Genomic DNA, 115343 nt, shown 5'->3' on the forward strand with positions numbered 1-115343 from the left:
CGCCAAAGTGGGTTGATGCCGCTTTGCCGAAAACTAAAAATATAAACCAGAATAGACTTCAGAGGATGAATGCTCTTTTGAGTAGATACGAAAGTTGCCTGTTTAAGTTTGGTCAGAGGGAGTTTCTTGAGCAATTATCTTTTAAAGTTTCTTTGGCTAGTTCATTTGACGATAAATCATTACACCCTGCCCAGCGTGATAATGAATTGAGCAGAGCCTATAAGCCGCATCCTAGTCTAGGTACCTCGCCATTTAACAGGGGCTCATATGAGAAACCGATTATGGAACGATATCGTGTAGATGCTAGTTTTGACTACTACGTTTTTTGTTTGTCGAGAAGAGCAGATTTGCGAATGTTTGGGGATTTTGGCGCTGACGCAGTATTAATTATTAAGAATAAGCAAGCTTTACAGCAGGGGCTCAAGCGTAAGCTAGAGAAAGAACTCAAATTATCGAGAATACTGAGCGCCCCTGTCTCTTATTATGACGATATTCGCGATGCACCTTCAGGACTAGAGCCTCCCGAGCTCGCTAAGCATTTCAGATTTTTTTATCAACAAGAGTATAGAATCGCTTTTATACCTCAAATATCAGGAGCTCGCCTTAATGAACACTTCTTTTTTGAGTTACCCGAACTTCGTGAATCGACTGAGCTAGTGATATTCTAATAAAAACCTACATACTAGCGACTATTCCTGACTTAGAGGTTTGGGGACTATAAACTAGTTGATGCTCCAGCTAGTCAAGAGGTACTTATATCTCTCGTGGGTTAGCAATTAAAAGTCTTGCTCACAATGTGTCATACCCATGTATTTCTATGGAGCTTCTTTTATTTAGATGCCTGTAAATATGATGTCATTTGTGGTGTTTTATTATTTAAGCTAAACCTTATAAAACGCGATCTTTGTATAGCGAAAAAGTAGAGGATGGACTTTGAAGCCCCCTATGAAGGCAAAAAATCAAATGGAATTTACGATTATTTAAGCCTTGCTTCCGATACTAAGCACCAAGGAGCTGAGGCAGTTAAAGATAGTAAGTCTGACGATGCTTGGTACTTTTTTTACCAGCGACAAGCAGCTTACGCGAAGTATGCTAATTCGATTTTCAGTATGCCCACAGAGAAGCAAGCTCTATCGCTAATCTCTAGTGTCAATAAATCACTTGGCAATGTTCTTCGGAATGAGGATAAGTATAGGCTGGCTCCTCGCCACATTATCTATTGGTATGCTTGGAGGGAAGTGTCTCGCCGAGCTAATAAGTCCATGAAAACGAGCCTAAACTCGTATTTCAATCGTTGTAAATTCGAAGGTACTCAACTTGCGAATGCTCAGCGATTGGTTACAGATGAGTCGAGAGGATACCCAGACTTTTCGAGAATCCAAGCTGTTATTTCTGGGTGGAGCTAGTGTATGCGTAACATGCAGAAAGCGCAGTTAGTTAATGCGGTGTCTCAAGTGTGGACACCTGATCAGTTAGCAGGTCAGTGTATCGCTGTTAATATGAAGTGCTTGGATACTGCAAAAAACATCTTTGAGGGGGATATTGAGTTAGTGCTTGGAAGGGTGATAATTAGCGAAGATGAAATTTTCTCGTTCGAGCCCGACGTTGTAAGACACCATCATGGGGACGATCGTCCCCGAGTAAATGTACACTGCTGGCTCCGCTGTCCTTCTGATGAGTTCATTATTGATCTGACGCTAGTTCCTACGCTTCGAGACAAAAACGGATTCGATGATAGCTTTATTCCTGAGGGCTATGTTTTTCTGAGTGGACGGTCTGGTGAGCAACTGGGAATTTCTCATGTTGCTGTGCTTTCAGGTCAAGCGGCTTATGATTACGTGCACGCGCATTTTGTACGCTGAGGCGTGGCGCAAAGGTTATATCAAGCAGGCTCAGTCAAGTCGTCATGATCTTCACAAGTGATGTCGTTTTTTAAGGTATTCGCGAGCGTTTCAGCGGTTGAATAGCCCTGAATATTCACTTGGTTCACTGCTTCTTGTTTAAACGCAGTGGAATAACGAACACGTTTACTCATGACTTCCTCTGATGGTCATATTGAAATTTTTAACATAAAAGGTGTCTATAAATCTCAGGCCTTACCAGTTGTCATAAAGTTCAGGGAAGGGCTGGACAAGTACAGGCTATTACGTGCTTCCATGTCGGATTGGCATTCGGTTTGGCAAAGCAACCAAAATAGCCACATAAGGATTATCGCTAGAATCCCGATCGTTGGGATGACGAAAATATCGTACTTATCAAGAAGCCATTGCTTCCTCTGGCTAGGCTTAATGAGATGCTGATAGTGATGAAGTATGGATTGCAGATTGCGATACCTTTCATACTTGCTCTTAAAAACACTTGGCCCAATGAGAGCGGTAGCGAATGTTCCTGAAGTATTATTTGTGTCCACTCTGAATTTATCGTAAATCTCTCTAAGCTCTTTCTCCGCGTTTAAATGAGCATCTAGTTGCTTTGTTAAGCGGGTTGCTTTGTAGTTTCTATTCGCTTTATCTCGATTTATCGCAGCCAAGTAGAGTGCGCCGCTGCATAATAGTGAAACTGTGACAACAATTAATAAGCGGACGGTGTTGGTAGGAGTTGCTTCGACCCCTAGGATGCCAAGTTGAGCTAGAAAAGCTTCACCAAAGACAAAAATCTGGATGATGCTCAATGCTGATATGGAAAAAAATGCTCGCTTCATTGATATGGTGGCATGTCCTTGCCAATCTGAAAATAATGAGCCAAGGTCATTAATGTATGGGTTACCAAGGACGCCTTCCATAGTTCTCCTGTAGCTGTCCAATGTGTGTTCGGCGTCATTAGCTTTAATGTAGTCCTTAAAGTCACTGTTTAGCTGTGTTTTCTCTCTCTCATTCATTTTGAGTAGCCCACCTTGTCCGTATAATCTTTTAGTTCGGTTCCGAAATGTATCTTTAGACCAGCTGCATTGATATGTTAAGAGCGCAATTAAGGCTGCGCAAGTATTACAAAAAAGTGGCACAGTTCGCACGAATTCAATTTGAGTAATGTTCAGTACAATAAATGGTTTACGAGCTTCATTCGTGAATCGAGGGTTCTAAGCGTCAGTTTCAGAGCAGCCGCATCATTGATCCACGCCTGACCCTCACCCTCGGGAAAAATTGAGCCTTACATTGGGTCCCAAAGAGTTTTTTTAATTCAACCTTAAACGGATTCCATCAACTCCTATGTAAAGCGAGCTATCACCTCCTCTACTTAGCTTCGAGTATAGAACCAAGTTTCTCGTACCATTTTCTTATCATGCATCACCTGCTCATATTACGTCCTAAGTTTATTAACTGGATTGAATAAGCTAGCATAGTAACTCTGTGTTCCTGTAAGCAATTGCGTGTAAATAGCGCTTTTATGGCAAAAATCGCTGTGTGCGTTTTAGTTAAGAATAGCGTTGAATTCTTTCAAGAGGCACAGGCTTTAAATAAAGTGAATCCTATGAAACACGCAGAATGAAACGAAATAATAGTGCCAATGCTGCCAACTCTTGCCTGCCTATCAATTTAATGGAAATCTTACCGATGTTATGCTTCCATTCTTTGGGGAGAGGTCACCTATGGCCTCATTTTTAAGGAGAAACTGAACTTGTTTAATCTTTTGATTTCTGGAGCCCAAGACACTTGGGAGGTAAATCCGACTAAGTTCTCAAGGGAAAGAATGGTTAGTAGGTATGAATATACAGTCCATGAATTAGCTGACCGCTATGGCGAGTTAACAGAAGAAAATATTGGGAAGCTTAAGAGCTACCCATGTGTTTTTGGATATGAGGGGATGGATGGTTTCTTTCGTATCGGCTACATCATAGATATCCGTATAAGAAGCAAGGAAGTTACCCTTTCCTACGAATTTGATCCGTTAATTCAGCCGCTACCTATGCAAAAATTAATTGAAAATAGGTTGGCATTCGATATCACGGATGAGTTTGAATTTAACCGCACGCATTGGGCACTAAAAGACGTTGATTTATTTCCGGAGTTAGTGCGGTGTGGCTTTATAACCCAAGAGTTGGCTAATGCCGCTACTAAACACAAGATGTCTTCATCCATTCTAGTACCGAGACATTCTTTAGTTCAGGGAAGCGTCTTTATAGTCCATGGCCATGATGAACTTTCCAAAACAGAAACTGCTAGGTTTGTTGAATCCCTAGGGCTCAATGCTGTCATTCTCCATGAACAAATCAATAGTAGTCAGACAATTATTGAAAAATTTGAGAAGCATGCTTCTGAGGCCGCATTTGCAATCGTATTGCTAACACCCGATGATGTCGGATATCCAAAGGATAGCCCAAACACCCCTAAATATCGGGCACGGCAAAATGTAATATTCGAATTGGGATACTTCTGTGCCGCTCTATCAAGGCGTAAAATTTCTGTTCTTTTTAAGCCCGGAGTGGAAGTCCCGAATGACTTCTCTGGAGTCATTTACACTCCTATGGATGACGCTGGTGGCTGGAAGCTTAATCTTGCGAGAGAAATGAAAGCGTGCGGCTTGAACGTAGATTTGAATAAAGTGCTCTAAGAGCCTAATGCAGCACTGCTCACTACAAGGGCTTGATTGCCGCATTGTCACTGGGAGGTTTGAGATTTGAGGCAGGTCGTCGTAGCAATTGAAAGTACAGGTGCCGAGGTGTCTGCCGGGCACAGGATTATTGAAATTGGCTGTGTTGAACTCATTGATGAGCAAGTCACAGATCGTCGTTTTCATGTGTACCTGAATCCAGAGCAAGAGGTTGACCCGTCTAGTATTGAAATACACGGAATAACTAATGAATTTCTTATAGATAAGCCAATCTTTAACGGCATTGTAGATGAGTTTTTGGAATTCATTGGAAACGATGAATTAGTTATATTCGATGCATCCATTGTTATCCCTTTTCTTCACAATGAAGTCCTATTATCTGAGACAGATAACAAGGAAAGGTCTTTAACCAACGATTTTGTCGATGTATTAGAAATCGGTAAAGAGAGGCATCCCGGACAAAATAACAGCCTATATAGCCTCTGTAAAAGGTATTACGTTGATACTTCTTCGACGGGGTTAACTGGGGCTCTCTTCAGATCTGAGTTAATAGCTAAGCTTCTATTAGCTTTAATAAATGAAAGTACAAAGAAAATCACCTCTGATCTCAGTAGATACGAAAAAGGTGATAACCTTGTTGTCGTGAAAACATTCTCTGAATTTGATGAAGCGATTGACGGCATAAGTAAGACTGCTCTTTGCAGGGGCGTGTCAAATCATGAGTATCCTCTTCTGCCCTCTCTATTTAGACACAACGATGTTGAGTCCGCTGATGTGCGTGAACACAACCTCATGTGGGTATTTAAAACGCATGCAAAACCACATTTACAAAGCCCCCCTGAGAACGATGTTGAATGGCTAACTATTGCACAGCACCACGGGCTTCCTACTAGGTTACTAGACTGGAGTTTAAGTCCCTTAATCGCATGCTTTTTTGCTGTTTTCACTCTTAGTAAATCAGATGGTGCAATCTATGTTTATGACATAGGCAGGTTTAAAAAAGAGGAAGAAATAGATTCCCAAAAGTTAGAGAAAATTGTTGCATTTTTCCCTTCTCATGCAACGAGAAGGGTCACGGCGCAGTCCGGGATGTTCACAATACATCCAACCAGTAATATGAAGCTGGAGTCAAAATCGATCAAGAAAATTGTAATACCCGCTGAACATAAAAGGTATTTTATGGAGAAGCTGGTGAAGTACGGTATTCATTCAGGTACTGTTTTCCCGGAGCTCGATGGTCTATCAAACTACTTACGCTACCTGAATGGATATAGGTAACTATTAACAAGCGGGCATGAGTGAACTTTATCTCACGCAGGTGTAATGCCTCAAACGTTCCTCTACACATTTAATGGTTGAGCGTTATCAAGTCTTGCAACCAACCACGAGCAACGTGTGGAAATTAACGCCCGCGATTGTGGTAGGTTTGGAGTACAAAGCAAAGACAGCTCTATAACTTGCGATTGCTAACCCCTAAACTTGGGATTCGGTTGCATCATAAACTGCCATAATGGCAACTCCTTCCCTTTGTATCCTTCGGGGATCTCAACAGCGAATACTTCGGGGTCAAGATTTGTGTCCAACGCAACGACACTTTTTTCGTATAAGGTTTGCTCTCCATACGAGATACTTATCATTGAGCTTAATTCGCCGATCATGGAAAAGATCTGCTCCTCCGGAGGGAGTTCCGGCTCGTATGAAAATCTAGCACCTAGAAATCCATCGTCATCAAACATGCCTTCAGCTTCACTCTCAACCCAAGTACCAAACCTCATAAGGTAAAAAGCTACTGACTTTTCTAAATCATCCGTAATTTCTCTATCAGAGGAGTATACTTTTACATCGCCGATGATGAAACTTGCCTCACCCTTTTTGTTAACATTCGATTCTTGGGAGCGATCAGCAAGTAACTCGATGGATAGTTTGGGCTCTGTACCTATTGTGCGATCGCCCAACAATGACATTTCGTTTTGTGCCATTGCATTTATAAAGTCAGTCACATATCGATTTTTTTGCTCAATAAGGGATTCTTTTCGCAATAGAAACCATTTGTTTTGTCGTGAAAAGTAAATTGCAAATAATAGGGGAGTATCATGTAGATCAGAGTAATTCTCAATCTTTCTTAGGTAGTCCTTTTTGAAAGGGTAAGGTGACTTTATGTTCGGGAAATGACAATTTTTCACCTCAATAAAATACTGACTTCCGTTATTGAGTATTACCTTGTAATCTGGAGCCTGAATATCCTGCTCATCAGTAAATATCTCCCCACTATCTTCCTGCTTTATAAGGCGGCAATTTCCTAATCCCCCAGCTACATGGGCAAAAAGCGACTCTACTCGCTTACCATGCAATAGGTTAGGATTATCTCTAGACGCCTTTAGCGAGCTTCCGATTCGTTCAACGAAGTCGTTGGCATCTTCTTCAACACTAAGTTTGTACCCGTGCTCGCGACCTAAAGCGGTAAACAGGTCTATGACTTCAAACTTTTCTGGATTTCGCTTAACTCTTTTCATAGTTCACCCAAGGTATCTCAAGGGCCTAAAGCATGGCTCACCAAACAATGGTAGCGCAGCAAGTATTTTAGCCGATGAAACCTGCTATTGCTTTGACTCCTTCCAAGGCGAAATAAGCTTCTTTCCGATTAAGTGTCTACCTAACTCTGCTTAAGATTTATATCTCGACCTGATCGCTCGTATGTTTTACCTGATACACGGCTAAGGAAATCGATAAGTCTATTATAATGGTTTACTAAATAAGCGGCGTTGTATAGCTGACTATTTTCATGAAAGGCTTTAATTATTCTGTCAACTTCATCGTCAGTTAGAGCCTTGACAACCCTCTTCATACGAATAAACCGATTTTTTGCCTCGGTGAAATCGGGGGAGTCGCAAAAGGCGCTTATCAGTGCGGATTGAAAACGAGCATTATTGCCAAGTCTCTTAACGATAAGCTCATAAATATCGTTTGCTATCCCTGCCATAGAGTTCGAATGTTTCTTTAGGGCCTGCCGCTCACCTATGAATCCCCTCGGATCAATTGCTCCAAGCTTAAGAGAAATAACTGGAATATCGCGTCCGAGCGCAAATCCCACCTCTTGGTTTGTCCATACACTGTCATGAAAATCATCGGTTAGATAAACTAGCATAACCTCCATTGTCTCTAAGCCTTTGACAATTTCACTTTGCCATGTAGTCATTGGCTCAATCGTATCATGGGCAACAAAGGAAGAAACACCATACTCCTCTAATGAAAAGGCGAGGACTTTCGCTTCCGCTTTATGTTTGTCCCTGTGACTAATAAACAACCTTACATGATCCTGCTTCCAAATCGACAAAGTACTTGGGTCGATTTGCGCACGACTATTTATTAATGCCGCGTTTTGAAAGTAAGGGTCGTTTTGGTCTTCATCCTCAAACCTCACCGCGTGGATATACTCGTTCCCGATAGATCGACAGCACAACTCAAGCTTAGCTAACAAATCAACCTCAAAGTCTCTTTTTCTGGCTAGGGTAACTTCCCCAAATACCTCAGGAGGTAGGAACAATATGACATCGTGTCCATTCATACCGCCGTTCCAGTTATCATAACTGGTTTCCTCATGAACATAGATCCGTGATGAGCTAATAACTCGCGCCTGTAAATCATGCCCCGAACTTTGGTATTCAGTGGCTATGCGTTTGAGGTAGATTATTACCTTTGATGGAATAACGTATTTATTTATCATTTTCTGGCCTCAAGTTACGGCAAAACCGTACTTCATGAGTTGTATGTTGTAAATTTTAATCGAAGTTTAAAATCCACCTCTGGTAAGGCCTGAGTATTCTAGACACCTTATAATTCCTTAAAGTACTCAGCCCCTACCACTCATCTATTCGTCTACTCAGTCGGCAACTTTAATTGAAGCACTTTAGTATTAGTCCCAGTAAACTCATAGGCTGCGGCAGCTTTCTTTATAAGGCGCTTATCGCTACTCATAAGGTAATTGCAATGAGTAGCTAAGGAAACATGCTGCATATCACTGAAGGAGCTAGCAAATCCCCTACACTGATTTAATTCTTTGTCGGGATGATAGCCAGCCAAATTCAGGTGGTAATAGACACTGGAAACCTCTTCAGACAAGAAGCTATTTCGCACCGGGTGTATCGGGTTGGGAGTATCCACACCAAAAAACTGATGCATCGTAATCTCGGATTGTTTAATACTTTCGTCACGCGAGATAACTTCCCAAACTTGCTCGACGACTTGGGGTGGCTCTATGTTATTGAGATCTTTGGGGCTTAGCTTCAGATCTTCACGATAACGATTCAACACCGACTGTGAGTTGTCGTTCAGCTTCAGGTTGCTATTGAGGCTCTTCACAAGCTGCTTCAAGATATCTTTGTACTCATCTAAAGAGACTGCTCTCATCGTACCTAGAGAGTTAAACGAATGTGGAAGCTCTTCACGCGCGTTCGGGAAAAATAACTCTAAGGTTCTTAAGTTATCCTCTAACGACCTAGCGTTACGCTCAAATGCTTCAAGCATCCTTCCGGCGATATCATCGATTGTTAACTCAGGTAAACCACCCAATATTTTGCGACTAACCAATAAGCTGGCTTCCATCAAATAATCGAGGTCTCGTTGTTGAGAAAAACTCTTATAAACCTCTATCGGATCGTGAGACTGGATGACAGCGTTACCACTAGGCGTAAATTGAGCGTTCAGTTCCAATCGTAAATGATAAGCTTCTAACTCACTTAGAACCTCTATGTATTCGAAAGCACTTCCACCACCTTCCTCTGCACGGCTTATCTCTCTGAGCGTCTCATCTGAATAAATTGCTCGGTAGTTTTTCGAGAATACTGACGGTTCAAATGAAAACACTCCCTTTCTCAAACCGTCTATAACATTCTGGTCTAAATATATTAGAGGACGAAAATCATCTGCATCTTCGTAGTTCATCATAAATAATCCACACCCTTCATCACAATCAAAACTAATGATGAAATAATACACTGGTCTGACCAGTTAATCAAGTAACTAAACTATTCGGAACTTCTCTAGCGCTATCCTCAACCAGCTAATACATTCTTCGCCGAGAACTGAATCTGCACCACTAGCCTAAACACTTACCTAGCCTTCTATGGATTTAATAGAAAATCATAGACGATTTCTGACTATTATTTGAGCATAGGACGAAACTTTATGAACAACCAACTGTGCAATTCGGAATTTAGAGGCGAGGTGTTTGATCAAACGATGAAACGAGAATACACCATTGCTGAACTTTATGACGCGGCTCGATGTATCCCCAAAGCAGCAAGTGCGGGCTATTTCTAGTTTGCATACACTACTTGAATACTTCGATAAGAAAGGCTGGGTAGTAGAATTCGAAAAACATCCCTATGAGGAACGTTTAACGACGATGGTGGAAATTAAAGAAAAAGCGCAAAACTACTTCACATGTGGAAGTGTATTTTCTTACCAACACATGATTAAGATACGAAAGCTCCAACACCTAAATATCTCCCAATCAACGATGGGGCTGAATGCAAAGCTTATTAGTAAGGCTGTCTTAGGTTCACCAAACCAAGGCAGGCAAGATTAGGCTCAGTCCACCCAATTAAAGCAGTACTATGAGAGAGTCTTTATTCAGTCACGCAAAAACCGTGAATTTGAAAGAGACTCTTTCACGCGATTCAACCTCATCCTAACTGCGTCCTTCGAGAGACCGACCTTGTCGCCAATAGCTTCAAAAGTTTCACCGTCACACCTCAGCAGAATCATCTCAATGACATCGTTTGGAATTGATGCATCTTCCAGAATTTCGGTCAATTGCGGTTGGGTCGCGGCTGTTTCAACATCTTGCTTGTATAACTCACCAATCTTATTCGCTAGCCAGTCGTCAAAGTTACTCTCCGTATCTGAATCGCCAGAATTAATCGGGAACACCTCTCGCGCTCTAACCCCGACTTTCCCACTTTTAGCGTTAACAGACCAGCGCTTGAAGCGCGTTTTGGCATAGTAGCCTACACCTCTATACATATAAGGAGTAAGAGTACAGCGGGGGGTTCCATACGTTTCTAGTCCCAACAAGTACCACTCCTCGCTTATTGGTTCTCTTGAGGCCATCTCAAGTAAGCTGGTCGACACATCGCTAATGGCATCTTCTGTTATCTGCTTATATTCAGTGGAGCCAACATCTATATGACTTCTGAAGATTCTTTTGATAAGTCGTTCCGACTTACGATTAAAGGCTTCCGAAATCGAAATGAGACTTATCGCCTCAGCGATTGAAGAAGGTCTGCCCCGCACTTTTTGTTCCACTATCTCTGGCTCCTGTCAGCAAAAAAATACCTGACAATTTTTTCAAAAAATTTGTTCGCTTTCACTCAGTCTCTTAGTGGGTATCAATATCAAGGCAAAAAAGAGAAGTGAATTAACCCGTCTTGGAAGAAAACAATTGTTCGTTTTTCGCAACTTCCTTAGTGGGTAATAAATAACAGCAAAAAAGGAAAAAAGGTTATGGAACAAAATAGTCTAAAAAAACCGCAAATATAACTTTTTACAACTCCAATTAATTGTTGGCGTAAATAGTACGGAATTACAGTTGAAATTCAAATACCTAAACAAAGGAAAAATAACAAAAAATCAAAAAAAGTAAACAATACAATTAGTTAAATGGACTATTTTAATTAGCTTTAAATTTGACACGGTGTTTTTTTGCACAATATTTAACCCCCCAAATCGCAATAAATTGAAGACTTACACCATGAAAATGAACCTTTAGAGAGATAAATGAGATGAAACAGAGAAATATCAAAGGCGCAACGCTGTTTAACCCACGGATATACCATCCATCATATCTGAACAAGATGTCACTTCAGTGCGATAGCGAATGGGAACGTCGATTTTTAATTGACTGCGAATTTGATAAATCGATCAAGCGCTTCATGACGCAGCCAAACAGTTTCATCTATACATACGACGGTAAAAAGCGCCGCTTCACAAGCGATGTCCGAATTGAATACAAGAACGGTAGCTTTCGAGACATCGAAATAAAAGATGCACGCTATTCAGCATCCGATGAGCTGGATAAAAAAGTTGCTCACATATCAGAGCTTCTTAAAAAGCATCAAAAGTCGAGCCTGACGATCATTACATCAGACGATATTCAACGAGATCCGGGGCACGTTACGCGGCAGCTTCTCTATAGATACATGTTTATTGAGCTGCCGGAGGCACTTTGGAAAGCTGGAGTTAAAGCTTTGCAACGCTCCAGTATGACAATTAGCGAACTTGAAGACCGCTTTATCAAATTGGGTGGCACGCGCCATTCCGCTTGGGCTTTTCTCGCCAAGCAGTATTCAGATATCAATTTCTCTGATGAACCTCAAATATCGCCACTCACTACGATCAAATGGAGTAAATAGCCATGACCATGCTTGCGATACCAAAAAAAGCTAAATTTGAGTACCAAGGACGCACGGGGATTATTGAAGATGTAACCTCCAGATACGTAGTGCTTGATTTTGATGGCCTTGGAGTAAAGATGTTTGAGCCGCATCAACTTCAAAGCGCTTATATCGATGGTGAGTTTAAAATATTACAAGCCAAAACAGAGTTTGTTCTATGTGACATTACCGACCCCGATACAAAGCAGCGCTCTAACTTTATCAGCGCAGCATTAGAGCATATGCACGAATCCGGCCATCCAAGCTCGAAAAGAGTCATGGCTGAAGCACTTGCAATCGCTACTAATCGATACGGGATGATAGACGGGAAAATACCAAGTACCTCATCACTTAAGCGCTGGTATAAAAAATGGGCTAACAATGGCTACAGCATCGCTTACATTCTCGGTAAAGCTAAAGCTCGTCGACGCAAACAGTTTGATGAGCGGAATCTAGAACTTTTAGAAAAAGTCATTGAACGAGAATACCTTCAACTCCATGGGGGAAGTGCTGCTAACGCTTATAGATGCTATTTGCGTGAGTTTGAGCAGCATCTTCCAACTTGGGAGCGAGAAAACGCTGAAAACTCTACCCGCACTGGTGAAAAGATCACTCTGAAGCCGTTAAGTCACGGCACGTTTTACACGCATATTCAAAAGTTGAACGCATACGAAGTCGATAGAGCGCGGATGGGTGTGAAAGCAGCAAATAAAAAACATCGTTGGGTTGAAGGATCAATTATCACTCAACGACCTCTGGAGCGCGTTGAAGTCGACGCTGTTCACCTCAATATTGCAGTAGTATCGGAAGACGCATCTGGCAAGCGGATATGCCTTCGTCCTATTGTCTACGTCGCGATGGATGTTTTTACCCGCTTAATCGTTGGCCATATCGTCGACTTCGGTGAAAAGAACGCGAGTGAAAACTCCAATGCGGTCGTCAAGTTAATAAAAGACGTATGCAACCCGCTTAAAGTTGGTAAATACACAAACATTCCTTTTCCGCTGGGCGGTATGCCCGAAAGAATTATTTCAGACTCGGGGCCAGCATTCATCGCGTCAACGCCTAAGGCGATGCTGCAATCTGCTGGAATCGGGCACGAGGTAACGCAGAAAGCATCCCCGTGGAAAAAGCCCTTTGTTGAGCGTTTCTTCAGTACGTTGAAGTCGCAATGCATGCATAGCATTGAGGGCTATGCGGGGGTTAGAACTCGCGGTATCGAGCTGGATCGAACTCTTGAACAGATGGCTCATCTCACCCGAGACGAGTTTCAAGCGATACTGGAGGACTACATTCTCCGTATTTACCACAATAATCCTCATAAAGGATTAGATGGGCTAACACCTATAGAGATGTGGGAGAGCGTTAAAGACCGTTGCCCCCCTCAAATGATGGGTGACTTTACTGAAATCGCAAAGTTTCGCGGTCAGCATGAACAGCGCAAGATTACCATGCCTAAAGGAGTTCTGCTAAAGGGTGTCTACTACAACTGCCGGGAGCTTCAAGAAATTGGTCATCAACTTGAGCGCCAGTGTCTTGAGCGGTCAGTTCGCATTATGTATGACCCTCTGGATATCTCTGAGATAACGGTAATTAACCCTCTAACGAATGAGATGATAGTCACTCCCGCGACGAGCCCAAACATACACGAGGGCTTGACTCTATTCGAATTCCAAGAACGAAAAAAAGCCATAAAAGCAAAACTAAATGGACAATCAATAACCACTATGCAACGGGTTGTGAATCGTTCTAAGTCGTCCGCTAAGCCTAAACAAAAAAGTGCTAGCGCCCAAGACATCGAGACGCCACTTTCTGAAACTGAGATTGGCAAAATCATGACAGGAGGGATCGGTAAAGACGCGGATATTCTCTCACCCAAAGATAAGAAGCGTGGGACTAAATTAGGCACAAAATCACCTAATGACCATCAAACACCAAAACCATCGGCGCGATGCTAGCGCTGTTTTTCCATTACTTACAAGCTACTTTCAAACCAACTAGAGGTGACTATACGATGCGAATTAAAAACACACAATCTATCACTTCAGGCCTCATGAGCGGTGCCCAGAAGATTTCATCACTAGCTTTATGGAATCATCAGTTTTGTGAGCTAGATAACATGGTAGACCGCCTTTTGCGCTTTCATGGAACAAAACCAAGTGCGATGTCTCTGATTGCGCGGGAGGGGGCTGGCAAAACGCATTTCGCTCTCAAGAAACAGGAGCAGTTTAGTAAGTACGTCATCGACTATGGTGATTACACGACTATGCCAGTTTTAATTACGCGGGCTCCTAAGCAATCTACGGTGAGAACATTTGTTGAGCGAATACTTTATGAACTTGGGGATATAAAACCTAGTCATGGAAGTGCGGACGAGAAAGAAAAGCGATTGCTCGCATTGCTTCGAAAACGCGAAGTGAAGCTGATTGTGATAGACGAAATTCATGACTTTCTTCCTAAAACTAGCAGAGGAAGACCATCCACCGCACTAGCTTGGTTAAAGGGCTTTATGGATGAAACTCTCATTCCTATTCTGTTCATGGGTACAGAGCGAGCGGGGTTATTGCACGTTATTGATAAAGAGCTGGCTAGTCGCATTCGTTACTCCGCCACCTTAGCAAGTCTGCCTTACGGCAACAGCGATTATTCAAAATTCGATTTTGCAGAAATGGCGAGTGCTTTTGCTGAGCATTTGGCTTGTCCTCTGAAGCAACTTATGTTCGTGCAATTCGACGACGAAAAGCCCATTTTTTCAAATATGAACCTGCTTGACCGCTTCTTTGTTGCGACTGACGGAGTCCCCCGTGGTTTGCGAGATATCTTTCTGGAGATCAATTTGGAAATGGAGGATGACGCCGATTTCACGCCGAATCTTGAGTCTCTTTCAAAGATTTATAAGCGAATGACTTCGATGAATGACTTTATCGACTTCGACCCATTTGGCCAAGGCAACCTTACTAAGGTTCAAAACTATATCAACAAAAACTGCGGAGGTGAGAACAATGCAGCCGCTTAGTCAACAGATACCGTTCCACCCACTTCCATACGAGGGGGAGCTTTTTAAAGGCTACATTCTGCGTCTGGCAGTCTGTAATGAACTGGATAAGCTTCAGGACTTTGTAAGTGCTTTTGATATACCAGCAGGGACAAAGAAGATTTTTCTCATTGGGACACAAGAAAATGAACGTTTTATGCGTGTACTCACTCAATCGTTAGGGTATGAAGCTGGTTCGCTAGACAAATACTTTGAGGGTGAAGGGGCTCGACAAATGATAGTGTGGCTGTCTTCCCGGCATACATTGGTGAATGAGCCCACTATCTGTCCTCACTGTTTAGAGGATCAACCGCATCTCAAAGCTGAGTGGCACCTCTACTACACAACACATTGCCTTAAGCACAAGTGCCAGCTCTGGAATGAATGTCCCCAGTGCAACAATAAATTTAAATGGAGTGGCGGGTTGTTTAAAAAATGCACCTCATGCGGTTTGCAGTGGAAGAATGTTTGTGCAATTAGAGTCTCGCCTCCGCTATCGCAAATTGCGATAGCGGAGGCCAAAGGGGCGAATAAGACCGCTTTGGTTAAGAGAATACTGAGTAAAATGAATATTGGACTTCGGCCCTTTGACGCCTCTTTTCAAAGACAAAGGGAGATTGATAAGTATGTTCCTGACTTAGCACGGCATATCGAAAGTGCATATCAGTTAGGGTACTCAGAAGACGCTGTTGTAGAGCTTAAGAAGCAAAGATTCAGCCATTGGCAAAATAAAATTGGAGGGCCACGTCAGACGGTACTCATGCAACAGATAGATGCAGCGAATGATGAACGCTTTTTCGATTTCGAAAATGCGAAGCACTCCTCGGGCAAAGACACTCCTATCTTTAAAGAGGCGAGCTTTAGAGTGTTAACATCTCACAGACGGCTGAACACAACACCCGAAAATGCTTGCTTTGAATTGTCTTGGAATCAGCTTGAAGAAGTACTTCTGATGCGTACGGCTCACCTCAAAAAACTCATTCGAGAAGGGGAGCTACCCGGAAGAATGCACGTAAACTCGCCTAAAAAAGTATCACCAAGCAGGTTAGACGATGTTGTGAAGTTTTTTAGGCGCATCAAGAAAAACTCAATTCCAATCAGGGCTGCAAATGACGACACTTTTGAGAAAGAGTTTATCGCTTGGGGCGATGAGCGAAGGCTTTCAGATTTCAAGTTGAAAACGAAGGATTTAGTAAAACTTCTCAGCTCTAATCAGTTGCAAGTCTATTCGCCAGACTACTACAACCATGGTTTTGATAGTTTTCATTTTAAGGAAACATCACTAGTGGAATTATTCGGAACCTCTTCTGCAAATGACATCGGCCAAACAAATAAGGAAAATAGGCCTGCGTAACCTTCTCTAATAAAAAAAGCTGCTGGAAAGCAGCTTTTTTTTCGCCTACTATTTACCCAAATTTCACCGCATTGAGCAGTGTTTAACAGGTAGAAAAAGTTCATTTAAGCTAGAATTTTGTCGAAAAGCTCACCGTTAGCTGGACAAAAGCAAACACCTTATTTGGACGATTTTTGCAAGCCATTGTTTATTAAGCTAAATTCATTTCATGAAAGTTCACTTTAATTGGATATCACATGAAAGTATTACAATTAATCGTAGTTGTTTTCGATGTGTTTGATCTTCTTAATGAAGTTCTCATAATCACGCGCGGAATCGTAATCGAGGTGATAGGTATTGTGGAAGCCTGTGCGCAACTTCACTTTGTGGTCTTCTAAAAATACAGTGTAACCATCATGATCGGTGAACGCGGTAACGCCTTCCAGTTCATGCCGATCGTCTTTTGTGGTGCCGTGATCAGTGATTTTTTCAAATACCGAAAGAATCATTCGAACGCTAATATCGTTTTCCATATTGCACCTCGTTTGTTGTGATTTGCACCTCATTATAGTGCAAAACTGCAGCAACCATGGTGATTGCTGCAGTTTTTTAGAACTAACCATAACGGTAGTTTAAGCGCTCATGTTAACGCTAATAGTTACGTTATTGCTCGCGCATAGCTTTCCGCTTTTTAACTTTCCGTGAAAGCACTCGTTTTTCGATAAATTGGTAAAACACCGGAATAAAGAAAATCGATACGAACGTAGCTACGAGCATGCCACCGACTACAGTAACGCCTACCGCTTGCCGCGCTGCCGCACCTGCACCCGACGTAATCACTAACGGCATAGCACCTAAAATAAACGCCAACGATGTCATCAATATTGGGCGGAATCGCTGACGGCACGAAGTTAACGTAGACGCTAACACACCCATACCACGCTTCCTATTGATTACGGCGAACTCCACAATCAAGATCGCGTTCTTCGCCGATAAACCAATCAACACCAATAAGCCCACTTGGAAGTAAATATTATTCTGCAATCCGGTAACCCAGGTTGCCATCACGGCGCCAAAAATCGCAAATGGAATCGCCGTTAACACAGCAAGAGGTAAACTCCACCGCTCGTATTGGGCTGCCAACAACAAGAACACCATGAGTATTGCAAAGCCGAAAGCTAGCCCTGCAGCATTCGAGCTCTCACGCTCTTGCCGTGAAGCGCCCGTCCAGAACAGTTGATAATCTTGATCATCACTTACCAATTCAGTGACTACAGCTTCCAAAGCCAACATAGCTTCGCCCGTGCTATACCCCGGTGCCGGATCAGCCAACAATCTGGCAGCAGGGCGGTTATTATAGCGATGTACTTCATCCGGGCCGGTGATACGTTCAATTTGCACCAGTGAGTTCAACGGAATCATTTCACCACTGCCCGCGCGAACAAAAACATCAGCTAAGTTATGCGGACCCTCACGGTAAGATGATTCCGCCATCATATATACCCGCCAAGCGCGGCCGAGATAGTTGAAATCGTTTACATAGGCCCGGCCAAAGGTGGCTCGCATGGCGGCAAAGATCTCATTAATAGGCACATCAATTGATTTTGCTCGTTCCCTATCCACATAAGCCGTGAAACGCGGAATATTCATATTTAGGGTGGTGCGCAAGTTCTGCAGTTCAGGGCGTTCATTGCCATTGGCAATCACATCATTAATACGATCCACCAAATTCTCAGTACCACCATCCATAATGGCTACTAGATAAGCTTCTAGGCCGCCGGTTGTGGAAATACCTGAAATTGGCGGTGGGTTGAACGCACTTACATTCGCTTGCGAATGCTCTTGCCCAGCAACATTCACACTTTCAGCAAATTTTTGCGCCCCATTATCACCTAAATCGCGATCATCCCAGTGATCAAGGGTTACGAAACTGGCGCCTACGTTAGGCTTCCGGCCACCGTTCACCATATCGTAACCCATAAAGGTTAGCGTATTTGCCACACCATCCATTTCGCCCAATTCAGCATTCCATGGCAACGAGAAATCAACGGTACGGTCAAGTGATGCACCTTCCGGCAAGCGATGAGAAACCAACACATAACCTTGGTCTTCATCTGGCACCAAACCACCCGGTAATTGTGTGAATACCCCCCATGCAGATATCGCAATGACAACAAATATAATGCTCGCCAACCCGGTGCGCTTCAGCATGAACCGTACACCTTGCGTATAATTTGTGGTCATTCTTTCAAACCAAACGTTAAACTTCTGCAGGAACTTTGGCGGCTCTTTAGGCTTCTCTTCTAAAATTAATGCACACAACGCTGGTGATAACGTAAGTGCGATAAAACCGGATAAAATAACTGATACAGCGATAGTAAGCGCAAACTGCTGATACATTATCCCGGCTAATCCGCCAAGGAATGCCACCGGAATAAATACCGCCGCTAACACCAACACCATGGTGATAATCGGAGTCGATACCTCTGCCATCGCTTCAATCGCAGCTTCTTTCGGCGAAAGCCCTTTTTCCCGAATCAGCCGCTCCACGTTCTCCAGAACAACGATGGCATCATCCACCACTATCCCTATCGCTAACACCATGGCTAACAACGTTAATAGATTCACTGAGAAGCCGAAAACAAACATACCGGCAAACGCACCAATCAAGGCAACAGGAATAGAAAGCAATGGAATAAGTGCTGCCCGCCAGCGCTGCAAGAACAAGTAAATCACCGCCATTACCAAAATAAGTGCTTGGAATAGCGTAATAACTACTTGTTGAATCGAAACTTGTACGAAATCGGTAGTATCGAACGACACTGAATAATCAACACCGGTAGGGAAGCTCTGGCTCATGCGCTCCATTACCGCATCTACCTCTTTAGAAACCTCTAACGCATTAGCACCAGGGCGCAAAAAGATCCCCATGGGTACTACGGTTTCACCATTCTGCACGGCATCGAAATCATAATTCGTAGCCCCTAATTCAACTCGGGCCACATCGCGCAAGCGCACAACGGAACCGCCTTCATCGCTGCGTAAAATAATTTCCTCAAATTGTTCAACCGTTGAAAATCGGCCTTCTGTTCCGATAGGAAATGTAATTTCTTGCGGATTATTGGGGTTTGGCGCATCGCCAAATCGGCCGGCGGCAAACATGGCGTTTTGTTCATTAATAGCTCGGCTTACATCCGCTGGTGTTAAGCCATAATCAGCAAGCTGATCCGGGCGCAACCAAACCCGCATCGCATACGTTTTCGAGCCAAAAAAGGTAACCCTTGCTACACCGTTTACGCGGCTTAATTCATCCTGCACCGTGAGCGTAGCGTAGTTATTTAAAAACAGAGAATCGCGGCTTGCATCTGGTGAACTCAGAGAAACAATCTTAAGAATGGCGCTTGATTGCTTGCGAATTTGCACACCACCACGTTGCACTTCTTCCGGTAATCGCGAGAACGCTCGCTGAACCTGAGAATCAACATCAATGGCGGCTTGATCGACATCCGTTCCCACTTCAAACACCACGGTAATACTCACACCGCCGGTATCGTCCGCTGAGGATGTCATATACAGCATGTTTTCCACGCCGTTGATATATAGTTCTAGAGTGGCCGCTACCGCTTGTGATGCCGCGTCAGCTGTAGCGCCTGAGTAACTTGCTTCCACTACCACTTGCGGAGGCACGATTTGCGGATATTGTTGCACCGGCAGCATCCGCAACGACATTAAACCAGCAATCACAATCAGTATGGATAAAACCGAAGCAAGTACCGGGCGTTCGATAAAATGCTTGGCTATCATTCAGCAATCTCCACATTCACTTGAGTGCCCGGTTGCAACATGGATAAACCTTCGATAATCACCCGATCACCGCTTGCTAAACCTTGTTCGATCAACTGTTCATTGCCCACGCGAACGCCGAGGGTTACTTCTCGAACTTGCACAATATCTTGGTTATCCACGATATACACCACAGCTTGGCGACCCGATTGAATAATGGCTCGCTGAGGTACGGTAATGGCATAAGGCACTTCAATTTTTGGCAATTGCACACGCACGAATTGCCCTGGAAGTAGTGTTCTATTTGGGTTTGGGATCACTGCACGGGCTTCAATACTACCACGTTCGCGATCCACGATCCGGCTCACATAATCGATATAGCCAGATTCTGGATGCTCGCGGCCATCACTAAATCGCAAGGTTGCGGTTGGGCCTGAACCACTTTCACTATTCCCCGAAATATCGGTATTGCGCAGCAAGTAAGCGGCAGCAATATCACTCTCATTTACATTAAAGTGAACGTAAATGGGATCTAAGCTTACAATGGTAGCTAGGGTATCGTTTTCGCTAATTAAGTTGCCTACAGATACGGATTCTCGGCTTGCAACACCGCTAATTGGAGCAACAATCTCCGTGTAGTTATAACGCAATTGCACATCTTCGTAGCTCGCTTGAGCTGATTGCATATCCGCTTCTGCAGCTTCCAAACGTGATTGCGTTTGATCGCGTTCGCGGGCACTTATGGCGCCATCGACAAATAGGTTTTCAACGCGAGCCCAATCTCGGCGCGCTTCATTGAACACCGCTTCGGCACTGGTTAACTCTGCTTGCGCCTTTTGCAAATCAACTTCATACGGCGCTTTTTCAATAGAAAACATAACCGTACCGGCTTCAACCAATTGGCCTTCATCGAAATCCCGTGATTCCAATACACCACCAACACGGGCACGAACCTCGGCCACCATGTTACCTTCGGTACGGGCTGCAAAGGAGCGTTCCAACTCGAGTGTTTTCGCACTCACTTCAGTTACGAGCACTCTATGCTGTGGCCGAGCATCTTCATCAGGCGCTGCTGTAGTTTCCGAGCAGGCACTTAACATAGTAAACGCCACTATAGTTAACGCTGCTATTGCTGTGCGATATCCAACATTGTTCTTGCCCTGTGGCTTAGTATTGGTTTGCAAATTAATCACCTGCTGTGCTGTGGATATTCGATTTATTATCGATTTATTCATTGTTAAGGCCTCCGCTCGTACCTTCTTTACATTTGTAAAGAGTACAGATCTTCACGCTAAACAGCAGGTGCATTTACAGTTACTTTACTGGAATTTTGTGTGGCGCCTTATTCATCTTCTTTCTTTACTGGCGCTTCTTGGGATTGCGCAGCGGAACCTCGATGTGGGTGCACTTGGCCACTTGTTTCTTGATAGTGCCGATGGGTAAAAATAAATGCATGGATAATGGCAGCTACATAGATAACTGGGGCACCGGCGTATGCACCGGGAATCTCACCACCCGAAGCGATTCTTAGCAAATACAAAGCTATTAAGTATAGCGCTAGGCTTAGCCAAACTTGTTTACGTGCGCCTGAAATCCATACCGCCACCGGCGGCAGCACAACAGCCAAAAGATAATTCATTAGGTAACCCTCTTCTAAATATTTTTATTATTGTCATTAATCGCTATTTGTTTGTTAGCATCGCCTATCTTGCCGATTTCAGCAAGGTTTTAGCCCCCTCATTCGTTCCATGCCATTGTTTAGTGGTTCGTTTGCCGTTACCAAGGCAAAGGTTTGCCATCCCAAAACCAAAAGCCCCCACTATCTTTAGCATCAAGGCTATTAATTACCGACCAAATACGCTCGGCCGATGCGGCCGCACTGTATAACTTGTCTGCCGGCAGGCGCTCTTGAAATGGTTTAGAAAGATCGGTATCCGTGGTTCCGGGGTGAATTACACCAATACAAAGCTGCTTGTGCGTGCGTTTAAACTCGATCGCGGCAGTTTTGTAGAGCATATTCAAGGCCGCTTTTGAGGCTCTGTAGCCATACCAGCCGCCTAAGTGATTATCTGTAATACTACCCACCTTGGCGCCCAACTGAATCACAAAGCTTGGTTCTTTTTTCGGCAAGAGAGGCTTAGCGCCTTGAAGAATTAATGCGGGGAGAATAGCGTTAACACGAAAATACTCGAGCAACTGGGCTTCATTTAATGCTTCTATCCGCCGCTCTGGCTGCCAGTTGCCATGTTCTGCTGATTCTTGGTGGAGCCAACCAATCGTTGAAAGCAAGCCCGATAACTCGATGTTAGCCGCGCGCCAAAGCTCAAATAAAGCATGTAATGATGGTTCGCTAAAGTTACATTTCTGCCAAATGACACGCCCGGGGTCTATCTCAACGTCGCTCTCGGAGAACGAGAAATTTTCGGCTTGTAACCAATTGAATAATGCTTCGGGGCATTCACTTCGAGCAACGGCAAGCACGCAAGCTTGTGGGTTCGTAATCAAATATTCTTGTATGAGCGCTTGCCCAAGCCCGCCATTTGCACCAAAAACTGCTACTACTTGCATTCCTACCTTCCTCGCAGGAACACCCTGCGTTACTTACAACGATAAGGTAGCTTGTTTGTGCTCTGGCTTTTGCTTCTCTGAACCAAATTTCTGCCACGCTTTTTCGTGAAAGAAATAGGCCACGGTATTCACCGAAGGCTCAATCAACGCAATCAAACCACCCAGAACAAAACTACCGGTGATTATCCAAGTTACGCTAAAGGCTACGAAAAAGTGCACTATGGCAAAGGTGAATGTTTTTTTCATGATTCGTTCTCCCACAAAGAAACGATAATGAGCGCGCCAAAATGGCTTGCGCTTATATTCTATAATTTACACTGCAAATGATAACAGTTCTCATTTAAAGTACTAGTGGGAAATTTCGATAAGGGTAAACGATATGCTGAATTATGTACTTAGATTAAACGTAACTGGGCCGTCGTTTACTAAGCTAACCTGCATATCTGCTGCAAATTTGCCGGTAGCCACGGGCAGGTTTTCTTTACGTAAAATTTCGCAAAAATGTTCATATAACGCTTCCGCTTGCGCCGGTGTGGCGGCAGAAGAAAAGCTTGGGCGGCGGCCTTTGCGTGTATCCGCCGCGAGCGTAAATTGCGAAACCACCAGAATCTCACCGTTAATATCACGTACATCGAGGTTCATTTTATCGTTACTATCGGTAAAAATTCGATATCCAGCGATGCGTTTGGCTAACTGCTCAGCACTTTGCTCGGTATCCGCTTTTTCAACACCCAGCAATACTAAAATACCTTGCCCAATTTTGCCTATCGTTTCGCCACCCACATCGACTTGGGCTGATTTCACCCGTTGAATTAAACCTATCATGCTAACCTTCTACTGCAGTTTTCTTGTCGTCTTCCGGTTCTTTCTCGCCGGCCCTTTCTTTTTCGCAGGGCACTCCTTTCTCGCCGAGCACTCCTTTTTTGGCAGGCTCATCGGTGAGTTCATCGGCCGGGACTTCTTCGCTTGGTTCATCAAGAAACTCTTCGATACTTACCGTAATTTCAGCGCCAAATAAAATAATATTCCACGATAAATAAACCCACACAATCAAGATAGGAATGGTTGCGAGCGCACCATAAATTAATTCATACGATGGGAAATACTGTAAATATACGCGGAAGCCTAGCTTCGCCATTTCAAATAAGAACGCACTAATAGCCGCTCCCCAAATAGCATGGCGAAATTTCACAACTTTATTGGGCACCATGGCATACAGCAGCAAAAACGCTACCGTGGTGGTAAAGAATGGGAACAACATAAGCAACGTTGAACGCAGGCCACCCACATATTCATCCGCAAAGGCGGTTATCGATAATAAATAAGAACTCACGCCAATACCGGTTCCTACTAAAATCGGCCCCATGGTTAGCACCATCCAATACACCGCTAAGCTAATAATGGTGCGGCGACGGTTGTGCACTCGCCAGATTGTATTCATAGCGCGATCAATGGCGGATATCAGCATGATGGCCACCACAAATAGGAATATGGCGCCAATTGCCGTCATTTGGCTAGCATTGCCAACGAACTGATTTACGTATTCTTGTATGGCCTCGCCACTGGTAGGCACCAAATTCGCTAAAATAGCGGTTTCAACAGTTTCCCGCAGCGATTCGAACATAGGGAACGCCGAAAAAATCGCGAATATAACGGCTACTAAAGGTACGAGCGAAAGCAAACTTACATAGGTTAAGTGGCCTGCCATTACATTGATGCGATCATCGGCACAACGCTTTATGAAATGCCGTAAAAACGCATAACTCGTGCTTGCAGCACTCGTTGCCCGCGCCCGCGCCTTTTGCCAATCAATTGGCGAAACCTCATGCGCGGTGGCATTAGATTTTGTATTTTCAGCCGAAGCCTTTGGCTTTGCTGCAGGCTTTTTCTGAGCTGATTTCGTTTCTTTGCTTTCGGTTTTATCGCTACTCATGCCAATGCCTATGTAAATACAACTGCTGACATTGTGGCAGGGTAGTTGAATTCCGACAAGTCGTACATTGATGTTCCTCCATCGAACTTGCTTCTGTAACAAAGCTACTTTAATCTCGTTATCCGCTTTTAATTTAGGGCTACTATGAACATACGGGCTACAAATTTAAGGATTACTACACCTACTACGGAACAAGAGTGGGATGCCTATTATGCGTTGCGCTATCAGGTGCTGCGGAAGCCGTTTCGCCGGCCTCCGGGCTCAGAAAAAGACGAGTACGATCAGGTAGGCGAGCACCGAATGTTGGTAGATACCGAGAATAATATTATCGGTATCGGCCGGTTGCACTTCAACAGTAGCGAAGAAGCACAAATACGTTTCATGGTGGTTGCGCCCAAACACCAAGGTGAGGGCCACGGTGTATTGCTTGTGCAATCTTTAGAATTACTCGCCCGCCAACAAGGCGCCAAGCGCGTTATTATTCGTAGCCGCGATACTACCTTAGGGTTTTACTTAAAGTGCGGTTACGAAATCAAAGAAGAAGGCAATACCGTTGATAATCCAATGGCGGAACATCAATTGGTGAAGCTACTCGACCCAGTGAATCATATTGTTTATCGCCCAACTTGGTGCGGTGAGCTGCAAAAAACCTGGCATACCGAAATTCCCGTTAGCAAAGCGATGGACGTCCGCATATATCAATACACGGGCCGCAGCATTGAGTTACGCGCGCCGCTTTCACGCAATATTAATGTGCACGGTACTATGTTCGCGGGCAGCTTATACACACTTGCCACGCTTACGGGGTGGGGGCTCCTGCAGTTGCAGCTACGCGAGCGTGAATTAAAAGGCGCAATAGTATTGGCTGAAGGCAATATCAAATACCGTAAACCCGTAATCAAAGAGCCTCGGGCTGTAGCCTACCTAAATGAAATGAAAGGCGATTTTAGCCCACTGCAAAAAGGTGAGAATGCCCGAATTAGCATGAGCGTGATTGTACGCGATGGCGATTTAGCCGGTGCTGAATTCAAAGGTGAGTATGTTGTTCTTGCGCCGCGCGATGACGCCTAGCAATTTGTTGTAGTATCAGTTCGAGCACGGTAGTTCGTTTTACGAAGCACCTTTTAACCTATAATGAAGAATACAGAAATGAATGCGATTCATGATAATGATTTATTAAAATGAACCGCATTCATGCTTTATTTACCAAGGTATTAACTCACGCGCAGTGTTACTAACTCAGTAAGCTCACCGCCACGAATCAAGTGGTATATCGCTTCAATATCCGGTGCAAAATACCGATCTTCATCGTAGAAGCCTACTTTTCCACGTACTGCTGCATGCACTTCTTCCAAAACTTCTGACGATTTCAACGGCCGGCGGAAATCCATGCCTTGTGCGGCACCGAGTAACTCAATCGCAATGATATTCGCTACGTTCTCAGAGATATCTTGCAGCCTGCGTGCTGCAAATGTGGCCATAGAAACATGATCTTCTTGGTTTGCTGAGGTAGGCAAACTATCGATCGAAGCAGGATGCGCTAAGGTTTTATTCTCCGATGCCAACGCTGCCGCTGTAACTTGCGCCAGCATGAAGCCAGAGTTGATGCCGCCGTTATCAACCAAGAATGGTGGTAAATTACTTAAATGCTTATCCACCAACAAGGCAATGCGGCGTTCGGAAAGCGAGCCAATTTCTGAACATACAATAGCCAGCATATCCGCAGCAATGGCCACAGGTTCAGCATGGAAGTTGCCACCCGAAAGAATATCGTTATCATCTGGGAATACTAACGGATTATCGGTAACGCCGTTCGCTTCGCGGCCAAGCACTTCACTGGCATACCCCATTTGATCCCAAATTGCGCCCATTACTTGTGGCTGGCAACGCAGTGAATATGGGTCTTGCACCTTGCCGCAATTGGTATGCGAATCACCAATCTCGCTGCTTGCTGCCAAAATACGGCGCAGTTCGGCTGCTACGGCTACTTGCCCGGGTTGACCACGCACAATATGAATACGTTCATCGAATGGCGTGCGCGAGCCTAGCGCTGCTTCTACTGTCATAGAACCGGCTAAGGTAGCGGCTGCGAATACATCTTCAATTGCGAACAAGCCATGCAGTGCTAACGCGGTGGAAGCTTGAGTGCCATTCAACAACGCCAAGCCTTCTTTCGGTGCCAATTCGATAGGTGATAACCCGAGTTTAGCTAAGCCATCTTTTGCGGGCATGCGCTCGCCATTAATGCGCAGCTCACCTTCACCTAACAACGGCAATACCATGTGTGCCAATGGTGCTAAATCGCCACAAGCGCCAACCGAGCCTTTTTCTGGAACGCATGGATAGGCTTCGTTATTCACCAACGCGATTAAGAAATCAATTACCGCTGGGCGCACGCCTGAGTAACCACGCGCTAACGAATTAATCTTAAGCACCAACATTAACCGCACTACTTGATCGGACATCATTTTGCCCACGCCGGCTGCATGTGAAAGCACAATACGGCGCTGCAAATCGGCGAGTTGTTCTGGCGCTATTCGGGTGCTCGCAAGCAAACCAAACCCGGTGTTGATACCATACACAACACGCCCTTCGGCGAGCACATCGGCTACGGTTTTTGCAGCTCGCTCTACATCTCGATAAGCTTCATCTGGTAATGAAAGCGTTACGGCTTGCCGATCAACCTGACGGAGTTCTGATAGGGTTAATTGCCCCGGCTGAATTTTCAATTTAAAGCTCATTGGCGTACTTCCATTATTTAGCATTAGTTATCTAGCGAAGGTAAATCAAGATTGCTTTCTTTTGCCGCTTGTTTGGCAATATCGTAGCCAGCATCGGCGTGGCGCATTACACCCGTGCCCGGATCGTTCCAAAGCACGCGGCCTACGCGTTCAGCGGCTTCATCAGTGCCATCAGCTACTATCACCACACCCGAGTGTTGTGAGTAACCCATGCCTACGCCACCACCGTGGTGCAAAGAAACCCAAGTAGCACCACCGGCTGTGTTCAATAGCGCGTTTAGCAATGGCCAATCGGAAACCGCATCAGAACCATCGAGCATGGCTTCGGTTTCCCGATTTGGGCTCGCTACTGAACCGGAATCGAGATGATCACGGCCAATAACGATAGGCGCTTTTAACTCACCATTTTTCACCATTTCATTGAAAGCCAAGCCCAAGCGTGCGCGATCTTTTAAACCCACCCAGCAGATACGTGCTGGCAAGCCTTGAAATTCAATGCGCTCACGCGCCATATCCAACCAGTTATGCAAATGCGTATCGTCGGGCATGAGCTCTTTTACTTTCTGATCGGTTTTGTAAATATCTTCCGGATCACCCGAAAGCGCTACCCAGCGGAATGGGCCAATACCTTGGCAAAATAGTGGGCGGATGTAGGCTGGAACAAAGCCTGGGAAATCAAAGGCATTGGTAACGCCTTCATCTTTGGCCATCTGACGAATGTTGTTACCGTAATCAAGAACAGCTGCGCCACGCTCTTGCATGGTTAACATGGCGTTTACTTGCACAGCCATTGCTTGTTTAGCGGCCTTCACCACCCCTTGTGGGTTACTTTCACGCTCGGCAGCCGCTTTTTCCATGCTCCAGCCCTGCGGCAAATAACCATTGAGCGGATCGTGTGCTGACGTTTGATCGGTTACCACATCAGGCGTTACACCGCGTTTTACTAATTCTGCGTATACATCGGCAGCGTTTGCCAACAAACCAACAGAAACCGCTCTGCCTTCTTGTTTAGCTGCTTCCAAACGCGCTAACGCATCATCTAAATCGGTTGCCTTTTCATCGACGTAACGCGTACGCAAACGAAAATCGATGCGGCTTTCATCAACATCGCAGGCCAACATGCTAAAGCCCGCCATGGTAGCGGCCAGTGGTTGCGCACCACCCATACCACCTAAACCGCCCGTGAGCACCCATTTGCCAGCGGCTTCACCATCAAAATGCTGCCGCGCTACCGCGCCAAACGTTTCGTAAGTACCCTGCACAATGCCCTGAGAGCCGATATATATCCACGACCCTGCGGTCATTTGTCCATACATCATCAGGCCTTGCTTATCGAGTTCGTTGAAATGATCCCAATTCGCCCATTGCGGCACTAAATTTGAATTAGCAATCAATACTCGCGGCGCGTTTGCGTGCGTTGGAAACACACCTACCGGCTTACCACTTTGCACTAATAAAGTTTCATCGTTCTCGAGACGATCGAGTACTTCTACAATTTTATCGAAACTTTCCCAGCTTCTCGCCGCTCGGCCAATACCACCATAAACTACTAGGCCCGCAGGGTGCTCTGCCACTTCAGGGTCTAGATTGTTCATTAACATTCGCTTAGCTGCTTCGGTTTGCCAGCTTTTGGCGGTAAATTCACTACCGCGATCTGCTCGAATAACTCGGGATTTGTCAATTCTGGTAAAACTCATTAGTAATTTCCTTTGTATTACTCACATACATAACGTGCAGCAAAGTGGGGCCGCTATGCTAACTTTAATGCGATGGTTTAAATGTCATGTGGCCACCTAAGCGGAATCGAGAACCTGGGTGGGTAAGGGTAGCTTGGCTCACCACGCCCTCTCGGCCACTGGTGCGCCGTTGAATCTGCAAGCACGGCTCCGGTTCATCGAGCTCAAGCCACTGCATCAGTTGCTCTGAAGGCAATACTGCTTCAATTAAATGGCTAGCCTCGGTAAGCGGTGTAACTTCACACAAATATTCGTGTGGTGTGCTTTGGGTGTAATCTTGATCTAGGTATGCAGGCACGAGTTCTGGATTTACGTAACGATCTTCTACCTGCACCGGTTGTCCATTTTCAAAGTGGGTGATAACCGAATGCAACACCTCAGCACCCACGGCTAACTGCAACGCTGCTGCAATGCTTTTCGGTGCTGGCACGCGTTCGAGTATCTGCACAACCGCGTGATGGCGATGATTTCGCAACCGAATTTCATCGGCGATGTTGCGGATTGTTAGCAATGCCGATTGCGATTTTAACGGTGCTACAAACGTGCCCGAGCCTCGAGTACGCGTTACCAAACCTTCTTCCGAAAGCTCATGCAGCGCTCTTCGCGCTGTCATCCGGCTTACCGAAAAAGTTTCCGCTAACACATTCTCCGAACTAACGGGGTGGTACTCAGGCCACTCGCCCGATTCGATCTTCTTGTAGATATATTCTTTAATGGTTGCAAATTTAGCCATGATTATTGGACTTTTAGGAATGTTGTATATACATTACCAGTTACTTAATTTAAAAATCAAACGCTTTCTCATATTTCGTATAACCGTTAGTTAATATGAAGGTTTTTGGTAAAACACTAGAATAGGTAATTCGCTATGCCCCTCAATATGCCAAACCATCGTTCTTTCGTGATTCACTCAGTAGCTGCTGCACGCATGAATGCACCCGATTTAGGGTTGCTTACTGATGCTAGTGTGGTGATAGCGGATGGGAAGATTGCATGGGTAGGGAAAAGCAGCGCCTTGCCTGCCTCGTTCAACGATCTGCCGCAGCTGAATGGCGAAGGTAAGCTACTTACTCCAGCACTAACCGATTGCCATACCCATTTGGTGTGGGCGGGTTCACGCGCCAATGAGTTTCGCCAGCGGTTACATGGCGCCAGCTATCAAGAAATTGCCGAAGCTGGGGGCGGTATTCTTTCTACGGTAAACGCTACGCGGGAAGCCACTGAAGAGGAGCTCTTTGCACAAAGTTTGCCGCGCGCACAAGCGCTGCTAAAGCAAGGCGTGGCACATATTGAAATTAAATCAGGGTATGGTTTGAGCCTACGCGATGAACTAAAACAACTGCGCGTTGCACGCCGAATTGGTGCTGAGTTGCCGTTAAAAGTGAGCACTACGTTGCTTGCCGCCCACGCATTACCGCCAGAATTCGAAAATAATTCAGATGGCTACATTGATTTAGTGTGTAACAAAATTATTCCGGCTGCGGCCGCTGAGAATCTAGTAGACGCCGTTGATGTATTTTGTGAAAACATTGGCTTTAGCCGGGCACAATCAGAACGCGTATTTCAAGCGGCGGCGGCACATGGCTTACCGGTAAAAATTCATGCGGAGCAGCTCAGTGACCAAGATGGCTCAGCGCTAATGGCCGAATATCAGGGGCTTTCTGCTGATCATCTCGAGTATTTATCAGCAAATGGTATTGCCGCCATGGCAAAATCAGGGTCTGTAGCGGTGCTGTTACCTGGCGCTTTCTATTTTTTAAGGGAAACGAAATTACCGCCTGTTCAAGCCTTGCGCGATGCTGGCGTGCCAATTGCTATCGCTACCGATGCCAACCCCGGTTCCTCTCCATTAATACAACTGCCCTTAATGATGCATATGGCATGCGCATTCTTTCGGCTTACGCCAGAAGAAGCATGGTTGGGTGTTACACGGAACGGCGCGCGAGCACTAGGTGAACGAAATCAAGGTGAGATAGCCGAAGGCCAACGCGCTGATTTAGCACTATGGAATCTCAGCAGCCCGGAACAAATATGTTACGAATTTGGCATTAACCCATTGGCACAATTATGGATCGATGGCGCGGCGATCTAATTTCAGCTGATGAATGTTAAGGGCTATCTACTCAGCGTGTGATTCAATGTAAGTGAACACTAACTCACTTAGTATCTGGCCAGCTGCTTTGTTACCCGCCGCAATACCCATCGGGTGGCACGCCGGGGCAGCTTCAGCTAGGTGCAAGTAACGGCTCTCGCGCAGTTTTGCAAGGTCACGAATAAACACCATCGCATCAGCTAAACTCACGCCTGAGTAGTTAAAGGCGCTCGCGGGTGCTTGCATGATGGAATCCACATCGAGCTCAATACCAAAAGGAACCCGCCAGGTAATCACTTGATTCTGTATCGTTTGCAAAACACGGTGCATTTTCATACCCACCATATCCTGTACGGAGGTGTATGTAGCGCCTGCATCATCTAGTTGATCTAACGTAGCCCGCGAGTTCTTAGCAGGGTGTAGCGCTACTACGTGGTAATGTTTTAGGAAGCCTTTCTCGAACGCGTAACTAAAACCATTGCCACTGTGGCGGCCTTCTAAGGGACGAAAATCAGCATGAGGGTCTAGATTTACGGCACCTACAAATTGCTCAGAGGTGATTGCCAATGATTGCAATAACGGCAGCGCATTATTGTGCCCACCACCGATTAAAATAACCTGATAGCCTTGTCGGAATAATATTTCGGTTACCGCTGCAACTCGCTTATCAAGTTCTGCGCATAATTCGCGCAGGTGTTTTAAATCTTTGGCGTTACCTGCATCGAGCGCCAGCGATTGTTGCTGCAAATCGGTACAATCAACTTGCCCAGCCAACACCACTTGATCAATAGCGATACGCCCGGAGTCTTGCATATTCAAAAACTGCTGCAAAAAAGCCGCGAAGCCAAGTTCAGCGCCACCTTGCCCAAGGTTTGCACGCGGACCAATAGATTCGGGAACGCCCACAATAGCAAAACGCCCCAGCGGCAACGCTGAGGCATCTAGGTTCGAGAGCACTTGAATTGATTCACCGATGCGAATTTCTCCTGCGCGTGGGTTAACCCATGCAGCAGGATCTATCGGCAACCAAAATAATGGCTTTTCAGGCATATAACTAATTACTCAATATCCAAGGCTTCTGGAGAGAGAATAATACCGGTGCTATCGGCATAAATATGATCTTCAGGTAAAAACGTAACACCACCAAAGTTCACGGCGATATCTGTTTCACCAACACCAGCGGCATCAGCGCCTACAGGAATCGATGCTATCGCTTGGATACCGAGATCAAGATCTTCTAACAGATCCACATCGCGTACACAGCCATAGCAAATAATACCTTCCCATTCATTTTCTAACGCTAGCTCAGCAATAGCGATATCAATTAATGCGCGGCGCAACGAACCACCACCATCAATTAATAGCACTTTACCGGCACCCGGTTGTTCTAGAGCTGTTTCGATCAGGCCTTTGTCTTCGTGGCATTTAACGGTAACCACCTGCCCCCCAAACGACGAACGGCCACCATAGTTTGCAAACATTGGTTCAACCACATCAATCTGATCAGCATATAAATCACAAAGTTCCGAGGTATTGTATTCCATGAGAAACGCTCCTGCGGCATTAGAAAAGCCATGAGTATTAAGTAGAGCACAGTATAAACCTTTAACTGCATGGGTGAAAGAACCCTTTGTCGCGCTAGGCCAGCTAATTGCAGAACAACCGAATTTGCCACCGATAAGGTTGATTTATTACGAAAAAACCCGTTAAATCAATACTTCAATAATAATTATAAGATCTTATTGCATGCCCTTTAGCGACACCGCCGTTCTTGGAGCTAGTTTTGCGGGGCAAGGCCTAATGGTTTTAGGCTTTGCTCTTCTGCTATCGCATTACTTTCGTGTCTATCGAAGGGCATACCTGCGTTTTTGGTCCTACGCTGCAGTTTGGTTTGGATTAAGCTCTGCTTTTCAGTTAGTGCAGCATGCCACTTGGCTCGAAATGCCCCCATGGGCCTTAGCTCAGTTCGATACCCTTAGCCTTACCTTGATGTATCTAGCGCTTAGTTTACTCGCGCTGGGTGTTTTCGATATCACCATGAACTCAATGCCAAATCGCCGCGTTCGTTGGCGCATTTATGGTGCCTGCTTGATTATTGCCCTTGTTTCCAACGGCACTATTGGTCCAAGCTCCGATCCGCTGGTGTGGCAGCCCTTCTTCCGCAATGCTGTGCTATATCTAATCTCGGGGCTTACCCTAGGCGCTGTTGGCGTCATCATTTATAAATTATCCACACCCACCATGGGGCCGCGGCTAATCGCATTTGCATTTTTCCTGCAAAGCCTAAAAAACTTACTGTTGGTAAGCCTTTTATTGGTCGATAGCACCGCACTAAGCTCAGAAGTGCTTTGGTTATTCACGGGGCTTCTGAATGTAGTATTTCTTACCTGTGCTATGCTCGGCATTACAATCTGGCTTCTGGAAACGGAACGGCACAAAGCCATTGATGCGTTGCAAAAAGCCGAATACATGAACCGCCATGATGCCCTTACCGGAATAGAGAATCGCGATGAGTTAATGTCGAAAATGCCCATATTTATCGATTCTTGCCGTGGCGATGGCCGCGAACTCGCTGTGTTTATGATTGGCGTAGATCGTTTTAAAGCGATTAACGATACTCTCGGCTTGCGCGGCGGCGATCGCGTGTTAGTAGAGCTCAGTAATCGGCTAAAAAACTTACCTGAGCAGGCGCTCGCGTTGGCTCGAATTAGCGGCGATGTGTTTGTAGTAATGTATGATCACTTACATAGTCGTGAAAAAGCAGTAGCGATGGCAAGTGAGATTCAGCAGCTAATTCACAAACCACTGCTCATCGATAATAAACACTTAAACGTAAAATGCAGTATCGGTATCTCACGTTACCCACAACAGGGGCTTTCGGCCGAAGGCTTACTTAGCAAAGCAAACATAGCATTAGCAAATGCAAAGTTACCCGAAAACAGCAACATCATGATGTATCGCGAAGGTATGAATGATAACTATATTCGCCTCGTGGATATGGAGCCAGACCTGCGCCGCGCGCTACTTAAAAACGAGTTCGTAGTGCACCTGCAGCCTATTTATGATGTTCGTACGCAATATTTAAGCAGCTTTGAAGCGCTATTGCGCTGGCAGCATCCCGCGAAAGGCTTACTGAACCCCGATGATTTCCTGCCTTTTGTTGAACAGTTAGGAATGTCCTGCGATATTGATGAATGGGTGCTCAAGCACTGTGCAAAGCTAATTTCACGCTGGCGCGCCCAAGGCGAAAAAGTGTTGCCGATTGCCATTAATCTTTCTGCTCGCCACTTTCAACAACCCGAACTTACCGATAAGTTGCGCCGATTGTATCGTGAGTACCAATTACAAGCGGGTGATATCGAGCTGGAAATCACTGAGAATGTAGCCATGTCGGACATTACCACGGGCCTTAACGTCCTGAACCGCTTGCGTGAAATGGGTATTCGTGTGGCTATTGATGATTTTGGTACCGGCTACTCCTCACTCGCTTATTTGCGGAAGCTTCCAGTGGATAAAATTAAAATCGATCGCAGCTTTATCAATGAAATTATGGCAAGCAGCGAAGATTCTACGATTGTTCGCACGCTCATTGAACTGAGCCACGTGCTCAAAAAGCAAATTGTCGCCGAAGGGGTAGAAACCGCTGAACAATTTGCATTGCTGAGTGAAATGCATTGCGATAGCGTACAAGGTTACTATTTCTCGCCCCCGGTAAACGAAGAAAAATCACGTGGTTTGCTGCAAGATTTCTGGCGCAAGTGGATATCTCATAACCGTGAATCAGGCAAAGAGGCATGGGTAGGTTCCCGATGAGAAACCCTTTACATAACCGCCGAGTTCGATTTAGCCGCCGATTAACCACGCATCTGCTCGTGCGCATTAGCTTTTGGTCGTTGCTCGCTGTGTTAATCATCACTACGATCGGTTTTGTAATTTCTTACAAGCACGCCAAAGAAGCGTTAATTACCGCATTAATTGAAGATACCAACCAACATTTAGCTCGCGAAAGTGAACATTTCCGTACCGTAGAACAATCGGCCACAGTTTTAGCTGAGCGTTTCCTTACCCGATACCAAGAGTTTATAAACGATGATCGATTCCAAGAACGTTTTGATCGTTGGTACACAGAAACAGAACCAGGTGTTGTTCGCCTTCAGCCCGAATTTTATGATGGCATCCGCCAAGGTGAAACGTGGTTCGAAAATATAACCGTATTTGCAGGCCCCCGCACGAATGCTATTTCTGATGAGTTAAAGGCACGCGTTACTATTGCCCAATATGTGCTAAATGAGCTAGCACCGGCATGGCTACAAAAGGTAAAGAACACCCATATTTCTATGCCCGAGAACATTATGTTGGTGTATTCAGAAACTCAACCATGGGGTTTAGTAGCCGCCGCCGATTTAGTGATTACCGATTACTCGGTAGTGCAATCGACACTCATGGAATATAACCCTGAACGTAAACCTGGCTGGACCGGGCTATACTACGATTTATCAGCCGATTTTTGGACCATTACCTATCAACACCCCGTCGATTATCAGGGCCAGCACTTGATGAACGCGAGCTATGATATTGCCCTAAGTGACATTATTGATCGTGTTATCCAATATCAAAGTGATAGTGATAAACGCATGTTGTTCAACACAAAGGGGCAGTTAATTGCATCGCCAGAAACCTTATCTGAAAGTTATCAACAGCGTGGGGTTTTGGATATAGATAAACTCAGCAATCCAGAGTACAAAGCGATTTATCAGTTAATAGAGGCCCATGGCGCCGATACCGATCATTTCGTTCTACGCAACGCCCTTCCGGGCGAGCTCTTAATTGGGCAAAAGATTTCAGGTTTAAATTGGTGGCACGTTACCCTATACCCATACAGCCAAGTGCAACTGCAAGCACTGCAGGGCCCGTTACGAATATCTTTGGCGACTATTGGTTTATTGATTTTCATCCTCCTCATCGTTTACTGGCTGGTTAGCCGCCACGTTTCTCGCCCTCTCCGACAATTGGCGAATATGGCAATGATGATTGGTGAGAAAAATTACGCCGACGTTATTTCTAGCAAGCATTTGCAAGAACACGTTCGCAGCGAAGTTGGATTGCTGGTTCGCTCATTCCGCACCATGGCCTCACGCTTATTGGCTCACCAGCAAAACTTAGAGAAGCTCGTGGCGGATCGCACTGCTCAGCTCGCCGCCGCCAACGAAGCACTAGAACAAATGGCACACCTCGATGGCCTTACCGGATTGCGAAACCGCCGCGCTTTCGATAAAGACATGGCACGATTGAGTGCGCATCCGCACGATACCAACACTACTTTGTTGTTAGGTGATTTAGATAAATTCAAACCATTTAACGATAACTATGGTCACCAAGCGGGTGATGAAGCCCTGAAGAACGTGGCCAAATGCTTAGCGAACTTCGAACAGGTTCGAGTATATCGATATGGCGGTGAAGAAATTGCAGTGCTAGCCGATGTCGCCGATTATACAGCGGCAAAACAGCTTGCTGAAGCTATGTGTAAAGCGGTATTTGATCTGAATATCGCGCATAAGCACTGCGAGCACAAGCGATTAACGATCAGTTTCGGCGTGCACTTAGTTGTAAACGATTCAAGTATTGAGGCAAACATTCAAGCGGTAGATAAACAGCTTTATGAAGCAAAAAAAGCGGGTGGAAACTGTGTTCGCTAAACTCAACTAGCAACAGCCCACCCGCTTGTTTTCATGTTCTGGGAAGATCTAAAGGTTACAAAATAAAGCGGCTCAAATCTTCATCTTCGGCTAGTTCATTCAAGTATTTATTTACATACTCACGGTCAACCACAACCGAGGTGCCTTCTAAATCCGAAGCGTTAAATGATACTTCTTCCATTAACCGTTCCAGCACCGTGTGTAAACGGCGAGCACCAATGTTCTCGGTTTTCTCGTTCACCTGCCAAGCAATTTCAGCAATGCGGCGAATACCATCTTCTTTAAACTCAACACTTACGCCCTCTGTGGCCATTAGTGCTTTGTACTGCACTGTCAGCGAAGCATTAGGTTCAGTAAGAATACGCACAAAATCTTCTGTGGTAAGCGCTTGTAGGTTTACCCGAATTGGTAACCGGCCCTGTAACTCAGGAATGAGATCAGAGGGCTTCGACATCTGAAACGCACCCGAAGCAATAAATAATATGTGATCGGTTTTCACCATACCGTGCTTGGTGTTTACCGTTGTGCCTTCCACTAGCGGTAACAAATCACGCTGCACACCTTCGCGCGAAACATCCGGCCCACTACTATCGCCACGCTTACAGATTTTATCAACCTCATCAAGGAACACGATGCCGTTTTGCTCAACCGATTGAATCGCTTTTTCTTTGATTTCTTCAGGGTTCATCATTTTCGCAGCTTCTTCTTCAATCAACTGCTTAAACGCATCTTTGATCTTCATTTTGCGCTTTTTGGTTTTCCCTTGGCCCATGTTTTGGAACATGCTCTGCAACTGCGAAGTCATTTCTTCCATGCCCGGAGGTGCCATAATTTCAACACCCATTTGCGCCATCGATAACTCAATTTCTATTTCTTTATCATCAAGCTTGCCTTCCCGCAGTTTCTTGCGAAAGGTTTGCCGTGTTGCATGCTGATCATCTTCATTGCTCGGCGCTTCACTATCATTCCAATTCCGTTTCGCTCGCGGCAGTAAAGTATCTAAAATGCGATCTTCGGCAGCATCTTCGGCGCGATGGCGTAAACGGGCCATTTCTTGCTCGCGCATTAACTTCACAGCGGTATCGGTAAGATCGCGAATAATCGAATCAACTTCCTTACCCACATAACCTACTTCGGTGAACTTCGTAGCTTCAATTTTGATAAAAGGCGCATTTGCTAGTTTCGCTAACCGCCGCGCAATCTCAGTTTTACCAACACCCGTTGGGCCAATCATAAGAATGTTTTTCGGTGTTACTTCTTGGCGCAACTCATCATCAAGTTGCATCCGGCGCCAGCGATTCCGCAATGCAACCGATACCGCGCGTTTGGCATCTTGCTGGCCAATAATATGCCGATTTAGCTCATCAACAATTTCCCTTGGGGTCATATTCGACATGTTCTACTCCTTCACTGGCTCGGCATCGAGCACTTCAATTGTTTGATGGCTATTGGTATACACACATATATCACCGGCAATGGTAAGCGCTTTTTCAACGATATCAGGTGCGGTTAATTCAGTGTTTTCAAGCAGCGCTCGGGCTGCTGATTGTGCGAACGGGCCACCGGAGCCAATAGCGATAAGGTCATTTTCAGGCTGCACCACATCACCATTCCCGGTAATAATCAGTGATGTTGTTTTATCCGCCACGGCGAGCAGTGCTTCTAATTTGCGCAGCATACGATCGGTACGCCAATCCTTCGCCAGCTCAACCGCAGCTTTTGTAAGGTTGCCTTGATGCTGCTCCAATTTCGCTTCAAAACGTTCAAAAAGCGTAAATGCATCTGCAGTACCGCCTGCAAAACCAGCGATTACTTTGCCATTGTATAAACGCCGTACTTTTTTGGCGTTCCCCTTCATCACGGTATTACCCAATGAAACTTGTCCATCGCCGCCAATAGCTACTTTATCACCACGGCGAACAGAAACGATTGTAGTCATCTGTGTTCCTCTTTATCGGTTATACACAGTAGATAGGGGCGACACATGATGAATTCAAGAGTGCGGGGAACCAGCAAGAGCGGAGGGTGAGAACACCCTCGCGCTTGTTGTTGGCTGAATTACTCGTTTGCAGGCGGCCTTGGAAACAAAATGGGGCGTTGTAAAAGGGAAGAAATAAAGCCATTTATGGTTGTTTGCCCACCACCTAAGTTGTTGTAAACACCAACAACTCTTGGTGTAATCTGAGTATTGTCATCGTACATTTTTACCTTGATCGATGCCAACGCGAGCATCGCATTCTGAATACTCGATTCACTAATTTCGCTCGGCATCGGAATCAAACTAGAAATCTCTTGGCCACTTACGCCTAATGTTTGAATAATCAAAGTTCCGGAAACTTGTTCAGCTCTAGCGGCAACGCCTAGAGCAAACAAACTCGATAAATCGATTTCACCTTTTTTTACGAAAATATTTGCCGTTAAACGAAGCCCTACACCAATATAAACCGGCACAACAGTGTTCGCTAAATCTTCCTCGCCCTGAGGCAATAGAGTAGCAATACGTTTCCCATCAGCAGGGTTCTCCGATATTGAAACAGGTAAGGAATCGGTACTAAATTTAATATAATCGAGTATCACCACATAGTTCTTACCTTCCACCCCCAACTTAGCGGGCCCAAACGTTAAACTACCCTCGCGAGTAACCGTGCCAATAGCAAGACGCATCGTTTCATCGGAAAGTGCATTGAGCACTTCTCCGTTGGGAATATTTAATTGCACCGGAAGTGGATCTAACGGGTGATAACCAAAATTATCTTCAGCCGAGCCGCTATCTAACGGCACGTTAATTGAAGAACAGCCTGAAAGCAGTACCACAATAAAAACTAAAATTAAGCGACACATAATGCCCCCGAAAAGTAACGTTTACTGCGAACGCGAAAAGGTTTTAAACCATCGCGCCATACCCATGCTTATTAAAAAGCAAATTGATACACAGAAAACCTCTACCACGAGGGAGCAACGGAACGTTACGGCTGGAGCGTGCACCGACAAAAAAGCGGCTTAGTGAAATTTAACCATAGCACCAGTTTAGGAATTAGCATTATTTGGAAAGTGAATTTTTCTCGCCAACCAGTGCGGCGGGATCAATCAAGGTTCCACAGCCAAATCTGGCAGCCGTAAATGCCGGTGCGCTGAAGTTGGTTGTTGGTGCGTTGGGCATCGCGCAGATTATCGAAAGGCCCGAGGATAACTCGGAACCAGCGGCCATTGCTGCCGGTAGTTTCGCGGATTTGTGATTCATAGCCTGCCATGGCAATTCTGGCTTTTAAATTATCGGCATCGGCGTGACTGCGAAACGAAGCGCATTGCATTAAGCGGCGGCGTGATTCTGCAAGTTCAGGTACTTCTACCTCAACCTGTTGGCTTTCCAACTCTTCAATATACTGCCAGCGTTCAGCTGGAATTTCCGGTAAGGGCTCTAAAGCGGGTGCGGAAACCGTATCTACAGGTTCATCCACGACAGGCGTGGGCATATCGCCTTTCTTTAAAAACCAAAGAAAACTTACAAATACGGCAATTACCACCAAGGTAACCAGTAGCGCACGAATTGGTACCGGCGATTTCGCCCCTTTTTGATTAGCTGGCTTACGCGTAGCACCGCGCGCGGCAGGTTTTCCTTTCCCCACTGGCTTTTTCTTTTTCGGTGCACCGCGCTTGGCGTAATCAACCGCCATAAATTACATCCGCTCCAAGGTATCAATACCTAATAGTTCTAAACCTTGCGCAAGAATGCGCGCAGTAAGTGCTGCCAGTTTTAGGCGGCTTTGTTTCACTGCCTCATCATCGGCATTCAAGATTGGGCATGCTTCGTAAAAAGAAGAAAACGCGCCCGCCAACTCGAACATGTAACCACATAAGAAATGTGGCGTACCTTTGTTGCCCACCGACGCAATAATCTCTGGGAACTGGGCTAGCTTGCCGGCCAACGTTTCATCTTGCTCACTTGGTAATTGAATCGCGCCGCTTACTTCATGTAATGCCAAGCCCGCTTTTTGGAAAATACTGTTTACCCGTGTGTAAGCATAGAGTAAGTAGGGCGCGGTATTGCCCTCGAACGAAAGCATGGTATCCCAATCGAAAACGTAATCGCTGGTGCGATTTTTCGAAAGATCGGCATATTTCACAGAAGAAATACCAACCACACGAGCAACATTTGCTTGCTCTTCCGCATTGAAATCTGTGCCTTTCGCGGCAATGAGTTCTGCTGCACGGCGCTCTGATTCATCCAACAAATCGGCAAGCTTCGTTACGCCACCATCTCGGCTTTTGTATGGCCGGCCATCTTTACCCAGCACCATACCGAAGCCTAAGTGTTCTAAACTGGTGTTTTCACTGGCATATCCGGCTTTTCGGCATAACGTAAATATTTGTTGAAAATGCAGGGATTGGCGCGCATCTACCACGTAAATAACGCGATCTGCGCCTAAAGTTCCAGCGCGATAACGAACAGCCGCCAAATCGGTTGTTGCGTACAGATAGCCGCCATCTTTTTTCTGTACAATAATCGGCAACGGCTCATCTTCTTTGCCTTTAAACTCGTCTAAGAACACGCACTGAGCACCTTGGTTTTCTACTAATAACCCTTGCTCACGAAGATCGACGACTACCTTGGCTAAATCATCGTTGTAGGCTGATTCTGCCATTACATCGGCGCGCGTAAGTTGAACACCTAACCGATCATATACTTCCTGGCAATGCGCTAGCGAAGTATCAATAAACTTCTGCCAAAGTGATTTGCAATAAGCATCTCCAGATTGCAGTTTCACCACCAATGAACGCGCTCTATCGGCAAAGCCCTCTTCGTCATCAAAGCGTTTTTTCGCTGCCTTATAGAACGTTTCTAGATCACTTAGCGCTAGTTCATCCGAGCTTGCTTCTTGTAAGCTATCTTCCATGTGTGCCAGCAACATACCAAACTGGGTGCCCCAATCACCTACATGGTTTTGCGGAATCACTTTATGGCCTTGTAAGCTAAGTGTGCGGGCCACTGCATCGCCAATAATGGTTGAGCGTAAATGACCCACATGCATTTCTTTCGCTAGGTTCGGCGACGAATAATCAATGACCACAGTTTGTGGTTTCTCGGCCAACGGCACACCACAACGTTTATCAGCGAAAGCCGTTTCAAGTTGCGCAATGAGCTGCGAACGATCAACGGTAAAGTTAATAAAACCCGGGCCGGCAATTTCGGTTTTGCCAATCACTGCATTTTCAGGAATCGCCGCAATAATGGCTTCCGCCAAAGCGCGAGGATTCTGTTTTGCTGGCTTTGCGAGCATTAATGCTAAGTTCGTTGCGAAATCACCATGAGATTTATCACGCGGACGATCAAGCTGAATGCGCGGTTGTACATCAGCCGGAATGGTTTCTGCGGCTATCAACGCAGCTACTGCAGCGTGCAATAATTCTTCTATTTGCTGTTTCATGGTTCTCGCAACCTTAACTAACGCGTTTTCAATCAAAATAGGGGGGTATATGCTAGCCCGTTAGTTTAATCGCTCGGGCTTGGAAAAAAAACCAGCGCGTGGGCTTATCTATCGCTTTCTCACTAAAATATTTACTGAAAAAGTGAAATCAAATAAATTCCTGTGGATCGATGTCCAATGTCCATCGGGCCTTTCGTGCCTCAGCTAGGTTCTCAAGCTCTGGTAAGCATTGCTGTAACAACCCATGTAAAGGTGCCCGCGCTGCTGCATGCAACAATAACTGATAGCGAAAACGCCCGGCTCGACGCGCCAGTGGCGCAGGCATTGGGCCAATCACGGTAACTTCCGGTATTTCACCATGCATATTGGCGTGTAGTTTATCACTAATTACCTGCAAAAGTGCCTCTGCCGCTGGCTTATCAATCGCCTCAGCTCGGAATAACGCCATTGCTGCATACGGCGGCAGCATTGCTTGCTCTCGTTCTAACAAAGCACTTTGCGCAAAATCCTTATATCCGTTTTGAATCAGTTCTTGAATGAGTGGGTGTTCAGGATGATGCGTTTGCAATAACACACTACCCTTTTTACTTGCGCGGCCTGCGCGGCCAGATACCTGCACGTATAATTGCGCTAGCCGTTCGGCAGCTCGAAAATCGGCACTAAATAGCGCACCATCAACATCAAGCAAAGATACCAAAGTAACATCGGGGAAATGATGCCCCTTCGCCAACATTTGTGTGCCAATGAGAATGCGGTAATCACCACGAGCTACAGCTTCAAGGTAATCCTCTAGTTGGCCTTTTCGCCGAGTGCTATCTCGGTCAATACGAATCGCTGGGTAGTTCGGAAAACGTTCCTGAATGGCCTGCTCTAATTGTTCCGTACCCAAACCTCGAGTTATCAGCTGCGTACTGCCACAGCTTTGACACTGGCGTGGAATGCGGCGCTGGGCACCACAATGATGACACTGCAAGGTGTGCGTTTGCTGATGCACCGTCATATTCGCTTGGCAACGATGGCAATCGCTTATCCAACCACACTCATGGCAAAGCAGAGCGCTGGCAAAACCGCGCCGATTTAAAAACAACAGTACTTGATTACCCGCATCGAGGTGCTTTTGCATTACGGTTAACAGCTGATCGGACAGCCCGTTGTGTAAACGTTGAGATTTTAAATCAATTACACCACTTTTTACCGGCAATGCTGCACCCGCACGCTTACCCAAGATGAGGTGGGCATAGCGTTTGCTCCGCGCATTCGCCAAACTTTCGAGTGAAGGGGTAGCCGAACCTAAAATAACGCCGAACCCTTCTAAATGAGCGCGCTTAATGGCTAAATCGCGGGCATTATAACGAAAGCCTTCTTGTTGCTTGAACGAACTATCATGTTCTTCATCAAGAATGAGCAGGCCAAGGTTTTGCATCGGGGTGAATATTGCTGAACGCGTGCCCAATACAATACCTGCGTGGCCATCACGTGCCTGTAACCAACCTTGTAAACGCTCCTGATCACTCAAGCCCGAGTGCAAAACCACTACCGGTGCTTGGAATCGATTACGAAAGCGAGCTACGGTTTGCGGGGTAAGGCCGATTTCAGGAACTAGCACCAACACTTGTTTACCCGCCGCCAGCACTTCCGCCATTACCTGCAAGTACACTTCCGTTTTGCCACTCCCCGTTACTCCTTCGAGTAACCAAACATTGGCTTTGGCATCATTCACCGAGCCTAAAATAGCGCCTACGGCCACCGCTTGCTCTTGATTCAGCGCATGGGGCTGTTCACACAATTCGCCGCGCCAAGGTGTGAAATCAGGTTCGCAATCATGCGCTTCTACTAAGCCTTTATCCTGCAAAGCCTTTAATGCTGCGGTGCTAAACTCATGTTGCCGAATAGTGGCGGCGCTCATTGGCCCGCGTTTTAATGCGGCGAATAATTGCTGTTGCTTCTTCGCGCGTTGCAAACTTTCTACTTCTGCTGCCTCACCTTCGCTAGTGAGTTGGTATCGGCGTACCAAGGTATAATTCGGAGGCTCGCCTTGTTTTATTGCAATGGGTGCCGCGTGAACCAGCACTTCACCAAGTGGGTGATGATAATAGCTCGCCGCCCAAAGCAGCAGTTTCCACAAAGGTTCTGGCCACAATGGTGCCGGATCGCTTACCGTAATTACTTCCCGTAACTGGCTCACTTCGATTTCTGGAGTAACATCGTTTGCGGTTACAAAACCCACCATTTCACGCGAACCAAAGGGCACACGCACGCGGCTACCTACCGGCGGTAGCGGCTGTTCAGGCGCAAGCACATAATCATACTTTCGCCGCAACGGTACGGGTAAGGCAATACGAATAAAGGTAGGCACAAGTTTCCACGCGCATTGAATGAAGCCCTATGCTAACAAAACTTTGCCGAAGCGCCAGCACGCTTTTTGCGGAAAGCTGAGCGCATTACACGTTTACCCATGATGAAACACCGATGTTGCTTGATCCTTAGCCAGCTCTGCGCTAGAATCCGCGTCCTTAAATTAGATTTAAGTACGAATTTTATTAACAAGCGCGTGGTGTTCGTGGAAAGCACGGATGGCGATGCGGCCTTCAACTGAGGTAACCCCCATGAAACAAGGTATTCACCCTGAATATAAAGCCGTAACCGTAAACTGCTCGTGCGGTAACGTTTTTGAAACTCGTTCAACCCGTTGTGAAAACTTCCACATCGACGTATGTTCTGAGTGTCACCCGTTCTACACTGGTAAACAGAAAACTCTGGATGCTGGCGGACGTGTTGATAAATTCAAGCAACGTTTCGGTTCACTTAAATCTAAGTAATTTACCTAGATTTAAAGTGTTAAAGCTTGAAGAAAGCGCCACTCACATAGAGTTGGCGCTTTTTTTTATTCCAACAGCCCTTTTCGTGCTGCGAGACGAATTAACTCCGCCGTATTCGATACCTGCAATTTATTTAAGATTCGGCCTCGATGATTCTCTGCGGTTTTATATGACATATCCAGCAGCACCGCTATTTCTTTGGTGGCGCGGCCAGCAACTACTAAATGAAACACTTCGCGTTCACGCCTCGTGAGGTTATTCAGAATCGACGTATCATCGGTACTGCTACCTTTACCCGACGCTAACGATTGCGTGAGCGCATTGGGAAAGAATGTGCCTCCTTCATGAATAACACGAATAGCCTCTGATAGTTGCTCAGTTGAGGATTCTTTCAAAACATATCCGCGAGCACCCGAGGTGTGTAATGCATGCATATACTCGATCTCATCGTGCATTGTAAGCACAAGAACTTTGGCATCAGGCCGATTATCGAGCAGCTTATCGATCGCCACTAGGCCATTCATTTTCGGCATCGAGATGTCCATCAAGATAACATCCGGCGCTTTCTGAATTGCCGCTTGCACTAAACTCACGCCATCTTCACATTCTTGTACTACCTCAAAATCACCCTGCTGGCGCAACATTTGCACAATGCTTTGGCGCACTAATGTATGGTCGTCGGCAATTACAATACGAATCTTATTTTTATCAGAACTCATAACAATACTAATAAACTCAAATGGCAACCTCCGCCAGGGCGGGATTGAATTTCCAATTCAGCAGCAAAGGCTGCCGCGCGATCTCGCATACTCGCGAGGCCCACTCCGGGGGTTGTCTCTTTGAGCTCAAATCCATGACCATCATCAATAATATCTAATCTTAACGTATTACCAACCCGGCTTGCATATAAACTAATATGCGTTGCATTGGCATGGCGCACCGCATTCGTTAACGCCTCTTGGGCAATCCGAAATACCAGTATAGCCAAATGATTTTCTGGCTCGTCTTGAATATCAATTTGTACATCTATCTCTACTGGCTCATGTTCACAAAGGCTGCGTACTAACCATGATAATGCCGCCGCTAGCCCGAGGTCGTCCAAAATACGGGGGCGCATTAACCGTGATAACTGGCGCACATCAGCAAGCGCCTGCGCTGCTAAATCAGCTAATTCAGGGGCTTCTTTGTACTCACTGGCAGCGAGATTGAGGCGGCGGGTTAACGCTGTTAGTAACTGACCAACACCATCATGCAACTCTTGGGAAAAACGTGCTCGCTCAGCCTCTTGTTGACTCCATAAACGCTGAGCGAGATCTCGCAACGTATTTTGCTCTTCCAACAGCAAATTCCGTAGCTCTTGTTGGCTACGTTGGAGGGCTTGCACTTCCTCTACGAATGGGTGTTTCGGGTCGTTCATATGTGGCTTGATAGACCTCAATTTGTGGCTGCGTCAGGTGTTGGTATAGCGCTTCTTTTAATTGTGCTGCACGTCGCTTTGAACCAATATCGTTAAAAATCTCATAATAGAGATGATTACGCCAGTGTTCTGGATGGCTTTGTAATGTTTTTCGTAGCTCTTCGCGGGCATTTTCATTATTAAATTGAAAGGCCTGCAAATAATTTGATCGTAAATACTCTTTATACATGTTCGGGTTACTAAGTTCCCGAACTCGTTGCCATTGCCAGCTATCACGCGGAGCTGGGCTTAACTCAAGTACCGATAAGAGTACGCGCAATTCAGTTTTAACCGGTAATAATTGCTTGCGAAAACGCGCCCAAAATCCAGTTAGCTCCGATGTAGCTATATTGCCTTCGAGCAATGCTTTCGCCGTCACTATCCAATCACGCAAAGCAAGTTGTTCTTGGTTCAGCTGTTCCATGTAGGGGGTGAGCGCATCAAGGTGATTTCCCATGCACTCACTATCGGCAAAATACAAACACATTTCAGCGCCCCAGATGCGTACTTCCACGAGTGCTCGAATATTATTCGTTAATTCACTTATGCGGAGGGCCTCAAAATTGTTATTGACCGCCGTTTCCCATTCGCCCAACGAAAAATTACGATGGCTTAGAAAAAATTGTGTTACCAACTCTTCTTCTGGGCGACGACCTTGCGATTCTTCTAACACCTCGGAAAGTATTTGCGTTGCCTTGTTATATTCGCCGCGGGTGAGGGCCAGATTCGCTAAGTTCAACTCTGTACGCGCCAACCCCGATTCATCACCAATACGAGAAAACAGCGTAATGGCTTGATTCCAAAATACTTCGGCCTGGCTATATTCCGCCATTAAATAATATATGTACGCTACATTGTTAATGCTTTCCGCTTGCTGGCGTGAATAGCCGGTAGCAATGCGCAAATCGAGCGCGTTACTATAATGCGTGAGAGCTTCACGATAGCGCCCTTGCTCTTCGAGTAAGATACCCCACTCATTTTCTACTTGGGCCAAACCTAATCGATCATTATTCGCTTCGAACAGTAAAGAGGCTTCGGCCAGAGCGCCTTCGGCGTCACTGTACCGAAGTTGCAAAGCATAGGCATTTGCAAGGTTGGCTAAGGTAACGGCACGTCCATTTGGATCAAGCTCAGCAGTACGAATATCTAGCGCTTGCGAGAAATACTGCGCCGCTTGTGAAGCCTCTGATAAACGCAAATAGGCAACCCCAAATGCGTTTAACACCGTACCTTGACCGCGAATATCTTCCTGCTGGCGATACTTGATCAATGCTTGCATTAGCTCATTATCTAACGCTTGTTGGATTTGTCCTTGGATAATACGAATACGAGCCAGTTCAAACCATCGCTCACCGGAACTCGGGTCGAGTGCCAACGCTTGTTGATACAAGGCAATCGCCATTTCCGCATCGTCATTCCAAGATGCCAGCTCAGCTCGCCTATCGAGTAAACTCGCTCGGCCAGGAAACAGTTCAACGAGGCGATCAACAACGGCTATCGCCGCATCGAGATCATCGCTCATTTCTGCTTGCAACGCGCGCCCTTCTAAATGCCAATACTCATCATTTTCCGAGAGTTCGAATAACCGTTGCAATTGTTCTCGCGCTTGTTGCAGCTCACCTCGGTTAACCGCTAATCGAGCTCCCGCCAGCCAGCCGCCAGCAAAGTCTGGCCACTCTGCTTGTAACGAGTTGATAAATTGCTCAGCCTCAGCGTTTCGCCCCTGACGAAGCGCGCGTAACACTGGTTCTACCCGCTGAAGCTCTTCGATGGGTACAATTAACTCACGCGCTGGTAGCGCAAGCTGAGTATCAATATGGGTAAACAGTTGCTCTAAGGTTTGCGGTAAACCCTCAGTAGAAATGGTGCCTTGGAACGCGCCAAACATGCGGTTGCCTGGCATATTCGCTAGCACAACTTGCAAACGCATTTCATCGCCAACAGGGAGTGTCATGGTTTGTAGAAGCACCAATACATCGGCATTTACCAACTGCGCAATACGATTGCGGTGTTCTTGTTGGCCAAAAGGCCTCAAACCTAAGTTGCTCACCAAGATATCTACTCGATTTTGCTCAATCACATCGATATCGCTTTGGCTTACTAAATGCAACCGCATAAGCTCCGCGAAGCCCGAAAGCATATCGTTCTCAGGGCTGTATACAATCGCTACGCGGTTTGTTTTTCTTGGCTCTTCAGTGGTAATAACAGGTTCAAGATTAAAATATTGCCATGCCCCATACCCCATCAATGTCATCGCAATGAGTAGTACGGCAACAGCAGATACGAACTTTTGCTTTGCCGGTAACGTTAAACGCTTCTGTGCGCCAGCAATAGAAAGCCGTTGATGAATGAGAGGTTTACTCAGCTTGGCTGCTATTTGTTTGCGTTCCCAATACCAAAACACATCACCAAGATGCCACTTGCGAATGGTTGTAGCGCGCAACATTTCGTTGAGCAAGCAGCCACTGCTATAGCAATCACTGTAGGTGCCACGTTTGCCGAGCTGGGTAACTTCGGGCGCCGTGTAACCCGAGCTACCTGAAAAATCTTTTGCGGTTGATTCAACGCTAGTTTGTTCGTTTGCATCGGCGGTTTGAACCGTGCTTTGACCAATACCAAAATCTAAAAGAACTAAATTACCACGCTCATCAATCACGATATTTTCCGGCTTTATATCCGCGTGAGTAATATCCGCCGAATGGCATGCTTCGAGCGCTAACAATAATTGCTTAAACCATTGCTCTACTTGCTGCCGCTTTATCCCTTTATGTATGCGCTCTGCAAGATTTTCTCCGCTTACCAAGCCCATCGTGAAGAAAACCCATTCACCATCTTGGTAGAACTCAAACACGCGAACGATATTTGGATGGTTGAGTTCCCGGGCTAGTAAGACCTCTTGCCGTAACCGTTGTACTTGATGGATATCCAGAGCATTGCGCGGAGCTATTAATTTTAGCGCAATATCAGTACCAAGAATCTCGTCTCGTGCCTGGTATACCTGGGCTTGCCCCCCAGCACCAAGCGCATTTAACACGCGAAAACGCCCAGCCAACACGGTACCTACTGGTAGCGTTGGTGTGGGCGTTAACAACGATGTATCGCGATTCGGTTGAGCGCTGGCTGAATCTGAGCCTGAGATCACAAGATTCTCCGGGAATATCCTAATTCAATAACTTAAGGATACCGCTCCCGGTGATACTTATGCAAAGCTCTCGTAATATAAATTGTAAATAAATCACATCGCTTGTATGCGATGTAACCTCTGTTCAATATCTTGAATCTGCAATGCCATCGATAACTGCCGCGCAAATGAACGCACGATCACTAAATCCGTATCTAAGAAAGCACGATGTTCTTGCCCACTATCGGCATACAAAACGGCTACGATTTGATCTTGGTAAAACACCGGAAAACACAAGAGCGCTTGAATCGAGTTGTGAATAATACTCGTAGCCTTAGCTAGCACAGGGTTATCTGCCACGGATGAGAGAATCACAGGTTCACCTGATGTGATGGTTTGCCGAATGGCTGTACGGCTACCCGTAAAACTTTCCGCCGCCATCCATTCTGGGAATCCTGTGCAGTTACAAATATCACCTTCATCATCAAGAAAAATTACTGCAGCGCGATCACTGGATAAAATAGTGCTTAGTGTTTCGGTAGCCGAATTTAATAAATCGGTAAGCGCGCTCTCTTGCAGCATCTTCTCAGCAGCGGCGGATAAATATTTATTTCGCCACTGACTAAAGCTACTTTCTGCTGTTACTTGCCGGTGTTCAACTTGTTCTAGGCGGCACTTGATGCCACCTAGAATAAGTTCTGCCCGTTGTGCAAGGGCAATCGAACGTACGCGTTCACCTTCGGAAAAACATCCGTTCTGGCTATTATGGTCATGCAACTCCCACACGCCGTTTTTCGAGGTAATACGGGCGTGAAAACGAGATACTTGCTGTTCGTTAATCACAATATCGCACTCTTCAGAACGGCCCAGTAAATATTCTTTACCTTCAAAAAGCACGTGGCTTTGCGCGGGCTGTTCTGGATAAAACAGTTGTATCCGTAATGGCATAAATAACTACCTTAACAAGGTTCCTAAAGTGAAACGAAGTGAGCGTGCTTTCGTGAGCAATTCGCCCTGCACATTTTCGATATCGCCACTTGAGCGCCACACGCTCGGAACTGATTTCCCACGGGCCGATTCCAATTTACGCAAAACATTATTCAAGTTCGATGCTGCGGCTTGATAACGCCCTTGCTGCACGTGATCGTTAATATTCCGAGTTAACGCTTGTATTTCGCTACCGAATTGATCTTCCATACTGAACACGTGATTATACAGATAATTCGCTAAATCGCGTGCTTTTGCTGCCGCAACTACATTTGCATCACGATCATCAACAAGCAATATGAAATCTGAGAAATGCCCCGTAGAGCCACGCGCACGCAGGCTTCCTGCCGCCGTTAGCGTTGTAATATCTTCAAATTCACCGCCCGCATGCGAGCGGAATAAGCGAATGTTATCAGCATAAACAATACTAGTTGTATAAAGTTCAATTTCGGCTTCGCCAGAAAAGCTAAAGCCTCGATCTTGTTTTGGCTTTACCGAAATTAGAACTGGGAAGGTATCAACCGCCCACATATTAAAATTATCGGGAAGTCGATTTACAATACGGTGATCGTTGGGGTCGAGTGCCTGCACCGAAAGGCTAACGTTATCTTCATTCAGGCCAATAGCTTGTGCGAACGAAATAGATAATTGCAGATCCATGCCATTCTCTAACACCAAATCTGCTGAAATTCGATTTGCGCTGAACTCGATTTCATTCGCGTTTGCGCTATTTGTAAGAGCCGGTTGTACCAGTAAGGTGGCAGCAACCGCAAAACCCATAAGATGTTTAAACATTTTACCTTCCTCATTATCAGGCCAAGGAAATCAACTCAAACATTACTTATAGAACAGTGTTGCGTTGATTGCGTTGTATTGATCGCTTAGTGGCTAGCGAAATTTGTACCCGAAGCTGTAGTTGCTTCGTGCAAAGATAATGACAATGGAAGGCGATTCAAGATATAGGGGTTTCCCCTCTAAATTACACAAACGCCCTGATTCAGGGGCTGAATCAGGGCGTTTCGTAGCATTTTAGCGCTTCAACTAAACATACTTATTTGCTGGCGATAAACTGCCATGCAAATAATTGTTCACCGGCATTGAATTCCGTTACTTCAGCGCTGGCTTTGGCTTTTTCTGCCGCTTTTAGCCATTTTTTAGTATTGGCAGCTGTTAACGCCGCTTCACCATGATCGATCAAGCGTAAACGATGATCTTGTAGCATATTAAACGCAATCATCAGGTACTCAGCAGCTTGCACCGCTTTTTCCGTGGTGGTTGCGAAATTAATGAGTTCCAATACACGGCCAAAAATTTCATTCAACCAAACATGCTCTTCTGGCTTATTAAACTTCTCTTTTAGCGTTTGCATAATCCACTCAGTGGTGCGGCGCGACGCTAAACAAGCTTGATTTTTCTGCCATTCCTCGAAGCTCATTTTTTCCATTTGCATTGCTGCTAAGCGCAGCATCAAATCGGCTTGTAAGAACAATGGCGTAGTATTCAGAATATGCTGAAAAATCTCAGCGCCTTGCCCGGCTTCTTTTACCAGTTGCGATTTCTTGTGCTGCGCTAAGGCAACTATTTTACCGCCCGGTTTTAATACTCGCAGTGCTTCTACTAATGCCGCTTCGCTCTCACCATATTCGAAACCAAATTGGCTTACCACGCAATCAACCGAGTTATCCGCAAACGGTAGCTTCTGCATATCGGTTTCACTGTGAAACGTGATCGATTCGAGTTGCTTGCTGATTTCTGGCTTTTCCGATAGCGATTTCACCGGGTTAATCGTGGCTATATCAACACCGTGAACTTGCCATTTCTTGCCATTTTTCTTAGCCCATTCGCTAATCATTAGTGCGGCTGCACCATTCCCGGAACCCACATCAACAATAACGGCTTCTTTGCCAAGAAACGCGAGGTTTTGGCTCCAAAAATTACTAACATCATTCGCGTAAGTTTGGGCCACTTCACCTTCAGAAAAGCTGCTTACCGTACGCGAAAGAAGCCAATGATTACTCCAATGATTCATAATATTATCTCTTTACCGCTGGTTGTTTTATGCCGTGCTGAAATACCAACACCCTAAAATAAGTACCTTACTCTTAATGGCAATTACGATACTCGAAATGAACAAAACACTGAAGTGGTTTCGTGCTCAATAGGCGATTAATCAAGGCAAAACGCGCGCAATCAACAAAGGTAAGATTTGTTTAATGCGGGAAACCCATTACACTTCTCCATAGCAATGTTAGGCTGTCGTTATTATTCACCGAAACAACTAAAATAACGCAGCCTAATTTCATTCTGATGCAGAAAATGGATTACATAACACATGAGCGATTTTCGTCAGCAAGCACTTGATTACCACGCGCTACCAACACCGGGCAAAATTAGTATAGAGCTTACTAAACCTGCTGAAACCGTGCGCGACCTCGCATTGGCGTATAGTCCGGGTGTCGCCGAACCAGTACGCGCTATTGCTGAAAATCCAGATGATGTTTATCGCTATACCGCTAAGGGCAATTTAGTAGCGGTCATCAGCAACGGTACCGCCATTCTAGGGTTAGGTAATTTAGGCCCGGCGGCGTCGAAACCTGTAATGGAAGGTAAAGCGTTATTGTTTAAACGATTCGCTGGCCTTGATTCCATTGATATTGAGGTTACGCATCGTACCACGCAAGATTTTATTAACACCGTAGCCAGCATTGCCGGTACGTTCGGTGGTATTAACTTAGAAGATATTAAAGCCCCCGAGTGCTTTGAAATTGAGCAAGCGTTAATCGAACGCTGCGATATTCCTGTATTTCATGATGATCAACATGGCACCGCCATTGTTACCTCGGCTGGCTTGTTAAACGCACTTGAGATTCAAGGCAAAGATATTTCTACGGTACAAATCGTGTGCATGGGTGCTGGCGCTGCGGCGATTGCCTGCATGGAATTACTAATAAAGTGTGGCGCACAACGCGAACACATTTACATGCTTGATTCAAAAGGCGTGATTCATACTCGCCGCACCGATTTAAACGAATACAAACAATTATTTGCCAACAATACCGATAAGCGCAGCTTACAAGATGTCATTACTGGCGCGGATGTATTTGTAGGTGTATCGGGCCCCGATTTATTTAGCGCCGAAGATCTCTCACTAATGGCCCCGAATCCTGTGGTGTTTGCCTGCTCCAACCCAGACCCAGAAATTCATCCTGATATCGCTAACGCCACCCGTGATGATTTAATTATGGCTACGGGCCGCTCGGATTATCCTAACCAAGTGAACAACGTGCTGTGCTTCCCGTTTATATTCCGCGGTGCACTTGATGTGCGTGCCAGTGCTATTAACGATGAAATGAAGTTAGCCGCGGTAACCGCTATTCGCGAATTAGCGCAAGAGCCGGTTCCTGAATCCGTGTTAAAAGCCTCTGGTGTTGATAGCCTTTCGTTTGGCCGCCAATATATTATTCCGAAGCCTATGGATCCTCGCTTGTGTCAGCGAGTAGCTCGCGCAGTAGCCGAGGCTGCTGTGGCTAGTGGTGTTGCACGCATTGATTTGCCGAAAAATTACATGGCGGAATAGCGACAAACCTTCGGGCGATGCTATCTTTAAATCACGATCGGCATTATAACTAGCCGTCGATAACACCATATTTTTTACGCCGATGTTTTTGGGTAAGTATTGTTTAGGTATGGATTGAGGTATGAAAATGAAAAGTTCAGTGCTGCAAACATTAGTGATCGTGAGCTCGTTATTCATACTGGCTGCATGCCAGAGTGCGCCAGGTGAGGGCGATGATGGCGAAAATGCGCGTGTTGAATTAAGTTACAACCCAACGATTTTACGCCCATTCCCCGACGACCCAGGCATGACTATTCGCCATTCCGGGCCTATCGATGTGGAATGGTATGATGAAGAATTGGAAAAAGCACACCGTGCATTTGTAGCTGGTGGCGAGCGTTCAGAAGATAAACCCGCCATTTTACTGGAAGCGGAACGGCACCTGCGCCGGGCACTTAGCCAGCCTATTCGTTTTGGCGTAAGCGGCAACCGCTTATGGATAGAACCTCGCGGCGCTGAAGTAAACTACCGTGATGTAGTGCAAGCTTTTGCCGCCACCGGCCTATTCCGAACCGTGCAAGTGAGCCATTTGCGCTACCAGTAACCCTGGCCTTTGCAAAAACAATTCTATGAAATGAAAGCAGCTTCCTTGAAGCTGCTTTTTTATTTAGCCACCGATTCGCCGCACACCCAACCGGAGCTCCATGCCCATTGGAAATTATAGCCGCCTAGCCAGCCGGTAACATCGAGCACTTCGCCGATGAAGAACAGGCCGGGCTGTAGTTTGCTTTCCATGGTTTTCGAACTTACTTCATTTACGTTCACACCACCGATGGTAACTTCGGCGGTGCGATAACCTTCAGTGCCGTTCGGTTTTATTGGCCATGCGGTAAGGTTGTTAGCTACCCGTTCGATTTCGGTATTGCTCAAATCTGCTAAATTCTTAGTGGGCCAATGGCCGTATTTCGCCAGCACTTGCACCATTCGTTTCGGTAGATATTTGCTGAATATACTTATCAAGCCGCTGCGCGGTTGCTCTGCTTTCGCCTCCTGAAGAAGCGCGAGCGCATTTTCGTTCGGTAATAAGTTTACAGCCACGGTTTCACCGGGTTGCCAAAACGATGATATTTGCAGCATCGCCGGGCCACTTAAACCACGGTGCGTGAATAACATCGCTTCACGAAAAGAAGCTCGGTCATTACTTGCTACTACATCGCTGGCTACACCGGAAAGTTCAGCAAAGGCTTCTTTATCGGTATCGTGCAGGGTAAACGGAACGAGCCCGGCACGCACTGGCACAATGCTATGGCCAAACTGCTCACCCAGCTTATAACCGAAGGGCGTGGCTCCAAGTTTTGGCATGGATAAACCGCCACAAGCCACCACTAAATTCTTACAAGAAAATTCGCCTTGCGAGGTTTTTACGAAGTACGCGCCATTCTCATGCTGCACCGAAAACACTTCAGTGCGCAGTTGTACTTTCGCGCCAGCCGAGCTGCACTCTTGCATTAGCATCCGCACAATATCTTTCGCCGAATCATCACAGAACAGTTGGCCTAGGGTTTTCTCATGCCATGGTATGTTGTGTTTATCCACCATGGCTACGAAATCCCATTGGGTATAACGGCTCAGGGCTGATTTACAAAAATGGGGATTTTGCGAAAGGAAGTTTTCTGGGCTGGTATACATATTCGTGAAATTACAACGGCCACCACCCGAGATAAGAATTTTCTTACCTGCTTGTTTCGCATGATCAAGCACCACCACAGATAAGCCACGCTTCGCCGCCGTAGCCCCACACATTAATCCCGCCGCACCGGCACCAATAACAAGCGTGTTTACATTTACAATATCGTTCACTGGCATGCTTTGGGGTGTCCGCTAATAGGTAAAAAAACAAATACGAAAATAACGCTCAAAGCTTTCACCTTGAGCGTTATTGTATGCCTCACTGCTCATGCAGTATTGGCGTGCTAACTGATTGGCTTAGCCGATTCCGAAACTTAGGATATCGGTATATCTGCGCCATAGCCGAATACTACGGCGAGTATCAAAACTATGGTAGCGAACAGCATTAACTTACCAAGTAGTGGCATACAAAAGCGGAACCAACGATCGTAAGGCACGCCAGCAATACCGATGATACCCATCAATACGGCGTTGGTAGGTACAATCATGTTCGAGAAGCCATCACCAAACTGATAGGCCAATACCGCAACCTGCCGTGGAACGCCCACTAAATCACTCAGTGGCGCCATGAGTGGCATGGTTACAAACGCTTGCCCTGATCCTGAAGGTACAAATAGGTTCAAAATAGTTTGAATCACTAACATACCTACCGCAGAAGCCGCTGCAGGCACGTGCGATAAAGGCATAGCAAGGCCATTAACAATGCTGTGCAGAATTTGCCCATCTTCAAGAATAAGGGCAATACCTCGAGCTACACCTATCAGCACGGCTGTGGTGGTTAAATCTTTCACACCTTCGATAAAGCTATCAGCCGCCTCATCGAATTTTAAACGGCCCAATACGGTAATGAGCAAACCCCAACCCACAAAGCACGCACCCAGTTCGTATAAGTACCAACCGTATTGTGAAATGCCATAGCTGGCGATAGCGATGGTACCTATAAAAGTACCCAGAATCATTCGGTGGCGATTATTTAACTCTGGGTACGCAATAGTTTCCTTTCCTTCCAGTGGACAGGGCAGATCTGCAACCATTGATTGGCTTGGATCGGCAATCACTTTTTTCGCGTAGGTCCAAACATGATGGAAGGCAATCAAAATGAAGGGGACAATTATAACTAAGCGAAGCCACAAGCCTGAGTGCAATGGCACTTCCGCAATGCCTTGTGCAATTAACACCGTGAATGGATTAAATGCCGAAGCACCATAACCTACGCCGTAACCCGCTACTGTCATCCCTACCGCGGTCATAGCATCAAGGCGCATCGCTTTACATAGGCCTACTAGAATTAATACGAAGGGAATATATTCACCCGCCGTGCCTATAGCGGCTGAAGCTAGCGAGAAAAAGAAAATAACCATGAAGATAAGCTTCTGTGGTTTATCGCTATGCTTTTTCAATAACCGACCGATGAGCGCATCAACGGTGCCCGTGCGCCGCGCAATGGCTAACACACCACCCACGATAAACACGAAAAAGATAATATCTTGAGCCGCTGCGAAAGCGCGTGGCACCGCAGTTAGCAATTGCCAAGGCGTTAGATATTGGCGCTCATCAACTAATGAAAACGTGCCTGGAATAACTACTTCGCGATTCGCATCATTAATGAAAGTTTCGAAAAAGCCCTGCGGTACTACCCAGGTTGCCAACATCGCGATGATCATCATGCCGAACAGCAGCGTCAGGGTATGCGGAACCTTGAATGCTTTAGCCATAAGAAAGACCTATATATTGTTATTGTATGAAAAACTGTGGCTAAGAATACCTGAACCACGTAAAGCAACCAAGATTAACTTTGTTTCAATGTGTTTTACCGTTAACCTAAGTGCACTTAAAGTATTTCAGGAGTAGCCGTATGAAGCGTTGTTTTATGCTGTTGAGCGTATTTCTTCTTTCTTCCTGTGCACAATTCACCGATATGGTGAGTTACCGCATAAACGAAAGCCAATTAGAGCAATTAATTTTACAACAAGCTGAAAAGCAGCAACCTGCCGTGAGCATTATGGGCTTCTCGGTGCCTTTAGAAATCACCTCGTTAACCGCTGAGATCGGCCCAGAACAAACCGATATCGTGCGCTTACAGGCTGGTTTTAATCTGCCGATTGAAGTTTTTGGCCGTAGCTATCCAGTAGCATTAAATCTGGGTGTTGAAGGTGCGCCAATGTACGATGGCAATGAAAAGGCCGTTTATGTCCGCCGATTAAATGTGGTGAATTCATCGATTAATGCTGGCGGTTATTCCGGGAGCTTAACGGGGTTAAATGGCCAAGTTTTAGAAATTCTGGATGAATTTATGAGCCAACAACCGGTGTATCGCCTAGATCCAAACGATCGCACACAGCAGCTTTTAATGCAGGTTCCACTTTCATTAACCGTGGAAGAGGGCGCGTTAAGAATTTCACCGGCTCGCTAACGGCCGATGGATTCGCAACCAATTTAAACGTTAACTTTGGGATAAGGCTGCTTGATATAAACATCAAAGCGATGTTTTTTACTGGCAATCTGGCTGCTTGGCGTTTGCCCTGCTAGAAACGGGGCTTTCGCTGGGCGCTTCACTACAACTCGACAACTCGCCAGCGCTAATGCAGCAGGTAACAGGCCATCGGCATCAAGATCCGCCCCCACTAAATGTTGCAACACCTGCATATCTTTTTTAACAGCGGCTGATTTCTCTCGCTCTGGAAACATAGGATCGAGATAAACAGCATGGGGCTGTAGTTTGCTAAATTCCTCATGCAGACTTTCTTTATCGAGCAAACTACCCGCAGGCAATACATGCACGCGCTGAGAACTCCAGTGGCCATCGCCATGAAATTGCTGCAAGTGCAGCACGGCTTGATGTAAAAGCGCATGAATCGCCGGGTTTCGCTCTAACATCCACACTTCACAACCTGCATGCCCTAACATCAAGCTATCGCGCCCAAGCCCTGCGGTGGCATCTAACACTTTTGGCCGAAAGCCTTTACCCAAGCCGAGGGCTCTAACCACAGCTTCTTGGCGGCCGCCACCTAATTGCTGGCGCCATGCCTGCGCGCCACGCGTGTAATCCAGAATCAATGGTTGATATTCGGGCTTGCTACGCCAGCGTAACTGCAAGCCTTCGCGGGTAAGTTCAAGAATGAAATCGGCCTCGGTATCCGTTGTCGGCAACCCAAATTCAGCAGCTAACGCCGCAGCCGCTGATTGTAACTCTGGCTCTGCCGCCAAAAGCGGAACGGGGAAACTCACGGGCGATATTCCATTAGGCGATGTGGAATACCATCTTCTAAGTATTCCTCGCCAATAATTTTAAAGCCAAGCGAACCATAAAACTCCAGTAGGTAGGTTTGCGCATTCAACTCAATAGGCTGATCTGGCGCGCGCGCAAGAATTTCTATTACCGCTCGTTTCATGAGTTCACGCCCATAGTTCTTTCCTCTGCCACGTTGATTAACAACTACCCGACCAATCTCGGAAGTTTCATTGCCGGGGCAATGTAATCGGGCATACGCAACAAGACCTTGGTTATCGTACCCACATAAGTGCAGCCAATTCGCATCAGTGCCATCGATATCGGGATACACACAGTTTTGCTCAACAATGAAAATATCTTGCCGCAGTTTGAGAATATCGTGTAGTTGAAGTGCGTTGAGCTCATCTAACTGGCTAGCGCTGAATTGCAGCATCACTTCCTCCGAGGAATTAAACCGGGGGCGAAATACGCAAGGAGCTCACCCACTTTTTTTCGATTAGCCCCATTTTGACTGATAAATCGATGTACCTGCAAGGTTGTTAGTTCGGCGTGTTCATAAAAAAGCCGGGCGGTGTCGGTATCGTGGTTACTGATTAACACCGGAATATTGCGTTTCAACGAGGCATGCCGCGCCTTTTGCGCGAGCAATAATTGCTCATCTAAGCCAAAACCATTGCCAGAATAGCTGGTGAAATTGGCGGTAGTGCTCAACGGTAAATAAGGTGGATCGCAATAGATAACATGATTATCACGAGCACGCCGGAAACTATTTTGAAACGGTTCACAGGTGAATGTCGCTTTCTTTGCTCTTTCCGCAAAAAATTCTAGTTCTGCCTGAGGGTAATAGGGGCCGTTATAGCGGCCAAACGGCACGTTAAACGCACCACTAGCATTGTAACGACACAACCCATTATAGCCGTGCCGGTTCAAATACAGGAATACCAACGAGCGGAAATACGGATCGGTGCTGGCATTAAATTCTTTACGCAGAGCATAGTAAGCTTCGGGATTGTTATTCCCGGACACAAAAAATCGGCGGGCATCCTCGATGTAGGTTTTTGGCCGGCGCTTCAGGAATTTATAAAGGTTAATCAGATCGGCATTGATATCATTCAGCAGGTACTTATCGTAATCGGTGTTTAAAAACACGGACCCAGCGCCCACGAACGGCTCTATGAGCTTATCTCCAGGGGGAAGCAAGCGTTTGATAGGCTCGATTAATGTATATTTTCCACCGGCCCACTTTAGGAACGCGCGCTGCTTCTTCATATATTATTATTTTGTTGGTCTGTGAAGTTAGTGTAACTGGAAGTTATGCACAATAACACGCATCAAAGTGCATCAATAAGCCTTGTTAGAGCTTCGCTGCTAATATTACTAAAAATATTTGCACGGCCTGGGCCCGTTGGCAAAATAAACCGCAGCTTGCCTTGCTTTACTTTTTTATCGCGAGCCATAAGATCTAGCCAAGTTTTCTTTGTCATATCTTTAGGCGGCCGAATCGGTAAACCAGCGCTTGCGATTAGCTTTTCGATCCGTTTGGCGTGCGTAGTTTCAATATAGCCCTGCTGAACCGCTAAACGCGCGGCCATCACCATGCCAACCGCTACCGCTTCACCATGTAACCATGTTTTATAGTTGGTAGCGGCTTCAATAGCGTGGCCGAAGGTATGACCAAGATTTAGTAACGCTCGAATACCATTTTCGTGCTCGTCGGCTGCCACGATATCAGCTTTTATCTCGCAACTACGCGTAATCGCATGCGCCAGCGCCTCTGGCTGACGATCGAGTAACCGCACCATGTTGAGTTCTAGCCATGCAAAAAAATTGCTATCGGCCATCACGCCATACTTAATAACTTCGGCAAGACCCGCCTTGAGTTCACGTACCGGTAAACTACGCAGCGTGTTTATATCAATAACCACAGCTGATGGTTGATGAAACGCTCCAATCAGGTTTTTACCACCGGGGTGATTCACTGCAGTTTTTCCGCCCACGGAAGAATCAACCTGCGCCAATAACGTGGTAGGTATCTGAATAAATGGCACGCCTCGCTGCCACGTAGCCGCCACAAACCCCGCCATATCACCCACGACACCGCCACCGAGCGCTATGATTGTACAATCGCGGTTAAGGCGATGTTTTACTAGCAGATCCATAATTTCGCCGTAAATCGCCAATGATTTATACGATTCACCGTCGGGCATAAGGGCGTGATAGATATTATTGCGGGATACACCTTGCGATTGCAGGTTATCGGTTAACGGCTTGAGATAATGTTCAGCAACGGTGGCATTGCTAATAATAACGATTTGCTCACCAGCGTTTGGCAACGCTTGTTTTAAAATTGCGGCTACCGACGTATTCAGTAGCCCACTGCCCACATAAATTGGATAACTGCGTGCACCAAGAGAAACATTTAGGCTCTGCGTTGGTGCATTCATTTTATAACCCCAATTTGGCAATAATTTCGTTGGCAACTACTTTTGCGCTTTGCTCATCGGTGTGGATAACCACATCGGCGATTTCTTCATACAGAGGATCGCGCTCTTCGGCTAAATTTTCAAGCACTTCTCGCGGGTTATCTGCATTGGCTAGCAACGGCCGACGTTTATCGCGTTGCGTACGGGCCACTTGCTTATCAATATTGGTTTTCAGATAAACCACAACGCCACGGGCCGATAGCTTCAGGCGATTTTCTTTGCTAATAATCGAGCCGCCGCCGGTGGCTAAAACAATGCCCGTATTTTCAGTTAGCTCACTGATCATTTTTTCTTCTCGATCACGGAAACCTTCCTCTCCCTCGAGTTCAAATACCCAACTAATATCGGCGCCAGTACGGCGTTCTATTTCGGTATCAGAATCAAAGAACTCTAAATGAAGAGATTTGGCGAGTTGCCGCCCGATGGTGCTTTTGCCAGCCCCCATTGGGCCAATCAGAAAAATATTGCGCTTATCAGCCATAGCTTAAATACATCACTTCTTATAAAAACTGTTTCGAATCAAATGAGTGGTGGTTCACCCCTGTGCCCCAGAAAAAAAGACAGGCGATTATCGCAATTTGCGCCCGCTATGGCAACCAGCGTGGTTGCTGCGCCTCCGCATCACTTACGTGTAATGTTGCTGAGAGGCAATCCATGCCTGTATATGGCGCTAGAAATTCACCATCTACTGAGGGTTCTTGCGGTTTACTATTTTCAGACGCGATAAGCGCTATTTCGCCGTTCGCAACATCTGATAAAACAAGGCCACTACTTGGGTGTACATCACCTTCTTGGAACTGCCATCGCTGGGTACCATCACTAATCACAATTTTTCTATCGAACGTAGCTACCAACTGCAAATGTTCCGGCCACCGCTCTAAACAACTCGGTAAGGCCACCGGTTCTGCCATTTCCGCCATCGGAAATGGGCTCATGCCAATTTCAGGCATGGTTGTAACCCGGTGATCCCCTACGTGCAATGATAAACCTAGTGCAATGCTATCCCCACGCCACTGCCAATCGGCCTTTTGCGGAAACCATTGGCTATCGAACAATTGCTGTAGCCATTCATATAGTGCCGAAAATGTTCCTACAACAACGTATTCTTGCACACCATTCTGCGTATTAAAGCTTTCTAATGTAAGGCTCTCTGTAAAGTTCGGTAATTCTGTGTTGCTAGCTATAGTACCTCGCTCTACCGGCGTACTTAATAATGCTTGTAACGCGTTAAAGCGGGCATGTTCTTGTATCCGCTTCTGAGCTTCTGGGTGAATCCAGCCCATCTGGATCATCGCTAACGCAAGCAATGTTAGCAATGAAATAACAACACGCCGGCTGTTGGGTTTGAATAAAAGCTTATTCACGAGCGCATTACTCTTCATGTTGTTCTTCTCCGTTGCCTTGCGCTCCTTCAGGTTTTAGCGACAGCTCTAGATCTAACGCCCAACTGTAAGGTGGGAATGATGATTCTTCGTGTAAATCAGCATTTTCAATTTGCCAACCGGAAGCTTCTAAGGGCGTTATTTTTTGCACATCGAGCGCTGATTTCAATACCCAATTGAGCTTCGCAACACCATCTTGAAAGTAAATTCGCCGCAACTGGAAATCAGGAGCTTGCTCCGATAAAGCAGAGTATGAGCGACCATCGGGCGCATGAAAGTTTCCGCCTAACTCACGGATTAATTGCAGTTGGCTGAACAAGGGGTGAGGCTTTAACACCGATGGAGGCTGATAACCTTGCTGTAGTTGGTGCTTACTTTCCGGCGGGAGCTCAAGCGGCAACGCGGTATATTGCCAAACCGAAAAAGTAATTAACATCAGCAGCGCAAGCGCAATTTCTAAACAACTTAATCGCACTTGCCGCTGCATACGTTGAGCTACTGGAGAGATAAAATCAACCACATCAAACCCCTAATCCAAATAACGCAGCGGCGGTAGCAAGTACTAACTCACGTTGATTTTTTTCAGGATTATCCACGGCGTTCCTAATAAAGAACCTCTCGGCTTCAGCGCGCTTGTCTTGCATTGCCGCAAGCGGTTGCCAACTTCTTACGCTGCGCTTTTGAATATTAAGGCGCGCTAGGTGAGCAAATAATTTGTTAAATTGAGCTTTTGAAAGCAACCAAAGCTTACTGTTCTGCCGATCAAGTTCCACATCCCAAAGCCAATCATCGGAGTTTTGTTGCTGCTTTAATTTCAGTTGGGCGCATGCGATCGCCTCATACTCATCGATTTCGGAAGGTAAAACTAATGGAATAACCTGAAACTGTGCGCTAACTACATAGAATGAAACCCGTTGCAGGCCACCGATTCGATTCGCGAAAGCTTCAAATTCTTCCTCGATCTCGGTTTTGTTTTCTGGCTCTGAGGTACGCATACTTAGGTGAAAAGTAGCGAGCAACTGAGGATTACCACCTTTGCTACTCATGATAACGAATGTGAGGGTTTCATCATCAACATAGATACCGCCAATAAACGCACTTTGCCAAAACCACTTCGCGCGGTGTCCTTTCGTGAAAAACATAGCAACAGCCTCCGTGCCATTGTTAAAAGCGAATTATTAAGAATGAATTGTTAAGATTGATATAAGTGAATGTGTATTGGTTAAATTTAGCCCATAATAAGCGTATAATGTGGGTGTTTTACCTAGGTGATGGCGGAAATTCTGTGATTCGATTTTTGAAGTACTCCCTGCTCGCAATTGTGGCGCTCATGTTTATCGGTGCTGCCACAGTGGCAGGACTTTATTACTATGTGAAAGATGATCTCCCAAGCGTGGATACACTGAAAGATGTGCGTTTTTTAACGCCCATGCAAGTGTATACAGCCGATGGCAAATTGATGTCGCAATTCGGTGAGCAACGGCGCATTCCCCTCACTCTTGATGAAATTCCGCAATCGATGATCGATGCTATTTTAGCCACTGAAGATTCTCGGTTTTATAGCCACCGGGGTGTCGATCCCATTGGCGTAATGCGGGCGTTTTGGGTAATGGTGAGCACTGGTGAAATGCGCGAAGGGGCGAGCACCATCACAATGCAATTAGCGCGTAATTTCTTTCTTACGCGTGAACGTGTTTGGATGCGGAAGATTAAAGAAGCATTTATTGCGGTTCACATTGAACAACTTCTCACCAAAGATGAAATTCTGGAGCTCTATTTAAATAAGCTCGAACTCGGCCACCGCGCGTTCGGTGTTGGAGCTGCAGCACAAGTTTATTATGGCCGCGATATCCATCAACTTAACCTTTCTGAAATCGCTACGCTAGCGGGCATGCCGCAAGGCCCGTCGATTCTCAATCCTATTTCAAACCCAGCAGCTTCGGTACAGCGCCGACGCGTAGTTCTGGCGCGAATGCTTGCAGAAAATTATATTACCCGCGAGCAATATGACGTTGCCTACCGTGCACCCGTTAGTGCCCGCTACCATGTTGCTGAATTAGAGCTTAGCGCGCCATACCTTGCGGAAATGGTGCGTCAGGAAATGGTTGATCGCTTTGGAGTGGATGATGCATACAACGGTGGGTACAAGGTTTATACCACGGTAAACTCAGAGCAACAGCTAGCAGCTGAATATGCATTGCGAGAAAATTTACATGCTTACGATGAGCGCCATGGTTACCGCGGTCCCGAAATGCGTTTGTGGGGAATTGACCCAGAAAGCTTATTTAGCGATGAGAATGCGCAACTGCAAAAGCTGCCCGATGAAGACACGCTTGCGATTATGATGCAAAACCGCGGTGAGCCTTGGGCTGAAAGCGATATTATTGAGTATCTCGAACGGCAACCACGATTTGGTAGGTTGCAGCACGCCATTGTTTCCGACGTTCACGAAAAAACGGTTGATGTGATTTTGCGCGGCGGCATGCGGGCCACGCTTGAATGGCATCACATTGATTGGGCTCGGCGCTATATTGATGCGGAAAGACAAGGAAACGCACCGCAATCGGCAGGTGAAATTCTAAACTCTGGCGATCACGTGTTGGTTAGGCCGGTTGATGACGGTTATCACCTAGCGCAAATGCCCGGACCTAGCTCAGCAATAGTGGCGTTAAACCCGAATGATGGTGCTCTGCAGAGTATTGTGGGCGGCTATAGCTTTAATCACAGTCAATTTAATCGCGCTACTCAAGCGAAACGTCAGGTTGGTTCAAGTATTAAGCCCTTTATTTATGCAGCGGCATTAGAGCGCAACTTTACCTTAGCCACTTTGGTGAACGATGCGCCAATCACACAGTGGAATCCAGGTTCAGGCTCTGCTTGGCGGCCACGAAATTCGCCTGAAGTGTATGATGGCCCAATTCGATTACGCGAAGCTTTGGCGCGTTCTAAAAACGTGGTTTCTGTTCGCTTAATTCGTGAACTAGGCGTAAACCAAACCGCCGATTATATGGAGCGTTTTGGTTTTGACCCCGCCGATGTGCAACGAAATGAATCACTCTCTTTAGGCGCAGCATCATTCACACCACTTGAAATGGCGCGCGGGTTTGCTGTGTTTGCCAATGGCGGTTACTTAGTAACGCCCTATTTCATAGATCGTATTGAAGATTCCGATGGTAATATTGTGTTCCAAAGCGAACCTAGTTACGCCTGTGCTCGTTGTGCAGCCGAAGCTGTAGGCGTAGAGTTCACTGATGATGACCACGCGAACGAAGCTATTCTTTCTGAATGGAATCAAGCACCGCGGGTTATTTCTGAGCAGGTAGCGTATTTAATAACCGAAGCCTTACAATCGGCTGTTTGGGGTGGTGGTAGCTGGGCAAATCAAACGGGCTGGAACGGCACAGCATGGCGTGCTCAAGCTTTACGCAACCGAAACCTTGCCGGGAAAACCGGTACCACTAACGATGTTAAAGATACATGGTTTGTGGGTTACACCCGCGATATTGTTGCCGCAACTTGGGTTGGCTTTGATAACCTTGAGTTTGCACTCGGCCGGTCATCATTGAATAGTAATCTTGGCCGCCAGCGCCAGCCGATTGTAGCCTCTGAGGCCGGCGCAACTACCGCATTGCCAGGTTGGGTAACCTATATGGAAACCGCACTTTCGCAACTTGAAGAGAGGCCTTTTGAGTTACCACCAAACATGGTGTCGGTACGCATTGATCAACCTTCTGGGCGTCTTACAAACCGAACCGATCACACGAGTATGTTTGAGTATTTCATTCGCGGCACGGAACCGAAGGAGTTTGCAAACCCTGAACGGCGCCCGCAAGAAGTATTCGAAGATGATGATGGCTTGTTTTAACGTTTAATTGTTAAGCACAAAAACATAACGTTCAATACAAACAACAAGGCCGAGCTTAGAAGTAAAAGCTCGGCCTTGTTGTTTGTAGAAGCGATATAAATCCGATTTAAACCGCTTCCACACTAATGAGGTTGCACACCTATGCGCGCTAAGAGCTGGTGCAAATCCGATTGCACACCGCCGGCGGTAACTTTACGCCCAGCACCCGGACCACTAATCACGAGCGGCATATCGTGATACCAATCACTGTAAATCACGAAAATATTCTCCCCCGGTATGAGGTTCGTGAGCATATCTTCCACTGAGATATTCTCGATGCCTACGCGCGCATGGCTACGGCCATCAGCTACCGAGAAACTCGCCATTAACCGGGGTACTTTACGTTCTTTCTGAGCACTATCCCATAGCGCCTGCATCGGAGCATCCAGCTCGGTTAGGCGCTGCATGAATTCCGCAAGCGGTAGTTCTCTCAACGCTTCCGGAACCAACCCATTTATATCAATGTCATCCCAATCCAACTGCGCCCCAATTTCTCGCGCCACAATGAGCAGCTTACGAACAATATCGTGACACGATAAATCTTCGCGTGGGTCAGGTTCAGTGAAGCCTTCTGCTTTTGCCTGTAACACCAGATCACTGAACTTTACCTTGCCATCGAAATTCTCGAACAACCAGCTCATGGTGCCCGAGAAGATACCGGAAATGCTGCGAATTCTATCGCCGGAGCGAATTAAATCGTTCAGCGCATAATTTAGCGGTAAACCCGCGCCAACAGTAGTGTTATAGAGCCATTCACGTTTGTATTCATGCTGGATAGTACGAATCTCACGATACAACGATTCCTCAGCGGAACCGGCGCGCTTATTAGCGCTGATAATGTGCATGCCGTTGGCGAAGAAGCTTGGATAAAGTTGAGCAATCGACCCGGCGTCGGTTAAATCCATCAGAATTAACTCATCGCAAGGTGCGTTTGGCAACTCCCGTAACAGTTCAGTAAGCACATAAGGGCGCGCCAAGCGTTCAAAGTTATCTTGCCAATCTTGCAAATCAACGCCGCTGTAATCGAGCCAGAGCCGGCGCGAATTGGCAATGCCAAGAATGCGAACATCAACATTTTCATTCATTCTATCGCTTTGCTGGCGATACAGTTCTATCCATTCACTACCGATATTTCCGCGGCCAATAACCAATACACCAACACTCCGGCGGAAATTAAATAACTGACTATGTAAACGATTTAGCAATCGGTTATCGAGCTTTTGCCCCAAAATCGCTACTGCAGAGGTTTTGTTTTCAGAAATAGAGAACCGGCGCAGCTCTTGCTCACCAACTTCACGGCGTAGCACCGAAAACTGTTTCGTTTCCTGAATCCGCGCACCAACAAGTGCAATCATACTGTAGCCACTTACTTCGTGAACATGGTGCTCAGCATCGCTTATTGCTATCCAATTACGAATATAATCTAAGTGATTCTGGTGAAATGCGTAGAAGCGCTCGCTACCAGCCTCTTCATCCCAGCTCACCAACGGCTGCAATTGATTACTCTCAAAACGAGCAATTAAACCGCGATGTTCGAGGCCAATACTAAACAGCACTACATCTTGTAGTGATGTAAGCACCTTGCCTTGCGCCTCGGTGAAATCATATTGCCCTATGCGGGTTTGTTGGTTCTCCACCTTTAAGCTTGAGCGAACGCTAATCACCATACGATCGCGATTTACCGGCTGGAATGTGCGCGGATGCAATACTGGGCTACCTAAACGCGCCAACTCTTCTGCCTCGCTCCAATCAAGCGAAGGCAAGCTCACCACGCGCTCAACTTTACGCGGATCCGCAGAATAAACCCCGGCCACATCTTTCCAAATCGTGGTTTGCCGGCTATCGATCAAACTGGCAATTAGGGTTGCTGAGTAATCGGAACCATTTCGGCCAAGCAACAAGGTACGCCCGGTGCCTGATTCACTACAGATAAAACCGGTAACAATAAAACGAGTACCCGGATAAGGGCCTAGCCGCGAAAGTAACTGGCTGCGCGAGGTTTCTGTATCGATAACAGGCTCTGCGGCATCCGTAGCTTCTAAGAATGTGCGTGCATCAATGTAATCGGCGCGTGTGCCTTGTTTCTGTAAAAGGGCGGCTAATAAACGCGAACTCCATAATTCACCATAGGCGCATAGCTCGGCGCGCTCAATACTCTCGGCACCTATTAGCCATTGCTGCCAACGGGCAAAATCGGCTTCCGATTGCGCCATTACTTGGTTAAGCAACCGGCCCGATAAAAGTTCTTCGATTAAACCCTGCTGGAAGCGCTGTAACGAGCTTAATAGAGTAGCCGCATACTCCGGTTGCGATTCCCGAACGTCTGCTATGGCTATGATTCGGTTGGTGGTATCGCCTGCAGCAGAAACCACTACCAAATCGCTCACACCCGCGTGCTCTGTAACGATACGTGCTACACGTCGATAGCAATATGCATCGGCTAGGCTACTGCCCCCGAATTTATGCACATGGATTTCATCAGCTATTGCGCGAACACGTTCGGGTGTGGGGTTTTCAGGTTTATTCATGCTAACAGCCTACTAGCCTTGTATTTTATAAGTAATGATAAGCATCATAACGAAACTTCATTACAATTAGAAGTTTAGATGGCCAAATGCTTCAAAAAAGGGCATAATATAGAACATATCAATATAATAACGTTTTTTCGGCGGCTTGAAACCGCATTTACCGGAGGTTTTCATTATGGAATGGGATGGCGAGTATATTTACCCGTATGCGGAGCATGGCAAGAAAAGCACTCAGGTAAAAAAAATTACCGTATCGATTCCGGTAAATGTTTTAAAAGTACTCACCGATGAAAGAACTCGCCGGCAAGTTGCGAACTTACGCCATGCTACGAATAGTGAGTTACTTTGTGAAGCCTTCCTGCACGCATTTACCGGCCAGCCGCTTCCAGACGATGAAGATTTACGCAAAGATAACCCACATAAAATGCCAAAAGCGGTGCGCGAATATCTGGATGCGCACAACATTCCATATTCCGAAGATGATTTAATTGAAGATTAAAGCCCCTGATCGTTGCGGGGGCTAGCGCCAATCTAAAGTGATTTGCGTGGCGCCCTCTTTCTCTAAACGCTCCCGCAATGCCGCTGTTGGCTCGCGCAACGATTTCACTCGGCGATCATGCACTTCCACAAACCCTGCTACGATTTGTTGATGCAAACCTTTATCAAGTAAATCATTAATAATCTCAATTTCAGCGCCCTCAACATCCATTTTCAGTAATTTTACAGGTCGATTTAGCTCCTGCAGAAACTCGCTTAATACAATGCCTTCAACTTCGAAGAAATCATTTTGATTAACGTTGGATTTTGCTGATATTAACGAAGAGCTCACTGAATAGAGCAGGGGATCGCGCTTAGCATGGCGATGTGAATACAACTTAAACGAGCCCGGTTTCACCGTGCTGGCCGCTTGAAATAATTTTACATTCGGAAAATCAGCAACACGTTCTTGCAAGGCTGCAAACGCTACTGGATTCGGCTCAAAAGCGTACACTGTTGCGCCACTGCGCGCCATAATCTCAGTATAGATGCCAACATTAGCTCCGCAATCCACGGCGATATCATCCGGGGTAAGGGCTGCGGCTGCGGCCTCGAATGCTTCCGTTTGTGCCTTATAACGCGCTTTTCGGCGAGCGCTATCTAAGTTCTTCAACCATGTAAAAATACCCACTCATTTATCCTTTTGTTTTAGAACATCGCCGAGTATGCAACACAACCAACATTAGTGTAAACCGAGTATAGAATCGGCGCATCCGAGTTTGTATATATTTTGTTACAAGTCATGATTGGGGCAAATGCTGGATAAGTGTGGTGGTTTTATGAAGGTAAACGCTTTTGGATAACGTGCGCCTACACATTCGATAACCGCCAATGCTGGCTCATTTATCGAATGCTAGGCACACGTATGCTAAAACCAAAAACTTAGAACCGCAGCGTTGCACTTAGGCTAGCGGACGTGCCCCGCTCGCGCATTTGTACAATTTGTCCTTGCTGCAATATTTCCGTTTTTTCATCAAGCAAGTTCTTCAACCCTAACTTCAGTGCCAACCCTTCGCGAGGGTAATAACTGTAGGTCAAATCTAGCGAGTGAAAAGGCTGTTCGAATGCGTCATCTTTCCCATCAACACCCGCAAACGAGATGCGAGGGCCGAATACGTTGTAAGAAAGCGTAGCCGAATGCCGTTCATTTGGCGCATCGTAACCGAGCTGACTATTCACAACATACCGCGAGTGGCCACTCAACCGACGGCTAAGGTTCGTGATATTTGATTCACCTAAACGCTGAATTGAAATATCCGAATCGCTCAACGTAACGTTACCGGCGATAAAGAAATCGTTAGCCCAACTAGGGATGAAATCAAGCTCCGCAAAAGTGCGAACAAATTCAAACTCTACGCCGTAAACATTCCCTTTTTCAGCGTTCCGGAAACTTACTTGCAAGTTACCATCTGAACCTTTGATTTCTACCGTTTCGATAGGTTGATCGATATCTTTATAGAACGCACCTACACTCAAACTGCTTCCTGATTCCAAATACCATTCCCACCGTGTATCAAGGTTGGTGATTTTTGAAGGCGCAAGGTCTTTAAAGCCTACCACCAGAAAATCAGTAATCGGATCGATAAACAATACCGGCGTTACTTCTCGAATATCTGGCCGCACCACACTTTCACTAATGCCAAAGCGTAACTGCATATCCGGGTGGAACAACCAAGTTGCCGCCAACGATGGATACCAATCTTTATCCACCAATGGGTAATCTTCCACGTTCCCTTCCACTTCACCGTTAGATGGATCCAGTGGAATTGAGATTTGTCGGAATGATTCGTAGCGAGCACCAAAGTTGAAACGCCAGGTGTAATCGTAAAGCGCATCAATCGCAAAGTAGCCGGCATCTAAAGTTTGCGCAGCAACATAATCATCAGCCTGAGCAGTAACATCGGAAATCCGGAAGCGGTTTCCGGCATCGCTAATGTTCGCATCTGAAAATATCTCTGAGAAACTTTGCTGCAGCTCTTCATTGCTGAAGCCTCGGCTATCGAGCTTAAAGCGATCGTTTTCCGCCGTACGTTGCCGTTGTTGCCATGCGTAACCACTTTGCAGCTCAAGCTCCCATTTCGCCAAACTTAACGGCAATTTGAAATCCGTAGTGCCGTATTCCATGTTGTCGCGCATATCACCGAACTGAATCAACGCTGCGTTATCACTGCGTCGCATTGTCAGCGCCGTTTGATTGCCATCGCTATCCATGTTGCGAATATAACGATAATCCACCTGCCCTGGGGCATAACGGCGCGCTTTTGAATCAGTGTATTGCCACTTTACGCCTAAATCTGCAAGAAACTCGAAGCGATGTTCACCACGAATTTGATTACTCACTAAACTACGTTCTTCATATTTAATTGAGTAATCAACGTTCTCACGGTTCAATTCATTGATAGTTTCAATGGTATCCCCGGTTTTGATTTTCACTTCATCTTGGGTATCTAATAAATACAAACTTGTCGTTTGCAAACGATGATTGCCATCGTATTCAACACCAAAATTCAGAATCCCTGAAACTTGAACGTTATCGCTGGTTGCTTGAATATCATCATACTGCACCAATGGTGTTAACTCATTGCCACTGGTGATCGAGTAATAGCGTTCTTGTTCATTGCTGTTCGACCGGCTGCGATCATAGCTTGCGCTCGCAACCATACCCACAACCCACTTATCCGTGAGTTCTAAACGATCACCAAAAGTAACACTGGCATCCATGTCCGGCTTAGATGAATCGGCGGTAATATCGTAGTTACGGTTTAACGCTAAACCTAACCCACGGTTAATTTCTTCCGCGCGGGCCAAGTTGGTTGGTGTTACACCGCCTAAGGCTTGGGCAATTGGAATTGGTTCCAAGGAACCATAAGTATCCAACGCATCTTGCAGCGTGCTCGACATCGAACGCGTGCCATCGTCGCGACCACGCCAATCATCACCGCCGCCAGCGTAACTCAAACCATCTTCATCGTGCATGGTGCTATAGCCGGTACCTACCGAAACTTCGAATACCCGCTCTCGCGGAATACTCAAGGTTCGGATATCTACACCGCCACCACCAAAGGTAGCGGGTTGATCAGGCGATAAACTTTTTTGTACCACCAAACGCTCGAGAATACCGGTAGGAAACATATCCAACGGCACAACATTTCTTGTTGGATCAGGGCTTGGCACCATGGCACCGTTGAGTAAAGTACTTGAATAACGCTCACCCAAACCACGAACGTAAATAAACTTGTTATCCACAAGGGTTAGGCCAGTGATTCGGCGCAAGGCAGCACCCACGTCAGAATCACCAATACGGCTAATCATTTCGGCATCTAGAAAATCAGCAACCTGAGCGTTATCTCGGCGTTCTGCTGCGGTTAACGCAGCAGAACTTAACAAACGTCCACTTACTTGAATCCGTTCAATACGCGCAGTGCCTTGCAGATTTTGATTACCAATAATGTCGTCTGCTTCAGCTGCCTCGGCAACTTCCGCGGCCTCGGTAACTTCAGGAGTTTCAGTGTCTGCAATGGCCGTTATCATTGAAGCACTAAGGGCGAAAAGAACCGCTGTTGCCAGCGGTTTCATTACCATAGATTTCTTCATAATCAGCAAGCCTTATTGGAAGTTCTGCAAGCTGTAAACCCAGCCACGTGTCCAATCAAAATCGCGGTGAACTGCACCAACAAAAGGTACATCCATGAAGAACGAAGCATCTACTTCCGACATTGCTTTCGCTTCGGTTGCATCAATGGTGTAGTAGCCATCAATCACATCCAGCATGCTAGCAGCAACACTATTCCCCTCTTGTGCAAGGAACCACTGTTCAGTAGTTGTGGTGGCACTGACGCTGCCTTTAAACGGTTCTGGGCAGGCAATGACAGAGTGGGTCATTACTGTTGTGCCATTCGCCGCTAACTGCTCCGATTCCGCAGAGTTGAATTCTAAACACTCACCCATACCTTCTGGGCCTGTGATTAAGAAGTTGTGCAACTGCGATGCTGCACCGGCACGAATCAACACACCTTCCGAATCTTTATCGGCAGAAGTGTAATCGTTACCAATAATGGTCATGTTCGCTACGATAGGGTTGGTAAGTGGTGATGCACTGAAGTTACCTGATTGGTTATCACCTTCAATACCGCGGTTCGCTTCACCACTGTGTGCTGCCAACATGAATTGAATGCGGCCTGTCCAGCCATCGGCGTAATCAAGTGAATCATCGCCAGAGCCAGTTACCACTACAAAGCGTGCATCTACGTTGCCACCGAAGAACTCAATACCATCATCCAGGTTTTCGTGAACTTGAATGAATTCAACTTGAGTACGTTTGCCAATACCACCAAAGGTAATGCCATTTAACTCATTGTCCGGTAATACTTCATAGCCAGCATAACGCACTTGTACAAACTTGAGTTTGCCCGAGTTATCTTCAGGGTCAGCACCGCCATAAGGGCCGGCATCGCCTTCAGCTTCAATTGAACAAGCCTCGAGGTTGTTCGCATCACACTTATTACTTGGTGCATTACCAAGTAATACCATGCCGCCCCATTGTGCTTTCTCACCTGCACTACCAATTGCATTTTGCAGTGAAGTAAACACGATAGGTGCATTCGGGCGGCCTTCCGCCATAATTTTAGAGCCGCGTGCAACTACTAAGAAATCCGCACCTGATTGGCCGAATAATTTAACGCCCGGCGCTATATAAAGCGTGGCGCTATCAGCATTATCGTTACCAATGCGAACTAAACCATCTAGCACATAATCAGCGCCTACAGGAAGGTAGAGATCTTCAGTAATAGTACCGGTTAGTTGGCAGTTCATTTTATCCGTTACTGAAGTCACTTCTACCGTGTTTTCTGGGCAGTAGGTTAATTGAGCAGTAGCATCGTTATGCAAACCGTACGTCCAACCAATCGTCCAATCGTTTTCACCATCGAAGGCACCAATGTAATCAACTTCATCGAACCAAGGGTCGATATCATTGGCAACGTTGCGGCCAGCACCCAGTGCTGGTGAAACCGCTGAAGGCATATAACCACCAAGCAGTGGGTCAACTAACATATTGCCTTCTTGGGCCAAGAACCATTCTTCCGCATTAAAAGTTACGTTGCCACCAGCATCGGTAGAGTTCCGGAAAGGTTCAGAGCACGAGATGATAGAGTGTTCGAAACGCAAATCGCCACTTGTAGCATTATCTACCGTTTCTTGGTCGTTTAGCTCGAAACACTCTCCCATATCTGGATCGCCAGTTACGATAAAGTTATAAAGTTCTGCACTCGTACCGCGACGTAACAAAATACCTTCTGCGTCGTCATCCGCATCGTAGCTATTGCCAAGAATCGTCATGTTGGCAATAACCGGGCGGCTCATCGGCGTTGCACTAAAATTAGAAGAGCTATTATCCGCTTCAATACCGCGGTTGGCTTTTTGATTGGTTGGGCTGTGTTGCACTAGAACGTGCTGCAAACGGCCGTTCCAGCCAGCGTCCCAATCAAGCGAGTCATCTTGGTTGCCCGTAAGTACGATATACTTGGCATCTGCGGTACCGCCGAAAAACTCGATACCATCATCTAGGTTGTTGTGCACTTGAATGTACTCAAGCGTAGTACCACTACCCACGCCACCGAAAGTGATGCCATTTAATTCGTTATCTGGTAGCACTTCGTAACCTGCATAACGTACTTGCAAGTAGCGTAATGTTCCGCTGTTATCATCAGATATTTCGCCACCGTATGGGCCGGCATCGCCTTCTGCTTCAATAGAACAGTTTTCGAGGTTCGCTTGATCACAACCATTCACAGGTGCTTGGCCAAGTAGCACTAGGCCACCCCATTCACCCACTGAAGAATGGTCCGATAAACCCAACATGTTCTGTAGCGAGGTCATTACGATAGGTGCATCTGCTTGACCGTTCGCTTCAAGTTGCGAACCGCGGCGCACCACTAGGAAATCTGCGCCAGATTTGCCGAATAAATATGTGCCTGGCTCAATGGTTAAGGTTGCCGAATCAGCTTTATCGTTACCTACTGCAACGCGGCCATCAAGCGCCCAAAGGATATCATTCGTTAACGTGCGATCTTCGGTAAAGGTTCCCGTAATTTCACACACTGGTAGCTCGTAGCCACTTAACGATTCACCTTCAGATGCCCACTCTGGGCAATCGCCTGTTGGCGGAGGTGTTCCGCCACCACCATTACCACCACCACCATTGGTTGGTGGCGCAGTTTCAGAAATATTGATGTTGATATCACCACCACAACCACTGAGAACAACAGCGGCTGCTAGGGCACTTAGCTGGAAGAAACGATTCAAACGCATTGTAGAGCTCCGAATTAGTGTGCAACGAGAATTAACTGCGACACTATGAACGCTCTTTATGAAGTTAGTCTTACTAGAAAATGACAAATTGAAGACAAAAAATAAGCCGAGGGCAATTTGCGCTCGGCTTATTCTCTAAAAGGGGGTGCACACATCCATGTGTGCGAAACTACCAGACACTTGTCGATTTGTTGATACGCAATTTAACACAAGGCCGAATGGTGAGAAACCAAGCAATTGTTACAAAATGTTAATAGCCTCACCAATGAAATTGATCCGTAGTTCATGCCCATTAATTATTCATAACGTCTTCAAGCTATTTTAAGAACTCCCGAATGCGGTCAGCCTGCTGGCTAATACTCACCACCCCGTCTAAGTGCCCCCATGGCCCATCAATTTCAGCATAGCTACTTTCCTTACCTTGCTCTGTTAGTAAATCATGAGCGCGTTTAGCCATGTACGGCTGCAATAACAAATCATTTGTCGCCGGCAGAAATAGTGATTTTGCTGTGATATTGGCTAGGCCTTCGGCGAGTGAATCTTCGAAGCCCGCCATAAACAATTGATTAGCTCGCACTAAGTACAAAATATGATTTGCATCGGCATAAGTTGCCCGCAAATTTGCTGCTGCTTGCAGTTGATCAACGATCGCGAAGTTAGCACGGATATCATTTAACGGGGCTTCTTCACGCGCAGAACTCGCTGCATACATTTGATTCACAATTTGTGGGTGTAGCGAGCCTAAAGTAATCATTCGAAGGGCTTGCACTACACCGGCTTTCGGAGCCTCCGAATCATAATAATCACCATCATTCCAATTCGGATCGTTAATTATTGGGTTTGCCCAGTGCTGCAGGTTCGCAATAGTCCAAGGATCTGCTTCCGCCATGCCAATCACGGAAATCATGCGCTCAACGCGATTCGGATATGCAGCCGCCCAATCAAGCGCTTGCAACGATCCCATGGAGGCGCCCACCACAGCATGTAGCTTCTCAATGCCGAGTGAATCGATTACTAAACGCTGAACGTTTACAAAGTCTCGGATGGTTACTACAGGAAAATCCAAACCGTACTCTTTGCCCGTTTCTGGATTGATACTAGCCGGCCCTGTAGTCGTTACGCTCGGGTTGAAAGGTTCTTGATTAACTAGTGTATCAACACTAATAACATAAAATTTATTGGTATCAATCGCCTTACCCGGGCCAATAATGGCATCCCAGTAACCGGCTTGTGCATCGTCATGGCTGTATTTGCCAGCAGCATGGCTATTCCCGGAAAAGAAATGTGTAATCAAAATAGCATTATCTTTCTCAGCGTTGAGTTCGCCATACGCTTCCCAACCTACTTTCACTTCAGGAATAGTTTCCCCACCATAGGTTTGAAAGTTCTCTGTGCTGAACACCTGTTTCTCAACTAACGGTAATTCGGCTGCATTAGCGAATCCAAGCTGGCTCACTGCAACAACAGCTGCAACGATCAACCATTTCTGTAATTTTGCGCTAACCATGGTTAGGCTCCTCGTTCAATTAAGTAATTCAAATATGCATCGCGAAGTTCATTTTTACGTACTTTTCCGGTGCCCGTTTTCGGCAACTCGCTTACAAATTCAACCGCATCGGGTGTCCACCATTTGGCAATTTTGCCCTGTAAATGGCTTAGAATAGCGTGCTCATCTGCCTCTTCACCTTGATTTAACACCACTAAAAGCAGCGGCCGTTCATCCCATTTAGGGTGTTTTACCCCCACCACCGCACACTCATTTACTTGTGGGTGTAGGCTGACAATATTTTCAATTTCCAGCGAGCTTATCCATTCCCCACCGCTCTTAATTACGTCTTTTTTTCGATCTACTACCCGCATATATCCGTGTTGATCGATAACCGCTATATCACCGGTACCTAACCAGCCATTCGGGAAACTACTCAGATCATCATTTTTATAGTACTGATTACAAATCCAAGGGCCACGCACACGCAATTCCCCTGAGCTTTCGCCATCGTGCGCCACGGCTACATCATCAGCATCGAATATTTCCATTTCAACCCCAAACGCAGCGCGCCCTGCGGTGGTTTGCAGTTGATACCGTTGTTCTTTCGGTAGCGCCATAATCGCCGGAGTAGGTGGCAAACTGGTCGCTAAAGGGGCCGTTTCCGTCATGCCCCAAATCGGCTGCCAATAAATGTTGTAGCGTTCAGCATAGGTGCGCACCATACCAATTGGCGAGGCTGCGCCGCCAACACAAACACGTTCCAGTGGCGTATCCGTGATCTTTCTCTCTTGCAGGTAATTGTGCAACGTTAACCATATTGTTGGCACACCTAAACCGACATTTACTTTTTCGTTTTCAATCAGTTCCCACATGCTGGCACCGTCCATACCACTTCCTGGCAATACTAACTTGGCGCCAGCAAGCGGTGCGGCATAAGGCGCACCCCACGCACTAGCGTGATACATGGTAACCATAGGAAGTAGAACCGTTTCAGCGCGTAAATCAAGTAAGGCGCTCGATACGGTGGCCTGCGCATGTAAAACCAAAGCTCGGTGGGAGTAACAAACGCCTTTTGGATTCCCTGTTGTTCCTGATGTATAGCACAGTGAAGCCGCATGATCTTCGTTAAAGCGCGGCCAATCATAGGTGTGGGGTTGATTGGCGATAAGCTCTTCGTAACACAGCAAATTCGGTAGCGATGATTCTGGCATGTGCTCGCGATCAGTAAGCACGATGTAGCCTTTTACCGTAGGCAGTTGCGCTTGAATCTGCTCCAACAGCGCTAGAAATCCAAGATCAACAAATACATATTTATCTTCGGCATGATTAATAATGTATTCCACTTGTTCGGCAAACAAACGCGGATTTACCGTATGTAAAATTGCACCCACACCCGAAACCGCATAATACAACTCAAGGTGGCGATGGGTATTCCAAGCCATTGACGCTACGCAATCATCCATACCTACGCCCAATGCATCAAGCGCATGGGCTAGCTGGCAACTACGGCGCCAGCACTCCGCATAATTTGTACGATGAATATCGCCTTCGAGGCGACGGCTCACAACCTCCTGTTCTGGAAACTGCTGCCGGGCATAATCAAGCAAATCAATAACCAATAATTGGGTATTCATCATGTTGCCGTTTAGATTGCCTTGCATTCCACTTCTCCTACTACTCTTCATCTCTTCGAATTCTGTTTATTTAGTTAACCCAACGCCATAAGCGGATTTTAAAATAGGTTAAATAATAGGATGGCAATGCTTAAGCCAATCACCGGAACCACAACCGTTACTGCACCCACCGCCCAATACGCATCTTTGTGCGATTCATTACAAATCCCGCGAATAGTAGTTACTACGTAACCATTATGGGGAAGTGAATCGAGGGCGCCGGACGAAATAGAAACAACACGGTGCAACTGATCTGGGCTCACACCTGCGGCCAAATAGTGCGGGCCTACTTCGGGTAGTGCAATAACCTGCCCGCCTGAGGCTGAACCGGTTAAACCGGCAATCACGCTCACAGCTACCGCGGCACCTACTAATTCATTGCCTGGCAATGATGTCATTGCCACTACTGCTTGATCGAATGCGGGTGTAACACGAGCCACCGCACCAAAACCTACTACCGCCGCGGTATTACCAATAGCAACGAGCGCACCTGTAGTGGCTTGTCCAAGCGCATGCTGCATATCGTTAAAGAACTTCCAGTTGATTGCCATAATGGCTAGCACACCACCGGTAAGTGCAATAATTAAGGCCATTTGCGCGTATTTTTCGTGGAAGAAAAAAGAAAGGGTAAGAACAACAGCCAACGGAATAAGACCTGTAATTGGATGTGGCCGGCGGCGATCAACGAGTTTTGGATCGCTTTCCCGTTCAACAAAGTGCTCACCTCGAGCTACCGCTTTGTTGATGATTTTCATTAACCACCAGTAGCCAATTACAGCCATAATAATGGCCACTACCAAACTCACTTCCCACGCTGCATAAGGCGAAGTGCCAAGATATTGAATTGGAATCCAGTTTTGAATTTCCGGCGAGCCTGCTGATGTCATGGTGAATGTAACCGAGCCAAATGCAAGTGCTGCGGGAATGAATCGGCGTGGTAAGTTTGCATCTTTAAATAAGCTCAAGGCCATTGGATATACTGAAAATGCCACTACGAAAACACTTACGCCACCATAAGTTAGAATCGCACAAGCAAGCACCACAGCCATTACCGCTTGTTTCTTGCCGAGCTTATTTATAATCCATTCGGCTACGCTATCGGCAGCCCCGGTATCTTCCATAAACTTACCAAAAATAGAGCCGAGCAAGAACATAAAGAACCAAGACGCCACAAAGCCAGAGAAGCCATTCATGTAATTTTCTACGAAATTCACATCGCCAAGAAATACCGGAATGCCACTACATAATGCTACGATGAGCGCACAAACGGGAGCGCTGATGAACAAATTCCACCCGCGTAAGGTGAGCAATATCAATAATATAAGCCCACCTACTAAACCAATCATACTCAGCATAAACACCTCTTTTTTTATTATTCGATGCGCACATTAGCGTTTTCGTCATTGAGCGTTATTGTCGGCCAAGAACTAAATTCTACCCATAGTACTATGGTACAGGTCACAAATTCCTCAACTTAGGCTAATGTTGCATCCGTAACAAAAATATAACGTCTGGAAAAGACAAACCCTTGGGGGAAGCAAGATGAAAGCAACTACATTGAAAAACCAGCAGTTCCGCCGCAGCCTATGTGCAGCTGCTGTTACCAGTGCTCTACTCGGCCTAGCGATGCCAGCAGTAGCGCAGGATGCAGATGAAGAAGAGCAAGCAAACCGCCTAGAGCGTATTGAAGTTACTGCTCGTCGTACTACCGAAAACCTGCAAGAAGTGCCAGTTTCGGTAAGTTCGTTTGGGGAAATGGACCTTGAGCGCGTGGGTATCAACGATATCACCGAGCTGCAACAACGTATTCCAAACACCACATTGCAAGTAAGCCGTGGTACTAACTCCACCTTAACCGCTTATATTCGCGGCGTGGGCCAACAAGATCCACTTTGGGGTTTTGAGCCAGGTGTTGGTGTTTACATTGATGATGTATATGTAGCCCGCCCACAAGGTGCGGTTCTTGAAGTCTTTGATGTAGAGCGCATTGAAGTGCTACGCGGCCCACAAGGTACCCTGTATGGTAAAAACACCATCGGTGGCGCCATGAAATATGTAACCGCTCAGCTCACGGGCGATCCGGAGCTGCGCGTACAGGGTACGATTGGCGATTACAATCGCCGGGATTTCAAAATCTCTGGGCAAACCGCTATCACCGATAATTTCTATGTGGGTGGTGCCATCGCTTCGCTAAACCGCGATGGCTTCGGTGAATATGTTAATACCGGTGATGACAACTACAATAAGGAACTTTCCACTGGCCGCATTAGTGCACTTTGGATGCCTTCAGATACAGTAACGGTTCGGTTATCAGCCGATAGAACTGAGGATGACTCGAACTCTCGTGGTGGCTATCGCTTAACAACCAGCCAAGTAACCGGCGATGCTCCGCTTGATAGCGTTTATGATTCTCGCACCGCAATGCCTGTTGATAATTACGTGAAAACCGAAGGTCTGTCGGCGGTTGTAGATTGGGAGCTCAACCAAAACTGGATGTTTAAATCGGTAACGGCCAAACGTGAAGGCTTTACTGATACCAACATCGACTTCGATTCTACAGAAATGCCAACATTGTTGGTTCCTGCTATTTATGAAGATGAACAGTTCACGCAAGAGTTCCAACTGAACTATGTTGGCGATAACTTACGTTTCGTGAGTGGTGTGTACTACTACGATGGTGAAGCTTGTGGTGTGTTCGGCACTATTCTTGGTGGTTTGGGCGTTACCGTTGAGAACGGCGGTTGTGTAGAAACTGAAAGTTACGCAGCTTTCGGGCAAGGTACCTACCAGCTTGATGACCAATGGTCATTCACTTTAGGTGGCCGTTACACTAAAGATGATAAAGTGGCTGATGTATATCGATTCACTTATCTCGGCCAAGTATACCCAGGTGAAGCTGTTGGCGACCCACTGGTAGTGAACTCTGATTTCACCACTGCCGCTGATTGGAGCCGGTTCTCACCGCATGCCAGCGTGCAATACCAAGTAAGCCGCGATTTAATGTACTACGCAAGCTACAGCAACGGTTTCAAATCTGGTGGTGTTGATATGCGGGCTGACGTTTCTCTGAACCCAGATGCCGCTAATCCATACGATCCAGAAATTGTAGATACCTATGAGTTTGGTGTGAAAAGTGAGTTGTTAGACGGCCGCGTGCGTTTAAATGCTGCTGTTTTCTACTCTGATTACCAAGACATGCAAGTTACCGTGCAGCGCGCTGTTGCGGCTGGTGTTGCTTCGCAAGTTTTGAACGCAGCTGATGCCACTGTGCAAGGTTTCGAAATTGAAGCGCTCGCGCAGGCCACGGATTCACTGTCGTTCAATGCGTCGATAGGTTTTGTTGATGCCAGCTTCGATCAGGTTATTTTCTTTAATCCGCAAACTCAGGAAAACGAAGATGTTTCTGGCTTGTGGTCATTTGCAAACACACCTGAAGTCAGTGCAAACATAGGTTTTGTGCAAGAATTCCGCGATGTAATGAGCGGCGATCTAGTGTGGTCGGGTAACTTAGCTTACCGTGGTGACACGCAAATCTTCGAAGTTCCATCAATGCTAGATATGGATGCCTATAGTATCGCGAACACGAGCCTAGTTTGGTATTCCAACAGCGGTAAATGGCAAGCTGGTTTACACGTGAAAAACTTGTTTGATAAAGAACATCGCTTGGCAGGCTATAACTTTGCTGCACCTCGTGATGCGCAAGGTAATATTATCGGCCCTGGTTTAGGTGGTGAAGATACTATTGTTGGTTACTACGGCGCTCCGCGCACTGTAGCGCTAACTGTAGGCTATCGCTTCTAAGTTAGTTGAATGAAAAACATGTAGTTTCTCTGGTAAAACTTTGCCACCGTTATTTAACCGTAGCGGTGGCTTTTTTCTGCAACTACGCCTGTACGTATTTCAACAAAGGGTAATGCTTACCTTGCAGCATTGTTGTACATCAGGTACAAAATAGGTTCCATGCTTTATGAAGAAGATGAGTTGCATGGCACGAGCCATTATTGCAGACGACCACCCACTATTTCGCTCCGCTTTAAAGCAAGCCTTAGCCGCTACGCTGGGCAGTGATGTATTGGAAGCAGAAAATTTTACTGAACTTCAAACTGTGCTCGAAAAAGAGCGGCAGGTGGAGTTGCTGTTTCTTGATCTGAATATGCCTGGAAACCGCGGGCTTACCGGCCTAACAGCGGTGCGCAATCAGTTTCCTGACGTATTGATTCTGATTGTTTCCGCGAATGAAAGTATTGATGTAATTCGCCGCGCCATGGCCTTTGGCGCCAGCGCCTATGTGCCTAAATCAGCGCCTTTACCTATGCTCATGAATGCGGTTGACGCGGTGTTAAGCGGTGATAGCTGGCTTCCCGAACACTTAAAAGATGAATTGAACCGGCCAGCAAGCGCGGCAAGCCAAGATTTTGCCAGCAAGCTTGAACAACTCACACCCCAACAATTTAAAGTACTTACCTGTATTGCTGATGGCTTATTAAACAAGCAAATTGCTTATGAACTTGATGTGCAAGAAACCACAATAAAACAGCATGTTTCGGCTATTTTAAGAAAGCTTGGGGTAATTAACCGAACACAGGCCGGTGTCATTTTTCATGATATGTTGAAAGCAGATGAAGAGGAATAAGTTAAGGCTAGCGCTTAGCAAAAACGGCAACATCTTTGTGTAGCTCAACGAGCTCGATACCCCAGTGAGCAGCAATCCACTCAAAGGTTTCATTACGGAAGAATGTAATGTGTGTTGGATCAAGAATATAGTTCCATTTTTGATAACGCTCGATAGTTTTGGGCCTTTGCGTCATGATCACCAACAGGCCTCCATGATTTAACAGCGGTACTAATTGATTTAGCACTTGCCTTGGTTGCGGCAAATGCTCAAACACTTCCGTACTGGTAATGAAATCATAGTTTTGCTGTAAACGTTCCGGCACGTTGGCGTAAAAAATATCGTATTCAAAGCAGCGCATACCTGCTTCGTTGAGCATTAACGATAAGGTTGGCCCCGGACCGGAACCAAAATCGAGCCCTTGCGAGCCTTTCGGTAAAAAACGCAAAACCGGCTCTGCGGCGCGCGATAAAAAAGTTCGATAACCCAAATCGTTGGAGTTGTTATCGTGCTGATTATATATCGTTAAGGCCTGGGCATCGGAAACATGAAATGCCTCGGGTACAAAAACAAGTTTACAGTTTTCACAACTATAGTGTTCCCGCCCTTGCAAAGGTTTACGGGTTTCCACATGCCAAGGTTCCGCATTAATGGTGTGTAAGCACAAAGGGCAGCATAGTGTTCGAGGGGGCAAAGTATCAGCTCCGAAAGCTTCAGTTCATAGTAGCGATACCCTATGGTAAAGCCTGCGTTTGAAGAAGCAATTCATTTCATAACCCTAGGTTAGAAGAAGAGAGTTATTTATGTTGCCAGCTTATCTCGTTATCTTTGTGGCGCTCACATACTTAGCGGTGTTGTTTTTAATTGCTTCACGGGGTGAGAAGCAGCAACGCGATAAACCTCGGCCATGGCGTTATTCACTGGTGCTTGGCGTGCACTGCACAACTTGGGCATTCTACGGCACGGTAACGCAAGCAGCGCATTATGGTTGGTGGTTCGCGCCTACCTATCTTGGCGGGATCTTTATCTTCTTGTTTGCCCACGGCTTCCTTATGAAGCTGTTAACCGTTGTTAAACAACAAAATTTAACCTCGATAGCGGATTTATTAGGCTCGCGCTACGGAAAATCCCACAGTATTGCTGTTTTCGTTACTTTTATATCCTTAGTCGCGCTCGTGCCATATATTGCACTGCAACTACGCGCGGTAAGCGCAAGCTTTTCAGCTGTTACTGGCGTTGATGCTACCCGCATTCCGTGGTTTACCGATGTCAGTGCAGGTGTTGCGGTAGTGATGATTTTATTCGCTATATTATTCGGTGCACGTAAATTAAGCTTATCGGAAAAGCACCCGGGCCTCATGGATGCTGTGGCTTTTGAATCCATCGTAAAACTTGTAAGTTTTGCCCTTATTGGCCTCTTTTGTACTTACCAATTATTCAACGGTTTCGATGATTTACTTATTCAAGCTGCCGCTGCTCCGCTTGCACAAGAGGCTTTAGCCGGCTTACCTAACGGCACTTATATCTATATCACTCACATGCTACTTGGCGCATTGGCGATGTTCTTACTACCGCGCCAGTTCCACGTGAACTTCATTGAGAATACCCACCCCGAAGAATTAAAAACCGCGCGTTGGGCATTTCCGCTTTATCTGTTTGCAATTAACTTCTTCATTCTTCCGATCACGCTTGCTGGTATTTTGCTGGTGCCAGAGAGCCGGGGCGAAGATATGTTTATGTTGGCATTGCCAGTGCTAATGGATAGGCCTGATATCAGCATAATCGCTTTCATTGGTGGCTTAGCTGCGGCTACCAGTATGGTTATTATGGCTACGTTAGCCCTGAGTATTATGATTTCCAATGATGTGTTTACGCCGCTTTGGCTACGCTGGCGAAAAGCTAAACAGCAAGAATTCAGATTAACTTCCGGCGTAGTGCTTACTATTCGCCGGCTCACCATGGTGCTCATCATTTCTCTGGCCTACATGTATCATGAGGCTACCGAAAGTGGTGTACCGCTAGTGAGTAATGGCTTGATTGCTATGGCATTACTCGCACAGCTTGGCCCTGCACTTATTGGCGGCCTATTTTGGCAAAACAGCAGCCGAATCGGGGCAATTGCCGGACTTGGCGCGGGAACCGTCCTATGGGCCATTCTCCTGCTATTGCCTTCGTTGAGCAGCACCCAGCAACTCACTGATTTAGCTATCAGCAACAGTATTCTGATTAGCCTCTCGGTAAACATTTTATTGTTCGTTCTGGTTTCATTATTCCTACCCGATAGCTCCGTTGAACGTAAACACGCCCTACGATTTTTGCAGCCCAATGCGGATTACACTGATGTAGGCACGCGCCCGCAGGTAAGTTGGGGTAAGTTACGATCGGTACTTAGCCGCTTTATTGATGCCAGAGACACCGTGCAGTTAGATAAACGATTAGGCCTAACGTTGGCCGCGGCGCCTTCAGAAGGATTAGTGCCGCCTGTAATTTTACAGCGCGTTGAGCGTGAACTCGCGGGTGCGGTAGGCAGTGCAGCGAGCCGTTTAATTTTACACGGGTTGGCACGTACCTCAGAAGTAAATGCTGAAGCAATGGCCGATTGGGCCACCGAAGCTTCGCGCTTATATCGATTCAATCGTGAGCTACTACAAGCCAGTGTCGAGAACATTCCTCAAGGTATTAGCGTGATCGATAAAGATTTGCGCTTGGTAGCGTGGAATCGGCGCTATTTACAGATTTTTAATTACCCAGATGGCTTTATTCATGCCGGAATGCCGGTGGTTGAATTACTCCGCTACAACGCAAAACGGGGGTTATTCGGGCATCCTGATTCCGATATCCAAGAAGAAGTAAACAAGCGCTTAAATTACTTGCGCCGAGGCAGTAGTTACCGGTATCAGCGCCAGCACGAGGGCCGAGTCATTGAGCTGCAAGGTAATCCGATGCCTGAGGGTGGCTTTGTAACAGCTTACACCGACGTTACCAAGTTGGTGAAAGCACAAGAAGAGCTGCACAGCATTAACCTAGAGCTCGAGAATCGGGTAAAAGAACGCACGCAAGAGCTCACCGAGGCAAACAGTTTAATGGAGTTAGCGAAGCGGGCGGCAGAAGAAGCGCATTTAAGTAAATCGCGCTTTTTTGCTGCAGCCGGACACGATTTAATGCAACCCTTTAACGCCGCCTCATTGTTCTGCGAAATGCTGCAACAGCGCTTAGAGCGGGCTGAACAACAAGAAGAGTTTGCGTTAGCTGCGCAAATTCAACAATCGTTGAGCAACGCTGAAGAGCTACTGACCATGCTTTTGGAAATGACAAAGTTAGAATCGGGTAACCTGAAACCCGATATTCAACAGGTCCCTCTCGACGATATCCTGCTACCGCTCACGGAGTCATTCACTATTTTAGCGCAAGAAAAAGGCCTAGCACTCAAGGTTAAGCCTACCAAGGCCTGGATATCCACAGATAAGCGTTTGCTTTCCCGAGTTATTCAAAATCTGATCTCAAATGCCATTCGCTACACAGAAAGTGGCCGGGTGCTTTGTGGTATTCGGCGCCGTGATAAACACGCAATTGAGTTACAGATCATTGATACCGGGCGAGGTATTCCCGCCGACAAGCAAAACGAAATATTTAAGGAATTCCACCAGCTTGGCGATCAGGCTGATAACCCCGGTTTGGGTTTAGGCCTCGCGATTGTGGAGCGCATGTGCCGGTTACTGCAAATTCCTATTACCCTGAAGTCTTCTGAGGGAAAAGGCACTTGTTTTGGCATCGTACTGCCGCTCACTGGATGGCAAACGGAACCAGCGAAATCAACAGTGTTACCGGAAGCACCGCAATCAACGGCTGTTCTCCAGGGCGTGCATATTCTTCTACTCGACAATGATGAAACATTACGATTAGCCATCGCCAAACTTTTAAAAGGCTGGGGCGCCGAAGTTACCCCATGCCATTCTATAGAAGAAGCCATGGCGATTACCCAGAAGCCAGATTTATTATTCGTTGATTACCACTTAGATAACGATGAAGTTGGGGTTACTGGTATTCGGATGTTACGAGAGCACTGGCAAAGCCAGTTACCGGCTATTTTAAGCACGGCAGACCCAGATGAAAGTATTCGTGAGCAAGTAGTAGAGATAAAAGCGGCGTTCTTGCCAAAGCCGGTAAAACAAGCCGCTCTTTTACGGCTACTAAAACGGCTTTTATAAAAAAAAGCCGGCGAAGCATAAGCAAGGCCGGCTATTTTATTATAGAAAATGGTTATAACGCTTAATCTGCGGTTAACCTACGTTCGCCAGAGAGTTCTTGCCCTGCTTGGTATAACGTAACCGAAACAACATCGCCTTCTTCATTGCGATCAAACACAAACCTTGCTCCGTATGCTATGTTCTCAAACACATCCGCGTCGCTATAGGTAACTGGCGCAGAAGGCTGGCCGGTAGCTTGAATCATTAACTCACCATTCTCTGCAAATACGTGTACCACAAAGCCAGGTACAAGCTCGTAATAACCGAAGTAATCCTCAAGGTTTACCGAATCGGGCATCATGATGGGCATGTGTGGCGTACCTGGAGGAATATTGGCATCCAACAAATGCAACGCCAACGCTTGTACATCACCAGTTTGATATAACGCAGCATTACTCAGCACAATAGCGGCCTGCTGAGTTTCCGGATTAATGGCTACCATAGTTGCAAAACCACCGGTTCCGCCGCCGTGGGTAATATATGTATTGCCTTGCACTGGCGCATGCAACCATGCCCACCCCACATTCACTTGCTCAGTTTCTGCCAAAACTTCATGGCTGGTAGCAAATGCGGTAGTGAGTGCTTCTGGGCCAAATCCAAGCTGCGCACTCACCCATGCTTCCATATCGCTTAAGCTCGCTCGCACGCCTCCAACCCCTTGCATGTCTTCGGCAAAATTCCAGTTGAGTACTTGATCTCCTTCGGCACTAAGCGGTTGCATAGTTTCGCCTGTAAAGCTCGCATTCACCATGCCAAGCGGCGTATATAACGTTTGCTCATAGAGCTCAGCGAGCGGCACACCCGATGCTTTTGCCGCAATATTTGAAAGCAGCATAAACGCAAAATTTGAATAGCCAAATTGTTCGCCTGGCTCCGCGACTAATTGCGCTTCGGCGAGTGATTGCCAAAGTGCTTCTTCGGTGAAATCAGCATAAGGGTCGTTCACTTCAGCAGGCATCAAGCGCGCTGGTAAACGAGGCAATCCGGAAGTATGCGTAAGCATATGCCGCAATAGAATTGGATTTTCACTGAATTGAGGCACCTCAATACCTTCCGGCACCCAATCTTGTAAGGGTTGATTTATATCGAGCTTACCTTCTGCTACTAAGTGCGCATATATACCGCCCAGCATTGCTTTTGAAACAGAACCAATTTCATAGCGAGAATCAGCCGTAGGCAGGGCACTTTGTTCATCCGCGCAATAGAACCCGCGCTCACTACGCACACCGCCATCGTCATTGCGCTGTAATCGTGCAGCTGCAATACAGGCCGTAGAAGAATCGCGTTCGATCCGTGCTTTGATTGCTTCGGTTACTTGCGTGGATGATTCAACCGTAATACCTTGCATTGCGGCTGTTTCAGGATTTTCCGACGATACTTGATCTGAGCAACCCAGTAGCAAGCCACTGCTAATTATTAGTGAGCTGAAAATCGTTCGTTTCGCGAATATTTGCATGGTTCTATCTCCCAAGATCTGTAGAGTAAGCTACAGTGTTAAGCTATAACTATACCTTAAACGTTTAGCTTTTGAATTTATTCCCAAAATTGGAGCCACCTTATGATGTTAGATCTTTCTGAATATAACGGTACTATTCTCTGGCTAGGTATTTTGCTGTGCCTCATTTTGTTGCAATGGTTGGTGGCCTCATACTCGAAAGCTTCACAACCAGGGGCGATTCCCGGGTTACCGCCACGGGATGCCGGCCACAAGCACTTTACTTTTCGAGCTTGGCGTACTCATCAGAATACGTTAGAAAACGCAGCCACTATGATCGGTGGTGCGATTTTTGCCATTCTCGCTGGCGCCAACCCCCAGTGGTTAGAAGGCATCATGGCCATTATGATCGTCAGCCGCATTGCCCACATGGTTCTTTACTATGGTATTGCCACGGATAAAAATCCAAGCCCGCGTAGTTATTTCTTTATGCTAAGCTGGTTTGCCAACGTGGCCATAATCATTTTGGGCATCAGTGCTGTAGTTTCCAACTAAATTGATTAACGCGCAGCTCATCGCATTTACTAAGGCCAAGAGAGAGAAGCCATGAAACTTGTTATTCGTAGTTTATTAAAAGGGCTAGCTATCATTTTGCCCTTGGTTATCACCATTGAAGTGATTCGTTGGTTATTAATTACCATCGAATCTAGGCTTGCGCCTGTACTCGAGTTGGTACTGCGTTCGGAATGGTATATCCCGGGCATGGCCACCATCGCTTTTCTTATTATTTGTACACTTGTTGGCTTCAGTGCGCGTTGGCAAAAAGCCGATTGGCTCTGGCAAATGCCTGGCCGAATACTGATGAAAATTCCTGGAGCCAAGCAAATTTACGGCATGATGCAGGATATTATCGAAGTAATGTCGGGCAAGAATTTTGCCGATGAATCGGTAGTTCTCGTTAAACTCCCACAATCAGAGGTTGAACTGATTGGCATTGTTACCAAGAAAAGCGGTATAAAAGATGATCGAATGTCGACTTTACTCGAAGACGAGCAATTAGCTGTGTTTTTGCCGATGGCATATAACGTGGGTGGTTATACGGTAATTGTTCCGAAGTCTTGTACCAAGAACATTGATATGAAACCAGCCGAAGCTTTACAGCTGGTTATAAGCGGTGGCCTAGGCTCCACAAAATCGCCGGATAAGAACTAATTTTCTATCGGTAATTCTGCTCTAGGCCTATTCTTAACTAAAGCGGAATTTTTCCATGAAAATGCACACATTCTCTCTCGGCTTAATTACAGCCGCCTTGCTCACTGCCGGTGCCGCCGCGCATGCTGAGCAAGGTTATTATCGCGCACCTGCTATTCATCAAGATCAAATTGTATTCACCGCCGAAGGTGATTTGTGGCACAGCACCGCTAGTGGCACAAAACGCCTAACTACCCACGCCACTGAAGAAATTGGTGCCGCCATTTCGCACAACGGCGAATACGTTGCTTACGTAGCTAACTATGAAGGCGCCGCTGAAGTATATGTAATGCCCATTGCAGGCGGTGTTCCCAAACGCGTTAGCTTTGAAAATAGCCGTGTTCGAGTGCAAGGCTGGACGCCGCAAGGCGAGGTAATGTATAGCACCGATAACGTGGTTGGCCCGGCGAACCAGTGGGTGTTACGAACTGTAAATCCTGAAAGCTTAGAGACAACGACATTGCCTTTGGTGGATGCCATCGAAGGGGCAACCAACGACAACGGCCAAGAGGTATATTTTACTCGCTTTGGGCTGCAAGCCACGGGTGATAATGCGCGCGTTTATCGGGGCGGTGCGAAAGGCGAAATTTGGCGCTACAACCTTGGTTCGAATCGCGAAGCGACACTTCTTACCGGCAGCCATGAAGGCTCAGTGAAACGGCCCATGTATCATGAGGGTCGTATTTATTTTATTAGTGATGCCGATGGCACACCAAATATTTGGTCGATGACAACGGCTGGCCGCGATTTCCGCCAGCATACCGATTACGATGATTGGCAGATTTGGTCGGCAAGCCTTGATGATGGCAATATTGTTTATCAACGGGGCGCCGATCTGCATATGTTAGATATTGCGAGTGGCAATTCGCGTACCTTGCCTATCACTCTCACCAGCGATTTCACCGCCCGCCAGGAGCGCTGGTTAGAAAACCCGTTGAGTTATATCACCTCTGCCCGCTTTGATAGCAATGATCAGGTTGTTATCACCGCACGAAGCCAAATTGCAGTAGCCAATACTGGACCGCGTCGGCTAGTACAAATCGCTACCCCAGCTGAAAGCCGTTCACGCAACGCACTTCTGAGCCTTGATGGCAAGTGGGTATACGCGCTAAACGACCACAGCGGCGAAAACGAAATTTGGCGTTTTCCTGCTGATGGCTCCGAGGGCGCTGAACAACTTACCGAAAATGGCACCACATTCCGTTGGAACCTTTCGCAATCGCCTGATGGCAAATGGTTAGCCCACGATGATAAAAACGGTGATCTTTGGTTACTAAATTTAGAATCCGGCGAAAATCAGCGCATTAACGAGGGCGCCGCTGGCCATTACGGCATTGCCGATATGGTGTGGAATGCCGATAGCGAGCTATTAGCCTTTGCGCGGAATGGCCAAGATGATTCGCGCCGAGAAGTATGGGTATATTCCCTAACTACTCAAGAATCACAGGTTATTACCTCAGATAAATACGAATCGGGTTCACCGGCATTTAGCCGTGATGGAAACTGGCTATATTTCCTTTCCGATAGAAACTTCCGCGCTACACCTAGCTCTCCGTGGGGCGATCGCAATCTTGGGCCAATGTTCAACAACCGCTCGTTGATTTATGCGGTGGCATTAAAGCCCGATGCCTGCTTCCCATTTGCACCGCCACAAGAAGTGGCAAACTGTGATAACGAAGCCGCCAAAGAACAAAACATCGATCTAGCGGGGGCACCTGAACGTCTTTGGCAGGTTCCATTATCTGCAGACAATTATTACAACTTAAGCGCCAATGACGAGCGGCTCTATGTGCAAACCCGTTCTTTTGATTGGAGCTCACCACCAACGTTACACAGCATTGCATTTAGCCAAACGGATGTGAAAACCGAAACCTTTGCTACCAACGTGAGCGGATATCAGCTATCGCACGATGGTAAGCGTTTGTTTTTCAGCCAGAACGGCGCCAGCAATATGTATATTGTGAACGCCAATGCAACTGCGCCTAGTAATTTAGGCAATGCGAAAGTGAGCACAAGTGATTGGCAGTTAGCATTTTCGCCAACTGAGGAATGGCGGCAAATGTTCCGTGATGCTTGGTTAATGCACCGCGATTTCCTATTTGATAGTAATATGCGCGGCGTTGATTGGGTGGAAATGCGCGAGCGATATGAGCCTTTACTAGATCGGCTCACTGATCGGCACGAACTTGATGATGTTTTCTCGCAATTGTTGAGTGAACTCAACGTTTTACACTCACAGGTTCGTGGTGGAGAGTACTCATCACCAAGCGAGCGGGCAAGTGCCGCTAGCTTAGGCGGGCAATTCAGTATGGCCGCTAACGGGCTTCGTATCGATACCATTTATCGGGTTGATGCTGATTTACCCGATCAAGCGGCGCCTTTAAGCGCACCCGGAGTTGATGCGGCTGTGGGTGATGTTATTACCCATATTAACGGGCGTTCTGTTAGCCACCTTGGCGAACTTATCACGGCGTTGCGTGGGCAAACGGGCAAACAAGTGTTGCTAAATATTGCCCGTGATAGCGAAACGCACCAGACCGTTGTTATCCCAGTGAGCACTGGCCGTGATCATCGCTTACGCTATGAAACATGGGTTGAGAATAACCGCGATAAAGTAACTGAAGCCAGTGATGGCAAATTCGGCTATTTGCACCTTTACGCAATGGGCGGCGGCGATATTGCCAGCTTTGCGCGTGAATTCTATGCAAACTATCAAAAAGAAGGATTGATTATTGATGTACGCCGAAATCGCGGTGGCAACATTGATAGCTGGATTATTGAGAAACTATTACGCCGCGCTTGGAGCTTCTGGCAACCTCGTTTAGGTGAAGGCTATACCAACATGCAGCAAACCTTTATGGGTCAGCTCGTGGTACTTACCGATCAACTTACTTATTCCGATGGTGAAACCTTTTCAGCTGGCGTAAAAGCACTGAACCTTGGGCCACTTGTAGGTAAGCAAACAACCGGTGCAGGTGTTTGGCTTTCGGGTCGTAATAGCTTAGCCGATCGAGGAGTTGCCCGCGTTGCCGAAACGCCACAACATGCAATGGACGGCCGCTGGATACTCGAGGGCTTTGGTGTTACCCCTGATATCGAAGTTGATAACCTGCCGTTTGCTACGTTCAACGGCGGTGATGCCCAGTTAGATCGGGGCATTCAGGTGCTTCGCGAGCTACTTCGTGAAAATCCGTATCCAAAACTCGAAGCGCAACCGATGTCGGCGCCCCGGGCGGAAGATATTAACCGCTAGAGAATATTAGCCGCAAAAAAAGGGCTTTCACTGCTATTCAAAAGTGAAAGCCCTTCATTTTTTTACTATGCGAGACTACGCTAACTCGCAAACAAACTTCGCAATCCTTCAACACCTTCAATATCGGTTGCTTGCAACGGCACACGATAACGCGGAAGTTGTTTGAATATCTTATCAATCTCCGCTAATCGCTGCAGCTCAAGCTCCCTACGCTGTGCTAAAAAGCTGCCATCTGCGCTTTCCGGTAACACCCGATTAACCAACAAGCCTGCTATCGGCAGTTTCGCAGCCAACAGTGATTTCACTGCTCTTTCGGTTTCCAAAATGGGTAGTTTTTCAGGGGTAAGTACAAATAATAACGCTGTATATTCAGCATCTTTAAGAATACGCCGAGTGCGCTGAAAGAGCCGCTGCCGATTTAATAAGGTTTCGGTAATACCTTTACTGCGCTCACTCATTTCGGCAGTAGCAAGGTTCATTGGCTCGGCCATTGGGTTATCAATATCTTTGCCGGCTTTAGGTGCCAAGTGCGCTAACACACCCGCAAGCTCTTGTGATTTTTTATCGTGCTTCAACATGCCCTGGGTCCACGCTGCCATCGATTCTGGCAAACTCAACAAGCGCAACGTATGGCCCGTTGGGGCGGTATCAAAAATGAGTACATCGTATTTATCGAAACCTTGATCTATCTCCCGGCACATCCGTTCGAGTAGCGCCGCTTCTTGTGCGCCTGGCGATTGCGCTGAACTTCGCAGTTGCCGCTCTACTTCCGCGTACATTTCAGGATGAACAAACTGTTTGGTTTGCGAGATTATCTTAGCGATGTGAGTGTTCCCTTCTATGTCAGGGTCTATTTCTAGTGCATCGAGGTTCTCATGCACCGGTTGAATTCGATTCCCCACATGACAACCCAATGCATCGCCTAAACTATGTGCGGGATCGGTAGAAATGATCAGCACTCGTTTACCTTGAGCAGCAAGTTCAACCGCAATAGCGCTGGATAATGTGGTTTTGCCTACACCACCTTTACCACCCACCAGAATTAGCTTTTTACGTGTTAATTCATTTACTAATTGATGTAAGGAAGGCATTAACAGCACCGCATATTATCAAGTGGGGAGTGTTCCATACCCATACGGATATGCCATTCATGAAAACGTTCAAGCATCAGCGGTTGTAGTTCCATGGTATAAAAAGTTGCAGGGTTTGGAATACCCATCAATTCTGAATAAACCAACAACATAAACAGGTCGTCTTGGTCTCTTTGTGCCCGTGCAATAGCCGAGCGGTAGGGCGCATTATAAGCCTCCTCTGCAAAGGCATTGGCTTTTTTCCAAAGCGCTTTTACTTTGCCAAGCTTGCTGCCTTCATTAGTTTTAGGGGCCATATCTTTGTACCTCGAATGCATAGCTCTAGAACACATATAGCCCTAGCCTTGCCTCGGTGGCAAAGCTCGGGCTAAAACTAAAACCTATAGAGCACACTACCACTACTCGAGATTTTTCTCGCCTTTGCGTAAGCGGTTCAGCACCGAGCCACATTCTAGAGCGATTAAAATAGCTGCAATCAGCACCACAATATCGAGGCTAAACAAGAACCAATCTTGCTGGTTGTAGAACGTATGCAGTTGCAGCACCAACGCCGCTACTGTCATTACTAACAAGAAGATAAGTGGAATCAGGGTTACATACATCGGCCGGCCATAGCGCACTAGCATTACCGTAATAACCAGCAATGTAAGCCCTGCAAGTAACTGATTTGTGGTTCCGAATAATGGCCAAATCGTTAATCCCCCGGAACCATCTGCGCCACCCGCACCAAAGGCTAATAGCAAACATGCGCCCACTGCAAGCAGAGTGGCTGGCACTACCCGCTGCATCCAACTGATGTTATATATCGAACCCCATTCTTGGAATATGTAACGCTGCAATCGTAGGCCGGTATCCATCGTTGTACCCGCAAACAGAACAGCCATTACTGTGAGTAGGGTTTGGGCGAGGTTTTCACTCAAACCAATACCTTCACTAATAATGCTGGCACCACCGGCAACAAATGCGTTTACGCCACCCTGCCCGAACGAGTGGTACACGGCCTGCCAATCCCCGAAGGTAGCAAAGCCAGCACATGCCGCGATAATAGCCGCCAGCGCAAGCGAGCCTTCACCTACTGCGCCAAAGTAACCAACGAACCTTGCGTCGGTTTCTTTATCGAGTTGTTTCGATGTAGTACCGCCGGCAACTAGGCCATGGAAACCGGAAATGGCACCACAAGCAATAGTTACAAACAGCAGCGGAATCATTGACGGTGTATTCGCCGGTAGATCGGTATTAAACGCGGGGGCAACCATGTTTGGTCCGGCAATTAATACCGCGGCGTAAAGCAGAATCAAGCCAATGAACAACTGCAAGCCATTAATGTAATCGCGGGGTTGCAACAGCATCCATACCGGCAGTAAAGAGGCTAGCGCCGCATAGCCAAATAGGATAACAATCCACTGTGCGCGATCGGATAGACCAATAAAGGTTTCAGGTAGCGCGAGCGGAAATACAGGGCCGAGGCCGATTAATGCATACAAGGCGATTACGCCGATAATAGATACGGCTAATAAGCCTACTAACTTGCGATAAATCAATTGGCCGATAATCAGCGCTACAAATATTGCGCCCCAAACCGGGATAACAGCGCTATTGAAATCAACCAATAGGCCGGCGATCACCACCGCAAACACGGCATTTACCATCAGAAGTACGAGGAATATAACAATCATAAATAAGCTACGCGCACGCTTACCTACGATATCACCCGTTAATGCTCCAATAGATTTCGCTTTGTTCCGGTTACTGGCCCAAATAGCGCCAGCATCGTGAACACCCGCGAAGAAGATAGTACCGAAAATAACCCAAAGGAAGGCCGGTACCCAACCCCAGATAACCGCAATCGCTGGGCCGATAATAGGTGCTGCACCGGCCACGGAGGTAAAGTGATGCCCCCACAATACAAATTTGTTGGTGGGCACAAAATCGATTCCGTCTTCAAACTCATGAGCCGGCGTACGGAAATTTGCATCAAGTTTGTAAATCTTTTCAGCAATAAACTTGGAGTAAATAAAATACCCAAGCGCCATTGCCACAATACCTGCAATTAACACGAAAATAGAATTCATTGGCATTTCCTACTTGTTGTTATTAGGCACCCATTGGATGAGTAAACGTTATTTGGTATCGCCTGCATAAATATTTTATACGCCTCACTGCAATGCACATTTTATTTTACATATTGCAGTATGTATCAAAATATCAATAATTCCATCATGGAATAGGCAATACTTAAACCCGTACTTATTCGTGATTCTAGCAATATACGTACCACTTTCGGATTAGACTTTAGCCCAATAAAAAAACCGGCCATTGTTTTCACAATGACCGGTTTTAACTTTTCTATTACGTTTGCTCTATAACCTATAGGCTTTAGCCTAAGTTATTAGAACTGGTAACGGATACCAATTTTCGCTGACCAAGTTGACGCGCGAGCGTTATAGTTGGTTGCAGAAGCTGGCGTTTCATCAAACCCACCGAACGGTGCGCCATAGATGTATTGTCCAGTTACCGTATCTACAGATACAGAAGCTAAACGAACACCAGTATCAGAGAAGCTTACTGTGTGACGTTGGTTCTTCTGATCCAGTAACGCTAACACGTTACGGATATCAAGGTAGATAGAGCCTTTATGGCCTTCCATGAAACCACGGATTTCTTGTTCAAAACGGAAATCTAGGTTGGTATTCCATGGACCACGGTTACCTTCGTTACGCACTGCGTATCCACCAGCAAATTGCTCTAGGTTAGCTGATTGAATCCACTCGGCGAACTGAGCGTAAGTTAAGCCACCAGTATAACGTACGTTTGGATCATCCGCGCCAGTTGGGATATACGGCAAGTAGTTGGTTGAAGACCACAAGTTGTTTTGTGAACCATCACCGAAACCACGGAAGCGGAAGGTATCCAACGCGTAGCTATATGGACGACCAGAAGTACGGTCCCAGAATAAGCTAAAGTTTGAACGGTAGCCTGGGAAGAACTCTTTGCTGTAGTTAACAGACGCCATCAAGCGATGTTCAACTTCGTATGAAGCACGACCAACGATTGGCTGGTTTTTGTCCACAGCTGTTTGGAAGTTGTAGTTCGAGTGCGCAGTAGATGAACCACCAGATGTGATGTCTTCAACATCTTGGTTAGTGTAGCTAAAGCGAACACTTAAACCGTTATCCCAGTTGTTACCTAAGCTGAAGGTAGAAACGATACTACGGCCACCAGATACATTCGTTAGCAAGATATCGTAACGGTCGGTATTAGAACCACCGATAGTATCAGGACGGTCACCAGCTAGTGGATCCCAGCTAACATATAACGGACGACCACCAAGAGTAGTGATTTGCTCGCCAGCATCGTTCAACAATGGTGCTTTAGCAAGGTTTGTCCATGCCACTTCACGATCTTTCTTCGTGTAGATAACTTCCGCAGACGCAAACCAACCTTCACCTAAATAACCAAGGTCTAACTCTTCGTAATCAACCGCTAAGTTGTAACGAGTGTCGTATGGCATTTTGAAGTTAGGGTCGATTGGTGTGGTGTTACCATCACCTGCAGTTAGTGAATCCTGCATTTCTTGAGGAACACTAGTGATATCTACGTTTGAAACGTTGTTAAGGTTTGGAGCAGCAACAACCGTTACACCATCGTTGGTATACGCGTTTGAAATCCAAACGTTAGGACGGCCACCGGCAAACATACCCGCGCCACCACGAATCGTGATGTTATCGTTAAACTGGTAGTCAAAGCTAAAACGTGGAAGCAATAAATCTAAGCCATCCATGTTGTTAGTGTTATCAAAACCATAACGAGCAACGAAGTTTTCGTTTAATGCTGGACGGTCGTCAGAGCTGAAACGCTCGTAACGTAAGCCGAAGCTTAAAGTAAGATCCCAGTTCACATCCCACGTATCTTGCAAGTAGAGTGCTGTAGTACCGTACTCAAAGTTAGCAGCACCATCAGCAGCTACGTTGGTGAATGCATTTTGGTATTCTACCGTTGCCGCAAAGCGATTTTCAAAATCTTCAATGCTATCGAAGTAGAAGTTACCTAGTGAGTTTTGAATAAATTCGTTGAATACATCAATAGTTTGATACTCAGCACCGAACTGAATTTGGTGCTCGTTCAACAAATATTCACCGTGTAACTGAAGTTCAGTAGTAGTGGTTTCTAAACTGTTCGCATGACGTGAACGGTCTGGGCCTAAGTTGATTTGACCACCATTACCCGCTGGGTTTTCATCAGCAGTAAATAGAACTTGTACCTGACCAAAGTTACGGCCAAGCATTGGATCTTGCCCAGTTGTCACGTCTTTTACAGACGCTTTAAACTCAGTGCTAAGGTTATTCGTCCAGTTTGAATACACTTGCAACGCAAAGTTATCCATTTCCTGAGTACGCTTGTACCAATATGAGTTTAAGTTCAGGTTAGTTTGGCCGCCAGTAGTGGTGTTGTTAGCCGCTACGTCTTGCGCATTTTGATAAGTAAATGCTAAGCGGTGATCGTTGTTAATGTTCCAATCGATTTTCGCTAAGATTTTTTCATCTTGCTGTTCTGGCTGAACGTTCCAATCACCTGCATCAACACCGTAAACGGTATTAGCAATATTCTGAATACGGCTGATTACGCTTGGGTCGATGTTCTTGGTTTCAACTGCAGAAGATCCTAACGGGCCCTGCTGGATTGAAGTTGGCTCTTTATACTCTTCATAGTTTAAGAAGAAGAACAAACGATCTTGAAGAATTGGGCCGCCTACGCTGAAACCCATGCTCTCTTCTTTATAATCTAAGTTCGGGCGATTTGCATCTGGCGTGTAACGGCTTGGATCTGGTGTTCCTGCCAATTCATCACTTGCAAATTCATAGAATAACGAACCGAAAAACTCGTTCGTACCAGAACGCGTTACGGCGTTGATACGAGCGCCGGTAAAGCCGCTGTAACGTGCATTAAACGGCACTGATTCAATAGAAACCTGTTCAATTGCATCGATTGAGATTGGTGAACGGTTAGTAGGGTAACCACCAGAGTTCAAACCGAAATCATCGTTTTGGCCGATGCCGTCAACGGTGATGCTGTTGTAACGTGGGTTATTACCACCAACAGTAAGTGAACGGTTGTTATCACCCAAGTCAGTAGCCAATGGGTTTTGACGCACAACATCTTTCAAATCGCGGTCAAAAGTAGGCATGTTACGGATTTCATCTTCACCCCAAGTGCTCGAAGAGCCAGCTTGCAATGAAGTAGTATTAATTGTGCGTCCAGTTACAGTAATGCGCTCAATATTGTTATTGCGCGGCTCTAACTGGGCATTCAGACGGTAAGCATCACCTAACTGCAGGAAGATATCTTCTAAGGTAGTGCCTTGGTATACATCTGAATCAATGGTGACAATGTAAGGACCGCCAACGCGCAAACCCGACGCGGTAAATGCACCCGCTTCGTTGGTTTCTACGGTGGTTACGGTACCTGATGGAACGTGCTGAATGATTACGCGAGTGCCGGCCACTACTTCGCCTTGTGGACCAACGATCTGGCCGCGCATAGCAGATGACGTATCTGCGATTGCGATTCCAGACATACCTAACGTAAGCGCTACTGCTGCTGCAATGCGAGTCAGTTTCGTTGTCTTAGTCATGCCAATTTTCCTGCATAGTTAGTGTGTGAGAGTTTTTCTGTAAGCTTGGACGCATAACGATAATACCGAATTATTTCAATTCAATGACAATCGTGAATTAAAGCGCGCGTATTCTATGACAAATTCCTTACAGTTTCATAGGTTTTTTGCCGAAAATAACTTCTTTTTTGTTACCTAAATGTAATTTAGCTGTCATTTTAATGAGTATAGATTATACAACAAATATAACAATACATTTACAACCGCTGGAAGATTATTCAGTTCTCAGCAGCTAGATAATCATTGATTTCAGTTATAAAGGCCGCGCCATAACGCTCAAGCTTGATTTGCCCCACACCCGAGATGCGTAAAAATTCATTTTCAGAACTTGGCAGCAATAATGCCATTTCTTGCAAACTTACATCACTAAATACCACAAACGGTGGCTTACCTTCTTTTTCGGCTATTTCTTTGCGCAGCTTTTTCAGACGCCGGAATAGGGCTTTATCGTGTTGACCCTGTTCAACCACGCTGTTCAACTGTGCCGTTGTAGCTAAGCGTGGTTCGGCCAAGGTAAGCGCAACTTCGCCCCGCAAAACGGGCCGCGCTTCTTCGGTAAGCACCAAAGCACTATGCCGACGAATATCTTGCACCAGTAAACCGCGGTGAATTAACTGGCGCAAAACCGACACCCAATATTCAGCCGAATGATCGCTCCCAATTCCGTAAGTTGAGAGTTTCTCATGATTAAACTGTTTTATTTTTTGGTTCTGGCTCCCACGCAGCACATCAACCACATGGTGCACACCAAACTGCTGACCCGTGCGATACACACAACTTAATGCTTTTTGTGCATCAACGGTGCCATCGTATTGCCGTGGCGGCTGAATACACAAATCGCAATTCCCACAGGCCTTATCGCGGTATTCATTAAAATAATTCAGTAACACAACACGGCGGCAGGTTTGTGCTTCGGCGAAAGAGGTCATGGCCGAGAATTTTTGTTTTTCAACACGGAGTTGCGGGGTTTCATCATGTTCTTCTAAGATTTTCCAAACCCAAGCCGCATCACCAGGTTCGTATAACATCACCGCTTCAGCGGCAGCGCCATCGCGGCCCGCACGCCCGGTTTCTTGGTAATACGCTTCCACACTGCGCGGTAAATCATAGTGCATTACAAAACGCACATTCGGTTTATTAATCCCCATACCAAAGGCCACGGTGGCTACCACCACATCAATATCATCGCGGATAAAACCTTGCAGCGCAGCAGCTCGTTGATCATGCGGTAAACCGGCATTGTAGGCCGCTGCACGAATGCCTTCGCGCATAAGCATTTCTGCTAATTCTTCGGTACGCTTGCGGCTACCGCAGTAAATAATTCCGGAGGCGCCGCGTTGGCGTTTAACGTATTTCAGCACTTGCGTGCGCGGCTTATATTTTTCTTGCACCAAATAACGAATATTGGGGCGATCAAAAGATCCTTGCACCAGCGCAGAATCATCAAGGTGCAGGCGCTCAATGATATCTTGCCGCGTTACCGCATCGGCGGTTGCGGTTAGTGCAAGTACGGGCGCACCCGGTAACTGCTCGCGAATTTCGCCGAGTTGCCCATACTCAGGCCGAAAATCATGGCCCCATTGCGAAATACAATGCGCCTCATCAACCGCGATCAACGAAACTCTTACTTCTTGGAGCCGCTCTTGAAACGAGCGTTGTAATAAACGCTCAGGGGCTAGATACAATACTTTTAATTCACCATTGTGAAGTTTGCGAAAAGTATCCATGACTTCTGGAGCATTTAACCCAGAATGAATAGCGCCTGCGGCAATACCAAGCTCACGCATCGCCGCAACTTGATCATCCATCAACGAAACAAGTGGCGAGACTACAATGGTTACACCCGGCAGCAGCATGGCTGGCAATTGGTAACACATCGATTTTCCTGCGCCAGTAGGCAACAGTGCCAACGTATCGCGCCCTTGCAATACATTGCCTATGATTTCCTCTTGGCCAAAACGGAATTTATCGTAACCAAATACGTCACGAAGTAACCGGCGGGCTGAAGTAAGATCAGGCATTCCAGAATCACTACTTGCAGATTCTGCTGCTCGTTGTGCATACGCTTCGGCGGAATCGGTAGAAAACACGAAAACTCTCTTATTTGTTGCGAAAACCAATTAAAACTGCGAACTCTGTAAGAAAATACGCAGTATTTCTAAATAGCATGAGCAACGTCGTTGACTCAAAAGCGGTTGCTGCCTATTGTAGGCATCCCAGCCACAGATAACCATGAGCTTATGACGCATTCTACCCTAATTGATCAACTTTCCGCCTTTATGAACGAACGAATTCCGTTTCAGAAGTATTTAGGCATCAAGGTAACCAAATTCGATGGCCAAGAATCCGAAGTTCGCTTTCAATGGAAAGACGAGCTTGTTGGCAACGCACCGATGCAGATACTACATGGTGGCGCAACAGCTACCGCACTCGATACAGCCGGTGGCGTAGTGATTATGGCGAGCGTTATCGAACGTATGGAAAAAAACCTAAGTGCCGAAGAAATTGTTGAGCGGATGGCCCGTTGCGGCACTATTGATTTACGCGTTGATTATGTTCGCCCCGGCCGCGGCAACGAGTTTATCACCACCGCAACCATTATTCGCTCTGGCAGCCGCGTAGCTGTTGCTCGCATGGAAATGCACAACGAAGATGGCATGTTAATCGCCTTTGGAACCGGCACTTATATTGTTGGTTAAAGGTGGGTGTAATTTGTTAAACTAGGCGCTCAGCATCCGCACCGAAGAAAGTAAGTTAATGTAAGGAACTTGCGTGAACCCTAGTAATGAACAACGCACCGCTCGCCAAGGCGTGATCTTCGCACTTTGCGCCTACTCGATTTGGGGGTTTGCTCCCATTTATTTCAAAACCCTAGCGCATGTTCCGGCATTTGAAGTACTTGCCCATCGAATTATTTGGGCGTTTTTGTTCATGCTTGTCCTGATTGTCAGTACTGGCCGCATGCAGCAGGTAATTCGTGCTTTTGATTCACCGAAGCTGCTACTGCAGCTCGGCTTAGCAGCCTGCCTAATTGGTTTTAACTGGTTTCTATTTATTTGGGCGGTGGCTAACGACCACATTCTTGATGCCAGCTTAGGTTATTACATAAACCCGTTGCTAAATGTTGCGATTGGCATGCTATTTTTTAGTGAACGCTTGCGGCGATTACAAGTGTTGGCCGTAAGCTTAGCGATTGTTGGCGTAGCAATTCAAATTATTACCTTTGGCTCAGTACCCTGGGTAGCATTAGCACTGGCAACATCGTTCGCAACCTACGGAGCCATCCGCAAAAAGCTTCCCTTTGATTCCCTAACGGGCCTTTGGTTAGAAGTGATTCTTCTGCTTCCGATGATGCTGATATATTTCTTCTTTTTCGCCAATAGTAGCGCCAGCAATATGCTAGAAAACACGTGGCAATTGAACATATTGCTGGTTTTAGCGGGTGTGATTACTACCGTACCCCTGTTGTTCTTCACTGGGGCAGCGAAGCGCATTCGCTATTCAACCTTAGGCCTATTTCAGTACATTGCGCCAAGCTTAATGTTTTTATTGGCAGTGATGCTCTACAATGAGCCGTTGGCCGTCGATAAACTGATTACTTTTGTAATTATATGGCTAGCTTTAGCAATCTATACCTACGATGCGGTGCGCACGCACCAACAAGTGCGCCGCGCAGCTAAATTACTGTGAGCTTAGCGTAAGCCACCACGAGCCATTTACTGCCCACATCGTCGAAGTTAATTTGTATCCGGCTTTGTGGGCCCGTCCCCTCATAATTAAGCACTGTGCCCTCACCAAATACTTGATGCAGCACACGTTGCCCAAGTTGGAAACCCGTTTGCGAAAAGGCTTCATGAGAAGCGCCTGTATGAAAGCGGCTGCGCTGGGCAGACGGCTGCGTAACCCGCGTTTGCACGCGCACTTCATGGATGAACTCGGAAGGGATCTCAGAAATAAATCTACTCGGTGTATGGAAGTTTTCCTGGCCATATAATCGGCGGCTTTCTGCATAAGTAATAATGAGCTTTTCCATTGCTCGTGTCATACCCACATAGCAAAGGCGGCGCTCTTCTTCGAGCCGGCCCGGTTCGCCGGACGACATTTGCGAAGGGAACGTACCTTCTTCTAGCCCTGTCATAAACACCAGCGGAAACTCCAAACCTTTCGCGCTGTGTAGCGTCATTAGCTGCACTGCATCTTGATAGGCATCTGCTTGCTCATCGCCCGCTTCTAAGGCTGCGTGAGCCAAGAATTCAGCCAACGGTGTCATGCCTTCTTCACCAGTAGGTACAAAGGTTTCGGTTGCACTCACTAATTCTTTTAAGTTCTCTACACGCGTTTCTGCTTTATCACTCTGCTCAGCCTGATACATGGCCAATAGCCCACTGGATTTCAACACCAAATCGGTTTGCATCGATAATGGCTTATCTACGCACTTATCTTCCAGGCCGTTAATAATATCGAGAAAGGCTGCCATTGCATTCTTGGCTCGCCCTGAAAGTAAGGACTCACTAACCATAGCGCGTGCCGCATCCCACATGGTGAGTTGTCTTGCCCGCGCTAGCTCACGCACTAGGCCGAGTGTCCGTTCACCTATACCGCGCGTTGGTGTGTTTACAACTCGCTCAAAAGCAGCATCATCGTTGCGGTTACTCAGTAAACGCAAATATGCCACTGCATCTTTAACTTCTTGGCGATCGAAGAAACGAAGGCCACCATAAATTCGATAGGCCAGCCCCGAATACAGCAAGCCCTCTTCAAGCACTCGTGATTGCGCGTTGTTCCGATACAGCAAAGCCACATCGCTGAGCGCACCACCTTGTTCTTGCCAACGTTTAATCTGGCTGACAATGTAGCGGGATTCTTCTTGCTCGTTGAACGCCGAATATAACGAAATCGGTTCGCCATCGATGCCGTCGGTCCAGAGATCTTTGCCTAAACGATCACTGTTGTTGCCAATCACCTGGTTCGCCGCTTTCAAAATAGTAGCGGTAGAGCGGTAATTTTGTTCCAAGCGAATGGTTTGCGCATTTGGGAAATCGCGTAAAAAGTGCTGCAAATTCTCTACTTGAGCACCGCGCCAGCCGTAAATTGATTGGTCATCATCACCAACAATAGCAACATGATTTTCTTTGCCCGCTAACAAACGCACCCATGAATACTGTATTTGGTTGGTATCTTGAAACTCATCCACCAAAATATGCCGAAAACGACGTTGGTAATGTTCGCGCACGTGCTTGTTATCGCGCAGCAACTCGTGCACTCGCAGGAGCAGCTCGGCAAAATCAACTAAACCCGCACGATCACAGGCTTCTTGGTAGGCACGATAAATTTGTACTTGAGTTTGTTCGGTAGGATCGTAGGTATCAATATGCTGTGGCCGCAAGCCATCATCTTTTTTGGCGTTGATATACCAACCCGCTTGCTTAGCAGGCCATTGTTTTTCATCGAGGTTAAGCGCTTTAATGGTGCGCTTAAGAAGGCGTTGTTGATCATCAGAATCAAGGATTTGAAAATTCTGAGGTAGCCCTGCATCTTGATAGTGCGCACGTAACAAACGATGCGCTAAGCCATGAAAGGTGCCAATCCACATGCGCTGAACATCGCGCCCCATCAGCTTTTCAACACGTCCACGCATTTCAGCGGCCGCTTTATTGGTAAAGGTTACGGCCAGAATTGATAACGGCGAATAATTCATTACTTCGATAAGCCAAGCAATCCGGTGCACTAATACCCGCGTTTTACCGCTGCCAGCACCTGCCAGCACAAGCATATCTTGCTCTGTTGCACTTACCGCTTCTCGTTGGCGATCATTCAAGCCGTCTAAAAGATATGAAACATCCATCGCCAAACCCCTACCCATTACAATCAACTCATTATATTACTGTATATAAAACCAGTAGGCAATGCGCCATTATCAACCCGCGCTCAGCAAATAATAGGGCTCGTGAGCAAACAAATATACGCCTTCGCCAAGCGCAATCTCAGAGCAAATCATACAGGGCGGTAAGCTTCCCAATTCGCGCGTGAGGCAACCACGTTGCCTCCGCTATCGGCTTATTTGGCACGTACCACAAAGCCTGCGCGCCAAAGCGTAACGCTCCTTGGATATCGCTTATCGGATGATCACCAATATGCAGCATCTGCTCTGGCTGTTTTAGTGCAAGGCCTTTGCTCGCAGCAGCAAACAAATCATTAAACGGTTTGCCGCGCATTCCGTTACCGGGTTGATACGCCGCTTGGAAGTATTCACCCAAACCAATGCGGTGAACATCCGCATTCCCATTGCTAACGGCTACTAGCGGATACCGTTCCGCGAGCGCTGCCAACAGTGCATGCACCTCAGGCGCAATATTGACCTGATTGCGCGCAATCAAGAATTCAGCCATTGCTGCTTCGGCAAATTTTCTCGGATGCTTAACCCGATATTGCGTTAAACCATGTTCCAATGTCGCTAACCGCAAAGCGGTCATGTTGCTGGCAAGTTCACTATTGCTACTTGCCATTCTATCGCGCAAAGCACGCCAACCATGCACATCAAGTTCAGCTGTTTCTGGGCATTGTTGCGCAACAAAATTAGCTACATGCTGCTCGGCAGCAATCATTACTGGCTTGTTATCATACAAAGTATCGTCGAGATCAAAACTTATAGCCGTGAACGGCCGAAGGCGTTGGTAAAACTGCCACATTTGATATGCCTCATTATTGTAAAATTATCTGCTCAACCAAACGGTTGTAATGAAGCGCTAACGCGTGCGCTTGGCGCGTGGATGTGCTGCATCGTAAACATCGGCCAGGCGCTGAAAATCAAGGTGAGTATAAATCTGTGTGGTGCTCAAATTTGCGTGCCCCAACATTTCTTGTACCGCCCGCAAATCACTACTCGCTTCGAGCATGTGCGTAGCAAAACTGTGTCGTAACTTATGCGGGTGTAGATTATCAAATAAGCCTTGTTCCACGCCCCATTTCTTCAAACGTAATTGCACAGAACGCGGCGTTAAACGCCGCTGTTGTTTACTTAAAAATAAGGCGGCTTGATCACTTCCCGGCCAAGAACGGCGCTCTTTTAACCACTCGGTGAGCCAGTGCGCCGCCTCTTTTCCATAAGGCACAATACGGGTTTTACTGCCTTTACCAGTAACCCTAAGTTCGCGATCAGGTTGAATATCCGCAACATCCAGCGACACCAGCTCAGCCAACCGCAAGCCGCTGCTATATAGCAACTCAAACATCGCTCTATCACGCAACGCTAATGGTTCTTCGGCGGGGAATTCAAGCAACTGTAAAATACTATCAATATCGAGGTTCTTCGGTAGGCGTTTCGGTGCTTTAGGTGCCTTCACTACTTTTGCAGGATTCGCCTCAAGCTCGCCTCGGCTTACTAAGTAATCAAAAAAGGTTCGTAGCGCCGCTAGGCGTTGATGCAGAGTACTGGAGCCTGCACCTTCGCGCCGCCACTGCATAACTAAGTTTTCTACCGCTGCCACATCCACTTGCTGCCAAGTAGTTACTTCAGCTTTTGTAAGCGCTTTTAGTACTTGCGTTAGTTGCCGCTGATAACTTGCAACACTGTGCGCAGCGTAACCACGAACGTCGCTTAAATATTCGATGAAGCGGCGAACGTCGTTGGCTAACATTATTTTTTGCCTTGCACTTTCAATAGTGCCGGTAGCAAATAACCCAACAAACTTTGCAGCTGAGAAAGCAGTAAAAAATCCATCGACGGATCAAAATGCAACGGATCTTGGCTACCCACAATTAATAACCCCAGCTCGCCCTGTTCGCCGAGTTGCACCAGAGCAACCGATTGAATGTTGGCCTCATCTGCGAACAGTAACTTGTGCTCTTCTTTGGTGATTCGCCCTAAGTAAACGGAATTCTCATTAAAGCGGCGCGAGAGCAATTGTTTGTGCGTATCTGCGTGGAATTGGAATTTATCAGCAATTGGCAACGAATTATCACTAAACTTAAGATTCAGCGCCGAAAGGCCCATGTGCTCGCAAAATCCTTGCTCAAGAGCATGAACCGCCGCATCAAAATCGTGGGCTTGCAACAACTTTTGATACATTTCACTGTACTTACGAAACAGTTGCTCGTTGTGTTGTGCACGGCTCATTAAGGTCGTGATCTCATCTTCCAAACTCGCTACTTTATCGCGCAAAACTTTCTGCTGCCGCTCGATCAACGAAACGGAACCTTGCTGCTCGTGCTTTAAGTTAAGCCGCTGCAATACCCTCGGGTGTTGCTCAAAAAACTTGGGATTCCCTTCTAAATAATCCACAACAAGTTCGGCATCTAGTTGCGCAACGGCAGCATCTTCAGCTAATAAATCTTCTTTCTTCATAACGCAATTTGCCCATCGTATACATGCTCTGCTGGCCCTCGCATCCACAGCGAGCTCCCTTGTTCCCATGTAATGTCTAAGGTGCCGCCAGAAAGCGTAATAGCCACCGGCGACGTTAATTTATCTTGTAATATTCCCCACACCGCAGCGGCACAAGCGCCCGTACCACAAGCTTGAGTTTCACCTACGCCGCGCTCAAACACACGCAAGCGCGCACTATTTCCACTGGTGATCTGCATAAAGCCAACATTTGCACCTTCTGGGAAACGTTCATATTTCGTAAGTAACCCACCGGTTTCCGCCACTGTTGCTGTATCCACATCGTCAACCAACATCACGCAGTGCGGGTTGCCCATGCTTACCGCGCCCACCAGAAAGGTTTGTTCATTGGCTCGCAAAATATAAGTCGTTTCCGCTTTATTCGCTCGAAACGGTATCTGGCTGGGCTCCAATACCGGCTTACCCATATCCACACTCACCATGCCATCAGCTTCGAGGCGAATACGAATAACACCTTTTTTCGTACTGACACTAATCTCTTCTTTATTGGTTAGGCCTTTCATACGCACAAAACGCCCAAAGCAACGCGCTCCGTTTCCACATTGCTCTACTTCACTGCCATCAGCATTGAAAATACGATAATGGAAATCCACCTCGGGATCGTAAGGCGGTTCAACAATAAGCAACTGATCAAAGCCCACACCACAGTGCCGATCCGCTAATCGTGCGATCTGCTCGCGGTTCAGAAAAATATTCTGTGTAACACTATCAAGCACTACAAAATCATTGCCTAATCCGTGCATTTTCGAAAAATGAATCAGCATGCTTGTCCTTGATTACTCGCTGTTGCTATTACCTAATTAAAACTTATCACATCTTAGTAGCGTTCGTACTCGCATATTCTAAACGAGATTATTTTAACGACGTAGATGGAATCAGTGTTTCTCCGCGCCATACATCTTCCAATGTTTCCCGTGCACGTACCAAGTGCATTTGGGCGCCATCGATCATAACTTCCGCTGGTTTAGGCCGAGTGTTGTAATTTGAGCTCATCGTAAAACCATAGGCGCCAGCACTTTTAACCGCGAGTAAATCTCCAGAACGAACCTTCAGTGTTCGATTCTGCCCAAGGAAATCACCTGTTTCGCATACAGGCCCCACAACATCACCGGTGATAGCCGCGGTCGACGAGTTAGTTTCCACATTTACAATATTGTGGTGCGCCTGATAAAGCGCCGGCCGAAGCAAATCGTTCATACCGGCATCCACCATAATAAAATGCTTATGGCCGTTAAATTTTAGATATTCAACACGAGTAAGCAACACGCCAGCATTTGCTACAATTGCGCGGCCTGGCTCTAAATAAAGTGCCAAATGTGGATAATCTTGCAGGCGCTTCAACATAGCCTGAATATATTCGGCGACCTGCGGTGGCTGTTCATCGGTGTAAGTAACCCCCAAACCGCCGCCCATATCGATATGTCGAAGCGTAATACCATTCTCTTCCAAGGTATCGACCAAGGCTAACATTCGCTCCAGAGCCGCTAAAAACGGTTCTAACTCGGTAAGTTGCGAACCAATGTGGCAATCGGCGCCTACTATTTCGATACCCGGCAATACGGCTGCTCGTTGATACGTAGTCAACGCATTCTGCATTGGGATACCAAATTTATTATCTTCCAAACCTGTCGCTATATACGGATGCGTTTTTGCATCAACATCCGGGTTCACGCGCAACGATATCCGCGCCGTGGTATTCATAGCTGAAGCAATCTCGCTTATCCGCTCTAATTCAGCATCCGATTCTACGTTGAATTGGCCAATATCCTGAGTAAGTGCATAGCGAATTTCTGCATCGGATTTGGCAACACCCGAGAATACAATATTTGCAGGCTCACCACCGGCACGCAGCACGCGCGCAATTTCACCACCGGAAACCACGTCAAAACCAGCGCCAAGTTCGGCCAACACTTGCAACACGGCTAAGTTACTGTTCGCCTTAACCGCGAAACACACCTTATGCGGCGCTTCGGAATTCTCATTGAATAGTTGTTCACTAAACGCTTGCCAGTTCGCTGTGATTGCGGCCCGCGAATACACATAACAAGGTGTTGCAAATTTCTCCGCAACAGCTGGTAAAGCAACTTCTTCAAGGTGGAGTACACCCTTTACTTCTTTTATTATCGACATGGACTACCTGTTCTACGAAAAATTCTTGTTGCTCACCCAGTTGCCTAGATGTTTACCTGATTATCTGCCGGCTGCTCCTCTGGAGCAGGGGGTGCTGATTCCGGCTGGGTTTGCTGTTCAGGCTCAGGAATGAATAACGGGCCTTTTTGCCCGCACCCTGTCAACAAAACTAAGCTGAAAACTACGCTTGCCAGTATCTGTAGGTTCGTTCTCGTGCGTTTTTTCATGAGTCACGTTACACTAAAGCTAGAAAGAGCTTTATAATCGCATTCGCGTGCGCTTTTGTCACCCGTCAGAAGCAATGCACGCCAGATCTAACTGGTAAAATTGGATAATTAATGAGTATTACGCAAACGCTAACCATCGCTACACGAAAAAGCGCCCTCGCCCTGTGGCAAGCTGAGCACATTAAAGCGCGCCTAGAGACATTGCATACTGGTCTCACCGTGAAATTGCTACCCATGAGCACCCGCGGCGATGTGATCCTTGATACCCCCCTCGCGAAAATCGGCGGCAAAGGGCTTTTCGTAAAAGAGCTTGAAGTAGCCATGTTAGAAGGCCGCGCCGATATAGCCGTGCACTCAATGAAGGATGTGCCGGTAGATTTCCCTGAAGGTTTAGAGCTTGCCACTATTTGCCAGCGTGAAGATCCACGTGATGCCTTTGTATCGAACAACTACAGCAGCTTAGCCGACATGCCAGCAGGCTCGATAGTGGGTACGTGCAGCCTACGCCGCCGCTGCCAAGTAGCAGAGCAATTTCCGGATTTAGTAATCAAAGATTTACGCGGGAATGTTCAAACCCGTTTGCGCAAGCTTGATGAAGGGGAGTTCGATGCCATTATTCTCGCGGCTTCTGGTTTAAAGCGCTTAGAACTTCATGCGCGCATTACTGCTTGTCTTGAGCCAGAAACGTCGCTACCCGCAAACGGTCAAGGGGCTTTGGGTATTGAGTGCCGAAGCGATGATGAGCGCGTAAAAGCGTTGCTCGCGCCACTTGAAGATACGGAAACCCGCGCCTGTGTAAACGCCGAGCGAGCCATGAACCGGCGTTTAGAAGGAGGTTGCCAAGTACCTATCGGGGCTTATGCTGAATTAAATGGCGAAATACTGCATTTGCGGGGCTTAGTGGGGGCCATTGATGGCTCACGTATTATTCGCGATACGGTAGAGGGTGATATGAGAAATGCAGAAGCACTCGGTATTCAATTAGCCGAGAAACTTTTAGCCGCCGGTGCAGGCGAAATACTCGCGGCCGTTTACGCTGACTCAGAGGGTTAGCCCATGCGCCCGGGAATTTTGTTAATTCGCCCCGACCAACATAGCGATCCGCTAGAGTTGGCTTTGCGCGATTTGGGCTACCCGGTTTATCAACAAGCGGTAATTAAAATTGCCCCGCTTGCTGTTGATGCACAATCAATAGACGATTGGTGTTCTACACACTGGCATGGTGTGGTGGTTATTAGCCCTAACGCCGCCCGTATTTTTGCAAAACAGTTAGGCGAACAATCGTGGCCAGAGGCGGTTAATTACTACACGGTAGGCTCCGGTACCTGTGAAGTGCTGATGCCATTTTGCCAAAAGCCTATCACTTATCCGGCCGCGGGATATACCAGTGAGCATTTGTTAGCATTACCAGAACTTCAAGATTTAGCCGCGCAAAAATGGTTGCTTATCACCGGGAAGAATGGCCGCTCGCTGTTACCTGAAACATTAAGTGAGCGTGGTGCAGCCGTTACCATTGCAGAAGTTTATGAGCGTCAACCGAATCTCGAGGACCTACCTAAGGCGGAACCTCTATGGCGAGATAACGTCGAATACATTATGGTATCGAGCGTAGAGCAACTACGTTTGTTTTTCGAAAACATATCTGCGGCCACCAAACTATGGACGCAGCGTGTACAGTGGGTTGTGCCGGATGGCCGCGTAGCGAATCAACTTCTACAATTTGACGTGCCAAAAGAGCATATCCATGGCGCCAAAAATGCTACACCCGCAGCGCTTACGCATACTTTACAGTTAATCAGGGAATCGCAAGCTATGACCGCAAGTAACAGCGAAGAAAAAACAACCGCCCCTGCCACTAGCACCACCGGTAGCAGTAAAAGCGTGCGCTCTACAGCAAACCCAAAAGCCAGTAACAAACGAAACTGGTTTGCTAGTTTCCTTATTTTTATTCTTTTGTTATGCGTTCTTGTACTCGCTGCTGGCGGCTATTGGTTATGGCAACAACAACAGGTTTTAGCAAACCAAACAACAAGCCAGCTCACCTCAATTCAAGAACGTTTACAATTAGCTGAGCAAGAAGAACCGGCTCAACGTTCAAGTGATGTGCAGCAAGAGCTTGCAGCAATGCGCGAAGATATTCAGCAACAACTCGATGAGCAGTTCGCTAATGAACGACAAGCCCGAGAACGCGGATTACAGCGCATTGATAATTTGCGCCAAGACTCTATGGCTAGTTTGCAAACAGCCACCGACCAAAATGCACGGCAAATCACTCGGGTAAATGAAGAACTGCGCGCCAGCAATGCTCGGCAATCTTCGCATTGGCATCTTTTAGAGGCGTTCGACTTAGTTAGCGCCGCAATTCAACGGTTAAATTTTGAATACAATCGCAACGCGGCCTTAACCCTTCTAGGCCAAGCTGAATCATTACTCGCAGAAACAAATCCAGATGCGTATCAACAAGTAATTCGGCAGTTACAAAGCGATATTCAGATGATCGAAGAATTACCAGAGGTAAACACGCAAGAAATCGGCCTGCGCTTGCAAAGAATGCAGCCGGCCGTTCGCAGCCTACCTCTGGCACCGGGGTTTACCCTCACGACTACCGATGAAGAGCAGGATATTAGTACGGATGTAAGCAATTGGCGTGAGAACCTAGCACGAGCTTGGGAATCGTTTAGCAGTGATTTGGTAAAAGTTCAGCGCCACGATGGCGTCCCCATGCGCTTAGATAACGATCAACGCGCTCTGATTGTTAGCCGCATTGAGTTGCAACTGCAAATAGCTCAGCAAGCTGCTCTGAATCATCATGGTGATTATTATCGTAATACTATCGATGAGGCACTGCATCATATTGATGAGTTTTTCGATGTCGAACATCGCGATGTTATGCAGCTAAGAGCGGAGCTTAACGCACTGCGTGATTTACCTATCGAGCCAGACTACCCAACCGGTTTACTTTCTCACGCTATGCTGCGAGATCGCGTTGATAGTATTCGTAATTCTGGCAATGGAGGATGATACTGAGTGATTAAAGCCCTGTTTATTATACTTATTATTGCCGCTGGCTTGATTCTGGGGCCGCTATGGTCGGGCAGTTCAGGTTCGCTGATTCTACTCATTGGTAATTACAGCATTGAGATGAGCCTTGTTGTTGCCGCGATATTATTAGTACTTACCTTGCTGGTTGTTTGGTTATGTGAAGCCCTTATTCGGAAACTATTTTCCGGCCGCAAACTTACAGCTAATTGGTTTTTGAAACGCCGCGAGCAAAAAGCGCAGCAGCAGTTTGAAACTGCATTAACTGAATGGTTAAACAAGAACTACAAAGTTGCCGCTAGCGCTGCAGAGAGTGCAGCGCCTGGCCTAAAACGGCCTCAGCAGGGGTATCTTCTCGCGGCAGCAGCATGGCAATCTTTGAACAATAACAAAGAACAGCAACGGCTACTGAATTTAGCGCAGAATCAGGCTACTGATGCACTTTCCGTGCAGCTTGCAACGCTAGAAACAACAACTGATGCAAAGCAAGCACTT

At 46.5% G+C, this 115343-nt stretch carries 92 protein-coding genes (2 of these 92 running past the window's edge); 30 read left to right on the forward strand and 62 right to left on the reverse strand.

Features of this window, described 5'->3' with window-relative positions:
- On the forward strand, positions 1-668 hold the 3' portion of the coding sequence (locus CWE13_RS08715) for a hypothetical protein (RefSeq protein ID WP_126807805.1). It extends 136 nt beyond the left edge of the window; only the last 668 of its 804 coding nucleotides appear in the window; its start codon lies off the left edge, out of view; its stop codon occupies positions 666-668.
- Positions 669-1409: 741 nt separating this feature from the next.
- Positions 1410-1862: a hypothetical protein gene (locus tag CWE13_RS08720; protein ID WP_126807807.1), complete on the forward strand. Its 453-nt coding sequence runs from the start codon at positions 1410-1412 to the stop codon at positions 1860-1862.
- A gap of 20 nt (positions 1863-1882) precedes the next feature.
- Here the strand turns inward: CWE13_RS08720 and CWE13_RS12515 are convergent, their stop codons facing one another.
- Positions 1883-2035, reverse strand: coding sequence for a hypothetical protein (locus tag CWE13_RS12515; RefSeq protein WP_157980950.1), 153 nt, complete (start codon positions 2033-2035; stop codon positions 1883-1885).
- Positions 2036-2089: 54 nt separating this feature from the next.
- Complete coding sequence (locus tag CWE13_RS08725) at positions 2090-2878, reverse strand: hypothetical protein (protein ID WP_126807809.1); 789 nt, start codon at positions 2876-2878, stop codon at positions 2090-2092.
- Positions 2879-3615: 737 nt separating this feature from the next.
- Between CWE13_RS08725 and CWE13_RS08730 the strand changes: the two genes are divergently transcribed.
- Together CWE13_RS08730 and CWE13_RS08735 are read left to right on the forward strand one after the other, a co-directional pair.
- A complete protein-coding gene (locus CWE13_RS08730) occupies positions 3616-4548 on the forward strand; it encodes a TIR domain-containing protein (RefSeq protein WP_126807811.1) in 933 nt (310 codons plus the stop codon).
- A 66-nt stretch (positions 4549-4614) separates the two neighbouring features.
- On the forward strand, positions 4615-5826 hold the full coding sequence (locus tag CWE13_RS08735; RefSeq protein WP_126807813.1) for an FRG domain-containing protein: 1212 nt from the start codon (positions 4615-4617) through the stop codon (positions 5824-5826).
- A gap of 188 nt (positions 5827-6014) precedes the next feature.
- On the opposite strand, the gene CWE13_RS08740 is transcribed toward CWE13_RS08735, so the two are convergent.
- From CWE13_RS08740 to CWE13_RS08750, 3 genes are all read right to left on the reverse strand, one after another.
- The gene (locus CWE13_RS08740) at positions 6015-7061 is read right to left on the reverse strand and encodes a hypothetical protein (protein WP_126807815.1); all 1047 of its coding nucleotides are present in this window, start codon (positions 7059-7061) and stop codon (positions 6015-6017) included.
- A 140-nt stretch (positions 7062-7201) separates the two neighbouring features.
- Positions 7202-8272, reverse strand: coding sequence for a toll/interleukin-1 receptor domain-containing protein (locus CWE13_RS08745; protein ID WP_126807817.1), 1071 nt, complete (start codon positions 8270-8272; stop codon positions 7202-7204).
- A 152-nt stretch (positions 8273-8424) separates the two neighbouring features.
- Positions 8425-9492: a hypothetical protein gene (locus CWE13_RS08750; protein WP_126807819.1), complete on the reverse strand. Its 1068-nt coding sequence runs from the start codon at positions 9490-9492 to the stop codon at positions 8425-8427.
- 313 nt (positions 9493-9805) lie between these two features.
- Here CWE13_RS08750 and CWE13_RS08755 point away from each other — a divergent pair, with 313 nt between their 5' ends.
- The gene (locus tag CWE13_RS08755) at positions 9806-10135 is read left to right on the forward strand and encodes a hypothetical protein (protein WP_126807821.1); all 330 of its coding nucleotides are present in this window, start codon (positions 9806-9808) and stop codon (positions 10133-10135) included.
- Positions 10136-10179: 44 nt separating this feature from the next.
- Here CWE13_RS08755 and CWE13_RS08760 read toward each other — a convergent pair whose 3' ends face one another.
- Positions 10180-10854, reverse strand: coding sequence for a hypothetical protein (locus CWE13_RS08760; protein ID WP_126807823.1), 675 nt, complete (start codon positions 10852-10854; stop codon positions 10180-10182).
- A gap of 476 nt (positions 10855-11330) precedes the next feature.
- Between CWE13_RS08760 and CWE13_RS08765 the strand changes: the two genes are divergently transcribed.
- Genes CWE13_RS08765 through CWE13_RS08780 form a run of 4 tightly spaced genes read left to right on the forward strand, consistent with a single transcriptional unit; the run spans position 11331 to position 16369 of the window.
- Positions 11331-11960, forward strand: coding sequence for a hypothetical protein (locus CWE13_RS08765; protein WP_126807824.1), 630 nt, complete (start codon positions 11331-11333; stop codon positions 11958-11960).
- A 2-nt stretch (positions 11961-11962) separates the two neighbouring features.
- Positions 11963-13939: a Mu transposase C-terminal domain-containing protein gene (locus CWE13_RS08770; protein ID WP_126807826.1), complete on the forward strand. Its 1977-nt coding sequence runs from the start codon at positions 11963-11965 to the stop codon at positions 13937-13939.
- 56 nt (positions 13940-13995) lie between these two features.
- Complete coding sequence (locus tag CWE13_RS08775) at positions 13996-14997, forward strand: TniB family NTP-binding protein (protein ID WP_157980952.1); 1002 nt, start codon at positions 13996-13998, stop codon at positions 14995-14997.
- Positions 14984-16369 carry a TniQ family protein gene (locus tag CWE13_RS08780; RefSeq protein WP_157980953.1) on the forward strand — a complete coding sequence of 462 codons (1386 nt, stop codon included), beginning with the start codon at positions 14984-14986 and terminating at the stop codon, positions 16367-16369. The genes CWE13_RS08775 and CWE13_RS08780 overlap by 14 nt, the downstream gene beginning before the upstream one ends.
- 251 nt (positions 16370-16620) lie before the next feature.
- On the opposite strand, the gene CWE13_RS08785 is transcribed toward CWE13_RS08780, so the two are convergent.
- From CWE13_RS08785 to CWE13_RS08820, 8 genes are all read right to left on the reverse strand, one after another.
- A complete protein-coding gene (locus CWE13_RS08785) occupies positions 16621-16881 on the reverse strand; it encodes a DUF3081 family protein (RefSeq protein ID WP_126807832.1) in 261 nt (86 codons plus the stop codon).
- A gap of 130 nt (positions 16882-17011) precedes the next feature.
- Positions 17012-20152 (reverse strand): efflux RND transporter permease subunit, encoded by a 3141-nt coding sequence (locus tag CWE13_RS08790; RefSeq protein ID WP_126807834.1) that lies wholly within the window; start codon positions 20150-20152, stop codon positions 17012-17014.
- Positions 20149-21366, reverse strand: a complete 1218-nt coding sequence (locus CWE13_RS08795; RefSeq protein WP_126807836.1) for an efflux RND transporter periplasmic adaptor subunit — start codon at positions 21364-21366, stop codon at positions 20149-20151. The genes CWE13_RS08790 and CWE13_RS08795 overlap by 4 nt, the downstream gene beginning before the upstream one ends.
- Positions 21367-21473: 107 nt before the next feature.
- Positions 21474-21770: a YqaE/Pmp3 family membrane protein gene (locus CWE13_RS08800; RefSeq protein ID WP_126807838.1), complete on the reverse strand. Its 297-nt coding sequence runs from the start codon at positions 21768-21770 to the stop codon at positions 21474-21476.
- A 137-nt stretch (positions 21771-21907) separates the two neighbouring features.
- Complete coding sequence (locus tag CWE13_RS08805; RefSeq protein ID WP_126807840.1) at positions 21908-22699, reverse strand: SDR family NAD(P)-dependent oxidoreductase; 792 nt, start codon at positions 22697-22699, stop codon at positions 21908-21910.
- 33 nt (positions 22700-22732) lie between these two features.
- Positions 22733-22945: a DUF2061 domain-containing protein gene (locus tag CWE13_RS08810; RefSeq protein ID WP_126807841.1), complete on the reverse strand. Its 213-nt coding sequence runs from the start codon at positions 22943-22945 to the stop codon at positions 22733-22735.
- A 141-nt stretch (positions 22946-23086) separates the two neighbouring features.
- The gene (gene dtd / locus CWE13_RS08815) at positions 23087-23524 is read right to left on the reverse strand and encodes a D-aminoacyl-tRNA deacylase (protein WP_126807843.1); all 438 of its coding nucleotides are present in this window, start codon (positions 23522-23524) and stop codon (positions 23087-23089) included.
- A 1-nt stretch (position 23525) separates the two neighbouring features.
- Positions 23526-24632 (reverse strand): virulence factor BrkB family protein, encoded by a 1107-nt coding sequence (locus CWE13_RS08820; protein WP_126807845.1) that lies wholly within the window; start codon positions 24630-24632, stop codon positions 23526-23528.
- 144 nt (positions 24633-24776) lie between these two features.
- Here CWE13_RS08820 and CWE13_RS08825 point away from each other — a divergent pair, with 144 nt between their 5' ends.
- Positions 24777-25703: a bifunctional GNAT family N-acetyltransferase/hotdog fold thioesterase gene (locus CWE13_RS08825; protein ID WP_126807847.1), complete on the forward strand. Its 927-nt coding sequence runs from the start codon at positions 24777-24779 to the stop codon at positions 25701-25703.
- A 143-nt stretch (positions 25704-25846) separates the two neighbouring features.
- On the opposite strand, the gene hutH is transcribed toward CWE13_RS08825, so the two are convergent.
- From hutH to hutC, 3 genes are all read right to left on the reverse strand, one after another.
- Positions 25847-27373, reverse strand: a complete 1527-nt coding sequence (hutH, locus tag CWE13_RS08830; RefSeq protein ID WP_126807849.1) for a histidine ammonia-lyase — start codon at positions 27371-27373, stop codon at positions 25847-25849.
- A 23-nt stretch (positions 27374-27396) separates the two neighbouring features.
- On the reverse strand, positions 27397-29070 hold the full coding sequence (gene hutU / locus CWE13_RS08835) for a urocanate hydratase (RefSeq protein ID WP_126807851.1): 1674 nt from the start codon (positions 29068-29070) through the stop codon (positions 27397-27399).
- Between the two features lie 64 nt (positions 29071-29134).
- Positions 29135-29842, reverse strand: a complete 708-nt coding sequence (hutC, locus tag CWE13_RS08840) for a histidine utilization repressor (RefSeq protein WP_126807853.1) — start codon at positions 29840-29842, stop codon at positions 29135-29137.
- A gap of 135 nt (positions 29843-29977) precedes the next feature.
- Between hutC and hutI the strand changes: the two genes are divergently transcribed.
- Entirely contained in the window at positions 29978-31201 is a 1224-nt protein-coding gene (hutI, locus tag CWE13_RS08845) for an imidazolonepropionase (RefSeq protein WP_241973665.1), read from the forward strand.
- Between the two features lie 27 nt (positions 31202-31228).
- Here the strand turns inward: hutI and CWE13_RS08850 are convergent, their stop codons facing one another.
- Together CWE13_RS08850 and rraA are read right to left on the reverse strand one after the other, a co-directional pair.
- Positions 31229-32251 carry a formimidoylglutamase gene (locus CWE13_RS08850; RefSeq protein WP_126807855.1) on the reverse strand — a complete coding sequence of 341 codons (1023 nt, stop codon included), beginning with the start codon at positions 32249-32251 and terminating at the stop codon, positions 31229-31231.
- Positions 32252-32259: 8 nt separating this feature from the next.
- Positions 32260-32745, reverse strand: coding sequence for a ribonuclease E activity regulator RraA (rraA, locus tag CWE13_RS08855; protein WP_126807857.1), 486 nt, complete (start codon positions 32743-32745; stop codon positions 32260-32262).
- A 202-nt stretch (positions 32746-32947) separates the two neighbouring features.
- Between rraA and CWE13_RS08860 the strand changes: the two genes are divergently transcribed.
- Positions 32948-35014, forward strand: coding sequence for a putative bifunctional diguanylate cyclase/phosphodiesterase (locus CWE13_RS08860; protein ID WP_126807859.1), 2067 nt, complete (start codon positions 32948-32950; stop codon positions 35012-35014).
- The gene (locus CWE13_RS08865) at positions 35011-36897 is read left to right on the forward strand and encodes a diguanylate cyclase domain-containing protein (protein WP_198677929.1); all 1887 of its coding nucleotides are present in this window, start codon (positions 35011-35013) and stop codon (positions 36895-36897) included. Before CWE13_RS08860 ends, CWE13_RS08865 begins: the two co-directional genes overlap by 4 nt.
- Positions 36898-36952: 55 nt before the next feature.
- On the opposite strand, the gene hslU is transcribed toward CWE13_RS08865, so the two are convergent.
- The 6 genes from hslU to priA all read right to left on the reverse strand — a co-directional run bounded on the left by hslU (position 36953) and on the right by priA (position 44679).
- On the reverse strand, positions 36953-38293 hold the full coding sequence (gene hslU / locus CWE13_RS08870) for an HslU--HslV peptidase ATPase subunit (protein WP_126807862.1): 1341 nt from the start codon (positions 38291-38293) through the stop codon (positions 36953-36955).
- Positions 38294-38296: 3 nt separating this feature from the next.
- Positions 38297-38836 (reverse strand): ATP-dependent protease subunit HslV, encoded by a 540-nt coding sequence (gene hslV / locus CWE13_RS08875; RefSeq protein WP_126807864.1) that lies wholly within the window; start codon positions 38834-38836, stop codon positions 38297-38299.
- A 119-nt stretch (positions 38837-38955) separates the two neighbouring features.
- Positions 38956-39738, reverse strand: coding sequence for a hypothetical protein (locus tag CWE13_RS08880; protein WP_126807866.1), 783 nt, complete (start codon positions 39736-39738; stop codon positions 38956-38958).
- 242 nt (positions 39739-39980) lie between these two features.
- Complete coding sequence (locus tag CWE13_RS08885) at positions 39981-40571, reverse strand: SPOR domain-containing protein (protein WP_126807868.1); 591 nt, start codon at positions 40569-40571, stop codon at positions 39981-39983.
- 3 nt (positions 40572-40574) lie between these two features.
- Entirely contained in the window at positions 40575-42323 is a 1749-nt protein-coding gene (argS, locus tag CWE13_RS08890) for an arginine--tRNA ligase (RefSeq protein WP_126807870.1), read from the reverse strand.
- 148 nt (positions 42324-42471) lie between these two features.
- Positions 42472-44679 carry a primosomal protein N' gene (gene priA, locus CWE13_RS08895; RefSeq protein ID WP_126807872.1) on the reverse strand — a complete coding sequence of 736 codons (2208 nt, stop codon included), beginning with the start codon at positions 44677-44679 and terminating at the stop codon, positions 42472-42474.
- 250 nt (positions 44680-44929) lie between these two features.
- Here priA and rpmE point away from each other — a divergent pair, with 250 nt between their 5' ends.
- Entirely contained in the window at positions 44930-45142 is a 213-nt protein-coding gene (gene rpmE / locus CWE13_RS08900; protein WP_126807874.1) for a 50S ribosomal protein L31, read from the forward strand.
- A gap of 65 nt (positions 45143-45207) precedes the next feature.
- Here the strand turns inward: rpmE and CWE13_RS08905 are convergent, their stop codons facing one another.
- From CWE13_RS08905 to CWE13_RS08930, 6 genes are all read right to left on the reverse strand, one after another.
- Positions 45208-45861, reverse strand: coding sequence for a response regulator transcription factor (locus tag CWE13_RS08905; RefSeq protein WP_126807875.1), 654 nt, complete (start codon positions 45859-45861; stop codon positions 45208-45210).
- Entirely contained in the window at positions 45858-46559 is a 702-nt protein-coding gene (locus CWE13_RS08910) for a sensor histidine kinase (RefSeq protein WP_126807877.1), read from the reverse strand. The genes CWE13_RS08905 and CWE13_RS08910 overlap by 4 nt, the downstream gene beginning before the upstream one ends.
- Entirely contained in the window at positions 46507-49740 is a 3234-nt protein-coding gene (locus CWE13_RS08915) for a serine/threonine-protein kinase (protein WP_126807879.1), read from the reverse strand. Before CWE13_RS08915 ends, CWE13_RS08910 begins: the two co-directional genes overlap by 53 nt.
- A gap of 93 nt (positions 49741-49833) precedes the next feature.
- The gene (locus tag CWE13_RS08920) at positions 49834-50667 is read right to left on the reverse strand and encodes an FHA domain-containing protein (protein WP_126807881.1); all 834 of its coding nucleotides are present in this window, start codon (positions 50665-50667) and stop codon (positions 49834-49836) included.
- A gap of 6 nt (positions 50668-50673) precedes the next feature.
- Positions 50674-51501 carry a DUF6689 family protein gene (locus tag CWE13_RS08925; protein WP_126807883.1) on the reverse strand — a complete coding sequence of 276 codons (828 nt, stop codon included), beginning with the start codon at positions 51499-51501 and terminating at the stop codon, positions 50674-50676.
- Positions 51502-51757: 256 nt separating this feature from the next.
- A complete protein-coding gene (locus CWE13_RS08930) occupies positions 51758-52735 on the reverse strand; it encodes a class I SAM-dependent methyltransferase (protein WP_126807885.1) in 978 nt (325 codons plus the stop codon).
- Positions 52736-53038: 303 nt separating this feature from the next.
- Here CWE13_RS08930 and CWE13_RS08935 point away from each other — a divergent pair, with 303 nt between their 5' ends.
- Positions 53039-54283, forward strand: coding sequence for a malic enzyme-like NAD(P)-binding protein (locus CWE13_RS08935; protein WP_126807887.1), 1245 nt, complete (start codon positions 53039-53041; stop codon positions 54281-54283).
- Positions 54284-54404: 121 nt separating this feature from the next.
- Positions 54405-54866, forward strand: coding sequence for a hypothetical protein (locus CWE13_RS08940; protein WP_126807889.1), 462 nt, complete (start codon positions 54405-54407; stop codon positions 54864-54866).
- 59 nt (positions 54867-54925) lie between these two features.
- On the opposite strand, the gene CWE13_RS08945 is transcribed toward CWE13_RS08940, so the two are convergent.
- Both CWE13_RS08945 and CWE13_RS08950 read right to left on the reverse strand, forming a co-directional pair.
- Positions 54926-56113, reverse strand: a complete 1188-nt coding sequence (locus tag CWE13_RS08945; protein WP_126807996.1) for a BaiN/RdsA family NAD(P)/FAD-dependent oxidoreductase — start codon at positions 56111-56113, stop codon at positions 54926-54928.
- Positions 56114-56265: 152 nt separating this feature from the next.
- Entirely contained in the window at positions 56266-57666 is a 1401-nt protein-coding gene (locus tag CWE13_RS08950; protein ID WP_126807891.1) for a YfcC family protein, read from the reverse strand.
- 140 nt (positions 57667-57806) lie between these two features.
- On the opposite strand from CWE13_RS08950, the gene CWE13_RS08955 reads away from it, so the two are divergent.
- Positions 57807-58364, forward strand: a complete 558-nt coding sequence (locus CWE13_RS08955) for a YceB family lipoprotein (protein WP_126807893.1) — start codon at positions 57807-57809, stop codon at positions 58362-58364.
- A 23-nt stretch (positions 58365-58387) separates the two neighbouring features.
- Here CWE13_RS08955 and CWE13_RS08960 read toward each other — a convergent pair whose 3' ends face one another.
- From CWE13_RS08960 to CWE13_RS08995, 8 genes are all read right to left on the reverse strand, one after another.
- A complete protein-coding gene (locus tag CWE13_RS08960; RefSeq protein WP_198677930.1) occupies positions 58388-59179 on the reverse strand; it encodes a class I SAM-dependent methyltransferase in 792 nt (263 codons plus the stop codon).
- Positions 59176-59616: a GNAT family N-acetyltransferase gene (locus CWE13_RS08965; RefSeq protein ID WP_126807894.1), complete on the reverse strand. Its 441-nt coding sequence runs from the start codon at positions 59614-59616 to the stop codon at positions 59176-59178. Before CWE13_RS08965 ends, CWE13_RS08960 begins: the two co-directional genes overlap by 4 nt.
- A complete protein-coding gene (locus CWE13_RS08970) occupies positions 59616-60452 on the reverse strand; it encodes a Dam family site-specific DNA-(adenine-N6)-methyltransferase (RefSeq protein WP_126807896.1) in 837 nt (278 codons plus the stop codon). Before CWE13_RS08970 ends, CWE13_RS08965 begins: the two co-directional genes overlap by 1 nt.
- Before the next feature lie 62 nt (positions 60453-60514).
- Complete coding sequence (gene aroB, locus CWE13_RS08975) at positions 60515-61627, reverse strand: 3-dehydroquinate synthase (RefSeq protein WP_126807898.1); 1113 nt, start codon at positions 61625-61627, stop codon at positions 60515-60517.
- 1 nt (position 61628) lies between these two features.
- Positions 61629-62147, reverse strand: coding sequence for a shikimate kinase AroK (gene aroK, locus CWE13_RS08980; protein ID WP_007421203.1), 519 nt, complete (start codon positions 62145-62147; stop codon positions 61629-61631).
- A gap of 106 nt (positions 62148-62253) precedes the next feature.
- A complete protein-coding gene (locus CWE13_RS08985; RefSeq protein WP_126807900.1) occupies positions 62254-63048 on the reverse strand; it encodes a hypothetical protein in 795 nt (264 codons plus the stop codon).
- The gene (locus CWE13_RS08990; protein ID WP_126807902.1) at positions 63038-63568 is read right to left on the reverse strand and encodes a hypothetical protein; all 531 of its coding nucleotides are present in this window, start codon (positions 63566-63568) and stop codon (positions 63038-63040) included. The genes CWE13_RS08985 and CWE13_RS08990 overlap by 11 nt, the downstream gene beginning before the upstream one ends.
- A gap of 1 nt (position 63569) precedes the next feature.
- Positions 63570-64190, reverse strand: coding sequence for a hypothetical protein (locus CWE13_RS08995; protein WP_126807904.1), 621 nt, complete (start codon positions 64188-64190; stop codon positions 63570-63572).
- A gap of 146 nt (positions 64191-64336) precedes the next feature.
- Here CWE13_RS08995 and CWE13_RS09000 point away from each other — a divergent pair, with 146 nt between their 5' ends.
- Positions 64337-66913, forward strand: a complete 2577-nt coding sequence (locus CWE13_RS09000; protein ID WP_126807999.1) for a penicillin-binding protein 1A — start codon at positions 64337-64339, stop codon at positions 66911-66913.
- 122 nt (positions 66914-67035) lie between these two features.
- On the opposite strand, the gene metL is transcribed toward CWE13_RS09000, so the two are convergent.
- Positions 67036-69480 carry a bifunctional aspartate kinase/homoserine dehydrogenase II gene (metL, locus tag CWE13_RS09005; RefSeq protein ID WP_126807906.1) on the reverse strand — a complete coding sequence of 815 codons (2445 nt, stop codon included), beginning with the start codon at positions 69478-69480 and terminating at the stop codon, positions 67036-67038.
- Positions 69481-69652: 172 nt separating this feature from the next.
- On the opposite strand from metL, the gene metJ reads away from it, so the two are divergent.
- A complete protein-coding gene (gene metJ / locus CWE13_RS09010) occupies positions 69653-69979 on the forward strand; it encodes a met regulon transcriptional regulator MetJ (protein WP_198677938.1) in 327 nt (108 codons plus the stop codon).
- A gap of 21 nt (positions 69980-70000) precedes the next feature.
- Here metJ and CWE13_RS09015 read toward each other — a convergent pair whose 3' ends face one another.
- From CWE13_RS09015 to CWE13_RS09040, 6 genes are all read right to left on the reverse strand, one after another.
- The gene (locus CWE13_RS09015; protein WP_126807910.1) at positions 70001-70648 is read right to left on the reverse strand and encodes an FkbM family methyltransferase; all 648 of its coding nucleotides are present in this window, start codon (positions 70646-70648) and stop codon (positions 70001-70003) included.
- Between the two features lie 251 nt (positions 70649-70899).
- The gene (locus tag CWE13_RS09020; RefSeq protein WP_126807912.1) at positions 70900-73611 is read right to left on the reverse strand and encodes a TonB-dependent receptor domain-containing protein; all 2712 of its coding nucleotides are present in this window, start codon (positions 73609-73611) and stop codon (positions 70900-70902) included.
- Positions 73612-73623: 12 nt separating this feature from the next.
- On the reverse strand, positions 73624-76326 hold the full coding sequence (locus CWE13_RS09025) for a hypothetical protein (RefSeq protein WP_126807914.1): 2703 nt from the start codon (positions 76324-76326) through the stop codon (positions 73624-73626).
- A gap of 316 nt (positions 76327-76642) precedes the next feature.
- Positions 76643-77833: an E22 family MetX-like putative esterase gene (locus CWE13_RS09030; protein WP_126807916.1), complete on the reverse strand. Its 1191-nt coding sequence runs from the start codon at positions 77831-77833 to the stop codon at positions 76643-76645.
- A gap of 2 nt (positions 77834-77835) precedes the next feature.
- Positions 77836-79476, reverse strand: a complete 1641-nt coding sequence (locus CWE13_RS09035) for a long-chain fatty acid--CoA ligase (RefSeq protein WP_126807918.1) — start codon at positions 79474-79476, stop codon at positions 77836-77838.
- Positions 79477-79547: 71 nt separating this feature from the next.
- Positions 79548-80843, reverse strand: coding sequence for a GntP family permease (locus tag CWE13_RS09040; protein WP_126807920.1), 1296 nt, complete (start codon positions 80841-80843; stop codon positions 79548-79550).
- 187 nt (positions 80844-81030) lie between these two features.
- Here CWE13_RS09040 and CWE13_RS09045 point away from each other — a divergent pair, with 187 nt between their 5' ends.
- On the forward strand, positions 81031-83289 hold the full coding sequence (locus CWE13_RS09045; RefSeq protein ID WP_198677931.1) for a TonB-dependent receptor: 2259 nt from the start codon (positions 81031-81033) through the stop codon (positions 83287-83289).
- Positions 83290-83473: 184 nt separating this feature from the next.
- On the forward strand, positions 83474-84121 hold the full coding sequence (locus tag CWE13_RS09050) for a response regulator (protein WP_126808003.1): 648 nt from the start codon (positions 83474-83476) through the stop codon (positions 84119-84121).
- 7 nt (positions 84122-84128) lie between these two features.
- On the opposite strand, the gene CWE13_RS09055 is transcribed toward CWE13_RS09050, so the two are convergent.
- On the reverse strand, positions 84129-84731 hold the full coding sequence (locus tag CWE13_RS09055) for a class I SAM-dependent methyltransferase (protein WP_241973667.1): 603 nt from the start codon (positions 84729-84731) through the stop codon (positions 84129-84131).
- Positions 84732-84903: 172 nt separating this feature from the next.
- Between CWE13_RS09055 and CWE13_RS09060 the strand changes: the two genes are divergently transcribed.
- On the forward strand, positions 84904-88308 hold the full coding sequence (locus CWE13_RS09060; RefSeq protein WP_126807921.1) for a hybrid sensor histidine kinase/response regulator: 3405 nt from the start codon (positions 84904-84906) through the stop codon (positions 88306-88308).
- Positions 88309-88369: 61 nt separating this feature from the next.
- Here CWE13_RS09060 and CWE13_RS09065 read toward each other — a convergent pair whose 3' ends face one another.
- Entirely contained in the window at positions 88370-89803 is a 1434-nt protein-coding gene (locus tag CWE13_RS09065) for a serine hydrolase (protein WP_126807923.1), read from the reverse strand.
- A gap of 102 nt (positions 89804-89905) precedes the next feature.
- On the opposite strand from CWE13_RS09065, the gene CWE13_RS09070 reads away from it, so the two are divergent.
- Genes CWE13_RS09070 through CWE13_RS09080 form a run of 3 tightly spaced genes read left to right on the forward strand, consistent with a single transcriptional unit; the run spans position 89906 to position 94286 of the window.
- Complete coding sequence (locus CWE13_RS09070) at positions 89906-90337, forward strand: MAPEG family protein (protein WP_126807925.1); 432 nt, start codon at positions 89906-89908, stop codon at positions 90335-90337.
- Between the two features lie 51 nt (positions 90338-90388).
- The gene (locus CWE13_RS09075; protein ID WP_126807926.1) at positions 90389-90994 is read left to right on the forward strand and encodes a DUF502 domain-containing protein; all 606 of its coding nucleotides are present in this window, start codon (positions 90389-90391) and stop codon (positions 90992-90994) included.
- 55 nt (positions 90995-91049) lie between these two features.
- The gene (locus CWE13_RS09080; RefSeq protein ID WP_126807928.1) at positions 91050-94286 is read left to right on the forward strand and encodes a S41 family peptidase; all 3237 of its coding nucleotides are present in this window, start codon (positions 91050-91052) and stop codon (positions 94284-94286) included.
- Between the two features lie 80 nt (positions 94287-94366).
- Here CWE13_RS09080 and CWE13_RS09085 read toward each other — a convergent pair whose 3' ends face one another.
- From CWE13_RS09085 to recQ, 5 genes are all read right to left on the reverse strand, one after another.
- Entirely contained in the window at positions 94367-95377 is a 1011-nt protein-coding gene (locus CWE13_RS09085) for an ArsA family ATPase (protein WP_126807930.1), read from the reverse strand.
- On the reverse strand, positions 95377-95673 hold the full coding sequence (locus CWE13_RS09090; RefSeq protein ID WP_126807932.1) for a cory-CC-star protein: 297 nt from the start codon (positions 95671-95673) through the stop codon (positions 95377-95379). The genes CWE13_RS09085 and CWE13_RS09090 overlap by 1 nt, the downstream gene beginning before the upstream one ends.
- Before the next feature lie 102 nt (positions 95674-95775).
- A complete protein-coding gene (locus tag CWE13_RS09095) occupies positions 95776-97449 on the reverse strand; it encodes a carbon starvation CstA family protein (protein WP_126807934.1) in 1674 nt (557 codons plus the stop codon).
- 317 nt (positions 97450-97766) lie between these two features.
- Positions 97767-101009, reverse strand: coding sequence for a TonB-dependent receptor (locus tag CWE13_RS09100; RefSeq protein ID WP_126807936.1), 3243 nt, complete (start codon positions 101007-101009; stop codon positions 97767-97769).
- A 257-nt stretch (positions 101010-101266) separates the two neighbouring features.
- A complete protein-coding gene (gene recQ / locus CWE13_RS09105; protein ID WP_126808007.1) occupies positions 101267-103069 on the reverse strand; it encodes a DNA helicase RecQ in 1803 nt (600 codons plus the stop codon).
- A 219-nt stretch (positions 103070-103288) separates the two neighbouring features.
- Between recQ and CWE13_RS09110 the strand changes: the two genes are divergently transcribed.
- Complete coding sequence (locus tag CWE13_RS09110) at positions 103289-103747, forward strand: thioesterase family protein (RefSeq protein ID WP_126807938.1); 459 nt, start codon at positions 103289-103291, stop codon at positions 103745-103747.
- A gap of 73 nt (positions 103748-103820) precedes the next feature.
- A complete protein-coding gene (gene rarD, locus CWE13_RS09115; protein ID WP_126807939.1) occupies positions 103821-104738 on the forward strand; it encodes an EamA family transporter RarD in 918 nt (305 codons plus the stop codon).
- Here rarD and uvrD read toward each other — a convergent pair.
- From uvrD to lptM, 7 genes are all read right to left on the reverse strand, one after another.
- Positions 104725-106893 (reverse strand): DNA helicase II, encoded by a 2169-nt coding sequence (gene uvrD, locus CWE13_RS09120; RefSeq protein WP_126807941.1) that lies wholly within the window; start codon positions 106891-106893, stop codon positions 104725-104727. The genes rarD and uvrD overlap by 14 nt on opposite strands.
- A gap of 139 nt (positions 106894-107032) precedes the next feature.
- Positions 107033-107737 carry an HAD-IA family hydrolase gene (locus CWE13_RS09125; RefSeq protein WP_126807943.1) on the reverse strand — a complete coding sequence of 235 codons (705 nt, stop codon included), beginning with the start codon at positions 107735-107737 and terminating at the stop codon, positions 107033-107035.
- A gap of 57 nt (positions 107738-107794) precedes the next feature.
- On the reverse strand, positions 107795-108685 hold the full coding sequence (xerC, locus tag CWE13_RS09130) for a tyrosine recombinase XerC (RefSeq protein WP_126807945.1): 891 nt from the start codon (positions 108683-108685) through the stop codon (positions 107795-107797).
- Positions 108685-109392 carry a DUF484 family protein gene (locus CWE13_RS09135; protein ID WP_126807947.1) on the reverse strand — a complete coding sequence of 236 codons (708 nt, stop codon included), beginning with the start codon at positions 109390-109392 and terminating at the stop codon, positions 108685-108687. The genes xerC and CWE13_RS09135 overlap by 1 nt, the downstream gene beginning before the upstream one ends.
- Positions 109389-110213 carry a diaminopimelate epimerase gene (dapF, locus tag CWE13_RS09140; protein WP_126808009.1) on the reverse strand — a complete coding sequence of 275 codons (825 nt, stop codon included), beginning with the start codon at positions 110211-110213 and terminating at the stop codon, positions 109389-109391. Before dapF ends, CWE13_RS09135 begins: the two co-directional genes overlap by 4 nt.
- Before the next feature lie 91 nt (positions 110214-110304).
- Positions 110305-111582: a diaminopimelate decarboxylase gene (lysA, locus tag CWE13_RS09145; protein ID WP_126807949.1), complete on the reverse strand. Its 1278-nt coding sequence runs from the start codon at positions 111580-111582 to the stop codon at positions 110305-110307.
- Between the two features lie 44 nt (positions 111583-111626).
- A complete protein-coding gene (gene lptM / locus CWE13_RS12755; protein ID WP_126807951.1) occupies positions 111627-111809 on the reverse strand; it encodes an LPS translocon maturation chaperone LptM in 183 nt (60 codons plus the stop codon).
- Positions 111810-111926: 117 nt separating this feature from the next.
- On the opposite strand from lptM, the gene hemC reads away from it, so the two are divergent.
- The 3 genes in view from hemC to CWE13_RS09165 are tightly spaced (at most 6 nt apart) and all read left to right on the forward strand, a layout consistent with a single transcriptional unit that may run on beyond the window.
- Positions 111927-112862, forward strand: a complete 936-nt coding sequence (gene hemC / locus CWE13_RS09155) for a hydroxymethylbilane synthase (RefSeq protein WP_198677939.1) — start codon at positions 111927-111929, stop codon at positions 112860-112862.
- Positions 112863-112865: 3 nt separating this feature from the next.
- Positions 112866-114830, forward strand: coding sequence for a uroporphyrinogen-III C-methyltransferase (locus tag CWE13_RS09160; RefSeq protein WP_126807955.1), 1965 nt, complete (start codon positions 112866-112868; stop codon positions 114828-114830).
- A 6-nt stretch (positions 114831-114836) separates the two neighbouring features.
- Positions 114837-115343, forward strand: the beginning of a protein-coding gene (locus CWE13_RS09165; RefSeq protein ID WP_126807957.1) for a heme biosynthesis HemY N-terminal domain-containing protein. Its footprint extends 660 nt past the window's final position; only the first 507 of its 1167 coding nucleotides appear in the window; it begins with the start codon at positions 114837-114839; the stop codon falls past the right edge of the window.

The organism is Aliidiomarina shirensis (assembly GCF_003987345.1).
In the GTDB taxonomy this organism is placed as follows: Bacteria; Pseudomonadota; Gammaproteobacteria; order Enterobacterales; family Alteromonadaceae; genus Aliidiomarina; species Aliidiomarina shirensis.

What these genes read in the sequence shown, in the direction of transcription:
- hutH (WP_126807849.1), bottom strand. Translation starts at nt 27,373, where the DNA reads ATGAGCTTTAAATTGAAAATTCAGCCGGGGCAATTAACCCTATCAGAA.
- metL (WP_126807906.1), bottom strand. Translation starts at nt 69,480, where the DNA reads ATGAATAAACCTGAAAACCCCACACCCGAACGTGTTCGCGCAATAGCT.
- hutC (WP_126807853.1), bottom strand. Translation starts at nt 29,842, where the DNA reads ATGGCTAAATTTGCAACCATTAAAGAATATATCTACAAGAAGATCGAA.
- aroK (WP_007421203.1), bottom strand. Translation starts at nt 62,147, where the DNA reads ATGGCTGATAAGCGCAATATTTTTCTGATTGGCCCAATGGGGGCTGGC.
- CWE13_RS08770 (WP_126807826.1), top strand. Translation starts at nt 11,963, where the DNA reads ATGACCATGCTTGCGATACCAAAAAAAGCTAAATTTGAGTACCAAGGA.
- CWE13_RS09085 (WP_126807930.1), bottom strand. Translation starts at nt 95,377, where the DNA reads ATGCCTTCCTTACATCAATTAGTAAATGAATTAACACGTAAAAAGCTA.
- CWE13_RS08885 (WP_126807868.1), bottom strand. Translation starts at nt 40,571, where the DNA reads ATGGCGGTTGATTACGCCAAGCGCGGTGCACCGAAAAAGAAAAAGCCA.
- CWE13_RS08795 (WP_126807836.1), bottom strand. Translation starts at nt 21,366, where the DNA reads ATGAATAAATCGATAATAAATCGAATATCCACAGCACAGCAGGTGATT.
- CWE13_RS08765 (WP_126807824.1), top strand. Translation starts at nt 11,331, where the DNA reads ATGAAACAGAGAAATATCAAAGGCGCAACGCTGTTTAACCCACGGATA.
- CWE13_RS08920 (WP_126807881.1), bottom strand. Translation starts at nt 50,667, where the DNA reads ATGCCATTACGGATACAACTGTTTTATCCAGAACAGCCCGCGCAAAGC.
- CWE13_RS09100 (WP_126807936.1), bottom strand. Translation starts at nt 101,009, where the DNA reads ATGACTAAGACAACGAAACTGACTCGCATTGCAGCAGCAGTAGCGCTT.
- CWE13_RS08810 (WP_126807841.1), bottom strand. Translation starts at nt 22,945, where the DNA reads ATGAAAAAAACATTCACCTTTGCCATAGTGCACTTTTTCGTAGCCTTT.
- CWE13_RS08820 (WP_126807845.1), bottom strand. Translation starts at nt 24,632, where the DNA reads ATGAGTAGCGATAAAACCGAAAGCAAAGAAACGAAATCAGCTCAGAAA.
- CWE13_RS09080 (WP_126807928.1), top strand. Translation starts at nt 91,050, where the DNA reads ATGAAAATGCACACATTCTCTCTCGGCTTAATTACAGCCGCCTTGCTC.
- CWE13_RS09045 (WP_198677931.1), top strand. Translation starts at nt 81,031, where the DNA reads ATGAAAGCAACTACATTGAAAAACCAGCAGTTCCGCCGCAGCCTATGT.
- CWE13_RS08965 (WP_126807894.1), bottom strand. Translation starts at nt 59,616, where the DNA reads ATGCTGCAATTCAGCGCTAGCCAGTTAGATGAGCTCAACGCACTTCAA.
- hslV (WP_126807864.1), bottom strand. Translation starts at nt 38,836, where the DNA reads ATGACTACAATCGTTTCTGTTCGCCGTGGTGATAAAGTAGCTATTGGC.
- CWE13_RS09095 (WP_126807934.1), bottom strand. Translation starts at nt 97,449, where the DNA reads ATGAATTCTATTTTCGTGTTAATTGCAGGTATTGTGGCAATGGCGCTT.
- CWE13_RS08905 (WP_126807875.1), bottom strand. Translation starts at nt 45,861, where the DNA reads ATGAGTTCTGATAAAAATAAGATTCGTATTGTAATTGCCGACGACCAT.
- CWE13_RS08950 (WP_126807891.1), bottom strand. Translation starts at nt 57,666, where the DNA reads ATGGCTAAAGCATTCAAGGTTCCGCATACCCTGACGCTGCTGTTCGGC.
- CWE13_RS08930 (WP_126807885.1), bottom strand. Translation starts at nt 52,735, where the DNA reads ATGAATCATTGGAGTAATCATTGGCTTCTTTCGCGTACGGTAAGCAGC.
- CWE13_RS08910 (WP_126807877.1), bottom strand. Translation starts at nt 46,559, where the DNA reads ATGAACGACCCGAAACACCCATTCGTAGAGGAAGTGCAAGCCCTCCAA.
- CWE13_RS09030 (WP_126807916.1), bottom strand. Translation starts at nt 77,833, where the DNA reads ATGGTTAGCGCAAAATTACAGAAATGGTTGATCGTTGCAGCTGTTGTT.
- CWE13_RS08740 (WP_126807815.1), bottom strand. Translation starts at nt 7,061, where the DNA reads ATGAAAAGAGTTAAGCGAAATCCAGAAAAGTTTGAAGTCATAGACCTG.
- CWE13_RS09075 (WP_126807926.1), top strand. Translation starts at nt 90,389, where the DNA reads ATGAAACTTGTTATTCGTAGTTTATTAAAAGGGCTAGCTATCATTTTG.
- rpmE (WP_126807874.1), top strand. Translation starts at nt 44,930, where the DNA reads ATGAAACAAGGTATTCACCCTGAATATAAAGCCGTAACCGTAAACTGC.
- CWE13_RS09090 (WP_126807932.1), bottom strand. Translation starts at nt 95,673, where the DNA reads ATGGCCCCTAAAACTAATGAAGGCAGCAAGCTTGGCAAAGTAAAAGCG.
- CWE13_RS08720 (WP_126807807.1), top strand. Translation starts at nt 1,410, where the DNA reads ATGCGTAACATGCAGAAAGCGCAGTTAGTTAATGCGGTGTCTCAAGTG.
- lysA (WP_126807949.1), bottom strand. Translation starts at nt 111,582, where the DNA reads ATGTCGATAATAAAAGAAGTAAAGGGTGTACTCCACCTTGAAGAAGTT.
- CWE13_RS08800 (WP_126807838.1), bottom strand. Translation starts at nt 21,770, where the DNA reads ATGAATTATCTTTTGGCTGTTGTGCTGCCGCCGGTGGCGGTATGGATT.
- hslU (WP_126807862.1), bottom strand. Translation starts at nt 38,293, where the DNA reads ATGTCGAATATGACCCCAAGGGAAATTGTTGATGAGCTAAATCGGCAT.
- CWE13_RS08970 (WP_126807896.1), bottom strand. Translation starts at nt 60,452, where the DNA reads ATGAAGAAGCAGCGCGCGTTCCTAAAGTGGGCCGGTGGAAAATATACA.
- CWE13_RS09125 (WP_126807943.1), bottom strand. Translation starts at nt 107,737, where the DNA reads ATGTGGCAGTTTTACCAACGCCTTCGGCCGTTCACGGCTATAAGTTTT.
- CWE13_RS09110 (WP_126807938.1), top strand. Translation starts at nt 103,289, where the DNA reads ATGACGCATTCTACCCTAATTGATCAACTTTCCGCCTTTATGAACGAA.
- CWE13_RS08995 (WP_126807904.1), bottom strand. Translation starts at nt 64,190, where the DNA reads ATGTTTTTCACGAAAGGACACCGCGCGAAGTGGTTTTGGCAAAGTGCG.
- CWE13_RS08935 (WP_126807887.1), top strand. Translation starts at nt 53,039, where the DNA reads ATGAGCGATTTTCGTCAGCAAGCACTTGATTACCACGCGCTACCAACA.
- CWE13_RS09040 (WP_126807920.1), bottom strand. Translation starts at nt 80,843, where the DNA reads ATGCTGAGTATGATTGGTTTAGTAGGTGGGCTTATATTATTGATATTG.
- CWE13_RS09035 (WP_126807918.1), bottom strand. Translation starts at nt 79,476, where the DNA reads ATGCAAGGCAATCTAAACGGCAACATGATGAATACCCAATTATTGGTT.
- argS (WP_126807870.1), bottom strand. Translation starts at nt 42,323, where the DNA reads ATGAAACAGCAAATAGAAGAATTATTGCACGCTGCAGTAGCTGCGTTG.
- CWE13_RS08790 (WP_126807834.1), bottom strand. Translation starts at nt 20,152, where the DNA reads ATGATAGCCAAGCATTTTATCGAACGCCCGGTACTTGCTTCGGTTTTA.
- CWE13_RS08860 (WP_126807859.1), top strand. Translation starts at nt 32,948, where the DNA reads ATGCCCTTTAGCGACACCGCCGTTCTTGGAGCTAGTTTTGCGGGGCAA.
- CWE13_RS08780 (WP_157980953.1), top strand. Translation starts at nt 14,984, where the DNA reads ATGCAGCCGCTTAGTCAACAGATACCGTTCCACCCACTTCCATACGAG.
- CWE13_RS08925 (WP_126807883.1), bottom strand. Translation starts at nt 51,501, where the DNA reads ATGTTTAAACATCTTATGGGTTTTGCGGTTGCTGCCACCTTACTGGTA.
- CWE13_RS12515 (WP_157980950.1), bottom strand. Translation starts at nt 2,035, where the DNA reads ATGAGTAAACGTGTTCGTTATTCCACTGCGTTTAAACAAGAAGCAGTG.
- CWE13_RS09060 (WP_126807921.1), top strand. Translation starts at nt 84,904, where the DNA reads ATGTTGCCAGCTTATCTCGTTATCTTTGTGGCGCTCACATACTTAGCG.
- lptM (WP_126807951.1), bottom strand. Translation starts at nt 111,809, where the DNA reads ATGAAAAAACGCACGAGAACGAACCTACAGATACTGGCAAGCGTAGTT.
- aroB (WP_126807898.1), bottom strand. Translation starts at nt 61,627, where the DNA reads ATGAATGCACCAACGCAGAGCCTAAATGTTTCTCTTGGTGCACGCAGT.
- CWE13_RS08805 (WP_126807840.1), bottom strand. Translation starts at nt 22,699, where the DNA reads ATGCAAGTAGTAGCAGTTTTTGGTGCAAATGGCGGGCTTGGGCAAGCG.
- CWE13_RS08850 (WP_126807855.1), bottom strand. Translation starts at nt 32,251, where the DNA reads ATGCCTGAAAAGCCATTATTTTGGTTGCCGATAGATCCTGCTGCATGG.
- rraA (WP_126807857.1), bottom strand. Translation starts at nt 32,745, where the DNA reads ATGGAATACAATACCTCGGAACTTTGTGATTTATATGCTGATCAGATT.
- CWE13_RS08880 (WP_126807866.1), bottom strand. Translation starts at nt 39,738, where the DNA reads ATGTGTCGCTTAATTTTAGTTTTTATTGTGGTACTGCTTTCAGGCTGT.
- CWE13_RS09070 (WP_126807925.1), top strand. Translation starts at nt 89,906, where the DNA reads ATGATGTTAGATCTTTCTGAATATAACGGTACTATTCTCTGGCTAGGT.
- CWE13_RS09020 (WP_126807912.1), bottom strand. Translation starts at nt 73,611, where the DNA reads ATGAAGAAATCTATGGTAATGAAACCGCTGGCAACAGCGGTTCTTTTC.
- hutI (WP_241973665.1), top strand. Translation starts at nt 29,978, where the DNA reads ATGCCCCTCAATATGCCAAACCATCGTTCTTTCGTGATTCACTCAGTA.
- CWE13_RS09135 (WP_126807947.1), bottom strand. Translation starts at nt 109,392, where the DNA reads ATGAAGAAAGAAGATTTATTAGCTGAAGATGCTGCCGTTGCGCAACTA.
- CWE13_RS08865 (WP_198677929.1), top strand. Translation starts at nt 35,011, where the DNA reads ATGAGAAACCCTTTACATAACCGCCGAGTTCGATTTAGCCGCCGATTA.
- uvrD (WP_126807941.1), bottom strand. Translation starts at nt 106,893, where the DNA reads ATGGATGTTTCATATCTTTTAGACGGCTTGAATGATCGCCAACGAGAA.
- CWE13_RS08745 (WP_126807817.1), bottom strand. Translation starts at nt 8,272, where the DNA reads ATGATAAATAAATACGTTATTCCATCAAAGGTAATAATCTACCTCAAA.
- CWE13_RS08940 (WP_126807889.1), top strand. Translation starts at nt 54,405, where the DNA reads ATGAAAATGAAAAGTTCAGTGCTGCAAACATTAGTGATCGTGAGCTCG.
- CWE13_RS08825 (WP_126807847.1), top strand. Translation starts at nt 24,777, where the DNA reads ATGAACATACGGGCTACAAATTTAAGGATTACTACACCTACTACGGAA.
- CWE13_RS09160 (WP_126807955.1), top strand. Translation starts at nt 112,866, where the DNA reads ATGCGCCCGGGAATTTTGTTAATTCGCCCCGACCAACATAGCGATCCG.
- CWE13_RS08785 (WP_126807832.1), bottom strand. Translation starts at nt 16,881, where the DNA reads ATGGAAAACGATATTAGCGTTCGAATGATTCTTTCGGTATTTGAAAAA.
- CWE13_RS08985 (WP_126807900.1), bottom strand. Translation starts at nt 63,048, where the DNA reads ATGAAGAGTAATGCGCTCGTGAATAAGCTTTTATTCAAACCCAACAGC.
- xerC (WP_126807945.1), bottom strand. Translation starts at nt 108,685, where the DNA reads ATGTTAGCCAACGACGTTCGCCGCTTCATCGAATATTTAAGCGACGTT.
- CWE13_RS08725 (WP_126807809.1), bottom strand. Translation starts at nt 2,878, where the DNA reads ATGAATGAGAGAGAGAAAACACAGCTAAACAGTGACTTTAAGGACTAC.
- CWE13_RS08955 (WP_126807893.1), top strand. Translation starts at nt 57,807, where the DNA reads ATGAAGCGTTGTTTTATGCTGTTGAGCGTATTTCTTCTTTCTTCCTGT.
- dtd (WP_126807843.1), bottom strand. Translation starts at nt 23,524, where the DNA reads ATGATAGGTTTAATTCAACGGGTGAAATCAGCCCAAGTCGATGTGGGT.
- CWE13_RS08750 (WP_126807819.1), bottom strand. Translation starts at nt 9,492, where the DNA reads ATGATGAACTACGAAGATGCAGATGATTTTCGTCCTCTAATATATTTA.
- CWE13_RS09025 (WP_126807914.1), bottom strand. Translation starts at nt 76,326, where the DNA reads ATGCGTTTGAATCGTTTCTTCCAGCTAAGTGCCCTAGCAGCCGCTGTT.
- CWE13_RS09065 (WP_126807923.1), bottom strand. Translation starts at nt 89,803, where the DNA reads ATGCAAATATTCGCGAAACGAACGATTTTCAGCTCACTAATAATTAGC.
- CWE13_RS09050 (WP_126808003.1), top strand. Translation starts at nt 83,474, where the DNA reads ATGGCACGAGCCATTATTGCAGACGACCACCCACTATTTCGCTCCGCT.
- recQ (WP_126808007.1), bottom strand. Translation starts at nt 103,069, where the DNA reads ATGCCTGATCTTACTTCAGCCCGCCGGTTACTTCGTGACGTATTTGGT.
- CWE13_RS08775 (WP_157980952.1), top strand. Translation starts at nt 13,996, where the DNA reads ATGCGAATTAAAAACACACAATCTATCACTTCAGGCCTCATGAGCGGT.
- hutU (WP_126807851.1), bottom strand. Translation starts at nt 29,070, where the DNA reads ATGAGTTTTACCAGAATTGACAAATCCCGAGTTATTCGAGCAGATCGC.